The sequence below is a fragment of the Ruegeria sp. MALMAid1280 genome (assembly GCF_049195285.1).
Lineage (GTDB): Bacteria > Pseudomonadota > Alphaproteobacteria > Rhodobacterales > Rhodobacteraceae > Ruegeria.
Map to the genome: position 1 here is coordinate 54005 of NZ_JBMIRT010000037.1, position 110121 is coordinate 164125.

Annotated in this window: 114 protein-coding genes, 1 other RNA gene and 1 riboswitch (2 of these 116 only partly in view); of the genes, 67 read left to right on the plus strand and 48 right to left on the minus strand. The window is 61.3% G+C overall.

Annotation, left to right across the window (positions count from 1 at the left end):
• On the minus strand, window positions 1-226 hold the beginning of the coding sequence (mutY, locus tag ACOQFT_RS04135) for an A/G-specific adenine glycosylase (RefSeq protein ID WP_421596770.1). The gene continues 830 nt to the left of window position 1, outside the view; only the first 226 of its 1056 coding nucleotides appear in the window; it begins with the start codon at window positions 224-226; the stop codon falls past the left edge of the window.
• Window positions 227-307: 81 nt separating this feature from the next.
• Here mutY and ACOQFT_RS04140 point away from each other — a divergent pair, with 81 nt between their 5' ends.
• Both ACOQFT_RS04140 and ACOQFT_RS04145 read left to right on the plus strand, forming a co-directional pair.
• The gene (locus ACOQFT_RS04140; protein WP_421596771.1) at window positions 308-814 is read left to right on the plus strand and encodes a DUF721 domain-containing protein; all 507 of its coding nucleotides are present in this window, start codon (window positions 308-310) and stop codon (window positions 812-814) included.
• A 14-nt stretch (window positions 815-828) separates the two neighbouring features.
• Window positions 829-1491: a DsbA family protein gene (locus ACOQFT_RS04145; RefSeq protein WP_421596772.1), complete on the plus strand. Its 663-nt coding sequence runs from the start codon at window positions 829-831 to the stop codon at window positions 1489-1491.
• A gap of 39 nt (window positions 1492-1530) precedes the next feature.
• Here ACOQFT_RS04145 and lpxK read toward each other — a convergent pair whose 3' ends face one another.
• Genes lpxK through ACOQFT_RS04165 form a run of 4 tightly spaced genes read right to left on the minus strand, consistent with a single transcriptional unit; the run spans window position 1531 to window position 5881 of the window.
• Window positions 1531-2529 (minus strand): tetraacyldisaccharide 4'-kinase, encoded by a 999-nt coding sequence (lpxK, locus tag ACOQFT_RS04150; RefSeq protein WP_421596773.1) that lies wholly within the window; start codon window positions 2527-2529, stop codon window positions 1531-1533.
• Window positions 2516-3751, minus strand: a complete 1236-nt coding sequence (locus ACOQFT_RS04155) for a 3-deoxy-D-manno-octulosonic acid transferase (RefSeq protein WP_421596774.1) — start codon at window positions 3749-3751, stop codon at window positions 2516-2518. Before ACOQFT_RS04155 ends, lpxK begins: the two co-directional genes overlap by 14 nt.
• Entirely contained in the window at window positions 3748-4548 is an 801-nt protein-coding gene (locus ACOQFT_RS04160) for an inositol monophosphatase family protein (RefSeq protein WP_421596775.1), read from the minus strand. Before ACOQFT_RS04160 ends, ACOQFT_RS04155 begins: the two co-directional genes overlap by 4 nt.
• Window positions 4535-5881 carry a TldD/PmbA family protein gene (locus ACOQFT_RS04165; protein WP_421596776.1) on the minus strand — a complete coding sequence of 449 codons (1347 nt, stop codon included), beginning with the start codon at window positions 5879-5881 and terminating at the stop codon, window positions 4535-4537. Before ACOQFT_RS04165 ends, ACOQFT_RS04160 begins: the two co-directional genes overlap by 14 nt.
• Window positions 5882-6094: 213 nt before the next feature.
• Between ACOQFT_RS04165 and ACOQFT_RS04170 the strand changes: the two genes are divergently transcribed.
• Window positions 6095-6775: an FkbM family methyltransferase gene (locus ACOQFT_RS04170; RefSeq protein WP_421596777.1), complete on the plus strand. Its 681-nt coding sequence runs from the start codon at window positions 6095-6097 to the stop codon at window positions 6773-6775.
• A gap of 44 nt (window positions 6776-6819) precedes the next feature.
• Here the strand turns inward: ACOQFT_RS04170 and ACOQFT_RS04175 are convergent, their stop codons facing one another.
• Window positions 6820-8343 (minus strand): DUF2125 domain-containing protein, encoded by a 1524-nt coding sequence (locus ACOQFT_RS04175; RefSeq protein ID WP_421596778.1) that lies wholly within the window; start codon window positions 8341-8343, stop codon window positions 6820-6822.
• 139 nt (window positions 8344-8482) lie between these two features.
• On the opposite strand from ACOQFT_RS04175, the gene ACOQFT_RS04180 reads away from it, so the two are divergent.
• Genes ACOQFT_RS04180 through ACOQFT_RS04190 form a run of 3 tightly spaced genes read left to right on the plus strand, consistent with a single transcriptional unit; the run spans window position 8483 to window position 10565 of the window.
• The gene (locus ACOQFT_RS04180; RefSeq protein WP_421596896.1) at window positions 8483-9226 is read left to right on the plus strand and encodes an SDR family oxidoreductase; all 744 of its coding nucleotides are present in this window, start codon (window positions 8483-8485) and stop codon (window positions 9224-9226) included.
• Window positions 9223-9831, plus strand: coding sequence for an enoyl-CoA hydratase/isomerase family protein (locus ACOQFT_RS04185; RefSeq protein WP_421596779.1), 609 nt, complete (start codon window positions 9223-9225; stop codon window positions 9829-9831). Before ACOQFT_RS04180 ends, ACOQFT_RS04185 begins: the two co-directional genes overlap by 4 nt.
• Window positions 9828-10565, plus strand: coding sequence for a VOC family protein (locus ACOQFT_RS04190; protein WP_421596780.1), 738 nt, complete (start codon window positions 9828-9830; stop codon window positions 10563-10565). Before ACOQFT_RS04185 ends, ACOQFT_RS04190 begins: the two co-directional genes overlap by 4 nt.
• On the opposite strand, the gene ACOQFT_RS04195 is transcribed toward ACOQFT_RS04190, so the two are convergent.
• Window positions 10566-10862, minus strand: a complete 297-nt coding sequence (locus ACOQFT_RS04195) for an HNH endonuclease (protein WP_421596781.1) — start codon at window positions 10860-10862, stop codon at window positions 10566-10568. It lies immediately after the preceding gene.
• Between the two features lie 48 nt (window positions 10863-10910).
• Between ACOQFT_RS04195 and ACOQFT_RS04200 the strand changes: the two genes are divergently transcribed.
• Window positions 10911-12095, plus strand: coding sequence for a TIGR03862 family flavoprotein (locus ACOQFT_RS04200; RefSeq protein WP_421596782.1), 1185 nt, complete (start codon window positions 10911-10913; stop codon window positions 12093-12095).
• On the opposite strand, the gene holA is transcribed toward ACOQFT_RS04200, so the two are convergent.
• The 4 genes from holA to ACOQFT_RS04220 all read right to left on the minus strand — a co-directional run bounded on the left by holA (window position 12087) and on the right by ACOQFT_RS04220 (window position 16697).
• A complete protein-coding gene (gene holA / locus ACOQFT_RS04205) occupies window positions 12087-13115 on the minus strand; it encodes a DNA polymerase III subunit delta (protein ID WP_421596783.1) in 1029 nt (342 codons plus the stop codon). The two genes, ACOQFT_RS04200 and holA, sit on opposite strands and share 9 nt — an antisense overlap.
• Window positions 13112-13615 carry an LPS assembly lipoprotein LptE gene (gene lptE / locus ACOQFT_RS04210; protein ID WP_421596784.1) on the minus strand — a complete coding sequence of 168 codons (504 nt, stop codon included), beginning with the start codon at window positions 13613-13615 and terminating at the stop codon, window positions 13112-13114. Before lptE ends, holA begins: the two co-directional genes overlap by 4 nt.
• Window positions 13602-16139 carry a leucine--tRNA ligase gene (leuS, locus tag ACOQFT_RS04215; protein ID WP_421596785.1) on the minus strand — a complete coding sequence of 846 codons (2538 nt, stop codon included), beginning with the start codon at window positions 16137-16139 and terminating at the stop codon, window positions 13602-13604. The genes lptE and leuS overlap by 14 nt, the downstream gene beginning before the upstream one ends.
• Window positions 16140-16211: 72 nt before the next feature.
• Window positions 16212-16697: a DUF3576 domain-containing protein gene (locus tag ACOQFT_RS04220; RefSeq protein WP_421596786.1), complete on the minus strand. Its 486-nt coding sequence runs from the start codon at window positions 16695-16697 to the stop codon at window positions 16212-16214.
• Between the two features lie 285 nt (window positions 16698-16982).
• Here ACOQFT_RS04220 and ACOQFT_RS04225 point away from each other — a divergent pair, with 285 nt between their 5' ends.
• The gene (locus tag ACOQFT_RS04225) at window positions 16983-18032 is read left to right on the plus strand and encodes a porin (RefSeq protein WP_421596787.1); all 1050 of its coding nucleotides are present in this window, start codon (window positions 16983-16985) and stop codon (window positions 18030-18032) included.
• Between the two features lie 103 nt (window positions 18033-18135).
• A complete protein-coding gene (locus tag ACOQFT_RS04230; protein ID WP_421596788.1) occupies window positions 18136-18795 on the plus strand; it encodes a YggS family pyridoxal phosphate-dependent enzyme in 660 nt (219 codons plus the stop codon).
• Here the strand turns inward: ACOQFT_RS04230 and ACOQFT_RS04235 are convergent.
• Both ACOQFT_RS04235 and ribA read right to left on the minus strand, forming a co-directional pair.
• Window positions 18779-19279 carry a L,D-transpeptidase family protein gene (locus tag ACOQFT_RS04235; RefSeq protein WP_421596789.1) on the minus strand — a complete coding sequence of 167 codons (501 nt, stop codon included), beginning with the start codon at window positions 19277-19279 and terminating at the stop codon, window positions 18779-18781. The two genes, ACOQFT_RS04230 and ACOQFT_RS04235, sit on opposite strands and share 17 nt — an antisense overlap.
• Window positions 19276-20370 (minus strand): GTP cyclohydrolase II, encoded by a 1095-nt coding sequence (gene ribA / locus ACOQFT_RS04240; RefSeq protein WP_421596790.1) that lies wholly within the window; start codon window positions 20368-20370, stop codon window positions 19276-19278. The genes ACOQFT_RS04235 and ribA overlap by 4 nt, the downstream gene beginning before the upstream one ends.
• A gap of 161 nt (window positions 20371-20531) precedes the next feature.
• Here ribA and ACOQFT_RS04245 point away from each other — a divergent pair, with 161 nt between their 5' ends.
• The 6 genes from ACOQFT_RS04245 (at window position 20532) to ACOQFT_RS04270 (ending at window position 24609) form a co-directional block, all read left to right on the plus strand.
• Complete coding sequence (locus ACOQFT_RS04245) at window positions 20532-21218, plus strand: response regulator transcription factor (protein WP_170447042.1); 687 nt, start codon at window positions 20532-20534, stop codon at window positions 21216-21218.
• Between the two features lie 204 nt (window positions 21219-21422).
• Window positions 21423-21818 carry a hypothetical protein gene (locus ACOQFT_RS04250; RefSeq protein ID WP_421596791.1) on the plus strand — a complete coding sequence of 132 codons (396 nt, stop codon included), beginning with the start codon at window positions 21423-21425 and terminating at the stop codon, window positions 21816-21818.
• A gap of 157 nt (window positions 21819-21975) precedes the next feature.
• Window positions 21976-22764 carry an exodeoxyribonuclease III gene (locus tag ACOQFT_RS04255; RefSeq protein ID WP_170447038.1) on the plus strand — a complete coding sequence of 263 codons (789 nt, stop codon included), beginning with the start codon at window positions 21976-21978 and terminating at the stop codon, window positions 22762-22764.
• A gap of 76 nt (window positions 22765-22840) precedes the next feature.
• The gene (gene trxA, locus ACOQFT_RS04260) at window positions 22841-23758 is read left to right on the plus strand and encodes a thioredoxin (protein WP_421596792.1); all 918 of its coding nucleotides are present in this window, start codon (window positions 22841-22843) and stop codon (window positions 23756-23758) included.
• 27 nt (window positions 23759-23785) lie between these two features.
• Window positions 23786-24427 carry an LON peptidase substrate-binding domain-containing protein gene (locus tag ACOQFT_RS04265; RefSeq protein ID WP_421596793.1) on the plus strand — a complete coding sequence of 214 codons (642 nt, stop codon included), beginning with the start codon at window positions 23786-23788 and terminating at the stop codon, window positions 24425-24427.
• Window positions 24424-24609 (plus strand): Trm112 family protein, encoded by a 186-nt coding sequence (locus tag ACOQFT_RS04270; protein ID WP_170547011.1) that lies wholly within the window; start codon window positions 24424-24426, stop codon window positions 24607-24609. Before ACOQFT_RS04265 ends, ACOQFT_RS04270 begins: the two co-directional genes overlap by 4 nt.
• Here ACOQFT_RS04270 and ACOQFT_RS04275 read toward each other — a convergent pair.
• Window positions 24606-25868 (minus strand): FAD-dependent monooxygenase, encoded by a 1263-nt coding sequence (locus tag ACOQFT_RS04275; protein ID WP_421596794.1) that lies wholly within the window; start codon window positions 25866-25868, stop codon window positions 24606-24608. The genes ACOQFT_RS04270 and ACOQFT_RS04275 overlap by 4 nt on opposite strands.
• 52 nt (window positions 25869-25920) lie before the next feature.
• Between ACOQFT_RS04275 and ACOQFT_RS04280 the strand changes: the two genes are divergently transcribed.
• The 4 genes from ACOQFT_RS04280 to ACOQFT_RS04295 all read left to right on the plus strand — a co-directional run bounded on the left by ACOQFT_RS04280 (window position 25921) and on the right by ACOQFT_RS04295 (window position 32079).
• A complete protein-coding gene (locus tag ACOQFT_RS04280) occupies window positions 25921-27249 on the plus strand; it encodes an amidase (protein ID WP_421596795.1) in 1329 nt (442 codons plus the stop codon).
• Window positions 27250-27358: 109 nt separating this feature from the next.
• A complete protein-coding gene (locus ACOQFT_RS04285) occupies window positions 27359-28540 on the plus strand; it encodes an aminotransferase class I/II-fold pyridoxal phosphate-dependent enzyme (RefSeq protein ID WP_421596796.1) in 1182 nt (393 codons plus the stop codon).
• Between the two features lie 14 nt (window positions 28541-28554).
• Window positions 28555-31443, plus strand: a complete 2889-nt coding sequence (locus tag ACOQFT_RS04290) for a DNA translocase FtsK 4TM domain-containing protein (RefSeq protein WP_421596797.1) — start codon at window positions 28555-28557, stop codon at window positions 31441-31443.
• A gap of 39 nt (window positions 31444-31482) precedes the next feature.
• Window positions 31483-32079, plus strand: coding sequence for a LolA family protein (locus ACOQFT_RS04295; RefSeq protein ID WP_421596798.1), 597 nt, complete (start codon window positions 31483-31485; stop codon window positions 32077-32079).
• Between the two features lie 12 nt (window positions 32080-32091).
• Here the strand turns inward: ACOQFT_RS04295 and ACOQFT_RS04300 are convergent, their stop codons facing one another.
• The gene (locus ACOQFT_RS04300; protein ID WP_421596799.1) at window positions 32092-32673 is read right to left on the minus strand and encodes a transglycosylase SLT domain-containing protein; all 582 of its coding nucleotides are present in this window, start codon (window positions 32671-32673) and stop codon (window positions 32092-32094) included.
• Between the two features lie 264 nt (window positions 32674-32937).
• On the opposite strand from ACOQFT_RS04300, the gene hspQ reads away from it, so the two are divergent.
• On the plus strand, window positions 32938-33264 hold the full coding sequence (gene hspQ / locus ACOQFT_RS04305) for a heat shock protein HspQ (RefSeq protein ID WP_421596800.1): 327 nt from the start codon (window positions 32938-32940) through the stop codon (window positions 33262-33264).
• 25 nt (window positions 33265-33289) lie between these two features.
• On the opposite strand, the gene ACOQFT_RS04310 is transcribed toward hspQ, so the two are convergent.
• The 3 genes from ACOQFT_RS04310 to ACOQFT_RS04320 all read right to left on the minus strand — a co-directional run bounded on the left by ACOQFT_RS04310 (window position 33290) and on the right by ACOQFT_RS04320 (window position 35891).
• The gene (locus ACOQFT_RS04310; RefSeq protein ID WP_421596801.1) at window positions 33290-34867 is read right to left on the minus strand and encodes a gamma-glutamyltransferase family protein; all 1578 of its coding nucleotides are present in this window, start codon (window positions 34865-34867) and stop codon (window positions 33290-33292) included.
• Window positions 34868-35079: 212 nt separating this feature from the next.
• The gene (locus ACOQFT_RS04315) at window positions 35080-35520 is read right to left on the minus strand and encodes an ATP-binding protein (protein ID WP_421596802.1); all 441 of its coding nucleotides are present in this window, start codon (window positions 35518-35520) and stop codon (window positions 35080-35082) included.
• A 32-nt stretch (window positions 35521-35552) separates the two neighbouring features.
• The gene (locus ACOQFT_RS04320) at window positions 35553-35891 is read right to left on the minus strand and encodes an STAS domain-containing protein (protein ID WP_421596803.1); all 339 of its coding nucleotides are present in this window, start codon (window positions 35889-35891) and stop codon (window positions 35553-35555) included.
• 102 nt (window positions 35892-35993) lie between these two features.
• Between ACOQFT_RS04320 and ACOQFT_RS04325 the strand changes: the two genes are divergently transcribed.
• Window positions 35994-37166, plus strand: a complete 1173-nt coding sequence (locus tag ACOQFT_RS04325) for a thiolase family protein (RefSeq protein WP_421596804.1) — start codon at window positions 35994-35996, stop codon at window positions 37164-37166.
• A 91-nt stretch (window positions 37167-37257) separates the two neighbouring features.
• A complete protein-coding gene (locus tag ACOQFT_RS04330; RefSeq protein ID WP_421596805.1) occupies window positions 37258-37710 on the plus strand; it encodes a GAF domain-containing protein in 453 nt (150 codons plus the stop codon).
• Here the strand turns inward: ACOQFT_RS04330 and ACOQFT_RS04335 are convergent.
• Together ACOQFT_RS04335 and ACOQFT_RS04340 are read right to left on the minus strand one after the other, a co-directional pair.
• Window positions 37707-38015: a hypothetical protein gene (locus ACOQFT_RS04335; protein ID WP_421596806.1), complete on the minus strand. Its 309-nt coding sequence runs from the start codon at window positions 38013-38015 to the stop codon at window positions 37707-37709. The genes ACOQFT_RS04330 and ACOQFT_RS04335 overlap by 4 nt on opposite strands.
• 103 nt (window positions 38016-38118) lie before the next feature.
• Window positions 38119-38454, minus strand: a complete 336-nt coding sequence (locus ACOQFT_RS04340; RefSeq protein ID WP_421596807.1) for a DUF1294 domain-containing protein — start codon at window positions 38452-38454, stop codon at window positions 38119-38121.
• 57 nt (window positions 38455-38511) lie between these two features.
• Between ACOQFT_RS04340 and ACOQFT_RS04345 the strand changes: the two genes are divergently transcribed.
• From ACOQFT_RS04345 to rarD, 9 genes are all read left to right on the plus strand, one after another.
• Window positions 38512-39081: a helix-turn-helix domain-containing protein gene (locus tag ACOQFT_RS04345; RefSeq protein WP_421596808.1), complete on the plus strand. Its 570-nt coding sequence runs from the start codon at window positions 38512-38514 to the stop codon at window positions 39079-39081.
• Window positions 39082-39158: 77 nt separating this feature from the next.
• On the plus strand, window positions 39159-39539 hold the full coding sequence (locus ACOQFT_RS04350; RefSeq protein WP_421596809.1) for a GFA family protein: 381 nt from the start codon (window positions 39159-39161) through the stop codon (window positions 39537-39539).
• Window positions 39540-39555: 16 nt separating this feature from the next.
• Window positions 39556-42003 (plus strand): GcvT family protein, encoded by a 2448-nt coding sequence (locus ACOQFT_RS04355; protein ID WP_421596810.1) that lies wholly within the window; start codon window positions 39556-39558, stop codon window positions 42001-42003.
• A 17-nt stretch (window positions 42004-42020) separates the two neighbouring features.
• A complete protein-coding gene (locus ACOQFT_RS04360; protein ID WP_421596811.1) occupies window positions 42021-42497 on the plus strand; it encodes a cupin domain-containing protein in 477 nt (158 codons plus the stop codon).
• 12 nt (window positions 42498-42509) lie between these two features.
• Window positions 42510-43562 (plus strand): zinc-binding dehydrogenase, encoded by a 1053-nt coding sequence (locus tag ACOQFT_RS04365; RefSeq protein WP_421596812.1) that lies wholly within the window; start codon window positions 42510-42512, stop codon window positions 43560-43562.
• A gap of 13 nt (window positions 43563-43575) precedes the next feature.
• Window positions 43576-44469 carry a homocysteine S-methyltransferase family protein gene (locus ACOQFT_RS04370; protein WP_421596813.1) on the plus strand — a complete coding sequence of 298 codons (894 nt, stop codon included), beginning with the start codon at window positions 43576-43578 and terminating at the stop codon, window positions 44467-44469.
• Window positions 44470-44479: 10 nt separating this feature from the next.
• Window positions 44480-45445: a GlxA family transcriptional regulator gene (locus ACOQFT_RS04375; RefSeq protein ID WP_421596814.1), complete on the plus strand. Its 966-nt coding sequence runs from the start codon at window positions 44480-44482 to the stop codon at window positions 45443-45445.
• Window positions 45446-45534: 89 nt separating this feature from the next.
• Entirely contained in the window at window positions 45535-47988 is a 2454-nt protein-coding gene (locus ACOQFT_RS04380; protein WP_421596815.1) for a GcvT family protein, read from the plus strand.
• A gap of 160 nt (window positions 47989-48148) precedes the next feature.
• Window positions 48149-49054, plus strand: a complete 906-nt coding sequence (gene rarD / locus ACOQFT_RS04385; RefSeq protein ID WP_421596816.1) for an EamA family transporter RarD — start codon at window positions 48149-48151, stop codon at window positions 49052-49054.
• Here the strand turns inward: rarD and ACOQFT_RS04390 are convergent.
• Both ACOQFT_RS04390 and ACOQFT_RS04395 read right to left on the minus strand, forming a co-directional pair.
• Window positions 49045-49749: an SGNH/GDSL hydrolase family protein gene (locus tag ACOQFT_RS04390; RefSeq protein WP_421596897.1), complete on the minus strand. Its 705-nt coding sequence runs from the start codon at window positions 49747-49749 to the stop codon at window positions 49045-49047. The two genes, rarD and ACOQFT_RS04390, sit on opposite strands and share 10 nt — an antisense overlap.
• 2 nt (window positions 49750-49751) lie before the next feature.
• On the minus strand, window positions 49752-50162 hold the full coding sequence (locus ACOQFT_RS04395; protein WP_421596817.1) for a nuclear transport factor 2 family protein: 411 nt from the start codon (window positions 50160-50162) through the stop codon (window positions 49752-49754).
• A gap of 98 nt (window positions 50163-50260) precedes the next feature.
• Between ACOQFT_RS04395 and ACOQFT_RS04400 the strand changes: the two genes are divergently transcribed.
• Complete coding sequence (locus tag ACOQFT_RS04400) at window positions 50261-50908, plus strand: RluA family pseudouridine synthase (protein ID WP_421596818.1); 648 nt, start codon at window positions 50261-50263, stop codon at window positions 50906-50908.
• 3 nt (window positions 50909-50911) lie between these two features.
• On the opposite strand, the gene ACOQFT_RS04405 is transcribed toward ACOQFT_RS04400, so the two are convergent.
• Entirely contained in the window at window positions 50912-51097 is a 186-nt protein-coding gene (locus ACOQFT_RS04405; protein ID WP_421596819.1) for a hypothetical protein, read from the minus strand.
• Between the two features lie 103 nt (window positions 51098-51200).
• On the opposite strand from ACOQFT_RS04405, the gene ACOQFT_RS04410 reads away from it, so the two are divergent.
• The 4 genes from ACOQFT_RS04410 (at window position 51201) to ACOQFT_RS04425 (ending at window position 54179) form a co-directional block, all read left to right on the plus strand.
• Window positions 51201-51893: a helix-turn-helix transcriptional regulator gene (locus ACOQFT_RS04410; protein ID WP_421596820.1), complete on the plus strand. Its 693-nt coding sequence runs from the start codon at window positions 51201-51203 to the stop codon at window positions 51891-51893.
• A 118-nt stretch (window positions 51894-52011) separates the two neighbouring features.
• The gene (locus ACOQFT_RS04415; protein WP_421596821.1) at window positions 52012-52683 is read left to right on the plus strand and encodes an OmpA family protein; all 672 of its coding nucleotides are present in this window, start codon (window positions 52012-52014) and stop codon (window positions 52681-52683) included.
• Between the two features lie 114 nt (window positions 52684-52797).
• The gene (locus tag ACOQFT_RS04420; RefSeq protein ID WP_421596822.1) at window positions 52798-53340 is read left to right on the plus strand and encodes an NADPH-dependent FMN reductase; all 543 of its coding nucleotides are present in this window, start codon (window positions 52798-52800) and stop codon (window positions 53338-53340) included.
• Between the two features lie 38 nt (window positions 53341-53378).
• Window positions 53379-54179, plus strand: a complete 801-nt coding sequence (locus ACOQFT_RS04425; RefSeq protein ID WP_421596823.1) for an acyl dehydratase — start codon at window positions 53379-53381, stop codon at window positions 54177-54179.
• Here ACOQFT_RS04425 and ACOQFT_RS04430 read toward each other — a convergent pair.
• Complete coding sequence (locus ACOQFT_RS04430) at window positions 54171-55211, minus strand: NAD(P)/FAD-dependent oxidoreductase (protein WP_421596824.1); 1041 nt, start codon at window positions 55209-55211, stop codon at window positions 54171-54173. The genes ACOQFT_RS04425 and ACOQFT_RS04430 overlap by 9 nt on opposite strands.
• A 49-nt stretch (window positions 55212-55260) precedes the next feature.
• Between ACOQFT_RS04430 and mnmD the strand changes: the two genes are divergently transcribed.
• Entirely contained in the window at window positions 55261-55926 is a 666-nt protein-coding gene (mnmD, locus tag ACOQFT_RS04435) for a tRNA (5-methylaminomethyl-2-thiouridine)(34)-methyltransferase MnmD (protein WP_421596825.1), read from the plus strand.
• Window positions 55923-56792 carry a DMT family transporter gene (locus ACOQFT_RS04440; RefSeq protein WP_421596826.1) on the plus strand — a complete coding sequence of 290 codons (870 nt, stop codon included), beginning with the start codon at window positions 55923-55925 and terminating at the stop codon, window positions 56790-56792. Before mnmD ends, ACOQFT_RS04440 begins: the two co-directional genes overlap by 4 nt.
• Here ACOQFT_RS04440 and ACOQFT_RS04445 read toward each other — a convergent pair.
• Complete coding sequence (locus ACOQFT_RS04445) at window positions 56766-58730, minus strand: lytic transglycosylase domain-containing protein (protein WP_421596828.1); 1965 nt, start codon at window positions 58728-58730, stop codon at window positions 56766-56768. The two genes, ACOQFT_RS04440 and ACOQFT_RS04445, sit on opposite strands and share 27 nt — an antisense overlap.
• A 133-nt stretch (window positions 58731-58863) precedes the next feature.
• Between ACOQFT_RS04445 and dapA the strand changes: the two genes are divergently transcribed.
• Complete coding sequence (dapA, locus tag ACOQFT_RS04450) at window positions 58864-59736, plus strand: 4-hydroxy-tetrahydrodipicolinate synthase (RefSeq protein ID WP_421596829.1); 873 nt, start codon at window positions 58864-58866, stop codon at window positions 59734-59736.
• Between the two features lie 74 nt (window positions 59737-59810).
• Here dapA and ACOQFT_RS04455 read toward each other — a convergent pair whose 3' ends face one another.
• The 7 genes from ACOQFT_RS04455 to ACOQFT_RS04485 all read right to left on the minus strand — a co-directional run bounded on the left by ACOQFT_RS04455 (window position 59811) and on the right by ACOQFT_RS04485 (window position 69787).
• Window positions 59811-60698, minus strand: coding sequence for a dimethyl sulfoxide reductase anchor subunit family protein (locus tag ACOQFT_RS04455; RefSeq protein WP_421596830.1), 888 nt, complete (start codon window positions 60696-60698; stop codon window positions 59811-59813).
• On the minus strand, window positions 60698-61447 hold the full coding sequence (locus ACOQFT_RS04460) for a 4Fe-4S dicluster domain-containing protein (protein WP_421596832.1): 750 nt from the start codon (window positions 61445-61447) through the stop codon (window positions 60698-60700). Before ACOQFT_RS04460 ends, ACOQFT_RS04455 begins: the two co-directional genes overlap by 1 nt.
• Entirely contained in the window at window positions 61444-64263 is a 2820-nt protein-coding gene (locus tag ACOQFT_RS04465) for a molybdopterin oxidoreductase family protein (protein WP_421596833.1), read from the minus strand. Before ACOQFT_RS04465 ends, ACOQFT_RS04460 begins: the two co-directional genes overlap by 4 nt.
• A gap of 27 nt (window positions 64264-64290) precedes the next feature.
• On the minus strand, window positions 64291-65322 hold the full coding sequence (locus tag ACOQFT_RS04470) for a YeiH family protein (protein WP_421596835.1): 1032 nt from the start codon (window positions 65320-65322) through the stop codon (window positions 64291-64293).
• A 71-nt stretch (window positions 65323-65393) separates the two neighbouring features.
• Window positions 65394-66416, minus strand: coding sequence for a phosphate acetyltransferase (gene pta / locus ACOQFT_RS04475; protein WP_421596836.1), 1023 nt, complete (start codon window positions 66414-66416; stop codon window positions 65394-65396).
• Window positions 66417-66421: 5 nt separating this feature from the next.
• Window positions 66422-68200, minus strand: a complete 1779-nt coding sequence (gene xsc, locus ACOQFT_RS04480; RefSeq protein ID WP_421596837.1) for a sulfoacetaldehyde acetyltransferase — start codon at window positions 68198-68200, stop codon at window positions 66422-66424.
• 126 nt (window positions 68201-68326) lie between these two features.
• Window positions 68327-69787: a PLP-dependent aminotransferase family protein gene (locus tag ACOQFT_RS04485; RefSeq protein ID WP_421596838.1), complete on the minus strand. Its 1461-nt coding sequence runs from the start codon at window positions 69785-69787 to the stop codon at window positions 68327-68329.
• 135 nt (window positions 69788-69922) lie between these two features.
• Between ACOQFT_RS04485 and ACOQFT_RS04490 the strand changes: the two genes are divergently transcribed.
• The gene (locus ACOQFT_RS04490) at window positions 69923-70231 is read left to right on the plus strand and encodes an ArsR/SmtB family transcription factor (protein ID WP_058283064.1); all 309 of its coding nucleotides are present in this window, start codon (window positions 69923-69925) and stop codon (window positions 70229-70231) included.
• Window positions 70224-71255, plus strand: coding sequence for a permease (locus ACOQFT_RS04495; protein WP_421596840.1), 1032 nt, complete (start codon window positions 70224-70226; stop codon window positions 71253-71255). Before ACOQFT_RS04490 ends, ACOQFT_RS04495 begins: the two co-directional genes overlap by 8 nt.
• Before the next feature lie 38 nt (window positions 71256-71293).
• On the opposite strand, the gene ACOQFT_RS04500 is transcribed toward ACOQFT_RS04495, so the two are convergent.
• Window positions 71294-71686, minus strand: coding sequence for a hypothetical protein (locus ACOQFT_RS04500; protein ID WP_421596842.1), 393 nt, complete (start codon window positions 71684-71686; stop codon window positions 71294-71296).
• A gap of 50 nt (window positions 71687-71736) precedes the next feature.
• The gene (locus ACOQFT_RS04505) at window positions 71737-72498 is read right to left on the minus strand and encodes a DUF1013 domain-containing protein (protein WP_170446947.1); all 762 of its coding nucleotides are present in this window, start codon (window positions 72496-72498) and stop codon (window positions 71737-71739) included.
• Window positions 72499-72628: 130 nt separating this feature from the next.
• On the opposite strand from ACOQFT_RS04505, the gene ACOQFT_RS04510 reads away from it, so the two are divergent.
• Window positions 72629-73270 carry a ribonuclease T2 family protein gene (locus ACOQFT_RS04510; protein ID WP_421596844.1) on the plus strand — a complete coding sequence of 214 codons (642 nt, stop codon included), beginning with the start codon at window positions 72629-72631 and terminating at the stop codon, window positions 73268-73270.
• On the opposite strand, the gene ACOQFT_RS04515 is transcribed toward ACOQFT_RS04510, so the two are convergent.
• The 5 genes from ACOQFT_RS04515 to ACOQFT_RS04535 all read right to left on the minus strand — a co-directional run bounded on the left by ACOQFT_RS04515 (window position 73267) and on the right by ACOQFT_RS04535 (window position 77564).
• Window positions 73267-73758, minus strand: a complete 492-nt coding sequence (locus tag ACOQFT_RS04515; protein ID WP_421596845.1) for a hypothetical protein — start codon at window positions 73756-73758, stop codon at window positions 73267-73269. The two genes, ACOQFT_RS04510 and ACOQFT_RS04515, sit on opposite strands and share 4 nt — an antisense overlap.
• Window positions 73755-74183: a hypothetical protein gene (locus ACOQFT_RS04520; protein ID WP_421596846.1), complete on the minus strand. Its 429-nt coding sequence runs from the start codon at window positions 74181-74183 to the stop codon at window positions 73755-73757. The genes ACOQFT_RS04515 and ACOQFT_RS04520 overlap by 4 nt, the downstream gene beginning before the upstream one ends.
• 395 nt (window positions 74184-74578) lie before the next feature.
• Window positions 74579-75172: a recombination mediator RecR gene (gene recR, locus ACOQFT_RS04525; RefSeq protein WP_421596848.1), complete on the minus strand. Its 594-nt coding sequence runs from the start codon at window positions 75170-75172 to the stop codon at window positions 74579-74581.
• 64 nt (window positions 75173-75236) lie between these two features.
• Window positions 75237-75581, minus strand: a complete 345-nt coding sequence (locus ACOQFT_RS04530) for a YbaB/EbfC family nucleoid-associated protein (protein ID WP_170328851.1) — start codon at window positions 75579-75581, stop codon at window positions 75237-75239.
• A 228-nt stretch (window positions 75582-75809) separates the two neighbouring features.
• The gene (locus tag ACOQFT_RS04535) at window positions 75810-77564 is read right to left on the minus strand and encodes a DNA polymerase III subunit gamma/tau (protein WP_421596849.1); all 1755 of its coding nucleotides are present in this window, start codon (window positions 77562-77564) and stop codon (window positions 75810-75812) included.
• A 131-nt stretch (window positions 77565-77695) separates the two neighbouring features.
• Between ACOQFT_RS04535 and ACOQFT_RS04540 the strand changes: the two genes are divergently transcribed.
• The gene (locus tag ACOQFT_RS04540; RefSeq protein ID WP_421596850.1) at window positions 77696-78199 is read left to right on the plus strand and encodes a protein-tyrosine phosphatase family protein; all 504 of its coding nucleotides are present in this window, start codon (window positions 77696-77698) and stop codon (window positions 78197-78199) included.
• Between the two features lies 1 nt (window position 78200).
• On the opposite strand, the gene ACOQFT_RS04545 is transcribed toward ACOQFT_RS04540, so the two are convergent.
• Window positions 78201-78608, minus strand: coding sequence for a hypothetical protein (locus ACOQFT_RS04545; protein ID WP_421596851.1), 408 nt, complete (start codon window positions 78606-78608; stop codon window positions 78201-78203).
• A gap of 82 nt (window positions 78609-78690) precedes the next feature.
• Window positions 78691-78911: riboswitch (cobalamin riboswitch) on the minus strand.
• Between the two features lie 143 nt (window positions 78912-79054).
• Between ACOQFT_RS04545 and ACOQFT_RS04550 the strand changes: the two genes are divergently transcribed.
• The gene (locus ACOQFT_RS04550) at window positions 79055-79912 is read left to right on the plus strand and encodes a hypothetical protein (RefSeq protein WP_421596852.1); all 858 of its coding nucleotides are present in this window, start codon (window positions 79055-79057) and stop codon (window positions 79910-79912) included.
• Between the two features lie 29 nt (window positions 79913-79941).
• On the opposite strand, the gene ffs is transcribed toward ACOQFT_RS04550, so the two are convergent.
• Both ffs and ACOQFT_RS04560 read right to left on the minus strand, forming a co-directional pair.
• An RNA gene (gene ffs / locus ACOQFT_RS04555) (signal recognition particle sRNA small type) lies at window positions 79942-80040 on the minus strand.
• Between the two features lie 39 nt (window positions 80041-80079).
• A complete protein-coding gene (locus ACOQFT_RS04560; protein WP_421596853.1) occupies window positions 80080-81960 on the minus strand; it encodes a bifunctional 2',3'-cyclic-nucleotide 2'-phosphodiesterase/3'-nucleotidase in 1881 nt (626 codons plus the stop codon).
• 175 nt (window positions 81961-82135) lie between these two features.
• Here ACOQFT_RS04560 and nudC point away from each other — a divergent pair, with 175 nt between their 5' ends.
• The 3 genes from nudC to ACOQFT_RS04575 are packed head-to-tail and all read left to right on the plus strand — an operon-like array spanning window position 82136 to window position 84103.
• Window positions 82136-83116 carry an NAD(+) diphosphatase gene (gene nudC / locus ACOQFT_RS04565; RefSeq protein ID WP_421596854.1) on the plus strand — a complete coding sequence of 327 codons (981 nt, stop codon included), beginning with the start codon at window positions 82136-82138 and terminating at the stop codon, window positions 83114-83116.
• A gap of 39 nt (window positions 83117-83155) precedes the next feature.
• Entirely contained in the window at window positions 83156-83623 is a 468-nt protein-coding gene (locus ACOQFT_RS04570; RefSeq protein WP_421596855.1) for an SRPBCC family protein, read from the plus strand.
• Window positions 83624-83635: 12 nt separating this feature from the next.
• Window positions 83636-84103, plus strand: coding sequence for a GNAT family N-acetyltransferase (locus ACOQFT_RS04575; protein WP_421596856.1), 468 nt, complete (start codon window positions 83636-83638; stop codon window positions 84101-84103).
• A 10-nt stretch (window positions 84104-84113) separates the two neighbouring features.
• Here ACOQFT_RS04575 and ACOQFT_RS04580 read toward each other — a convergent pair whose 3' ends face one another.
• Window positions 84114-84947: a prephenate dehydratase gene (locus ACOQFT_RS04580; protein ID WP_421596857.1), complete on the minus strand. Its 834-nt coding sequence runs from the start codon at window positions 84945-84947 to the stop codon at window positions 84114-84116.
• A 119-nt stretch (window positions 84948-85066) separates the two neighbouring features.
• Here ACOQFT_RS04580 and ACOQFT_RS04585 point away from each other — a divergent pair, with 119 nt between their 5' ends.
• The 5 genes from ACOQFT_RS04585 (at window position 85067) to ACOQFT_RS04605 (ending at window position 91431) form a co-directional block, all read left to right on the plus strand.
• Complete coding sequence (locus ACOQFT_RS04585; RefSeq protein WP_421596898.1) at window positions 85067-85576, plus strand: c-type cytochrome; 510 nt, start codon at window positions 85067-85069, stop codon at window positions 85574-85576.
• A gap of 174 nt (window positions 85577-85750) precedes the next feature.
• Window positions 85751-87655, plus strand: coding sequence for an extracellular solute-binding protein (locus tag ACOQFT_RS04590; RefSeq protein WP_421596858.1), 1905 nt, complete (start codon window positions 85751-85753; stop codon window positions 87653-87655).
• Between the two features lie 9 nt (window positions 87656-87664).
• Window positions 87665-88750: a microcin C ABC transporter permease YejB gene (locus ACOQFT_RS04595; protein WP_421596859.1), complete on the plus strand. Its 1086-nt coding sequence runs from the start codon at window positions 87665-87667 to the stop codon at window positions 88748-88750.
• Window positions 88751-89857 carry an ABC transporter permease gene (locus tag ACOQFT_RS04600; protein WP_421596860.1) on the plus strand — a complete coding sequence of 369 codons (1107 nt, stop codon included), beginning with the start codon at window positions 88751-88753 and terminating at the stop codon, window positions 89855-89857.
• The gene (locus ACOQFT_RS04605) at window positions 89854-91431 is read left to right on the plus strand and encodes an ABC transporter ATP-binding protein (protein ID WP_421596861.1); all 1578 of its coding nucleotides are present in this window, start codon (window positions 89854-89856) and stop codon (window positions 91429-91431) included. The genes ACOQFT_RS04600 and ACOQFT_RS04605 overlap by 4 nt, the downstream gene beginning before the upstream one ends.
• A gap of 20 nt (window positions 91432-91451) precedes the next feature.
• Here ACOQFT_RS04605 and ACOQFT_RS04610 read toward each other — a convergent pair whose 3' ends face one another.
• Together ACOQFT_RS04610 and hemN are read right to left on the minus strand one after the other, a co-directional pair.
• Complete coding sequence (locus ACOQFT_RS04610) at window positions 91452-93380, minus strand: elongation factor G (protein ID WP_421596862.1); 1929 nt, start codon at window positions 93378-93380, stop codon at window positions 91452-91454.
• A 175-nt stretch (window positions 93381-93555) separates the two neighbouring features.
• Entirely contained in the window at window positions 93556-94911 is a 1356-nt protein-coding gene (gene hemN, locus ACOQFT_RS04615; RefSeq protein ID WP_421596863.1) for an oxygen-independent coproporphyrinogen III oxidase, read from the minus strand.
• Between the two features lie 61 nt (window positions 94912-94972).
• Here hemN and fnrL point away from each other — a divergent pair, with 61 nt between their 5' ends.
• Together fnrL and ACOQFT_RS04625 are read left to right on the plus strand one after the other, a co-directional pair.
• Window positions 94973-95716 (plus strand): transcriptional regulator FnrL, encoded by a 744-nt coding sequence (fnrL, locus tag ACOQFT_RS04620; protein WP_421596864.1) that lies wholly within the window; start codon window positions 94973-94975, stop codon window positions 95714-95716.
• 74 nt (window positions 95717-95790) lie between these two features.
• Window positions 95791-96042, plus strand: a complete 252-nt coding sequence (locus ACOQFT_RS04625) for a GlsB/YeaQ/YmgE family stress response membrane protein (protein WP_421596866.1) — start codon at window positions 95791-95793, stop codon at window positions 96040-96042.
• A 43-nt stretch (window positions 96043-96085) separates the two neighbouring features.
• On the opposite strand, the gene ACOQFT_RS04630 is transcribed toward ACOQFT_RS04625, so the two are convergent.
• Window positions 96086-96925 carry a universal stress protein gene (locus tag ACOQFT_RS04630; protein ID WP_421596867.1) on the minus strand — a complete coding sequence of 280 codons (840 nt, stop codon included), beginning with the start codon at window positions 96923-96925 and terminating at the stop codon, window positions 96086-96088.
• Window positions 96926-97119: 194 nt separating this feature from the next.
• Between ACOQFT_RS04630 and ccoN the strand changes: the two genes are divergently transcribed.
• From ccoN to nusG, 11 genes are all read left to right on the plus strand, one after another.
• A complete protein-coding gene (gene ccoN, locus ACOQFT_RS04635; RefSeq protein ID WP_421596868.1) occupies window positions 97120-98727 on the plus strand; it encodes a cytochrome-c oxidase, cbb3-type subunit I in 1608 nt (535 codons plus the stop codon).
• A 15-nt stretch (window positions 98728-98742) separates the two neighbouring features.
• A complete protein-coding gene (ccoO, locus tag ACOQFT_RS04640) occupies window positions 98743-99471 on the plus strand; it encodes a cytochrome-c oxidase, cbb3-type subunit II (protein ID WP_421596870.1) in 729 nt (242 codons plus the stop codon).
• Between the two features lie 10 nt (window positions 99472-99481).
• Window positions 99482-99667 (plus strand): cbb3-type cytochrome c oxidase subunit 3, encoded by a 186-nt coding sequence (locus ACOQFT_RS04645; RefSeq protein WP_421596871.1) that lies wholly within the window; start codon window positions 99482-99484, stop codon window positions 99665-99667.
• The gene (gene ccoP, locus ACOQFT_RS04650; RefSeq protein WP_421596873.1) at window positions 99664-100527 is read left to right on the plus strand and encodes a cytochrome-c oxidase, cbb3-type subunit III; all 864 of its coding nucleotides are present in this window, start codon (window positions 99664-99666) and stop codon (window positions 100525-100527) included. The genes ACOQFT_RS04645 and ccoP overlap by 4 nt, the downstream gene beginning before the upstream one ends.
• A gap of 368 nt (window positions 100528-100895) precedes the next feature.
• Window positions 100896-101771, plus strand: coding sequence for a LysR family transcriptional regulator (locus ACOQFT_RS04655; RefSeq protein ID WP_421596874.1), 876 nt, complete (start codon window positions 100896-100898; stop codon window positions 101769-101771).
• Window positions 101772-101872: 101 nt separating this feature from the next.
• Window positions 101873-103300, plus strand: coding sequence for a cytochrome c oxidase accessory protein CcoG (gene ccoG / locus ACOQFT_RS04660; RefSeq protein WP_421596876.1), 1428 nt, complete (start codon window positions 101873-101875; stop codon window positions 103298-103300).
• A 1-nt stretch (window position 103301) separates the two neighbouring features.
• A complete protein-coding gene (locus ACOQFT_RS04665; protein ID WP_170673338.1) occupies window positions 103302-103760 on the plus strand; it encodes a FixH family protein in 459 nt (152 codons plus the stop codon).
• Window positions 103761-103764: 4 nt separating this feature from the next.
• Entirely contained in the window at window positions 103765-105942 is a 2178-nt protein-coding gene (locus ACOQFT_RS04670; RefSeq protein WP_421596877.1) for a heavy metal translocating P-type ATPase, read from the plus strand.
• Window positions 105943-105946: 4 nt separating this feature from the next.
• Window positions 105947-106105 carry a cbb3-type cytochrome oxidase assembly protein CcoS gene (gene ccoS, locus ACOQFT_RS04675; RefSeq protein ID WP_170328799.1) on the plus strand — a complete coding sequence of 53 codons (159 nt, stop codon included), beginning with the start codon at window positions 105947-105949 and terminating at the stop codon, window positions 106103-106105.
• Between the two features lie 68 nt (window positions 106106-106173).
• Entirely contained in the window at window positions 106174-106371 is a 198-nt protein-coding gene (gene secE, locus ACOQFT_RS04680) for a preprotein translocase subunit SecE (RefSeq protein ID WP_170446889.1), read from the plus strand.
• Between the two features lie 199 nt (window positions 106372-106570).
• Entirely contained in the window at window positions 106571-107104 is a 534-nt protein-coding gene (gene nusG, locus ACOQFT_RS04685) for a transcription termination/antitermination protein NusG (RefSeq protein ID WP_170385962.1), read from the plus strand.
• Between the two features lie 97 nt (window positions 107105-107201).
• On the opposite strand, the gene ACOQFT_RS04690 is transcribed toward nusG, so the two are convergent.
• Window positions 107202-108443, minus strand: coding sequence for a peptidoglycan-binding domain-containing protein (locus ACOQFT_RS04690; RefSeq protein WP_421596879.1), 1242 nt, complete (start codon window positions 108441-108443; stop codon window positions 107202-107204).
• Between the two features lie 380 nt (window positions 108444-108823).
• Here ACOQFT_RS04690 and rplK point away from each other — a divergent pair, with 380 nt between their 5' ends.
• The gene (gene rplK, locus ACOQFT_RS04695) at window positions 108824-109273 is read left to right on the plus strand and encodes a 50S ribosomal protein L11 (RefSeq protein WP_010440985.1); all 450 of its coding nucleotides are present in this window, start codon (window positions 108824-108826) and stop codon (window positions 109271-109273) included.
• A gap of 1 nt (window position 109274) precedes the next feature.
• Entirely contained in the window at window positions 109275-109973 is a 699-nt protein-coding gene (gene rplA / locus ACOQFT_RS04700) for a 50S ribosomal protein L1 (RefSeq protein ID WP_421596880.1), read from the plus strand.
• Window positions 109974-110052: 79 nt separating this feature from the next.
• On the opposite strand, the gene ACOQFT_RS04705 is transcribed toward rplA, so the two are convergent.
• Window positions 110053-110121, minus strand: partial view of a Hint domain-containing protein gene (locus ACOQFT_RS04705; RefSeq protein ID WP_421596882.1) — the 3' portion only. It continues 957 nt past the right edge of the window; the window shows 69 of its 1026 coding nt (coding positions 958-1026); the start codon falls outside the window, past its right edge — the gene reads right to left on this strand; it ends in the stop codon at window positions 110053-110055.

Sequence of the window (110121 nt, forward strand, 5' to 3'; positions counted from 1 at the left end):
GCTCCTGAACCGTCGGCCAGCGCGATGTGAACCGCATGAAATAGTCGCGCACCGCAGCCACGGTGGTCTGCTGCAGCATCACCTCGGACAGCCAGACGCGATAGGGATCGGGCATCACCCCTGCGGCCCGATTAGCAGGCCCGACGCGCCAGGGCATTTCACGGGCGTGGCGGTCGTACCAGTCCAGCAGAGCACCGCTCAGGCCTTGTTGAATAGAATCACGCAAGTTTTATCTATCTCCCTGTCGGGTTTCGCTGGCGCCCGGTGTCACGCCCTTTACAATAGCGGCGCAGGAGTTGGAAACCAGATGCAGCGCAGACGTTCTTCGACCCGCGGGTTCAAACGCACCGCGACATTACTGAACGGACAGATTCGGCGCGCCGGGGAAAGCCGGGGCTTTGCCGTGTCGCGGCTGTTGACCCACTGGGCCGATATTGTGGGCCAGGACCTCGCCTCGATCGCGCGACCGGTAAAGGTGGGCTATGGCAGGGAAGGGATCGGCGCGACGCTGACTGTTCTGACCACAGGACCGCAGGCCCCGATGCTTGAGATGCAGAAAGAACAGCTGCGCGGCAAGGTGAACGCGGTTTATGGCTATAACGCCATCAGCCGGGTGCGCATCACCCAGACCGCTCCGACCGGATTTGCCGAGGGGCAGGCCAGTTTCGATCACAAACCGAAACTGGCGAAACCCAAGATTGACCCAGAGATCGAGGCCGAGGCAGGCCGGACCGCACGTGAGGTTCACGATGGTGATCTGCGCGCGGCCCTTGAACGTCTGGGCCGCAATGTTTTATCCAAGCAAAAACGCTGAGAAAGGGCTGAGAAATGAGCCGTATCGCAACTGGAATCTGCGCGGCGGTGGCCATCGCCGCAGGCGGCTATTGGCTGTCGATGTCAAATTCCTCTCCGTCTTATCCGCTGGTCGGCAGCGCCGAGGCGCAAGAGGCTGATCTGGACACCTCGACCATTGTCGAGATGGTGCAGGGCGCCGAGGACGCGCCGGTCGAGATTATCGAATATGCCTCCTACACCTGCCCGCACTGCGCCACGTTCCATCAGGGCGCCTACAAGCAGATGAAGAAGGATTTCATAGACACCGGCAAGGTCAAGTTCATCTACCGCGAGGTGTATTTCGACCGCTACGGCCTGTGGGCCTCGATGGTGGCGCGCTGTGGCGGCCCCGAGAAGTTCTTTGGTATTTCCGACCTGATCTTTGAAGGTCAGTCCGAATGGGTCAAAGCCGGCGGTCCGGCCGAGATCGTGGACGAGCTGCGCAAGATCGGCCGTCTGGCCGGTATCGACAATGACCAGCTTGAGGCCTGTCTGCAAGACGGCACCCGCGCCCAGACGCTGGTGGCCTGGTATCAGGAAAACGCCGAGCGGGACGGCATTCAGGCAACGCCTTCGTTCATCGTGAACGGCAAGAAGGTCGACAACATGTCCTATGCCGATTTCAAGACGCTGATCGAAGAAGAACTGGGCAGCTAACTGCCTTATGCGACCGGCTCAATCCGGGCCGGTCGCCAATCACGGCGACGGGGCGATCTGCTGCAGCATCTGCCGGACCTTGCCGGCCTCTTCCACTTTCAGACGAACAGGCAGTGTCAGGACCTTGCTGCGGAATGCGGCGGGCAGGCGCACGGCATCTTTTTCCGTTGTCACCATCTGCGCACCCAATAGCCGGGCTTCGTTTTCCAGCCGCGTCATCAGCGCCGGTGTCAGCGGCTGATGATCGTCCAGCGCCTCGGCCCGCAGCAGTTTCGCGCCTTGCTGACGGAGGGTGCGAAAGAACTTTTCCGGATACCCGATGCCCGCAAAGGCCAGAACGCGCGTGTCGGCCCAATCCATACCGGTCTGCAAGGGTGCGACCTCACCCGTGACATGGGGCACCGTCAGGGCCGAACCCCAACGATCTGCGAATTGCGCCTGTGACGCCGCATCCCCCAGTGACAGCACCAGATCGGCGCGTTGCAATCCAACATCGACGGGTTCGCGCAAGGGGCCAGCGGGCAGGCACAGACCATTGCCAAAACCGCGTGCCGCATCCACCACGATGACCGAGAAATCCTTGGCGACCGAGGGGTTCTGAAACCCGTCATCCAGTACGATCACCGTGGCCCCGGCCTCGGCGGCGGCACGTGCCCCGGCAGCGCGGTCCTTGGCCACCCAGACCTCGGCAAAGGCGGCCAGCAACAGCGGCTCGTCCCCGACCTGCGCGGCGCTGTGTTTGGCAGGATCAACGCGCACCGGGCCTTCCAGTGACCCGCCATGGCCGCGCGTCACCACATGGGTTGTGTGCCAGGCGTCGCGCAGCTGTTCGATCATCCAGATCACGGTCGGGGTCTTGCCGGTTCCACCCGCGTTCAGGTTGCCGATGCAGATCACCGGAACGCCCGGTTTGACACCGGTGTCCGAGGCCACCCGGCGCGCGGTTGCGGCCGCATAGATGCGTCCCAGCGGCGCCAGCAATCTGGCGCGCAGGTCCAGCCGGTCAGGGGCGGTGTTCCAGAAGTCAGGTGCGCGCATCGTCTGTCCCCCGCTGATCCAGACAGTCCTGCACCATGTCAATCAGCTGATCCGTCTGTGGTGCGCCCTCGGATACGATCTGCCATCCCGCCAGCGCCATGTCCGCAGCGCGATCCGGCGACAGCATCTCGACCACGGCGTCGCCCAGTTCAGTTGCGGTTTTGACCTTGCGCGCGGCGTCGGCGCGATCCAGCTGATCGTATATCTGCTGATGGCGATGCACAAACGGCCCGTGGATGATGGACGAACCGAGCGCTGCGGCCACAAGCGGATCGTGCCCGCCCGCACCGCGTTCCAGCGAGCTGCCCATGAACGTGACAGGTGAAATCCGGTGCCACAGGCCCAGGTCCTCGGGTTCGGCCGACAGGATGACCTGCGTGGTGTCTTCGACCTGCCCGTCGGTGTCCCAGTTGGCACAACGCAGGTCCATCGATTCCAGGCGCCGGTGCAAGGGCTCGGCCTCAGCCGTGTCTGCGACATGCAGCACCAATGTCAGCCGGGGCAGGATTCGCAGGGCCTGACGATGGGCGCTGAGGACCGAGATGAACTCTTTGTCCAGCACGTAGGCGGCCAGCCAGACCAATCGACCCGCCAGCGAATGAGTGGTTTCGATCAACTCGTCTTCGGGCCAGGGCTTCGGGTTCGGGCTGACATGCAGGGGCGGGGATTCACGGACCTTGTCCGAGGTAACGCCAAGGCGGCGGATCGTGCGGGCCGTCTCGGATGTCTTGGTCAGGATCGATTGGAAACAGTCCAGCGTATAGCGGGTGATATCGGGCAGCCACCGCGCTCCGCGTGCAATCTTGATGTCGATCTGCGCCTCGATCAGGATCAGGGGAATGCCGCGTTCTTCGGCACGGGTGATGACGTTGGGCATCAGCCCGCCCCCGACCCAGAGGCCGATATCGGGGCGCCAGTGATCCAGAAACGCCCGCGCGGCGCCGGTCTGTTCCAGAGGCAGGTTCACCAGCGGATAGTCCCCCTGATTCCAGCGCCGCAGATCGGCCTCGGGCGGTGCGGTCAGCAGCACATTCAGGGACGGGCAGGCCTGTTGCAGTCTGCGGCAGAAATCAATCACCGCGCGTTGACGGTGCTGGGCGCTGATATGCACCCAGATCAGCTCGCCCTCGGGGCGGGGCATGTTGGGCTGACCAGCCGTGTTGGGCACGCCCCAGGACAGCACCCGATACGCCGCCAGGCTGAGAGAGCGCGGCTTGCTCATGGGTGTATCCCGCCGCTGTCCGGGTCAAGCTGGGCACGCAGGGCATCGTGCAGTGCCGGACCCGCCGCGATCACGCCGTTCAGACGTGGATGGGCGTTGTTGAACCGCAGGGGTTGACCCAGCCGGTCCGAACAGGTGCCGCCCGCCTCGCGAATAATTAGGTCTCCGGCTGCAATATCCCATTCCCAGCTGGGGCGCAGCGTCAGCATCCCGTCAAACCGCCCCTGGCCAACAACGGCCATGCGATAGGCCAGTGAGGGGCGATAGACCCGCTTGAAGTCGGGCACCTGACCTTGCAACCAATGGCGCGGGTCCAAATTGGGCTTGGCCGCCAGAATCTCGGCCGTTCTAATGTCCGAGACGCCGGACACCCGGATTGCCGCTCCGTTCAGGGTCGCGCCTTCGCCTTTGGCCGCGGCATAAAGCAGATCGCGCTGCGGCAGGTAAATCACCGCAGCGATAACTTTTCCTGCTTCGGCGACGGCAAGCGAATGCGCCCAGGTGCGGGACCCTTCGGCAAAGCTGCGGGTGCCGTCGATCGGGTCGATGATGAACACGCGGTCGCGGGTTAGCCGGGCGGTGGAATCCTCGGTCTCTTCGCTCAGCCAGCCATAGCCGGGCCGGGCCGAGGGCAGGCGCTGTTCCAGCATGGCATTGACCGCCAGATCGGCCTCGGTCACCGGGCCCGCGCCGTCGGGCTTGTCCCAGCGCTGCGCCGTGGTGCCCGAGTATCGGGTGGCGATCTTTCCGGCCTCTAACGCGGCGTCGATCAAAAGGGGCAGGTCAGTTGCCGGCAAGTGTCATTCCTTCGATCAGCACCGAAGGCACCACCCGCGACAGGTAGGACCGCGCATCGTTTGCCGGGATGATCCGTTTCAGCATATCGCGCAGATTGCCCGCGATGGTGCATTCATTGACCGGGTGGGTGATCTCTCCGTTTTCCACCCAGAACCCCGAGGCGCCGCGCGAATAGTCGCCCGTGTTGGGGTTGATGGTTGAGCCGATCATCGAGGTCACCAGTAACCCGGTACCCATGTCGCGCAGCAGGTCCTCGCGGCTTTGGGTGCCCTGCGTCAGGCTCAGGTTCCAGTTGCTGGGCGAGGGTGGCCCGGAAACGCCGCGCGCCGCGTTGCCGGTAGATGTCATGTCCAGCTTGCGGGCGCTGGCCAGGTCCAGGGTCCAGCCGGTCAGAATGCCGTTTTCAACAATAGCGCGCCGCCGCGTCGCCAGCCCTTCGGCATCGAAAGGACGCGAGCCTGCGATACGCGGGCGGTGCGGGTCTTCGATCAGCGACAGATGCTCGGGCAGCACCTGTTCGTCCAGACAATCCTTCAGCCACGAGGCACCCCGGGCAATGGCGGCCCCGTTGCTGGCCCCCAGCAGGTGCCCGATCAGCGAGGATGAAATGCGTTCGTCAAACAGCACCGGAAAGGTGCCGGTCGCAGGCTTTTGCGCGCCTATCAGGGACACGGCGCGTTCGCCTGCGGTACGGCCGATCTCGGCAGGGTTGCGCAGGTCGCTTTGGAAGGTGCGGCTGTCGCCGTCATAGTCGCGCTCCATCCCGGTGCCTTCGCCCGAGATCGCCACGCAAGAGGTCGAGCGGCTGCTGCGGGCATAGCCGCCGGAAAACCCGTTGGTCGCCGCCAGATGCACGCGATGGGTGCCAAACCCCGCCGCCGCGTCCGAGACCTGTGACACCCCCTGAACCGCCAGTGCCGCAGCCTCGGCCTCCAGCGCGTCGCGCAACAGGTCCTCGGCCGCCGGTTCCGGGGTCGGGTCGAACAGCTCCAATGCGGGCAGGTCCCAGCCGCTGGCCAGCTGTTCCGCATCAGCCAGACCGGTGAACGGGTCCTCGGGCGCTTCACGCGCCATGGCCACGGCGCGTTCGGCCATCGCGGTCAGCGTCTCTGGCCGGCTGTCCGAGCTGGAGACGATGGCCTGCCGCTGCCCCAGAAACACCCGCAGGCCCAAATCGGTCCCTTCCGAACGTTCGGCATGTTCCAGCGCGCCGCCCCGTACCTCGACCGAGACCGAAGAGCCGTCGATCACGATGGCATCCGCAGCATCCGCCCCGGCTGTGCGGGCTGCGTCCAGCAGGGATTGGCTGATCTCTTTGGGTGTTCGGGTCATGCGGCCTCCGGTCCTTATGCATTGGACCTAGCCTTGGACCGTCCGACCCGCAAGACCTGCGACTGTTTTGTCTTTGTCGCACACACGCTGCAGAGGTAAAATAATTCCCGATTTCCAATCAATCCTGCTGCGGTGGCGACAGCCTTGATCTAAAAGGTCCTGCAAGGCGATAACGTTAAAGCTGATTAACGGGGCACACGGGCAGGATACTTCATGAATGACTTTCACGAACTGCGGGGCGTCAAGCTTCCGGATGATCCGAGTATCATCACGCCACAGGTCAAACGGGCCATTCTGGCGGGGCGCTATGAAAAGGACGAAGTCGAAGGCCTTCCCAAGTTTATAGAACCGGACGATCGCGTGGTCGAACTCGGTGCCGGGATTGGTTTTATCTCATCTTTTCTTGCCACACAGCTGGGTGTTCGATCCGTGATGTGTGTGGAGGCGAACCCAAGCCTGTGCGAGTTCATAACGCGGGCCCATGCAGCAAACGGGATTTCAAACGTCGGCGTGCTGAATGCGGTTGCCCTGAGCAATTCCCAGAGCCCGGGTACCTCTACCTTCTACGTTCGGGAACCCTTCTGGTCTTCGTCCCTGGACCCCAAGCCGGATTATGTCAAAGAGGTCAGTGTGCCCGAGCGGTACCTGTCGGAAATACTGGACGAGTTTGATGCCAACGTTCTGATCGTCGATATCGAAGGTGGCGAGAAAAACCTGTTCGACGGGGCCAATCTGGCGCGGGTTCAGAAAGTTTACCTTGAAGTTCACACGCGTAAAATCGGCCTTCGCGGGATAAAAGCCTGTTTTGATCATTTGTCGGCGCTGGGATTTGCCTATGATCAACGTGTCAGCAGGGGCGGGTCCGTTCTGTTCCGCCGTATTGGCCGCCGATAGGCCTGTTTGTCGGGAAGGCAGTCAAACCGCCTTCCCGATCGTTTTTATTTGATGCGCTGACCATTGGCCAGGATCTGGCCGTCTTCGGTGAACTCGATTTTCGAGTTCAGCGTGTCGGGCTCATCCCCCGGAACCGCCATCAGGCCCATCATCATCCGGGCACCCATCGCGTCGCTTTCCTCAACCAGGCCCATGCCGATCAGTTTGTCGATCAGCGCATTGGCCCCTACCAGTTGCAGGTTCGCCACGCCCGATGGTGCAGGCATACCGTCAAACTCTTCGGTATTCGAATTGTCGAAGGTAAAGTCCGCGTCTCCCGTCAGTTTCGCTCCGACCAGCGATACCAGCAATTCGTTGATCTTCAGCGAGTTCAGCTCACCCGGCGCTTCACCGGATTCCTCCATCGCCTCGATCGAGGCCGGATCAAAGAAGTTGGTCAGGATCTTGGCCGTGCCGGTGGTGTCCAGCGTGATGGTCGCAGGGTCACGCGGCAGCGCTCCGGCGGGGTCGAAAATGCTCCACAACACGTCCGACATGGTGAAATCCGTCAGGTTCAAGGCGAACCCAAAGGGCTGCTCTTCCTCGGATTGCTTCAGCGGGAACTCGAAGCTCACACCGGTCTTGGCCATCGCGATTTCAATCGGGAACGGCAGGTCGGCCGTGGTCACCGCCAGTTTCGCGTTGTTCTGTTCGATGTCATAGGCCAGGCGCTGTTCGTCCAGGCTGGCGCCGAACCGCCCGCCCTGGGATTCGCTGCCCATCGAGAACGCCTGACCTTCGCTGGTCCCGTCAATGGCGGTGTTGCCCGAGCCATAGGTGAACAGGCCCGAGAACGAGGTGTCGCCCTGGAAAAAGCTCGCCGGGTCCGAGCCATCGAAATCCGACGGGATCACGCTGAGGCCTTCAAAGGCCAGATCTTTCATTGCGCCGTCGATCTTGCCGTCATCCGATCCTTCCGGATCGTTGAACACCAGGTCATAGGTCAGGCCATCGGCGGTGAATTTCTGATCGACCTTGCGGTTTTCGCCGATTTTCATCTGCGAACTGCCTGCAACGTCGGACAGTTTGACATCCAGAGCCAGAACATCATTTGGCATGGTGTCGCCATCGACTGTCAGATTCGCCAGCTTTGCGCCCAGTGTGGGCGCCGAATAGTCATAGGTCATGTCGTCGGGGTCTCCGGAAACGACCATCTCTAGCCCGTCATGGTAATATACGATATCGACAGAGAATGAGCTGTCCTCTTCATCACCCGAAACAGTCATAGGGAGGTTTTCCGGCAGGCCGATATTGACAGTACCATCGCCGTTTTCGGTCAGCGTCATCTGCGGGATAGCCATCTGGAAGCTGTCTTCGCTATCCGGTACTTCAACAACCATTGTCATATCAGTGATCGTTGTCACATTGCCCGACACGGATTGTTCGGCCGAAACCGCGTACCCCATCTGGGTCAGATAGGCCTGCCAGTCATCCCAGACCTGCTGTGCGGTGACATCGGCAAGCGCCCCTTGGGTGGCAACGGCATAAGCCAGGACTGCGCCGCAGCTGCGGCGAACGAAAACGGACATTTGAGAACCCTTCTTGATCAATTTTGCGGGCATCGTCGTGCCTGTGGCGCCGGGCGTCAAGGGGCAAGGGCTGGACCCGTTCCCTGTTGGCGCGGTACAGATTCACACAATCTCAAAACTACGGAGCTACAGAGGTCACATGCAGGGGAAAACCGTACTGATAACAGGGGCCAGCCGCGGCATCGGGGCCGAGGCAGGGCGCGTATTTGCCGCAGCCGGTGGGAATGTCGCTTTGGCCGCACGCAATCGTGATCAGATCGGGGCGCTGGCCGATGCGCTGGGCGAAAACGCCATCGCGCTGCACTGTGATGTCAGCGATTTCGCGCAGGTCGAACAGGCGGTGGCGGATTGCGTCGACCGGTTCGGCGGGCTGGACGTTCTGATCGGAAATGCGGGTGTCATTGACCCGATCTTCCATCTGTCCAATGCCGATGTTGCGGCGTGGAGCGCGGCCATCGACATCAACCTCAAAGGCGTTTTCTACGGAATGCGCGCGGCCCTGCCCGTCATGCGCGCCGCGGGCGGGGGCACGGTGATCACCGTTTCTTCGGGGGCGGCGTCCAATCCGATCGAGGCGTGGAGCCACTATTGCGCCTCCAAGGCCGGGGCCAAGATGCTGACCGAATGTCTGCATCTTGAGGAATCCATTCACGGCATCCGCGCCATGGGCCTGTCGCCCGGAACCGTGGCCACCGACATGCAGCGCGTCATCAAGGCCAGCGGCATCAACGCGGTCAGCCAGCTGGACTGGAGCGATCACATCCCCGCCGATTGGCCGGCGCGGGCGCTGCTGTGGATGTGCTCGGCGGATGCGGACGAATTCCTGGGCACCGAAATCTCGCTGCGGCGTGAAGATATCCGGCAAAGGGTTGGACTGACGTGATCGAGCTGACCAAGGATGACGGGTTGTGGACCGTGACGCTCAACAACCCGCAAAAGGCCAACGCCTTGACCAACGCGATGCTGACCGAACTGGCCGAGATCGCCGAGGCCGCCACCGAGGCGCGCGCCCTGATCCTGACGGGTACAGGCAAGGTGTTCAGCGCCGGGGCAGATCTGGACGAGGCGCGCGCCGGGTTGGCGACCTCGGATGTGTGGGAGAGGCTTTCGGGTGCTATCGCCGCTCTGCCATGCCTGACAGTGGCCGCCCTCAACGGAACGCTTGCGGGCGGGGCCAACGGGATGGTGTTAGCCTGTGACATTCGCATCGCGGTGCCGCAGGCCAAGTTCTTCTACCCGGTCATGAAGCTGGGCTTTCTGCCGCAACCGTCAGACCCGGTGCGTATGGCTGCCCTGATCGGACCGGCGCGGACCAGAATGATTTTGATGGGTGGGCAGAAGATCACCGCGCATGAGGCTTATGCCTTTGGTCTCGTCGACCGCGTGGTTGACCCCGACAGGCTGATGCCAACGGCGCATGAACTGGTGGCGGACAGCCTGGCAGCCGATCCCCGGATTGCCGCCGGTATTGCAAGGATGTGCCCATGAGATTGTCTGCTGTGCTGTTACGTGTCGCCGACCCGGACCGGCTTACCGCGTTTTACACGGATGTTCTGGGCATGACCGGGCGGGCGCAGGGGTCGAATCGCCGTGTTGGCTATGGTGGTCAGGACGCCGATCTGCTGCTGATGCCGGGTGGCGGGGGCTATACCCATGACAGCGGGCAGAGGTATTGGAAGATCGGGATCACCGTGCCGAATGTCGATCTTGCCGCCGCGTATCTGCGTCATAAAGGGGTTGAGGTCTCGGACCCGAATCAGTTCCTCGACATTGGCTATATGTGCCATCTGAAAGACCCCGAGGGTTTTGTGATCGAGCTGCTGCAACATGACTTTCAGGGCAACCGCCCCGAAAATGCGGCCGACCCGGCCGAGCCGTTCGCCAAGGCCTGTATCGGTCAGACCACCTTGCGTACCGGCGATATAGCTGCCGAGGATGGGTTCTGCCGCGCGCAGGGAATGCGCCTGCTGTCAGTGCAGGATGTGGATCAGTACGGGTTCGACCTGCATTTCTATGCCTTCACAGACGAGGTGCCACCGAACCCGGACCTCTGGTCGGTCGAAAACCGTGAATGGCTGTGGAAACGCCCCTATACCACGTTGGAATTCCAACATCTTGCGGGCGCTCAATTTGCCCCGGCGCCGGATTATAGGGGGTTGGAGGTTCAGGGGCTGACGGTTTCCTTCCGCGATGCCTTTGGCGACCCGGTGCGGCCCGGCTGATCACCGCCTGCGCCGCTTGCCCGGCACTTTCGACCGAAACCCGGGCGGGCGTTTGCGGATCCAGTTCAGGAATTTCTCCAGCCGCGGGTGGGCGCGCAGGGCATCGACCGTGTTGAACGTGCGCGCCAACTCGGCTTCGGACAGGGTGGCATGGATCTCTTTGTGGCAGATGATGTGCAGCAAAACCGTGGGTCCGCCCTTGCCCCCTTTGAGTTTTGGGATCAGATGGTGCAGGCTGCCGCCCCCATCCGGGATGGGGCGGTCACAGAGCGGGCAGATCGGTTCGTCGGTCGACATGGCAGGGACAAATTTGCGCCGGATGGCGCAGAAGGCAAGGGGGCGGTAATGGCGCAGGCAGTGGTAATCGGGGCCGGACCCGCAGGCCTGAAGGCGGCGGAGGAACTGGCTGCTGCGGGTCATGACGTGCTGGTCGCCGAGGCCAAACCTTCGGTCGCACGCAAGTTTCTGATGGCTGGAAAATCGGGCCTGAACCTGACCAAGGATGAACCGTTCGAGACACTGCTGCAGGCCTATGGTGAGGCCTCGGACTGGCTGCGCCCGATGGTTGCCGGGTTCGATGCCGCCGCAGTGCAGGACTGGGCGCGCGAACTGGGACAGCAGGTGTTTACCGGCTCGACTGGGCGGGTGTTTCCCACGGCGATGAAAGCCTCGCCTTTGTTGCGCGCGTGGCTAAGGCGGCTGGATAGCGCAGGTGTTCAGATCAAAACCCGCTGGCGTTGGTTGGGGTGGGACGGCGATGCGCTGTTGTTCGGGACTGTGGATGGCCAGAAAAGCATCACGCCGGATGTCACCGTGCTTGCGCTGGGCGGGGCCAGCTGGGCGCGGCTGGGATCGGACGGTCAGTGGGCGCAATCCTTGCAGAAGAAAGGTGTGGAGCTTGCGCCGTTCGCCCCTGCGAACTCGGCCCTGTCCGTCGATTGGAGCCCTCATATGCAGCCGCATTTTGGGGCCGCGCTGAAGTCGGTGCGCTGGTTGGCCGGAGAACTGGACAGTCGCGGTGAGGCCACGATATCGGCGACCGGGCTTGAAGGTGGCGGGCTGTACTCTCTGACCCCGGCTCTGCGCGATGGAGCCGATTTCTGTGTTGATCTGGTACCTGATCTGGACGCGGCTTCTCTGCGGCAGCGGTTGGCCGCAAAGAGTTCAAAGACCACGCTGTCGCAATGGATGAAAAAGTCATTGAAACTACCGCCGCAAAAGATCGCGCTGTTTCACGAGATGATAAAGCGTCGTGCGCTTCCCAAGTCGCACGAGGTAACAATAATCAAACGCCTCCCTATCGTTGGGGCACGGCTTCGCCCGATGGACGAAGCGATTTCAACGGCAGGCGGTGTCAGACAATCCGCAGTGGATGACGGGCTGATGCTGACCGCGCTGCCCGGTGTGTTCTGCGCCGGTGAGATGCTGGATTGGGAAGCCCCGACCGGGGGTTATCTGCTGACCGCCTGCATGGCGACGGGGAAATGGGCCGGGCGATCCTCGGCAGAGTGGGTGAACCGTTCAGCGTGACCGGGCCAGCATCGCCAGACGGATCATCGCACGTTCCACCAGCGCCATCGCAGGGGCGGTCTGACCTGCCGACCGCAGCGTCAGGTCGGTATCGGTGAGGACGGTCAGAGCCGTCTGCAGTTTTGGTGCGCCCCAGCCCTGCGCCTGCCGCAATATCCGGTCGCGGCGTTTGCCATAAACCGGCGGGCGCAGCTTACCGATGCCCTGCGCGGCCCCGCCTGGGTCGGACGCGCAGGCGTACAAAGTCCTGAAATGCCGGGTCGCGCCGATGCACAGGCTGACCGCGTTGGTGCCCTGCGATTGCAGACGCCGGATCAGCGGCCCGATCTCGCCCGCGCGGCCATCAGCGACCACGTTCAGCACATCGTCCAGCGCCGCCTCGGTCGAGCGGGGGGCGCAAGCCTCGATATCTTCAATGGTCAGATCCGAACTGTCACCGCGTTTGTAGAGAGACAGTTTTTCAATGGTCTGCGCGAAATCGCCCGGGCTGATCCCGGTGGCCAGCTCTGCAAGCGCCGACATCGAATCGCGTGGGATGTTCCGCAAACCGGCCTCGGTCAGAATCCGTTCGATCTCACCGCGCGAGGGGGGATCGTCGTAGATGCCAACCGCGTAGGCCGCCGGATGCGCCTCGAACGCCTTGCGGATTTTCGAGCTGGGCTTCAATTGCCCGGCGGTGACAATGATCTGAGCGTCGCCCGGAGCCCAATCCTCGAACGCGGCGAGGATCGCCGGGGCGGCGACATCGGTGGTGTCTTCGACGAACACGGCGCGCGGACCGGGGAAGAAGCCAACTGCCTTGACCGCGTCCAGCAAAAGGGCCGGGTCACCGCGCAAATCCGCTCCCGGCATCCGGGTCAGGCGCATTTCCTCTTCGGCGTTGGGACCCAGAAGTGCGGCCAGAACCTGCTGCCGCTTCAGCGCCACGCGCATCGCATCCGCGCCATAGATCAGCAACCCGGCCTTGTCGGCATCTGGCCGGGCGAAATACCCCTCAGCCTCGCGCGGGCTGAGCTTCATGTGCCAAGGCCCGGTGCGGCGTAAAGCTCGGCTATGATCTGATCCGAAAGAATCACCATCAGCCGTTCTCTGGCATCGCGTTCGTCGGCCAGTGTGGATACGGTCGAACCGGCGGCCGAATAGCCGACGAAATTGCTGACCGTGCCTGAGGCAATGACCTGACCGGACGCATTCGACCGAAGGGTGTAATTCGCGCTGCCTTCGATGGTGTATCGGTTGGTCTCGTTCGTTGTTGTGATCGCAGCAGACTGGAATGCGGTCGAAACCCTCACATCCAGGTTGTATTCGCCGCCCGACGTTGCGCTGCGTCCCAGACGCTGTTCCAGATTCTGAACCAGCATATAGCTGTCGACCGAATTCGGAGCCGACACGGCGACCCTGCCATTCAAGGCCGTGCCCGAACCGCCGGGCGCGTAGACCGGTTCAAATCCGCAGGCGGCCCCCAGAAAACAGGCAGCCAGCGGCATCATCAACAGAGTTCTGCGATTAAACAACGACATTCACGATCCGGCCCGGGACAACGATTACTTTCTTCGGCGCATTGCCATCTAGCGCCTTTTGCACAGCTTCGGTGCTGAGCGCGATTTTTTCAACCTCGTCCTTGGCCAAATCCTTGGCCACGCTGATTTCCGCGCGACGCTTGCCGTTGATCTGGATCGGCAGGGTAACGGTGTCGTCGATAAGCATTGCCTCGTCGGCGACGGGCCACGGGGCGGTGGCGACCAGACCTTTGCCGCCCTGATGTGCCCAGATATCCTCGGCCAGGTGCGGTGTCATGGGGGACATCAGCTGTGCCAAGGTCTTGATTGCCTGTTTCTGCGCCGCAGCACCCGCTTTGGACTTGGCCAGCGTGTTGGTGAAGGCGTAGAGCTTGGCGATGGCGGCGTTGAAGCCAAAGCTCTCAACGCCGAGTGTCACGTCGTGGATGGTTTTGTGCATCTCGCGCAGCAGCTCTTGATCCCCTTCGCCTTTCGCGTCGGGCTCCATGGCGCCAATCTTGTCGCAGAGGTTCCAGACGCGGTTCAGGTGCTTATACGCGGCCTCGGCTCCGGCTGCGGTCCATTCCACATCCCTTTCCGGCGGCGAATCGGACAGAACAAACCAGCGCGCGGTATCTGCACCAAAGGCCGAGATGATGCTGACCGGGTCGACCACATTCTTCTTGGATTTCGACATCTTGGCCGAGGGGATGATTTCGACCTCGGTGCCGTCGGCCAGTTTGCCGTCGGTCACATCCTCGGGCAGGTGATAAACCGGGCGGCCATTGGCGTCGCGGGTCTGGTAGATCTCATGTGTCACCATGCCCTGGGTGAACAGCGCATCGAACGGCTCGATCGCCTTTTTCGGCAGGTGGCCGGTGATCTGCATCGCGCGCGCAAAGAAGCGGGAATAGAGCAGGTGGAGAATCGCGTGTTCGATCCCGCCGATATACTGGTCGACATTCATCCAGTATTCGGCCTCGGCCAGATCGGTCGGTGTTTCGGCGCGCGGGGCGGTGAAGCGGGCGAAATACCACGACGAATCGACGAATGTGTCCATCGTGTCGGTCTCGCGCCTGGCGGGTGCACCGCAGGACGGGCAGGCGCAGTCGCGCCAGGTCGGGTGGCGGTCCAGCGGGTTGCCCGGCTTGTCAAAGGTGACATCATCGGGCAGGCGAACCGGCAAGTTCTCTTTCTTTTCAGGCACCACACCGCAGCTGTCGCAATGCACAACAGGAATCGGGCAGCCCCAGTAGCGTTGGCGGCTGAGCCCCCAATCGCGCAGGCGGTATTTGGTGACGCCTTCGCCCCAACCGGCTTTCTCTGCGAAATCGACGGTGGCGTTGATCGCCTCGTCGCCTGTCGCCTCGGTCAGGCCCGCGAAATGGTTCACCCAGCGGACTTTTTCAGTTTTCGGCGGGACAAAGGCGATCTTGTCGACCGGCGTATCATCGTCCAGAGCAAAGAAGGTATCTACCACCGGCAGGCTATATTTGCGGCAGAAATCCAGGTCGCGCTGATCATGGGCCGGGCAGGCAAAGATCGCACCGGTGCCGTAGTCCATCAGGATGAAATTGGCGATCCAGACCGGCAGTTCCCAGCTCGGGTCCAGCGGATGTTTGACGCGGATGCCGGTGTCATAGCCCAGCTTTTCGGCGGTTTCGATGGCCTCTTCGGTGGTGCCGCCCTTGCGGCATTCGGCAACAAACTCAGCAACTTCGGGGTTCTTGGCCTCCAAGGCTTTCGCAATCGGGTGATCCGGCGAGATGCCGACAAAAGACGCGCCCATCAGCGTATCGGGCCGCGTCGTATAGACAGTGATCGGATCGCCACCATCGGTGCGTTCAAAGCCGAATTGCAGGCCGCGCGACTTGCCGATCCAGTTTTCCTGCATCAGGCGCACCTTGGCGGGCCAGTTTTCCAGCGTGTCCAGTGCGTCCAGCAGTTCCTCGGAATAGTCCGAAATCTTGAAGAACCACTGGGTCAGCTCGCGGCGTTCCACCAACGCACCCGAGCGCCAGCCGCGACCATTTTCCACCTGTTCGTTGGCCAGAACGGTCATATCCACCGGGTCCCAGTTCACCACGGCGTTCTTGCGGTAAACCAGCCCGGCCTCAAGCATATCCAGGAACAATGCCTGCTGCTGCCCGTAATATTCAGGGTCACAGGTGGCGAATTCGCGCGACCAGTCGATCGACAGGCCCAGCGGCTTCATCTGCCCGCGCATGTCGGCGATATTGCCATAGGTCCAGTCCTTGGGATGGCCGCCAATCGCCATCGCGGCGTTTTCCGCAGGCATCCCGAACGCATCCCAGCCCATTGGGTGCAGTACGTTGTGCCCGGTCGCCAGCTTATGCCGCGCGATTACGTCGCCCATCGTATAGTTGCGCACATGCCCCATATGGATTCGGCCCGAGGGGTAGGGGAACATCTCGAGCACGTAGTATTTCGGCTTGTCCGCCGTGCGGTCGGCGGTGAAGATTCCGGCCTTGTCCCAGGCCTCTTGCCATTTTGCTTCGATTTCGTTGGCCGAATAGCGAGACATCGTGCGGTCCTTCGTGAATGAAAACGCCGGGCATGAACCCGGCGTGGTAATATTGTGATTTTCTGCGGGTGGCTAGAGCTTGTTGTCCGCAATGCGCAACTGACGGGCGCGGGACAGGATGGCATCTTCGATCGCCCGCGCCGTGGCCGCGCTGACCGGTGCGCCGCCGCTGGTCTGCAGCGACACCGACAAAGAGCGCGCCGCCAAGGCCGGGTCGCTGATATGTACGGTCGCGCGGTATTGGCGCCCGCCACCCGGGGGCGTGCCGTAACCCGTTACGATCACACCGGTAAACGGATCGACCTCCTGCACAGGCAGGAAATTCAGCACATCCAGCGAGGCAGCCCACAGATAGCGATTCACATTTGTGACCTGCTCGGCGTTTCTGTTGTCGAACAAATCCCAGATTGTCGAACGTTCCGGATCGTTGAGCTCTTGTTCATCAGAGTTACCGCCCGTGGCGACAACATTCGGATTAGGCGCCGCCCCCCGATTCTCTCCGCAAGCCGACACGGCGGCAGTCACTATGATCAAACCGAAAATCGTCTGCAGGCGCATTGTCGACTGGTCCTGTTCACTTTGGTCTACGTTGTCAGATGTTACTCCTAGACAAGGACCCGTTCAGCAACAACCCTATTATTGTCGCATAAGGGCGGGGGTCAGGGTTGGTCGGGCCCTCAAAACAGACTGTGGCATCCTTGCACCAATTTTGTGCCAATGCGGTCCATTCATTTATGCCAAGCTTGCGCGTTGGGGGCAAAAAGAGCGAAACGGTTCCCGTGCTGAGACATGTGCTGAGGCATGTGTCGAGTAGATAAACTTTTTGAAACCGAGGGAAACAAGATGAAAAAAGTTCTCTTCGCATCGACCGCTCTGATCGCAACAGCAGGTGTTGCAGCGGCCGAAATTAGCTTCAGCGGTTATGGCCGCTTTGGTATTGGCTACCTGGAAGACCGTGCGCAATCCACCACGGTAACCGGCGCTGGCGCAGACGGCCTGATGGGCACTGCTGACGACGTTTCGGCAGTTTCGTCCGCTGACACCGACGACGCAATCCTGGTCTCGCGCTTCCGTCTGAACATCGACGGCACCGCAGAAACCGACGGTGGCGTTCAGTTCTCGGCTCGTGTTCGTATGCAGGCTGACGAAAACGCCGCCAACGGCGAAGCAAACAACGCCAAACTGAACGGCGCACGCTTCTCGGTCATCTACGGTGGTCTGCGTGTTGACGCCGGCAACGTTGCCGGTTCGTTCGACAACCTGGCAAACTACTACGGTAACGAAGTTGGTCTGGAACTGTTCGCAGGTCAGTACTCGGGCGTTGACTACAGCTTCCTGAGCTACCAGTCGGGCGACAGCGCAGGTTCGAACGCTGTGTTCTTCCAGTACGCAGTTGGCGACTTCGCCTTCGGCGCGTCGTATGACCAAGCTCAGGTTACCACTGTTGCAGCGGGTGGCCTCACATCGACCACCACCGACGCAGACCGTTGGGACGTAAGCGCGACTTACACCTTCAACAACATCACCGCAGCTGTTGCCTATGGTCAAACCGACGGTGGCGCTGGCTCCGATCCGAGCCTGACTGTTCTGACCCTGGGTGCAGAATTTGGTGACTTCTCGGGCACTCTGTTTGTTGCAGACGACGCCACCGAAGTCGCTGCCACCGACGGTACCGCATGGGGTCTGTCGGCCGCCTACAACCTGGGCGCCGCAACCACCCTGCTGTTCACCTACGGTGACGGTAACGCCGACGCTGACACGCAAGAAATCGCTGTTGGTGCCATCTACGACCTGGGCGGCGGTGCATCGCTGCGCGGTGGTATTGGCCGCAACGACTGCGACGTTTGCGAAGATCGCATCCAAGCTGACTTCGGTGCACAGTTCAACTTCTAAGTTGATCTGAAACCGCAAGGTTTTAGGGCAGGTCTTCGGACCTGCCCTTTTCTTTTGTACCGACATGGTGTTTTCCTGCGCTCAAAGCAGATTGAGGAACCCAATGTCACTGCAAGATATCACTGACCGTATTGCCAAAGCCGAAACCGCCGCGGGGCGGGCTGCGGGATCCGTCAAACTGATCGCGGTCTCCAAAGTGCAGCCGGATGAGCGTGTGCAGGCCATTCTGGATCAGGGGCATCGGTGTTTCGGTGAAAACCGGGTGCAAGAGGCCGCTGGCAAATGGCCGGACTTTACTGCGCAATTCCCGGATGTCGATCTGCATCTGATCGGGCCGCTGCAAACCAACAAGGCCCGGCAAGCGATGGAACTGTTCAGCACCATCCACTCGGTCGACCGGCCCAAGCTGGCCAGGACACTGGCCCGGCTGGCGCAGGAGGTCGGCTCCTGCCCGGACCTGTTCATTCAGGTCAATACCGGGGAAGAGGAGCAAAAGGCGGGTATCCTGCCCGCCGATGCCGACGCCTTCATCGCCGAATGCCGGGAATTGGACCTGCCGGTTCGGGGGGTGATGTGCATCCCTCCGGTTGACGAGGAACCCGCGCTGCATTTTGCCCTGCTGGCCAAGATTGCCGGGCGCAATGGTCTTGAGGGCTTGTCGATGGGCATGAGCAGTGATTTCGAAAAGGCCATCGCGCTGGGGGCAACCCATATACGCGTCGGCTCTGCCATTTTTGGCGAACGGGTCAGACCTCGGGAATAATCAGCCGCGTACCCAGCGACACCTTACTGGCAATCCAGTGCAGGTGGTCGCGGCGGAAGGCGACGCAGCCTTCGGTCGGATAACCGGGGCGACGCCATTGGTGAATAAAGATTGCCGAACCGTGACCGGGCACGGCATTGGGCCAGTTCCAGTCGGTGACCAGCACCATATCATAAAGCGGGTCGGCGCGGCGCAGCTTTTCATGGCTGAAGGCATGGGGTGCGGTGACCAGATTGTTGTACTGGTCGTCCCGGACGTCATCCGACCACAGATCGCGTGGACCGATGGGAATCGCCCATTCGCACGGTTTCGCAATCCGGTCCGGTCGATAAAACATGCCGACGATATGGTGCATTCCGGTCGGCGTGGCGCCATCGCCTTCGCGCTTGGTGTTGCTCAGCCCGCCTTTGCCGATGGAGCAGGGAAAGATCCGACCGGCAAATCGCACGCCAAGCGGGGTCAGCACCAGATCGGCAGGCGTCACAGCAAGTGCCCCGACTTGGCCGCCTTGGTCGCCAGATACCCTCGGTTGTGGGCGGTTTCACCGACCTTCAGGGGCACACGTTCGGTGACGGCAATACCGGTCTTTTCCATCATCGCTATTTTCGCCGGATTGTTGGTCAGCAGCCGAACCGAGCTGAACCCCAGCGATTTCAGAATGTCCGATCCCAGCCGGAAATCACGCTCATCATCCTCAAAGCCCAGCCGGTGATTGGCCTCGACCGTGTCAAAACCTTGATCCTGCAGGAAATAGGCGCGCATCTTGTTGGCCAGACCGATGCCGCGCCCCTCTTGGTTGAGGTACAGCAGCACCCCGGCCCCTTCCGAGCCCATCTGCGCCAGTGCGCCCCGCAGCTGAGGGCCGCAATCGCATTTAAGACTGCCCATCAGGTCACCGGTGAAGCAGGCCGAATGCAGCCGCGCCAGAACCGGCTTGTCGCGATCAGGACGGCCGATTTCAACGGCGTAATGCTCTTCGCCGCCATCCTCGGGGCGGAACACGTGCAGCCGTCCGGCCTCGGAAACCTCCATCGGCAGCCGGGCTGCAACGACGGCATGTAATTCGCTACGGTCGGCCAGATGCGGCGCGGCGCGGGTGTGATCAATGCAGGTCAGGCCGTGTTGGGCCGCGAAATCGCGCCCGTCCTTGATAGGCATGACCACAGCTGCGGGCAGCAACCGTGCCGATTTGGTCAGGGCGATGGCGATACGGTGCAGATTGGCGTGGCCCTGACGCTCGGTCATCAGGGGGCCTTTCATCGGCGCATTCAGATCGTCAGACGGGTCGGCCACGGCCTGAACCCAGGCAATATCCGCGTCGGCCGGAATGATTACCCGGGCCAGATCGCCGTCATAGGCCCGCGCCTTCAGCGTCTCGGCCCGGCGTACGGTGACGGCGACGACCGGCTCGCCGCCAAGGCCGCGCAGATCCGCAAGCCGCTGGGCACTCAGCGTTTCGGTGGCAATCGCCAACACGCTGAAACCGCTGCCATCGGTCAGGGCAACCGGAACCCCCATGCGCAGGTCCGCGCGGGCCCGCGCCAGCAATTCTGAAATATCCGGGATCAGACTCATCTATGTTACCCTGTAACGTTCTGGCCTTCCTGTAGCCTGATAGAACGGAAATGTGAAACATTTCCTCCGCCTCGGACACGAGGGCGTGAGACTATTGCAGTAAACCTTGTTGATTGCATCTTCCGCGCGCAAGTGGTGGAAAAGGCTTAGGAGGACCGGACATGGCTCAGCTCAAGAAAATCCTGCTGGTGGATGACGACGAAGACCTGCGCGAGGCGCTCAGCGAGCAACTTGTGATGACCGAGGATTTCGACGTGTTCGAAGCTCATGACGGGGCGTCCGCAATGGAGCGCGCGCGCGAGGCGATCTACGATCTGGTCATTCTGGACGTCGGCTTGCCGGATACCGACGGGCGCGAGCTGTGCCGCCTGATGCGCAAGCAGGGTGTCAAAAGCCCGATTCTGATGCTGACAGGTCATGACAGCGACGCGGATACCATTCTGGGTCTGGATGCAGGGGCTAATGACTATGTCTCAAAGCCGTTCAAATTCCCGGTTCTGCTGGCCCGCATTCGTGCCCAGCTGCGTCAGCACGAACAGTCCGAGGACGCAGTGTTCGTTCTGGGGCCGTACACGTTCAAGCCTGCGATGAAGATGCTGATCACCGAAGAGGATCGCAAAATCCGGCTGACCGAGAAAGAAACCAATATTCTCAAGTTCCTGTACCGCTCGACCGATGGCGTCGTCGCCCGCGACGTGTTGCTGCACGAGGTCTGGGGCTATAACGCTGGTGTCACCACCCACACGCTGGAAACCCACATCTACCGCCTGCGCCAGAAAATCGAACCCGATCCGTCCAATGCACGCCTTTTGGTCACAGAATCGGGTGGATATCGATTGGTCTCTTAACTCGTTGTGGATTGACGTGGATCAAAGTGATACTCTGGATGTGTAATTAGAGTTCTCCCAACCCGCGCATGTCCGGGTCATGACATGCACCTCCCTGTTGGACTGCCGGGCCTGATGGCCCGGCTTTTTTTGTGGGGTGGTGCGTTAGTAAGACGTCTGCTTTGAACTCTTTTCGCAACTTTCTAGGTTCGTTATGTTCGCCGAATGAAGCGCCTTTTCATAACCACTTTTCTCATCATTTTCTCGGTGATCACCGTTGGAATTGCCGTGGCACAGATCAACAGAGCGACATGCTTCCGACACGGGGTGTTGCCAAGATCCTTTGCGGATGCGGAAGTCGAGATTGGAGGGCGAATCTTTCGAGAAAGCAAGAGCGAGTGGGCGGCACTGGGAGTTTCCGAACCTGAACTGCTCAGAGCTATCAATATACTTGAGATAAACGGGCCGGCAATGAACTTTGAACACGCTTCAACTAGATATGTATCGCTTGAACTAACGGTGTGCCCTGCGATTGAAATGCCAATTGCACTAGGTTTTCATTGTGAAAAAACAGCCAATCTTGGATGGATCGCGCGTCGCTGCCAACGGGATAGGGGGTAACTTCGCTGAATACTAATTTTTTTCCCGCAATGAATCGAAAGCCAGCAACCTTCGCTAAACTGTCATTTTTGGTCAAATGCATTTTGGTGCACTTTCTAATAGTACCCCATCTCACACCGCGCTAACCTCCGCCCAACCCGCGACAGAGGAATCCCCCATGCCTTTCACCCTTGCCACCTGGAACATCAACTCGGTCCGCCTGCGCGAGCCCATCGTGCTGAAATTGCTGCAGGAAGAGGCTCCGGATGTTCTGTGTTTGCAGGAGTGCAAGTCTCCGGTCGAAAAGATCCCGACCGAAGGGTTCGCCGAGCTGGGCTATACCCACATGGTTGCGCGCGGTCAGAAGGGCTATAACGGCGTCGCCATCCTGTCGCGCCTTCCGATGGAAGAGGTGGGCGACAAGGATTTCGCAGGTCTCGGCCATGCCCGCCACATCGCCGGGCGGTTGGAAAACGGCGTCACCATCCACAACTTTTACGTCCCTGCAGGCGGTGACGTTCCGGATCGCGAGGTGAATGAGAAGTTCGGCCAAAAGCTGGATTACCTCACCGATATGCGCGATTGGTTCCATGCGGAAAAGCCCGAGAAATCCATTCTGGTCGGCGATCTGAACATTGCCCCGCGCGAGGATGATGTGTGGTCGCACAAACAACTGCTCAAGGTCGTGTCGCACACGCCGATCGAGGTAGAACAGTTGGCCGAAACGCAGGATGCGGGCGGTTGGGTGGATATCACCCGACAGGATATCCCCGAAGGGCAGCTCTATAGCTGGTGGTCCTACCGGGCGCGCGATTGGGATGCGGCCGACAAGGGGCGGCGGCTGGATCATGTCTGGGCCACGCCTGATATTTCGAACGCGGGCCATTCCAGCCGCATTCTGCGCGATGCGCGCGGGTGGGAGAAACCCAGCGACCACGCACCCGTTTTTGCCAGTTTCGATCTGTAAAGCGGCAACTCTGCCCTTGGTTTCCGCAGCCAGCGGTTGCATATAGGGCGCAAGTTCGAACCGGAGAATGAATGCCATGGACCTTCTGAACGCCGCAGCCAGCCCCGAGACCACCGATCTGATCAAGGACGGAACCGAGGCCACGTTCATGGCCGATGTGATCGAAACCTCGCAGGACATCCCGGTCATCGTCGATTTCTGGGCGCCCTGGTGTGGCCCCTGCAAGACGCTTGGTCCGCTGCTGGAAGAGGCCGTGACCGCCGCCAAGGGCGCGGTGAAGATGGTCAAGATCAACGTGGACGAGGCACAGACGATTGCTGCGCAACTGCGCATCCAGTCGATCCCGACCGTCTACGCGTTCTTCAAGGGCCAGCCTGTGGACGGGTTTCAGGGTGCTGTACCGGGGTCCGAGATCAAGGCATTTGTCGACCGTGTGATCGAGGCTGCGGGCGGTGAAAGTCCCGGTGGACATTTGGACGACGCCGTTCAAGCCGCCGAAGAGATGCTGTCTGAGGGCGCGGCCAGTGACGCCGCCCAGACATTCGCTGCCATTCTGGGTGAAGACCCCAACCATGCCGATGCCTATGGCGGGTTGGTGCGTGCCCATATCGCGGCAGGTGATCTGGAACAGGCCGAGGCGATCCTGAACGGTGCACCGGCCGAGATTTCCTCTTCGCCCGAATTGGAAGCCGCCCATGCGCAGCTGGAGCTGGCCAAACAGGCCGCTGATGCGGGTCCTGTGGCTGAACTGACCGCTGCGGTCGAGGCCGATCCCGACAACCATCAGGCGCGGTTTGATCTGGCGCGGGCGCTGCACGCCAATGGCGATGTGGAAGATGCCGTCGCACAGCTGCTGGACCTGTTCCGCCGCGACCGCGAATGGAATGACGGTGCCGCCAAGACGCAGCTGTTCACCATCTTCGATGCGCTCAAGCCCAACGATCCGATTGTTCTGAACGGCCGCCGCAAGCTCAGCTCGATGATATTTGCCTAATCCCGGATCAGAGCTACACTCGGGTACATGATGCATCCCGCTGATCTGCCGGAAACGGTATCCGTTTTTCCTTTGCCCGGGGCGCTGCTGCTGCCCCGTTCACGCCTGCCGCTGCATATATTCGAGCCGCGCTATCTGCAGATGCTGGACGATGCCCTGAAAACGCAGGAACGTTTGATTGGCATGGTGCAGCCGAACCCCTGTCAGAGCGATGAGGACAAACTGCACCAGATTGGCTGCGCCGGGCGGGTGACGCAGTTTTCCGAAACCGAAGATGGCCGCTATCTGATCACACTTACCGGTATCTCGCGGTTCCGCATCACATCCGAGCTGGACGCCTTCACCCCCTATCGGCGCTGCGCCGTGTCATGGGGCGGGTTTGACCGCGATCTGGGCAAGGCCGAGCTGGACGGCGGGTTCGACCGGTCCCGGTTTCTGGATCTGCTGGAGCGTTTCTTCGCCTCGCGTCAGCTGTCGACGGATTGGGACACGCTGAAAGACGCCGACGATGAGCTGCTGGTCAACTCACTGTCTATGCTGCTGGATTTCGACCCCGAAGAAAAACAGGCCCTGTTAGAGGCGCCGTGCCTGCGTACCCGGCGCGAGACTTTGGTGACATTGATAGAATTCGCCATGCGCGGCGGAACGAACGAGGAAAAACTGCAATGACCGACCCCGAACACCCTTTTGACCGCCACATGCTTGAGGCGCTGATCTGCCCGCAGACCCATACCACACTGCACTACGACGCCGAAAAGCAGGAATTGGTTTCCAAGGCGGCCAATCTGGCCTTTCCGATCCGCAACGGTATCCCGGTGATGCTGGTCGACGAGGCGCGCCAGCTGGATTAAATCGGGCGGCCCTGCAGCAATTTCGGCAGGTCTCCGGTCAATCCGGCGGCCTCGCGTACAAACCCACGGCGCAGACCGGGCAGAGAGCCGACGATCCCCATCCCAATGTCGCGGCCGATCCGCAGCAGAGGATTGTCGTTGGAAAACAGCTTGTTGAACACATCCGTCGCCATCGCAAGCGCGGCAGTGTCAAAGCGGCGCCATTCCTGATAGCGCTCCAGTACCAGAACCGAGCCGATGTCTTCACCGCGCCGTCCCGCCAGCGTCAGCACCTCGGCCAGCGCGCCCACATCCCGCAGGCCCGCGTTCAGCCCTTGCCCGGCGATGGGGTGCATGCCGTGGGCGGCGTCTCCGACCAAGGCCATGCGGTCGCCGATAAAGGAATTGGCGATGGTCAGGTTCAGCGGATAGGTGAATCGGTCTCCGGCCAAGCGGATGTCGCCCAGAAAATCGCCAAAGCGCGGGCGCAGAACCTGCAGATACTCGGCCTCGGGCAGGGCGTTGATGCGTTGTGCGGCCTCGGTGCGTTCGCTCCAGACGATCGAGCTGCGGTTGCGGGTCAGCGGCAGGATCGCCAGCGGGCCGGGGGGCATGAAGAACTGGTGCGCGACGCCGTGATGGGGCAGGTCGTGTTCGATGGCGCAGACCAGCGCGGTCTGGCCGTAATCCCAACCGGTGCGTTTGATGCCTGCGCGCGCGGCGGTGCCGCTGCGGCGCCCGTCGCAGCCGACCAGCAGGCCGCCGGCGACGGTGCTGCCATCGTCCAGCGTCAGGGTCACGCCGGTCGCGTCAGCCTCTTGCGCGATGACCGTCCGGCCACTGATCTGGGTGATGCCCTTTTCCTTGGCCATCGCGTCCAGAAAGGCGCGGCGCAGGTGGCGGTCCTCGACCATGTACCCCATCGGGCCTTCTTCGATCTCGGCATGATCGAAATGCATGAAGAACGGCGACGGTCCCGCACCCGCGTGCCCGTCGGTGACCTTGATCTCCAGCATCGGCTGGGCGTGTTCGGCGACCCGCTGCCATACCCCGATCGCGTCCAGCAGGCGTTGCGACGCCAGCGCCAACGCATAGGCGCGCCCGTCAAAGGCTGCGTTCTTGCGCACGGTTTCGGCCAGCGCGTCAATCACGGTGACGGAATGCCCCGTCTGCGCCAGCGCCAGTGCCAGGGCCGGGCCATTCAGGCCACCGCCAACGATCAGGATATCGGTCTTCTGTTCCATGCCCCGCAATATGCGCGGACATTCGGGATTGTCCATGTGCGGTCCTGTCGCTACCGTCCGATAAGGCGATTTTCCAAAGGGGGTAGGGATGCAGGACTGGTTGACCATGACGGCGTGTGATCTGGGCCGGGGCATCGGCATGGGGCGCATCGACCCGGTGGAACTGACCCAGACCTATCTGGCCGCCATCGATGCCCACCCCCACCGCGACCGGATCTACGCCCGCGTGACCCACGACCGCGCCCGGGCCGAGGCTAGGGCGGCGCAGGAACGTGCAAAGCTGGGCCTGCGCCGGTCGCTGCTGGATGGTGTGCCGATCAGCTGGAAAGACCTGTTCGATACCGCCGGAACCGCGACCGAGGCCGGATCGGCCCTGTTGCAAGGCCGCATGCCCGAGGCCGACGCAGTTGTGCTGCGCAATGCCACCGCGTTGGGGGCCGTCTGCCTGGGCAAAACCCACATGAGCGAGCTGGCCTTTTCCGGCCTGGGCCTGAACCCGATCACCGGAACGCCACCCTGTGTCAACGATGAGGAGGCGGTGCCGGGCGGATCGTCCTCGGGGGCTGGTGCGTCGGTGGCCTGGGGCCTGGCGGCGGGTGGGATCGGCTCGGACACGGGTGGGTCGGTGCGCATCCCGGCGGCCTGGAACAATCTGGTTGGGTTGAAGACCACCGCCGGGCGGGTCAGCCTGGAAGGGGTGGTGCCCTTGTGCCTGCGCTTTGACACTGCGGGTCCGCTGGCGCGTTCGGTCGAGGACGCGGCGCATCTGCTGGCGATGATGGAAGGGAACGCACCGGCCGATCTGCGCGGGGCCAGTCTGAAAGGCCGCCGCTTTGCCGACCTGCAAAACGTGGCAAAAGACGATCTGCGGGATGCGCCGCGCAAGGCATTCGACGATGCGCTGGACCGTCTGCGGGATGCGGGAGCTGAAATTGTGCCCCTTGAAGTACCCGAGCTGAACGAGGCTATGGGCCTGTCCGGCATTCTCTACACAACCGAGGCGTACGGGCTGTGGCGTGACGTGATCGAAGCCAACCCGGACGCGATGTATCCAGAGATTCTGGAGCGGTTCCGCGCGGGCAAGAACGCCTCTGGCCCCGACTATATCGCGGCCTGGTCCAAGCTGAAGGCCAGCCGCGCCGCGTGGGACGCGGCCACCTCCGGGTTTGACGCGGTTCTGGCCCCGACCGCCCCCATTCTGCCGCCGAACCTGGATCGTCTGATGGCCGACCACGACTATTATGTCACCGAGAACCTGCTGGCCCTGCGCAATACGCGGATCGGCAACCTGATGGGGCTGGCCGCGCTGACTTTGCCCACGTCAACGCCGGGCTGTGGGGTGATGATGATGGGCTATCCGGGGTCGGAAGAGGCTCTGTTAAGGCTGGGATCAGCCGCCGAGGCCGCTTTGGCCTGAATGCCACAATCCCCTGATTCGGCGCCTCTTTGTCTGGACGAAGCGGGGCGCGGCCTGTAATCTGCCAAAAAAACGGGGCGAAAATGATCCCGGTATTGAGGCAACAATTATGAATTTCCCCGAGCGGTTTTCGAACCTACCGGAATACGCATTCCCGCGTCTGCGCACCCTGTTGGACCATCACCAGCCGGGCGGGGACGTGATTCACATGACCATCGGTGCGCCGATGCATGATTTTCCGGCTTGGGTGACCGATGTGATCACCGAAAACGCCGCCGGGTTTCAGGGGTACCCGCCGAATGAAGGTTCGCCCGAGCTGCGGGGCGCGATCACCGACTGGATCAGCCGCCGCTATGGCGTCACGATGGACCCGGAAACCAACGTGATGGCCCTGAACGGCACCCGCGAGGGGTTGTATAACGCCGCCATGGCGCTGTGCCCCGAGGAAAAACACGGTCAGAAACCGGTCATCCTGTGCCCAAACCCGTTCTATCAGGTCTACATGGTCGCTTCGATCTCGGTCCGGGCCGAGCCGGTTTTCGTACCTGCCACAGCCGCAACCGGCCATCTGCCGGACTATGCAGGCTTGCCCGAGGATGTTCTGAACCGCACCGTCGCGGCCTATATCTGTTCGCCCGCCAACCCGCAGGGTGCGGTGGCTTCGCACGACTATTGGGCCGAACTGATCCAACTGGCCGAGAAATACGATTTCCGCATCTTCGCCGACGAATGCTATTCCGAGATTTACCGCGATGAGGCCCCCACGGGGGCGCTGACCGTGGCGCAGGAACTGGGTGCTGATCCTGAGCGGGTGACGCTGTTCAATTCCCTGTCGAAACGGTCAAACCTGGCCGGCCTGCGGTCGGGCCTGATTGCCGGTGGCCCCGAGACAATCAAACGGGTCAAACAGTTGCGCAGCTATGCAGGCGCACCGCTGCCGCTGCCTTTGCAGGCCGCGGCTGCCCGGATTTGGGCGGATGAAGAACACGTTGCCGAGAACCGCGCGCTCTATCAGGAAAAATACGCGATTGCCGATGAGGTCTTCGCCGGCATTCGGGGCTATATGCCGCCCGAGGCCGGGTTTTTCCTGTGGCTGCCGGTCGAAAACGGTGAAGAAACTGCATTGAAGGTCTGGAAGCAAACCGGTGTCCGGGTGTTGCCGGGCGCATATCTTTCTCAAGGTGATCCGGGGCAAAACCCGGGCGAACAATTTATCCGGGTCGCTCTGGTGGCCCCAAAAACAGAGTTGCGGCCGGGGCTGATCAAGCTCCGCGACTGCATCTATTCGTGAGGTACGAGGGCAAAATGGCATCATATAACGCGCGCAACCGCGATCCATTGCTGGACAGCACGACGCAAGCCGCCATCGAGCGGCGCAGCAAGGAGTTGATCGGGATCGCCCTGATCCTGCTGGGGCTGGCTGCTGCAGCAATGATCTGGTCCTACACACCCGATGATCCGAACTGGATGGTGTCGACCGATGCGCCGGTGCAGAACTGGATGGGGCGGATTGGTGCCTCGATCGCAGCGCCATTGTTCATGATTGTCGGTTGGGGCAGTTGGAGCATCGCACTGGTGCTGATCGGCTGGGGCGTGCGTTTTGCCGGGCATTTCGGCGAAGAACGCGCGGTCGCCCGTCTGATCTTTGCGCCGATCTGGATTGCAATTGTCTCGGTCTATGCTGCGACGCTGGTGCCGGGCGAGGCCTGGCGCGCGACCCACAGCTTTGGTCTGGGTGGCCTGTTCGGCGACACCGTTATGGGTGCGCTTTTGACGCTGTTGCCGATCTCATCGCATTTCATGGTCAAGCTGATGTCGCTGGCGATGGCCGCCGGGATGCTGACGCTGGGTGTTTTTGTTCTGGGTTTCACCAAGGCCGACGTACGCAAGGGGTTCCGCGCCTTCCTGTTGGGTCTGGTGATGTCCTACGACATGCTGATGAACCTGCTGGGCCGTGGCGCCGCCGCCACCGCGCAGGCCGCGCGCGACCGTCGCACGCAGTGGGAGGAACGCAAGGCCGCCCGTGCCGACGCCGTTTTCGATGATGAAATCGCCTTTGAAGACCCGGTCTTCGAAGAGCCGGAGCTTGACGAGCCCGAGCCGGTAAAACCCGGCCTGCTGGCGCGGATGCCCAGCCTGATCCGTCGCCCTGAACCGATGCCCGAACCCGAACTGGTCGATCCCGAACCCGTTGCAGGCTTTGACGAAATGCCGGGCGAGGATCGCATCCGGTCCAAAATCTCTGCCGCTGTGCGCAACCGCAAGGTCGCCGCGGGTGAGATGGCGCCCGAGCATGATCCGAACCTGCCGCTGACCAAGGGGCGGGGCCGCGGTCCGGACCCGCTGATCCTGAACGCCAGAGGTGGGGAAGACCTGCCGCCCGAACCGCCGATGACCTCTTCCGGTCTGCCGCCCGAGCCGATGCTGACGGCAGAGCCCGCGCCGGACTGGCAGCAAGACCCGCTGCATGAGGATTTCGCGCCCGAGTCGGATTTCGAAGATGAGGCCGTGTTCGAGGACGCTCCCGAACCCGAGCCGCAGCCGCGTCCGGCGATGAAAATCCCGGTGGCCGAGCCGCGCAAACCGGTGGTCGCCCAACCCGTGCGCCGCACCCCGCCGCCCTCGCGCCGGGCCCAGGCTGAGGCGCAGCCGGCCCTGTCCTTCGAGGAACGGCATTCCGATTTCGAACTGCCTCCGCTGGGTCTGCTATCGAACCCGGCCAGCATCCAGCGCCATCACCTCAGCGATGAGGCGCTGGAGGAAAACGCGCGGATGCTGGAAAACGTGCTGGATGACTATGGCGTCAAGGGTGAGATCGTCAGCGTCCGTCCCGGCCCCGTGGTTACCATGTATGAACTGGAACCGGCTCCGGGTCTGAAAGCCAGCCGGGTGATCGGTCTGGCGGACGATATTGCGCGCTCGATGTCGGCCCTGTCGGCGCGGGTTTCGACCCTGCCGGGCCGATCGGTGATCGGGATTGAACTGCCGAATGAAAACCGCGAAATGGTGGTGCTGCGTGAAATCCTGGCCAGCCGCGATTTCGGCGATGGCAATCACGCGCTGCCTTTGGCGCTGGGCAAGGATATTGGCGGTGAGTCTGTTGTGGCGAACCTCGCGAAAATGCCCCACCTGCTGATCGCGGGGACCACGGGTTCCGGTAAATCGGTGGCGATCAACACGATGATCTTGTCGCTGCTTTACAAGCTGACGCCCGATGAATGCCGCCTGATCATGATCGACCCCAAGATGCTGGAACTGTCGGTTTATGACGGCATCCCGCACCTGTTGTCGCCCGTTGTGACCGACCCGAAAAAGGCGGTCGTCGCTCTGAAATGGGTCGTGGGTGAGATGGAGGACCGCTATCGCAAGATGTCCAAAATGGGCGTCCGCAACATCGCCGGTTATAACGGCCGCGTAAAGGACGCGCAGGCCAAGGGCGAGATGTTCAGCCGTACGGTCCAGACAGGGTTCGATGATGAAACCGGCGAACCGGTGTTCGAGACCGAGGAATTCGCACCCGAAGCGATGCCCTATATCGTTGTCATCGTCGATGAGATGGCCGACCTGATGATGGTCGCGGGTAAAGAAATCGAGGCCTGCATCCAGCGTCTGGCACAGATGGCGCGGGCCTCGGGTATTCACCTGATCATGGCGACGCAGCGCCCCTCGGTCGACGTGATCACCGGTACGATCAAGGCGAACTTCCCGACCCGGATTTCGTTCCAAGTCACCTCGAAAGTCGACAGCCGGACCATCTTGGGTGAGATGGGGGCCGAGCAACTGCTGGGGCAGGGCGATATGCTCTATATGGCCGGTGGCGCCAAGATTACCCGTTGCCACGGGCCGTTTGTCTCGGACGAAGAGGTCGAGGAAATCGTCAACCACCTGAAACAGTTCGGTCCACCGGATTACATGAGCGGCGTGGTCGATGGCCCGGCCGAGGAAAAGGCCGACAATATCGATGCTGTTCTGGGCCTAAACACCGGTGGCAACACCAACGGTGAGGACGCTCTGTACGATCAGGCGGTGGCGATTGTGATCAAGGATCGCAAATGCTCGACCTCCTACATCCAGCGGAAACTCGCCATCGGCTACAACAAGGCCGCGCGGCTGGTAGAGCAGATGGAGGATGAAGGCGTTGTTTCGGCGGCAAATCACGTCGGTAAGCGGGAAATCCTCGTCCCCGAGCAGTAGGATATTTAATAACAAGGGCAGAAGGCTTATCTGGGACGCATGAAACAGATTGCTTTTGCCCTTGCCCTGACCCTGGCCGCACCTGCCGCCTGGGCGGCCGATAAACTGCCGCTGTCGCAGATTTCCCACTATCTGAACGGACTGAAAGCCGTTCAGACGACATTTACTCAGGTCAACGACGATGGCTCGCTGAGCACCGGCAAGCTGTGGATGCAGCGGCCCGGGAAGATGCGGTTCGAGTATGATCCGCCCAGCAGCGCAGTTGTGCTGGCCAATGCGGGCACGGTGCAGATCTTTGATCCCAAGTCAAACCAACCGGCCGAGCAATACCCGTTGAAACGGACACCGCTGTCACTGGTGTTGGCGCGCAATGTGAATCTGGGGCAGGCGAATATGGTCGTGGCTCATGATTTCGACGGCACCGCGACGGTCGTCACCGCACAGGACCCGAAAAATCCCGAGTCCGGCCGGATTGAGTTGATGTTCACCGATAACCCGGTCGAACTGCGCAAATGGGTGATTTACGACAACGCGGGCACCCAGACAACTGTGTTGCTGGGTCAGCTGGACACGGGCAAGAACCTGAACCGGGACCTGTTTAGGAAATCAAACAGAAGCGGGTCAGGCAATCGCTGACCCGCTGACCTGTCAGTAGCGGCAACCGGACAGTTGCGCCTGATACAGCTTGGCGCGCGCGTCCACGTCATTGGCGACGTTCAGCAGCCAGCTTTTGCCATAGTGACTGCCGCGGGCGTAACCGGTGTGCCCTTCGTGATAGGCGAGGTACTGGTTGCGCGTGTCGCTGGGGTGAATACCGTTCCGTTCGTAACTTTTGTTCATGTACCAGCCGATGAAATCCGACGCATCGCGGATACGATCCCGCTTGGCGCGGCGTTTGCCGGTTTCCTTCTGGTATTCTTCCCAAGTGCCGTCCAGCGCCTGGCTAAAGCCATAGGCGCTGCTTTGACGGCCCATCGGGATCACACCCAGAACGTATTGATGCGGTGTGCGGGCATCATGCTTGTAACGGCTTTCCTGATAGATCGTCGCCATCTGCACATGGACCGGGACACCCCATTTCCGCTCGGTGCTTTTGAAGGCCTTCATGTATTCGGGCCGTTCGCGCGCAATGCTGCACGCGTCATTCAGTTTGCTGGGCGGCTGCTTGGAACCACCCCCACAGGATGCCAGAAGCAGCACCCCGAAGAGTACGAAAAGAATTCTGCTCATGTGCCTCGTGCCTTTTTCTTTCATTCTAGCGCAGATTGAGCGTTTAGGAAATCACATTCGTTGCGGAACAATAGTTCGAATTAGAGGTAAAGCGCCTTCGGACAGGGGAATTGAGATCATGAAACACTCCGGCCAAAGCGATGGCACGAGCCAAGAATCCCGGCACTGTCGGCCATAGGTTCACAGACTGTTTCCCTAAATTTCGGATCAATGATTGGCTTTTCGGCCCGGAAACAGGTAGTAAGACCATTGGGGGCAGAAACAATGCTGAAGACACATGCAAAGTATCGCCTGGGTCAGGTGGTCCGTCATAAAAAACATCCCTTCCGAGGGGTGATTTTTGACGTGGATGCAGAGTTTTCGAATACCGAAGAGTGGTATCAGGCCATCCCCGAAGACAGCCGCCCGATCAAGGATCAGCCGTTTTACCACCTGTTGGCGGAAAACGACCAATCCTTCTATGTTGCTTATGTTTCAGAACAAAATCTGGTTGCGGATCAGTCGGGCGAGCCGGTCGAACACCCGGATATCCCTGACATGTTCGGTCCGTTTGAAAACGGGTCCTACCCGCTGCATTTCAACCTGAACTGAGGTCCTCTGGCCGCGCGTTCACCGATTAAAACCCGAGGGCGCAACCGTCCTTTCGCGGGTCACTTGCGCCTTTCAAGACGCCATTTTCACAGATTCGGATGGCCTGTGCTCCGCCCAAAGGTGTTTCTGGGATTTCAACGGTGTGGCCAATTTCACACAATTGTTGAACTGTCTTGGGCGAAATTCCGCGTTCCAGCTTCAATATGCCGTTGTCTGCAAAAGCACGTGGAGCGTCAATGCTGGCCTGCATGTCCAGCCCGTGGTCGGTCAGGTTTGACACGAAACGGGCATGGCCGGTGGGCTGATAGGCGCCGCCCATCACGCCGAACGGCATCAGAACCCGGCCATTCTGTTTCAGGATGCCGGGGATGATGGTGTGCATGGGACGTTTGCCACCGCTCAACTCATTGGGGTGGCCTGCCTGCAGGGTAAAGCCAGCCCCCCGGTTCTGTAGCAGAATACCGTATTTCTCTGACGCGATCCCCGAGCCGAAGCTGTGAAAGATGGAATAGATCAGCGAGACCGCCATCCTGTCCCGGTCCACCACGGTGATATAGACGGTGTCCTTGTGAATGGCTTCGGTCAGCGGGGCCGCAGCAGGCATCGCGCGCTTAGGGTCGATCAGCGCCGCCAGCCTGTCGGCCACGTCTTGATCCAGAAACCGATCTGCATGTGTAGTATGATCGGGATCAGCGATGAACCGGTTGCGGGCATCATAGGCCAGCTTTGAGGCCTCGGCCTCGATATGCAGACATTCGGCACCGAACGGATCCATGCTGGCAAGGTCGAAATTCCTGAGGATGTTCAGCAGCAAAATGGCCGTGGCGCCCTGACCGTTGGGCGGATGCTCGACCAGTTCCAGCCCGTTATATGGGCCGCTGACGGGTTGCGTTTTGGTGCAGGCGGTGGCCAGAAAATCTTCGGCCGTGTGGGAACCGCCCCGGCGGGCCAGCGTTGCGATCATGTCCTCGGCAATTTCGCCGGAGTAAAACGCGTCCCGCCCGTTTTGGGCAATCCGACGCAGAACCTCGGCCTGACCGGGGGATCGAAAGATCTGTCCGATTTCAGGCGCTTTATCGTTGATCAGATAGTGAGCCCGCGCCGTACCTTGCAGAGTGGCTGCCCCGGTCGCCCAATCCAACGCAACCCGCGGCGCGACCGGCACACCGGCCTCGGCATAGCGGATGGCGGGCTGCAGGATGGTGTTCAGCCCCAGCCTGCCCTCGGTTTCCGCCAGATGGCAGAACGCATCGACCGCGCCAGGGATAGTTACCGCGTCCGCCGTATTCAGCGGCACGGCCGTCAGCCCTTGTGCCCGCAGTTTCTCGGCATTGGCGGCGGCAGGCGCGCGGCCTGAACCGTTCAGGGCGTGGATTTCGTCCTCTCCGGCCCGGTTGTATAGGACAAAGCAATCGCCGCCCAACCCAGTCATCTGAGGTTCGCAAATGCCCAGCAGGACCGCACCGGCAATGGCCGCATCCATCGCATTGCCGCCCTGCGCAAGAATGTCCACGGCCACTTTCGCGGCCAATGGGTGCGACGTCGCGCACATCCCTACGGTCGCCAGAACTTCGGACCGGCCCGGAGTGTGAAAATCCCGCATGATGCTTTTCCCCGATTTGAACGCGCCGAAGGTATCGCGCGGTCAGAACTTGTCCAGTCACATGAAGGAGAAGGTCCTCGGCGCCGTTCACTGGGTGGGGGCTGTGACACTTGGCGCCGAGGGAAGCTATCTGAGCTACAGGTATCTTTTTGTCGGTCGTTTGCGGCGCCACAATGGTTCGATCTGGGCCTTATTGTGACGTTTTCTGGCCGTCAGGCAGGATCGGGAAAGTCAAACCGCAGAGACAGCCGGTTGCAACCATCCGAGTGTTCATAGCGGATATCGCTGGTCAATTCGTGGATCAGGAACCAGCCGAACCCGCCTTCGGGCAGGTCGTCAATGGTTGATCCCAACGGCGCCGGAGCCCCGTCTGGCACCCGAAACCCGGGCAGGGGGTTACCGGTGTCCGAGATCACGATATCCAGCCAGTTCCGGTGCAGGCGGCATCGCACCTTGACCCTTGCGGGCGTCACATCGGCATAGGCGTGTTCCACCACATTGTTGATCGCTTCGGCCAGAGCAATCTTCACGTCACCCGCCTTGTGCTGCGGCAGCCCCTGAGTCGCCAGACATCTGCTGAGCTGCGCAATACCGGCGCTGGCCTCAGACTCGGTCGCTGCAAAGCTCAGATCCAAACATTTGCCGTTACACATGGGTATTGGGCCTATTCAGATGGTCAGGAGGGTCAACCGGCCGTGGCCGACAAGGCATCATCCAGTGTCGGGTACAATTTGAACACCGTGTCCATGCGGGTCAGCCGAAACACCTTTTCGACAAAGGGATGCAGCCCGGCCAGATCCAGCCTGCGGTCGTTGCCAAGCTGCTTCATCGAGGCAACGATGGCGCCCAGCCCGCTTGAATCGATGAATTCAACGCTGCTCAGGTCCAGCACCACACGTCTGGCGCCACCTTCGGCCTCGTTGCGCATGTCTTCCTTGAACTGGATAGCCATGGCCGCATCAATCCGGTCTGAATGTACTTTGATAATCTGGGTTGCGTCGGTCGTTGTGCTGGTCAGGGCCATGCGCGACGGTCCTCTAATATGAAAATCGCTGGTAGAAATACGCTAGACGGCAAATCTTACCATTCTGTATCTATCCAATGGAAAAAGAGGAGGATCATGCCGATGAAACAGGTCGTTATCGCTGGGGCCGCGCGCACACCCATGGGAGGGTTTCAGGGAATGTTCGACGGTGTGGCTGCCGCCGAACTGGGCGGAACCGCCATTCGAGCGGCCCTGAAGGGCGCAGGCGCTGAAACGGTGGATGAGGTGCTGATGGGCTGCGTGCTGCCCGCCGGTCAGGGCCAGGCGCCTGCACGACAGGCCGGATTCGCGGCGGGTCTGGGTGAAGAGGTGCCCGCAACGACCCTGAACAAGATGTGCGGATCGGGGATGAAAGCGGCGATGATGGCGTATGATCAGATCGCTCTGGGCCATGCGGATACGATGATTGCGGGCGGGATGGAGAGCATGACCAACGCCCCCTACCTGCTGCCGAAAATGCGCGGTGGCGCGCGGATCGGGCACGGCCAGGTGGTCGATCATATGTTTTTGGACGGGCTCGAGGACGCCTATGACAAGGGCCGCCTGATGGGCACCTTTGCCGAGGACTGCGCCGAGTCGTTCCAATTCACCCGCGAGGCACAGGACGAATACGCGCTGCAATCGCTGTCGAACGCCCTGTCGGCGCAGGAAAACGGCGCATTCGAGGGCGAGATCACACCGGTCACCACCCGCACCCGCAAGGGTGAGGTCACCTTTGGCCAGGACGAGCAACCGCAATCCGCCCGACCCGACAAAATCCCGACGTTGAAACCCGCGTTCCGCAAGGACGGTACGGTGACGGCGGCCAACTCCTCGTCGATCTCTGACGGGGCCGCTGCTCTGGTCCTGGCCTCGGCCGACGCTGCCGAGGCGCAGGGCCTGACGATACGTGCCCGGATCGTCGGTCACGCCAGCCACGCGCAGGCGCCCGGCCTGTTCACGACCGCCCCGGTCCCGGCGGCGCAAAAGCTGCTCTCGGCCATTGGCTGGTCCAAAGACGACGTGGACCTGTGGGAAGTGAACGAGGCCTTTGCCGTCGTCCCCATGGCCTTCATGCATGAGATGGGCCTGCCGCGGGACAAGGTGAACGTGAATGGCGGCGCCTGCGCTTTGGGCCACCCGATCGGCGCGTCGGGCGCGCGCATCATGGTCACCTTGTTGAATGCGTTGGAAAAGCGAAACCTCAAACGCGGCGTTGCGGCCATCTGCATCGGTGGGGGCGAAGGCACGGCCATCGCTATCGAACGGGTTTGACGCTTCATCTTTTTCCAAATACTCCGGGGGTGAATTGAGCCATCGGCTCAAGAGGGGGCAGCGCCCCCACCCAGCACGGAAAAAACTGACCATGACCGTTGACTACGACACGCTTGCCAAGACCATTGCCGCCCTGACCGAAGGCGAAACGGATCAGGTCGCCCTGATGGCCACGATTGCCTGCGAGGTGCACCACGCAGACGACCGCTTCGACTGGACCGGGTTTTACCGGGTGACCGCGCCTGGCCTGCTGAAGATCGGCCCCTATCAGGGTGGGCATGGCTGTCTGGTCATCCCGTTCGAGCGCGGTGTCTGTGGCGCTGCGGCGCGCACCGGCGAGGTGCAACTGGTGCCCGACGTGGATGCGTTTCCGGGTCACATCGCCTGTGCCTCATCCACCCGGTCTGAACTGGTGCTGCCGGTGCGGGACGCTTCGGGTGAAGTCATTGCCGTGTTCGACATCGACAGCGATCAGCCGGATGCGTTTGACAAAGAAGACGCCGACAATCTGACTCGCATTCTGGCGCAGGTCTTTGCCTGTTAGGCCTTTGATTTTGAGGCTGTGATGCTCCGCTCGCGCAGCCAAATGATGACACCGCAAATGGCGACGAACGACAAGGTGCCGTCAACGAGGTTGATAGCATTCCGCAGCGAAATGCCCCCTGAAAGCGCGCCAAACAGATCAATTGTGCAGAACACGGCAAATAACAGGGCAACCCAACGCTTTTCTCTGCGGAGACCGGCCCGAAAGGCCAGCAAGATCAAGATAACCAGCCCGATTTGCAGGGATACCGTAATGGTTTCGGGCGAATTGTATCCAACGGCGATTCCAATCGCGCCGACGATCATCGCTCCGTTCAGTCAAAGCATGTACTTGATCGACCGCAGTACAAGATCCATCGGCTCCCCCGTAAATTCACCCAGTAGGTTGGCTTGAACAGCACTTCTCTGATCAATTTGCCTGAGCAAACTGCACAAGAAAAAAGCCGCAGACAACCTGAAACCCGACAATAAGAAAGAGCCGCATCGAAAAGCTGCGCTTGCGGGTTTTGTGGTTGAATATCCACCGCCCCATGACTGCGCCGGGGCTGCCGCCCAGGGCTGCCAGCCATAATAATTTACGCTCGGGGATGCGTCCTTTACGACGTCGTGCGCGCAGTTTGTCCCAGCCAAAAGCCACCAGGCTCAGGATATTAATTGCCCACAGGTAAAGCACAGCGATCCACATGCCGGAGGGATATCCACGCCGGGCTGCAATATCAAATGAAAAAAGGTTTGGAATTTTCATAGATTCGAGTCATTGTGAAAAACAGGGAGAGAATTTCACGACAATCAGGAGCGATCGGTGAACACGCAGGCCCCTCAAAGTGCGACGCTTGGTGCGGATATCCGCGCTCTGCGCAAGGCGCGCGGTCTGACGCTGACCGAAATTGCCGAACGCCTGAACCGCTCGGTCGGGTGGCTCAGCCAGGTTGAACGGGACATGTCGGACCCGTCGATTTCGGACCTGCGTCAGATTGCCGAATGTCTGGGCGTACCGATGTCGATGCTGTTCGCGCATTCCTCGGTGCCGGTGGCCGAGCAGGGTTACGTCGTGCGCGCCGGATCGCGCCGCCCGATGGGTTCGGGCGAGGAAGGGCTGATCGAAGAGCTGCTCTCGCCCGATCTGACCGATGACTTCGAAATGGTGCATTCCACGTTCGAGCCGCATTCAAAGATGCAGACGCCCGCGAACCGCCCCACGCAAGAGGTCGGCTATATGGTGTCGGGTCGTTTGGATCTGGTGATCGGGGCGCGCGCGTTTTCGGTCGGTCCGGGGGACAGCTTCCGGATCAAAAACGAACCCTACCAATGGTCCAACCCCTATGATGAGCCTGCGGTGGCCGTCTGGGTCATCGCGCCGCCGGTGTACTGACATGACGGAGTCCGCATTCAACATTTGCGGGGTTGGCAAAGCGCTCACCCATGCGCCAGCAGCAAGGAGGTAATCAAATGCATACCGGTTCCTGCCTCTGCGGCGCTGTTTCGTTTGCCATCGACGGTGACCTGTCGCCGCCATCGGCCTGCCATTGCGGCCAGTGCCGCAAGCAGTCGGGCCATGTCTGGGCCTCGACCACGACCCATCAGGACAATCTCAGCTTTACCGCCAGCGACTCGCTGCGCTGGTTCCGGGCCTCGGACACCGCGCGGCGTGGCTTTTGCAGTGCCTGCGGGTCGTTCTTGTTCTGGCAGCACAATGACGAGGACACGATTTCCATTTCCATGGGCGCCCTGAGCGAACCCACCGGACTGCACCTCGCCCGGCACATCTTTGTGGCCGACAAGGGCGATTACTACGACATCACAGACGATCTGCCCCAGCGGGCACAGTAAATGAGGATCAAAACACATGAGCGATTTTCCAACCAAGGCCCGTGTGGTCATCATCGGCGGCGGCGTCGTTGGCTGTTCGTCCCTGTATCATCTGGCCAAGAAGGGCTGGACCGACTGCGTGCTGCTGGAAAAGAACGAACTGACCGCAGGTTCGACTTGGCATGCGGCGGGCAACGTGCCGACCTTCTCGACCTCGTGGGCGATCATGAACATGCAGCGCTATTCGACCGAGCTGTATTCGCGCCTGGCCGAAGAAGTTGATTACCCGATGAACTACCACGTGTCGGGGTCGATCCGTCTGGCGCACAGCAAAGAGCGGATGCAGGAATTCGAGCGCGCCATGTCGATGGGCCTGTATCAGGGCATCCCGATGGAGATGTGGACCCCGGAACAGACAAAAGAGCGTTACCCTTTTCTGGAAACGCACGATCTGGAAGGCGTTCTGTACGACCCGACCGATGGTGACATCGATCCGGCGCAGTTGACGCAGGCGCTGGCAAAGGGTGCCCGCGATCTGGGCCAGAAGATCATTCGCTTCTGCCCGGCGACCAATGTGACCCAGCATGAAGACGGCACCTGGACCGTGCACACCGACCAGGGTGACATCGCCTGTGACTATGTGGTGAACGCCGCCGGTTACTATGCGCAGCGCGTGGGGGAGTGGTTCAAGCCCTATGGCGGCCGCACCGTGCCCGCGATGGTCATGAGCCATCAGTACCTGCTGACCGACGAAGTGCCCGAGATCGAAGCATGGTCAAAAGAAAGCGGCGGCAAGCTGCCGCTGCTGCGCGACGTGGATATCTCGTACTACCTGCGTCAGGAGAAGAACGGCTTCAACCTCGGCCCCTATGAACCCAACTGCAAGGGCCACTGGATGACCGAGGACGATCCGATGCCCGAGGATTTCAGTTTCCAGCTGTGGAACGACGATCTGGACCGCATCGAAGACATCGTCACCGACGCGATGGAGCGGGTGCCGCTAATGGCTTCCTCGGGCGTTGGCCGCGTGATCAACGGCCCGATCCCCTACGCGCCCGATGGTCTGCCGCTGATCGGCCCGATGCCGGGCGTGACAAACGCGTTCGAGGCGCACAGCTTTACCTTTGGCATCGCGCAGGGCGGTGGGGCCGGCAAGGTGCTGGCCGAATGGATCGTCGATGGTCACACCGAATGGGATATGTGGGCCGTCGATCCGCGCCGGTATACCGACTACACTGATCAGGACTACTGCAACCAGAAAGGCATGGAAGTTTACGGCAACGAATACGCCATGCACTTCCCGCACCACGAATGGCCTGCGGCGCGCGACAAGAAGCTGTCGCCGGTTCATGCCAGGGTCAAGGAACTGGGCGGCGTGATGGGGGCCTATAACGGTTGGGAGCGCGCCAACTGGTTTGCCAAGCCGGGCGACGACACCTCTGAGGGTGCCACCCACACCTGGGGCCGGTTCGGGCCGTGGGAACAGCGCATCAAGGAAGAGTGCGAAGCCGTCCGTGACAATTGCGGCGTGCTCGACCTGCCGGGTTTCTCGCGCTTCATGGTCAAGGGTGAAGGCGCGGCCGAGGCGCTGCGCGGCCTGATCACCGGTGGTCTGCCCAAGGTTGGCCGCATTAACCTCGTCTACGTCTCGGACGACCGGGGCCGCATCCTGACCGAGATGTCCTGTGTCCGTCTGGGCGAGGATGAGTTCATGATGATCACCGCCGCCACCGCACAGTGGCATGACCGCGACATCCTGACGAGGGTCATGCCCGCCAGCGTCTCGGTCGAGGACGTCACCACCACCCGCGACACGCTGATCGTGACCGGCCCGAAATCGCGTGAGATTCTGTCGGGTCTGACCGATGCGGACCTGACCGCCGGGTGGCTGACCCATCAGGCGGCTACCGTTTCTGGTAAATCGGCCTTGCTGATCCGTGTCTCCTTCGCCGGTGAGCTGGGCTGGGAAGTGCACGCCCTGAACGAGGACATGCCTGCGATCTACGGCGCGATCCTCGATGCCGGTGCAACGCCGTTCGGCATGTATGCCCTGAACGCGCTGCGGATCGAAAAGGGCTACCGCACATGGAAAGGCGATCTGTCGACCGATTACTCGATGCTGGAAGGCGGGTTGGAGCGGTTCGTCAAGCTGGACAAGCCGCAGGACTTCCCGGGCAAGGCCGCGATCCAGAACGAAAAGCAGCAGGGTGTTAAAAAGTCCTTTGTCACGCTGACCGTCGAGGCCGGTGATTGCGACGCGCCTTACATGTCCTGCATTTCGCACAACGGCGAGATAGTGGGTGAGACCACTTCTGGCGCCTGGGGCTATCGCGTCGGCAAATCCATCGCGCTGGGCATGGTCAAGGCCGAAGCCGCCAACCCGGGCACCGAGCTTGAGGTGGAAATCTACGGCCAGAAATACCGCGCTGTGGTACAAGAGAACCAACCGCTCTGGGATCCGGCGAACGAGCGGTTGCGCGCGTAAACCCGGACGGAGGTGCCATGGGCAAGCGATACGCCAAACTGGGGCCCGGTGAGGGCCCCAACTATGACTGGGAAAACGACCATACCTTCGTCAAGGTGTCCGGTCAGGACTCAGGTGGTGCCTATACGCTCATGGAAGACAACTTGAAGGCCAGCTTCGCGCTTGGCCTTCATCGCCACGACAGCCACGCCGAAACTTTCTACTTTCTAGACGGTGAGGTGGATTTCTATGTCGACGGCGACTGGTACCGGTGCACGACGGGTACAACGATGCATGTCCCTGCGGGAGTGCCACATGCGTGCCGCGTGGCCGGGGGTGAACCGGCGCGGATGCTGATGATCTTTCAGCCTGCGGGGTTTGACGGTTTTCTGGCCGAGCTTGCGACAATGAGCGAGGCCGATTTTTCGGATGAAGCAAAGATGGCCGCGCTCAATGCCCGCTATGACATCATCCCGATGGGTCCGGTTCCGCCACATCCGGACGATCAGACCTGAAGGCGGCACCAGATGACACTCCCTCAAATCATGTCCGGTGTGTACCTGACCCAACACGGCGGGCCAGAGGCGCTGCAATGGCGCGAGGATATCCCGGTTCCCCAGCCCGGACCGCGGCAGGTGCTGGTTCGGGTTCTGGCCGCTGGGGTGAACAACACCGATATCAACACGCGCGTCGGCTGGTATTCCTCGGATGTGACGGGCGCGACCGACGCCGTCGATCAGGATGTCGAGGCCGGAGGCTGGGGCGGCGCGCTGCACTTCCCGCGCATTCAGGGCGGTGATCTGTGCGGCGTCGTCGAACTGGCCGGGCCCCAGACGGGTTTCCAATCCGGCCAGCGCGTGACCTGTCCGATCAACCTGCCGCGACCACGTCCGGGCCATCCGACCGGGTTCATCGCTCTGGGCTCGGAAACGGACGGCGCTTTTGCGCAATATTGTGTGGTTGAGGCGGATGACCTGAATGACGTCACCGCCTCGCCGCTGTCGGATGTGGAAATCGCCGCCATCCCCTGCGCTTTTGGCACCGCCGAGAACCTTCTGACCCGTGCAGGTGTGACCTCGGGGCAAAGGGTGTTGATCACCGGAGCGTCCGGCGGTGTCGGTCTGGCCGCCGTTCAACTGGCGGCGCTGCGGGGGGCGAATGTTTGGGGCGTGACCAGCCCGGCAAAGGCAGAGGTGGTCAAAGGGCAAGGCGCGGTCGCGACCTTTGCCCGCGGCGCGGCGCTGCCTGCCGATATGTTCGATGTGGTGATCGACATTGTGGGTGGCCCGGCATGGCCCGGCCTGATCCTGGGATTGAAACCGGGCGGTCACTATGCCGTATCGGGCGCAATTGCGGGGCCAATCGTTCAGGCCGACCTGCGCGACATCTATCTGCGTGACATCACCATCCACGGCTGCACGCATCAGGCCTTTGAGTTGTTCGGGAGGTTGGTCGAGATGATCAATGCCGGCCGGATCAGGCCCTTGATCTCAAAGACTTATCCGCTAAAGGACATTGCGCAGGCGCAGGTGGATTTCCAATCCAAGGCATTCCCGGGCAAACTTGTTCTGATTCCGTGAAAGGGCTGAGGAAATGGCAAATATCACTCTTCTGGATGGTTCAATCGGGCAGGAACTGGTCAAGCGCAGCGGTGACCGGCCAACGCCCCTGTGGTCGACCCGGGTGATGATTGACCATCCCGAACTGGTTGGCGATGTTCATGCCGAATACTTCCGCCGCGGCGCGTCGGTTGCGACCACGAATACCTATGCCGTGCATCGGTCCCGGCTGGTGCGGGAAGGGATCGAGGCGCGACTTGCCGATCTGATCAGCGCAGCGGTTACGCAGGCCCAACGGGGGCGCGGCTCAAACGGAGGGCGCATTGCCGGGGCGTTGGGGCCGCTTTTGGCCTCGTACCGGCCCGATCTGAAACCCGACGTGGATGAAGCGGCCGAGAAGTTTGCTGAGTTGGCGCAGATGATGGCGGATCGTGTGGACTTTTTCCTGATCGAAACCGTGTCCTCGGTTCAGGAGGCCGAAGGCGCCCTGCGGGGTACAGCGGAAGGCGGCAAGCCGGTCTGGCTGGCGCTGACGGTGATGGATGACGATGGCACGCGCCTGCGCTCGGGCGAGCCGCTGTCCGATATTGCGCCGATGGTGAACCGTTTTGCACCCGAGGCCGTGCTGATCAACTGCTCGCGCCCCGAGGCCATTCCCATCGCTTTGGACATCATAGCCGAATTCGGCCGACCCTACGGGGCCTATGCGAACGGGTTCACCGGCATCACCCAGAAGTTTCTGGAAGACGCGCCCACCGTGGATGCGCTGGAACAGCGTCAGGATCTGGGACCCGAGGCCTATGCCGAACACGCGATGGCATGGGTTGCGCAAGGCGCGACCATTGTCGGCGGCTGTTGCGAGGTTGGTCCGGATCACATCGAAACCCTGGCCAACCGGTTGCGCGCGACCGGTCACCAGATCATCTGAGGTACACAGGATGCGGAACCCGGCGGACAATTCGGCCCAGCTGCATTTCGATATCCTGGTTGCGCCCGGATATGTGCTGTTGGAACTGGCTTCGCTGGTCGAGGTGCTGCGGTTGGCCAATCGTGTGTGTCCGTCGCCTCCGTTCACCTTTACTTACCGGTCGCTGAAAGGCGGCCCGATTGCCAGCAGAAGCGATGCGGTGGTGCAAACCGAATCTGTGCCAACCCAGCCCAAGGCGGATTACCTGTTTGTAATCGGCAATTCCGACCCCGATCACCCGGATCTGTCCCTGGGGCGCGTGGTGTCGGATTACACATTCCGCGGGGCCAAGGTGTTCCTGCTGGCCGAAGCCGCCAGCCGCTATATCGATGAACAAGGCACCGACGATATGGCAACACATTGGGAAAACGCTTCGTTCCTCCGAGAGCGCAGGGCGCGGTTCGAGGCCAAGCTGTCAATTGCAACGGAACAGGGCGCGGTGGTGACCTGCGCGGGGATGGAGGCGACGACGGATGTGGCGCTGGCAGTGATCGGGCGCCATATCTCGGGACCGGCCAAGATGACCGTCGCCGACATCATGCTGCATGAAAACATCCGCGACTTTTCCTCGATGCAGCCGTTTTCCGGTGCCAAGCTGACAGCAACGGGCGATGCCAAGCTGGACCAATGCATCAAGCTGATGCAGGCCAATATCGAAGACCCTTTGCCGATCCACCAGATTGTCGAATTGCTGCACCTGTCGAACCGCTCGCTGGAGCGGAAATTCAAAAACTGCTTTGGAACCACGCCGAATGGGTTTTACCGCGAAATGCGGCTGGCGAAGGCCAACAACCTGTTGCTCAACACCACCATGAGCGTCCGGGAAATCGGATTGGCCTGCGGGTTCCCGAACGGTTTTTCCTCTGTTTACAAGAGCTTTTTCGGCGTCACCCCCTTTGTTGTCCGACGGGAAAAGCGGGCGGCGGCACATCGGTGAAAATCGCCGATACTGTGACGTTTTTGGTGCATTTATTGTCGATCTTCCGTGTCATTTTGCCCCAAACCTGACACAGCGGAGAATTCAGGATGGTTGATCTTCCCAGCAAGGCCCGAGTGGTCATCATCGGCGGCGGCGTCATCGGATGCTCGGTCGCGTATCACCTGACCAAGAAGGGCTGGAGCGACGTTGTACTACTGGAGCGCAAGCAACTGACCAGCGGCACCACATGGCACGCGGCCGGTCTGATCGGGCAGCTGCGCGCGTCTTCCAACATGACCAAACTGGCGCGCTATTCCGCAGAGCTTTATCTGGGCCTAGAGGAAGAAACCGGTGTCGCCACCGGCCTGCGTCAGGTCGGCTCTGTTTCGGTCGCGCTGACCGGTGAGCGGTTGGAAGAACTGTACCGAAATGCGGCAATGGCCCGCGCGTTTGGCGTGCCGGTCGAAGAGCTTTCACCGACTGAAGTCAAAGAGCGATATGCGCATATCAACCTCGACGGCTTGGCAGGCGGCGTTTGGTTGCCAACGGATGGTCAGGCGGATCCAGCTAATATCGCCTTGGCGCTGGCCAAAGGCGCGCGTCAACGCGGCGGGGTGATCAAGGAACGGGTGAAGGTGACCGGGATTTCCCGGCACGGACGGCGTGTGACAGGTGTCGACTGGACCAGTGATGACGGGCAAACCCAAGGGCATATCGCCTGCGATATGGTTGTAAACTGCGCGGGAATGTGGGGGCACGAGGTTGGCAAGATGGCCGGCGTGAATGTACCGCTGCACGCCTGCGAACATTTCTACATCGTTTCTGAACCCATTGAAGGCTTGAGCCAGATGCCGGTTCTGCGGGTGCCGGATGAATGCGCCTACTACAAGGAAGATGCAGGCAAAATGATGCTGGGCGCATTTGAGCCCAATGCCAAACCGTGGGCCATGAACGGGATTCCAGACAGTTTTGAGTTCGACCAACTGCCCGAGGATTTTGACCACTTCGAACCGATCCTCGAAGCGGCCTGCAACCGGATGCCGATGCTGGCCGAGGCGGGTATTCACACCTTCTTCAACGGCCCGGAATCCTTTACCCCCGACGACGCCTATCACCTGGGGCTGGCGCCCGAGACGGACAATGCCTGGGTCGCGGCTGGGTTCAACTCGATCGGTATCCAGTCCGCCGGTGGCGCGGGCATGGCCCTGGCCGAGTGGATGGATAGCGGTGAGAAACCCTTTGATCTTGGTGACGTGGATATCGGTCGGATGCAGCCGTTCCAGGGCAACAAGAAATACCTGTTCGAGCGCTCGAAAGAGACGCTGGGCCTGCTCTATGCCGATCACTTCCCCTATCGGCAAAAGGCGACTGCGCGCGGGGTGCGACGCACGCCGTTCCACCATCACCTGCTGGAGCAGGGCGCGGTCATGGGCGAAATCGCCGGTTGGGAGCGCGCCAACTGGTTCGCCAATGAAGGGCAGGAGCGTGAATACCAGTATAGCTGGAAGCGCCAGAACTGGTTCGAGAATTCGGCGGCTGAACACCGCGCGATCCGTGAAAACGTCGGCATGTATGACATGTCGTCCTTCGGCAAGATCCGCGTGGAAGGGCCGGATGCCGAGAAGTTCATGAACTACATTGGCGGCGGCGACTATTCAGTGCCCAATGGCAAGATCGTCTATACCCAGTTCCTGAACCGCACTGGCGGGATCGAGGCAGATGTAACCGTCACCCGCCTGACCGAAACCGCCTACCTGGTGGTGACACCGGCGGCGACGCGCCCGGCCGACCAGACCTGGATGATGCGCCACGCGGGCAACTTCAACGTGGTCATCACCGACGTGACCGCGGGCGAAGGGGTTCTGGCCGTCATGGGCCCGAATGCGCGCGCGTTGCTCGAGAAGGTCTCGCCCAACGATTTCTCGAACGCGGCCAATCCGTTCGGCACCGCGCAGGAGATCGAGCTGGGCATGGGCCTTGCCCGTGCCCACCGTGTGACTTACGTGGGCGAGCTTGGGTGGGAGATTTATGTTTCCTCCGACATGGCTGGCCACGCGTTCGAAACGCTGCACGAGGCGGGACAGGGCATGGGGTTGAAGCTGTGCGGTATGCACATGATGGACAGCTGCCGGATCGAGAAGGGCTTCCGCCATTTTGGTCACGATATCACCTGCGAAGACCACGTGGTGGATGCCGGATTGGGATTTGCAGTCAAAGTGGACAAGGGCAGCGATTTTATCGGCCGCGAGGCGGTGATTGCACGTAAGGAAAGCGGCCCCAAAAACCGTCTGGTCCAATTCAAGCTGACCGATGCAGAACCGCTTCTGTTCCACAATGAGCCAATCATTCGGGATGGTGAGTGTGTGGGCTATCTGAGCTCGGGCAACTATGGCCACACGCTGGGCGCTGCCATTGGTCTGGGTTACGTGCCGTGCGAGGGCGAAAAGGCGGCGGATGTGCTGGCCTCGACCTATGAGATCGACGTCTGCGGTGTAAAGGTCAGGGCCGAGGTATCCTTGAAGCCGATGTACGACCCGAAATCCGAGCGGGTGAAAGTATAATCAAATTGTCGGGGCGCTGCGGCGCCCCGGCTCTTTTCTTGGGATTGCCAGTGGTAACCGCGACGTATCAGAATTCCTGATCGCTTGCTTCACAGTTTTCGCGGTTCCCAATCCGGTCTGATATGCCGTAGACAAGCCTGATATCAGTCGGAGATTCACCGTGGCAGATACCCCTGTACCCCTGAGCAGAGAAGATACGCCCAAAGGGTTGGCGTTGGCCGTGACGGCTTATGTCCTGTGGGGCTTTCTGCCGCTTTACATGAAGGCGATGTCTCATGTTGGACCAATTGAACTTGTTTCGCACCGCGTCATCTGGTCGGTTCCGGTGGCGGGGCTGCTGCTGGTGGCCTTGGGACGTACGCGAGATCTGAAGGCGGCCTTGGCAAACCCGAAGATGCTGGGGATGGCCTGCATAACGGCCGCTCTGATTTCGGTGAACTGGGCGATATACGTCTGGGCCATTGCCAATGACCGGGCGCTGGACGCGGCGCTGGGGTATTACATCAACCCGCTGTTCAGTATTGCTCTGGGCGCGGTTCTGCTGCGCGAGCCATTGACGAAGACGCAACTGGCGGCAGTGGCCATTGCGGCGCTGGGCGTTTTGGTTCTGGTTGTCGAGGCAGGCAGCCTGCCGTGGCCTGCGCTGGGGCTGATGGTCAGTTGGGGGTTCTACGCGTTTTTCAAGCGGTCGCTGCCGATTGGGCCAAATCAGGGGTTTCTGCTTGAGGTTCTGATCCTGCTGATCCCGGCGCTGATGTATGTCACATGGCTGGGGGTGCAGGGCGCCGGGCATTTCGGCGTTGGAGCCTCGGACACCATGCTGCTGGCTTGTGCAGGCGTTGTGACGGCAGTGCCGCTGCTGGTCTATGCCAACGGAGCGAAACTGGTGCGGTTGTCGACGATGGGCATTCTGCAATACATCGCGCCCACCATGATTTTCATCACCGCCATTGCCGTGTTTGGTGAGCAAATCGACCGGGGCCGCATGATTGCCTTTCCTCTGATCTGGACGGCGCTGGTGGTTTATTCGATCCCGATGATCCGGCAGATGCGGACTCAGACCTGACGCAAGAGGCGGGCGGCCTCTTCGGCCCAAAGGGCATAGGTTTTCGGGCTGGGGTGGTAGCCGTCCGGTGCAGCGAGGGCCGGGTCGTTGGGCAAATCCAGTTGCAGATGTCTTGCTTGTGGGAAACTGGCCGCGACCTGTTGCAAACCGCGATCCAGCCGTGCGGCCTGTCGCCCCAAAACCCAGGCCAAAGGCTGCGGCAGGGCCGGGAACAGGTGCATCTGCGGCACAGCCGTAACCACCAGCCGCCGCACCCCCAGAGGGCCGGTCAAAAGCTCCAGCAATCGGGTCTGGCGGTCGATGAACTGCCGGTGTGTCACACCGCGCGTCACGTCATTCACGCCAAGAGCGGTGACGGCCATGTCGAACTGGCCACTCAGGCCGCGCAGTCGGTCAATCGTGTCCTGTGTTGTATGCCCGGTGGTGGCCTTAAGCTGCCATTCGACCATATAGTGCTTGGCCAACTGGGCCACGAGGTAGCCTGACAGCGCCTGCGCTTGTGTCCCAGCACCGACCCCTGCGGCGGAACTGTCGCCTGCAATCAGAAGACGCCGCTGCGGTCCGCGCCCCGCGCGCCCTTTGCGCGGACCGGTGGGCTCTGGCAGCAATTGGGCATTGCGGCGTACCGACAGGCCCTGGGCCGCCAGAACCGGCAGCAATGGCACGCGCAGCAGCTGATCGGCGGCAACAGGCATGATCAACTGAGCGCGTTCTTGTATTCAAGGAATCGCGGGTCTGTCATGACGCGCGCCATCATCGCCTCGCGCAGGGCACCGATGGTTTTGTAAGGACGCATGACCACCTCGAATTCCTGAATCAGCCCGTCATCGTTCAGCGTGATCAGGTCCACCCCCACCGCGTCCAAATCCCCGACCTTGCACTGGAACTCCAGCGCCCAGTCCTTGCCTTCACCCATTACGCGGCGATAGCGGAAATCCGAGAACACCTGTCCTACGTGGCCCAGCACCGCCGCCACGGGTTCGCGTCCGGTCCAGGTGCTGTAATAGGTGGGTGGGGAAAAGCGCACATCCTCGGCCAGCAATTCGTGGATCAGGCTTTCGTCGCCCTTGGCGACCACCTCTTGCATGCGTTCGATCGTGGGGTGCATGGGTTCTCCTCTCGGCTTTGGGGGCAGAGTTGCTGAACTGTTCCGTTCAGGCAAGCGCGACGTTGCGGGAGGTCGCGCGCTGCGATAGGCAGGCGCGCATGAGCGAGACCTATGATCCCCCCAAGACCCCTCTGGACGTGCTTTATGAGGACGCGCAGCTGATTGTGGTGAACAAACCTTCGGGGCTGTTGTCGGTGCCGGGGCGGGGCGAGCATCTGGCCGATTGCCTGCTGAGCCGGGTGCAGGCGGCGTTTCCGCAGGCTTTGCTGGTGCATCGGCTGGACCGGGATACCTCGGGGGTGATGGTCTTTGCCCAGACGCCCCATGCGCAGCGCCATCTGAGTATGCAGTTCGAGAACCGCCAGACCCGCAAGACCTATGTGGCGCGGGTTTGGGGGCAGGTTGAGGAAAAGAACGGAACCGTTGATCTGCCACTGATCGTGGACTGGCCCAACAGGCCGCGCCAGATGGTGTGCCACGAGACCGGCAAGCCTGCCGTTACCGACTGGCGTGTCATGAAGTACGAAGGTCGCACGACCCGTCTGCGTCTGTTCCCGAAGACGGGCCGGTCGCATCAGTTGCGGGTGCATATGCTGGCGCTGGGCCACCCGATTCTGGGTGACCCGTTCTATGCCGAAGGCGCGGCGCGGGATTTCCCGCGTCTGATGCTGCACTCCGAGGAACTGCGTCTGAAGAACCCAGACGGTGGGGCGTCGATGAAGTTCCGCGCCAAGGCGGATTTCTGAACCTTACGCCGTACTGGTCCACAGCATCTTGAGGTTGCCCAGCGAAAACCGTCTGCGGCGTTTGCGCGGGGCGCAGGGTTGACGGGCGGCCATGATCTCGCGTTCGATCTCAAAGCCGCGCAGGGTGTGGTCCTGCGCCCAGGGGCCCAGTTTCAGGGTCATCATCACGTGATTGTCGAGGCTTGGCATCGGTGATCTCCTTTTCGTCTGAGCTCAAGTCTCGCCCATCACTCCTGACACCACCCTGTCAGGGGGGTGTGCTAGAGTGTCAGCAGATGAACCGGAGAAACTCATGCGCCGTTCCACCCGCCTGTTCGAAATCATCCAGATTCTGCGCGCCGCCGAGGCGCCGGTGACGGCTGAAATGCTGGCCGAAAAGCTCGAAGTGTCTGCGCGCACGGTCTATCGCGATATCGCGGCCCTGCAGGCGCAGCGTACGCCCATCGAAGGCGAGGCCGGTGTGGGGTACCTGATGCGGCGCGGCTATGACCTGCCGCCGCTGAATTTCGATGCCGAGGAGGTCGAGGCACTATGGGTCGGTCTGTCGATGCTCGCGCGCACCGGGGACAGCACGCTGCAACAGGCCGCCGACCGGGTATGTCGCAAGATCGAAGCGCTGCGCGAGCCCGCCGACTGGCTGCAGGTAGCCCCTTGGGGGGCCCCGATGGACGATCCTGACAAGGGCTGTGTGCCGGTGGTGAACTTTCGCGAGGCGATCCGGAATGAGCGTAAGATCCGCATCACCTATGTGAATGCCGAAGGCGTCCGGACCGACCGGATCGTTCGCCCCGTGGCGCTGATTTATCACATCGAATGCACCCTGCTGGCCGCCTGGTGCGAGCTGCGCAACGGGTTCCGCCATTTCCGCACCGATCGTATCTGGGCCTGTGAGTTGACCGAGGATCACTTTTGCGGGCAGGGCGAACCTCTGCGCACGATCTGGCAGGAGCAGAACCACTGGGATAGTTCCGCACGAGCGTCCTAGGCGGCGGGTATTCGCCGATTTCACCGGATTGTTGCTTGAGAACACCTGCGGGCAGCGCGATATACTGCGCCAAACAAAACGCGCCCGGTAAACGGGCGCCGGAGCAGAAGGTGATATCATGACGATTTCCAAATTTGTTTTGTCCGCCGGGCTGGGCTCGGCCATGTTTCTTGGGGCCTGTGCGGATCCCGGCACGCTGAACCTGCCGTCCGACCCCAATCAGAACGCCAAACAGGGCGCGCTTTTGGGTGGTCTGGTCGGAGCCGGTGTTGGCGCGATTGCCAATGACTCGAACCCGGGTCTGGGCGCATTGGCCGGAGCCGCAGTGGGTGCCGCCGGTGGCGGTCTGATCGGCAACCAGCTGGACCGTCAGGCGGCCGAACTGCGCCAGCAACTGGCCAATCAGGGCATCACTGTCACCAATGCGGGCGACCGGCTGATCGTCACCGTGCCGAACGATATCTCGTTTGACACCGACAGCGCGACTGTGCGCCCGGCGCTGCGCGCAGATCTGGTGCGGGTGGGGCAGAACCTGACGCGGTATCCCAACTCGAGCGTTCAGGTCATCGGTCATACCGACAGCGATGGCGAGGCGTCCTATAATCAGGCCCTGTCCGAACGCCGCGCCCGGTCCGTGGCCGATATCCTGCAGGCCAATGGCGTCAGCGGCGCCCGGATCAGCACAATCGGCCTGGGTGAGAACCGCCCCGCCGCCTCGAACCTGACGCCCGAAGGCAAGGCCCGCAACCGCCGGGTCGATATCGAGATCATCCCCAACGGAAGCGTCTAGTGCGATAGGGCACCCACGGGTGCCCTATTTCGCACATTGACTGCGCGTCAACTGGGCTTTGGTGCGCGCGGGCTTTGGGCTAGCTATCGGGAAACACCATGACGGAGTTTCCCGATGTCCGAACCGATCCTGCTGAGCCTCTCCGGCTCATTGCGCCAAAATGCCACTAACCGCAAACTACTGCGCGAGGCGGCGCGGCTGTTCAACCCCGGCACCCATATCGAGGCCGATCTGAACCTGCCGCTCTATGACGGTGATCTGGAAAATGGCGAGGGCATTCCTCAGGCGGTGCAGACGCTGGCTGATCAGATCGCGCAGGCCCATGCGGTGATCATCTCCACCCCGGAATACAACAAGGGCCCGTCGGGCGTTCTGAAAAACGCGCTGGACTGGGTCAGCCGGACCGAGGGCCGCCCCTGGGCCGACAAACCGGTCGCCGTGATGTCGGCTGCCGCTGGCCGAGCGGGCGGGGAACGGGCGCAAATGGTATTGCGCAGCTATATGGTGCCGTTCCAGCCGCGCATCCTGCAGGGGCCGGAAATCCATCTGGCCAACAGCTCGAACGAATTCGACGAGCAGGGGAAACTGTCCAGCGACCGTTATGAAAGCAGCTTGCGGGTGCTGATGGAGAAACTACGAGCCGAGGCAGGGTTCTAACGCTTGTTGACCCACTCCGGGCCGCTTAATCTGCGGCCATGGCAGAAGAAATTCAGACCGACGTGATCGACCCGGCTCGCGCCGCCGCTTTGCAGGTGGCGTTGGGGCAGGACGGGACGATAACGGCGGGGGCGGCGTTGCCGCCGTTCTTTCACCAGCTTTATTTCTGGTCGCCGCAGTCACCGGACCGGCTGGGTCGTGATGGGCATCCGACGGTCGGAGACGGCCTGATCCCGGATATGGGTTTGCCCCGCCGCATGTGGGCCGGTGGTCGCCTGCGCTTCCACACGCCACTGATCGCGGGGTCCGTGGCCGAGCGGCGCTCGGTCTGTGAAAACGCGGTTTCGAAGACCGGGCGGACCGGGCCGTTGGGTTTTGTCACTCTGCGCCACGAAATCCGGCAAGACGATACCCTCCGCCTGACCGAATGGCAGGATCTGGTCTATCGTAGGGACCCTTCGCCCGATGAGGTCAAACTGGCCCCACCCCCGGCGCGCACGGACGAGGCAGACAGTCGTGACGTTGCCTTCGATACAACATTGCTCTTCCGTTACTCGGCGCTGACCTTCAATGGGCACCGCATCCATTACGATCTGGACTACGCCCGCGACGTCGAAGGCTATGCCGGGCTGGTCGTGCACGGCCCGCTGCTGGCGCAGCATCTGATGCTGTTTGCGGAACAGATTATGGGTCCGCTGACGCAATTCTCATTCCGGGCGACCGCGCCGCTGATGCATTTTGAAACCGCGACCCTGTGCCGGAACGGGCAAACCCTGTGGGTGCGCGGGCCGGATGGGCGGCAGTGCATGGTGGCTGAGGCCGCGCCGCTGTCAGAGTGACGCTTCGGGCCGGAAGCCGTCAGGAATTGCGTCCCGCCCATCCAGCACCAGATCGGCCATAACCTCGGCCACTTTCGGGGCCATGCCGAAACCGATCTTGAAGCCACCATTGGCGATGAACTGCCCCTTGTGCAAAGGATGCGCGCCCAGCATCGGGGCGCGGCTTTTGCTGCGGGGGCGGACCCCGGCCCACCGTTCGATCACCTCGGCCCCATGCAGCACCGGCACCGCCCGGGTGGCGCGCTCCAGCACGTCGTCCAGCGCATCATCCGTGCTGGATGGGTCGTCATAGTCCCGTTCCGAGGTCGAGCCGATCGCCAACGTGCCATCTGCATGGGGCACGATATGGATCGCATCGGCAAACAGTTGCGGAACCTCACCCGCATCAAAGCGCAGCAGTGCAGCCTGCCCCTTGACGCCATTGCCGACAGTTTTGCCGAAGGCCTGGCTCAACTCCTGCAATCCGGCCAGGCCGGTGGCGTGAACGACCTGACCCTGGTCCGGTGCTTCGGCCACCACGTCCACTCCCATCACCGCCAATGCCGAAACCAGCGCTGCACAGGCGCGACGGGGGTGCATCCGGGCGCTCAGCGTGTCGTGGATCACGAAACCGGTCGGGCTGGGCGGGCACCATGACCCGAGCGATTTGGCCTCGACCACCCGCCATTCGGCGCGGCTCTGCCATAGTTCGGCAGCGGTGACCGCGCGGGCATGGGCAAGCTCCAGCGTGCGGGCGTCAGCGATGGGCTGTAACCGGCCCAGCCGCGCGTAACCGGGGGAAACGCCCCCTGTGGCTTCGACCTGTTTCCAGAACGACTCGGCCATGATCAGGCTGTCGAACTGAAAGGCCTTCTTGGCGTTCCAGTTCTCGGGCACATGCGGGGCCAGCGCCCCGACCAGCCCGTTGCTGGAGCCTGAGCCGGGGCCGAACGGGTCGATGACCTGCACCTTGGCGCCGCGCCGGGCGCAGGTCCAGGCGATGGACAGGCCAAAGATGCCCGCACCGCGCACCGTTACATCGACCATTGCCATTCCCCTTTTCCTTGTTCAGTGTCGCGCCGCTTAGCTACAGGATTCCCCGATGGCAGACCAGCGCGCTGAACTGACGTGGACCGAAGATCAGATCCCGGTCTCGGACCGTTTCGACGATCCGTATTTCTCGCTGCAAAACGGGCTGGAAGAAACGCGTCACGTGTTTCTGGCGGGCAATGACCTGCCCGCGCGGTTCGCGCCGGGGTTCCGCATCGCCGAACTGGGGTTCGGCACCGGTCTGAACATGCTGACAGTCTGGTCCGAGTGGGAAAAGTCGGGTCAGACCACGCCACTGACCTTCACCAGTTTCGAGGCCTTCCCGATGGTGCCCGAGGACATGGCCCGCGCACTGGCGGCCTTTCCCGAGCTTGCGCCTTGGGTCGACCGTTTTCTGGCCCGGTGGCAGGGCGGGCGTTGTGATCTGGGCGCCCTGCACCTTGAGGTGATCGAGGGCGATGCGCGTCAGACATTGCCCGCATGGCAAGGCGCGGCCGATGCCTGGTTTCTGGACGGGTTCTCTCCGGCCAAGAACCCCGAACTTTGGGGCGCGGACCTGATGCAGCAGGTGGCCGCCCATACGGCGTCTGGTGGCACGGTCGCGACCTATACCGCCGCCGGATTTGTGCGGCGCGGGCTGGAGGAGGCGGGCTTTGCCGTCACCCGCAACCCCGGATATGGCCGCAAGCGCCATATGACCCGGGCGATCCGGGAATGACCCAACAGAACAACACCCGCGCGGGTATCGCGCTGATGATCGCGGCGACGGTTGTGTTTGCCTTGCAGGACGGCATCTCGCGCCATCTGGCGGGGACCTACAACACCTACATGGTCGTGATGATCCGCTATTGGTTCTTCGCCGCCTTTGTCATCGCGCTGGCGGCGCGGTCCCCCGGCGGGCTGGTGGCTGCGACCCAAACCAGCCAACTTGGGCTACAGGTGTTCCGCGGCGTCCTTCTGGCGGCCGAGATTTGCGTCGCCGTTTATGCCTTTACCGTTCTGGGTCTGATCGACAGCATGGCGGTGTTCATCTGCTATCCCCTGCTGGTCGCAGCACTCAGCGGGCCGGTTCTGGGCGAGCAGGTCGGTTGGCGCCGTTGGGTGGCGATAGGGGTGGGCTGCATCGGCGTGCTGATCATCCTGCAACCGGGTGTGGGAGTGTTCAACCCATGGGCCATTATCCCGCTGATTTCCGCGTTTTTGTTCGCGCTCTATGGTCTGCTGACCCGCTATGCCGCCCGCAAGGATAACGCGGCCACCAGTTTCTTCTGGACCGGGGTGGCCGGGGCCGTGGCAATGACACTGGTGGGCATGTGGTTCTGGGAGCCGATGGCGCGTGCGGATTGGGCGTGGATGGCGTTGCTGTGCGTCAGTGGCGTTCTCGGCCACTGGCTTCTGATCAAATGCTATGAAATGGCCGAGGCCAGCGCCGTGCAGCCCTTTGCCTATTTCCATCTGGTCTGGACCGCCATCATCGGCATTTCCGTCTTTGGCGAAGCGTTGCGGCCCGCGGTTATCCTCGGGGCCGCATTGGTTGTGGCGGCGGGCCTGTTCACCCTATGGCGCGAACGACGCCAGAGTTGAGCCGACCAGCTCCTGCGAGAACGGAACCGGCAGCGCAGGCTGGCCCAGGCGGGCGCGATAGACCGGCAGGCTTTCCGCCACCCGCATCACGTAATTGCGGGTCTCGCTGAAGGGGATGGTCTCGATCCAGTCGACCATGTCGATCTCACCGGCGCGAGGGTCGCCGTATCGGTCCATCCATGAAATCGGGCGCCGCGGCCCGGCGTTATAGCCCGCCGCCATCATCACCACGTTGCCGTTGAAATCCGCCGCCAGTCCGGACAGGTAATTTGCCCCAAGCTTGGCGTTGTACTGCCAGTCCGACGTCAGCTTCAGCGTCTTGTGGCCACTGAGGATACCCAGCTCCTTGGCGACAAGCTTGGCCGTGGCGGGCATCACCTGCATCAACCCGCGCGCGCCTGCTCCGCTGATCACCACCGGGTCGAACTCGCTTTCGCGGCGGGCGATGGCCAGCGTCATCTCTTTCGCCATGGGCAGGCCCATATCGGCGACCGGGTGCACCGGGTAATAGGCGGCGGGCAGCACGACCCCGGTCTTGGCCGCGCGCTTGGCAATCATCACTGCCAGATGCGGTTCCTTCAGTTCGATCACCAGATCGCCCAGCTGCGTGGCCTGCACCGGGTCAAGCTCTTCGACAAGATGGGTCAGGAAACGCTCGGACAGGTTGCCTTCCCCGGCACGCAGCAACAGCAGCCCGGCCTCCAAAACGCTGGAATTGGCGAAATCGGCCTGTTTCCAATGCGGTGCCCGACGCGGATTGGCCAGCTCGCCGTCAAAGGGGCGCCCGATCCGTTCAGCCGCCAATAGCCCGTAAAACGAAGTCTGATAGTCCGCGCCTTCCGCATAGGCGTCATAGGCCTTGTCGGCATCTCCTTGCGCCGCATAAGCCCGGCCCAGCCAATAGCCGCCGCGCCCTTTCGAGATCGGTGATTCCACCGCGCCCGAGAAATTCTGGAAATGCCGTACCGCCGTGGCGGGGTCATTCAGCTTGCGCAGCGCAAGGAACCCGGCCAGCCATTCCAGATCCGCATAAGCATAGCCCATCTCGGGCGTCATGTGGTGGCTGGCAGCGATCTCATACGCGCGGCTGACATCGCCATTGCGCATCTCAAGCCGGGCCAGACGACGGCGGCCCTCGGCCCATTTGTCCGGTTCACCCAGCGCATCCGGCCCGGTCGAGCGCGCCAACATCAGATCAATCGCGCTGTCGTCCAGTTCCTTCCGGTCGCGCCAGACAAACCGGTCAAAGGCCAACCCCGGAGACTCGGCCAGCGGTTTTGGAACTGCGGCAACCTTTCCATCCACGCCGGGCTGACGCTTTTGCAGGGCAATTCGCGCCTCGGCCAGCTTTCGCTGATCGGTGCTTACCAGCGGCAGCATCTGCGCGGCGCTGACAAGATGCGCATCCCACAGCATCCGGTCCAGCCGGGCGGCGTGATGGGGTTTCAGCAGCTTGCCAAAATTCTCGAGATAGTCCTTTTGCAGCCCGGCCCCCATCGGCATGGTGCGCCACGCGGTCACGATATCGGCTTCGGCATCCCCCGGACGCCCCTTTGCCCTCAGCGCGACGGCATAGTTCAGCGCCCCTTCCGCGGTTTGCGGCGGGTTGCCGGCGTAGAATTTCAACACCCGGTCGGGATCGGCACCGGTGAAGGCGGGCTCGCTTTTATGCCGCAGCCAGCCCAAGCCGGGCCAGTCCGGACGGCGGTCCAGAAACACCAGCACATCGCCCGAGCTGCCAAAGCCCTGCCGCAGCCAGTGCCAGACAATGATATCGCGGCTGACAGACCCCCGCCCGCCCGACACGCGCAGGGCCGCATTCCAATCACCCTTACGCATTTCGTTCATCCCGGCGCGCAGGTCGCCGACGGCGTCGGCCTGCGCCTGCCCAATTGACCCCAGAATCACCGCTATCAAAAGCGCCAGAACGCGTGTCATGCCTTGCATTTCCCAACCAACCAAGGATACAGCCACTCAGGATAAACCTTGCGCCGCCGGGATCAACTCACATCGCGACGATTGTGATGGCCTGCGGCGCAAAAATTGCTAACCGCACACCAAGGAGCGTGCCATGTTCAAAGGCTCGATGCCAGCCCTCGTCACCCCGTTCACAAACGGCGAGTTGGACCTGAAAACGCTCAAACACTTGGTGGAATGGCAGATTCAGGAAGGCTCGACCGGGTTGGTCCCCGTGGGCACCACCGGTGAAAGCCCGACGCTCAGCCATGAAGAGCACGAAACCGTGGTGGAAGAGGTCGTCAAGGCCGCTGCCGGTCGTGTGCCGGTGATCGCGGGTGCGGGTTCGAACAACACGGTCGAAGCGATCCGCTTTGTGCGATTCGCCGAGCGGATCGGTGCGGATGCAGCGCTGGTTGTGACACCCTATTACAACAAGCCCACGCAAAAAGGCCTGATCGCGCATTTCCGCGCGCTGCATGACTGCGCCGATATTCCGATCGTCATCTACAACATCCCCGGCCGGTCGGCCATCGACATGACCCCTGCAACGATGGAAGAGCTGGCCAAGCTGCCGCGCATCGTCGGGGTCAAGGACGCCACCGGCGATCTGGCGCGTGTCAGCCAGCAGCGCGCGTCCTGCGGGCCGGACTTCTGCCAGCTGTCAGGCGAGGATGCGACTGCGCTGGGCTTCAACGCGCATGGCGGTGTCGGCTGTATCTCGGTCACGGCCAATGTTGCGCCGAAGCTGTGTGCCGAATTCCAGCAGGCGACGCTGGCGGGCGACTATGCCAGGGCGCTGGCCTATCAGGACCGTTTGATGCCTCTGCACGAGGCCATCTTTATCGAGCCGGGCCTGGTGGGCGCAAAATACGCGCTCAGCAAGCTGGGCCTGTGCAGCGAAGAGGTGCGTTCTCCGCTGACATCGCTGGACGACAGCACCAAAGCCGCCATCGACGCGGCGATGGCGCATGCCGGTCTGATTTAACTTTATAGACAATCAAAATGAATGGGCGGCCTCTGATCACAGATGGCCGCCCATTTTCGTTTAAACGCTAAGCTTCAACGTTTGCCGTAATACAACCCCACCACATGTTCGGCCTGCGCAAAGAACAACCAGCGTGAAATCACGACGCCGGTCAGGTGAGACAGCACGGCCAGCAGCGCAAAGATATGCTTGACCGCAACGCCCGAAACCGGGATCAGGATCAGCAGCAAAGGCAGCACAAAGGCCAGACCAAAGGAAATCACCCGTAGCTTCTGCACATGTTTTCGACCTACTACGTGAACAAATTCGCGCAGCAGATAATTGGTTCCCGTATGCGGCGGCTCAAAGGCGCGAACGGCACCTCGGTCACCCAAACCAGTAGCGGTGCCCAAGGTGGTGCCGGATCCGGCAAACGCATCGTCGCCCTTGGCCCAATAGGCCAACTGCACAGCCCCTGCTATGGCCAACAGCCAAGGGGCCAGGGCCTCGGCGCCAGCCAACAGCGCGCCTCCTGCCAGACTGAAAGACAGGAACATTGCCGGCGTCAGGTTCATGTTCCAACGTGGAATGGTCTTGAGCTGGGCGTAAATCATCGAGGTGGTAAACACGGTGGCCAGGCTGAGCAACGCACCGATCCAGCCTATGATCGTCCAGTGGCTGCCCGCAAACACGGCACCAAGCGCATAAAGTCCCATGATAAGCAGCGCAGCAACAGCACAAACGCCCTCCCGGCTCAGCCAGCTGGACCTCCATTGGCTGAACGCTTTCCACGCACGTTCTGGGTGACCCAGATGGAAGGTCGAGGCCAGCAGCCCGCCCACAGCCAGTGCATAGGCGATCAGGTAAAACACGAAAGCGACGAAACCGGTCACTTCGGGTTGGCCTAGACCAAGGAAAAACAGCAACCCGAAGCCCAACCCGGAACAGGTTGTGAAGATGATGACAGAAGGGGCTGGGTGCATCAGAGCTTCTCCAGAGTTTTGTCGAGCCAGCCAAGGAACCCTTTGGGCTCTTCGGCAACAGGGGCAAGCAGCGGGGCCAGAATGTCGATCTGGTCCTCAATCTGGTCCTTGGGCCGTGGCGGCAGGTATTTATTGACGGGTTTGGTGCCCAACTCGGGCATCAGGTCTATGCCCTCGCGTTCAGCGACCAGTTTGCTGACATCGCTGTTCGGGTCCCCCAGATCGCCGAAATGACGTGCTCCGGCCGGGCAGGTGCGCACACAAGAGGGGACGCGGTCCACCTCGGGCAGGTTATCGTTATAGATGCGGTCAACGCAGAGGGTGCATTTCTTCATCACGCCTTCCGCCACATCCAGTTCCCGCGCGCCATAGGGGCAGGACCACGCGCACAGGCCGCAGCCGATGCAGTCGCTTTCATTGACCAGCACGATACCATCCTCGACCCGCTTGTAGCTTGCCCCGGTGGGGCAGACGGTGACGCAGGGGGCATCTTCACAATGCAGGCAGGACTTGGGAAAGTGGATCAGTTGGGCGTGACCCTCGGCCGGTGTGACCTCGTAGGAATGCACACGGTTCAGGAAAGTGCCCGAGGGGTTGGCGCCAAAGGCGTCCTGATCGGACAGGGGCGCACCGTAGTTTTCGGTGTTCCAGCCTTTGCAGGAGATCACGCAGGCATGGCAGCCGACACAGGTATCGAGGTCGATGACCAGACCCATCTTGCGCTCGGTGGATTGGGGGAGTTGAGTCATTTGCCTACCTTCCACGCAAGATCTTTCGGGCCAGTGCCGACGGGTGACTTGATCGGGTCAAACTCGGGCTGGCTTTCTGCATCACTCGGGGCGTCGGTTTTTTCGATTTTCACTTTCAGGTCGAACCATGCGGCCTGCCCGGTGATTGGGTCGGAATTGGCCCAGCGTTGCCCGTCGCCCTTGGGGGGCAGCAATTCGTGGATCAGGTGGTTCAGCAGGAAGCCCTTGGTCGCCTCGGGCGCGTCCTCTTGCAGCGCCCAGGCGCCTTTGCGCTTGCCGATGGCGTTCCAGGTCCAGACGGTGTTGTCGTTCAGGGCGGCCATCTCCATGACGGGTACGGTGATTTCCCCGTGCGGAGAACTGACTTTGGCCCAGTCTCCGTCCTGCAGCCCGTGTTCACGCATCAGTTTGGTCGGCACATAAAGTGGGTTACGGCCGTGCAACTGGCGCAGCCATGCGTTCTGGGTGCCCCAGCTGTGATACATCGCCATCGGGCGCTGGGTCAGGGCGTTGACCGTAAAGCCTTCGTTGCCCTGCTGGTCGGTTTCATACCAGATCGGCAGCGGGTCCATGGTGTCCTTGATGCGCTGGCGCAGGTGTTCGGGCGGCTGGCGGTCTCCGTGCCCTTCGGCGGCCAGCTGGAACTTGCGCATCGGCTCAGAATAGAGCTGAAACAGGTAGGGTTGCGGGCTGTCATAGATGCCCATGCCCACGGCCCAGTCCTGATACGCCGCGTTCCACGGCTTGTAGTAATCCGCGCCTTCGGGAATATGCGCAACGTAGAAGCCGCCGTTTTCGATATAGCGGTTCAACTGGTCGGGGTTGACCTCTCCGCGCCCTTCCTTGTCGCCATTTTCGCCCCGGAACCCGGCCAGAGGACCGATACCCGGTTTTCGCTGGTGGTTGACGATATAGTCGGCGTAATCCTTCCACTTGGGCGTGCCGTCCTCGTTGGTGAAGCCGGGCAGGCTCATACGATTGGCCAGTTCGATCAGCACCGATTGGAAGCCGCGCACATCGCGGTCGGGTTCGACCACCGGCCAGCGGATGGCGTCGGCGGCCGCGTCGGCCTCGCAGATCGGGCGGTCCAATAGCGAGATGCAGTCGTGCCGTTCCAGATAGGTGGTGTCGGGCAGGATCAGATCGGCATAGGCCACCATTTCCGAGGAATAGGCGTCGGAATAGATGATCTTTGGAATGACGTATTTGCCGTCCTCATTTCGGGCGGTCAGCATCTCCATCACACCTTTGGTGTTCATGGACGAGTTCCAGGACATATTCGCCATGTACATGAACAGCGTGTCGATCTTGTAGGGATCACCGGCGGCGGCGTTCGAGATCACCATATGCATCAGCCCGTGGGCGGACATCGGGTTTTCCCAAGTGAACGCCTTGTCGATGCGCTGGGCGGTGCCGTCGTCGTTCAGCAACAGGTCCTCGGGGCCGCGGGGGAAGCCCAGATGCGGGCCTTCCAGCGGGCGGCCAGGGCGGCGGTCGCCGTGGGGGGTGGGGTGGGCCTCGACCGGTTTGGGGTAGGGTGGCTTGAAGCGGAAGCCGCCGGGGACCTCGACTGTGCCCAGCAGGATTTGAAGCACATGCAGGGCGCGGCAGGTCTGGAACCCGTTGGCATGGGCCGAAATCCCGCGCATGGCGTGGAAGCTGACCGGGCGGCCTGTCATTTTGCTGTGCGTCTCACCCCGGAAGTCGGTCCATTCGTGGTCCAGCTCGATGGCTTCGTCAAAGGCCACGCGGGCGATTTCAGCGGCGATGGCCCGGATGCGCTTGGCGGGGATGCCGCAGCGCTCGGCCACGTTTTCAGGGGCGTGTTCGTCGGACAGGTATTTCTCGGCCATCAGGTGTAAGACCGGGCGATGGGTCACGCCGTCTTTGTCGTAAGTGGCCGACAGGTCCGGGCGGACGCCGGGCTTGTCAAAGGCGGCAGGTTCTCCGGTCACGCGGTCTATCACCAGCGGCTTGCCGTCGGCGTCGCGCAGGAACAGGCCGTTTTCGGCCCCTTCAGTGGCATTCACCAGAACCGGTGCGTTGGTGTAGCGGGCAAGGTAGTCGAGGTCGATCTTGCCCGCTTTCATCAGCACGTGGATAAGCGACAGGATGAACAAACCATCGGTACCCGGCGTGATCCCGACCCAATCGTCAGCCAAGGCGTTATAGCCCGAGCGGATCGGGTTCACCCCGATCACCCGTGCGCCGCGCGCCTTGATCTTGCCTAGCCCCATCTTGATCGGGTTGCTGTCATGATCCTCAGCCACGCCGAACAGCATGAACAGTTTTGTGTGCTCCCAATCGGGCTGGCCAAACTCCCAAAACGCGCCGCCCATCGTGTAGATGCCGCCGGCGGCCATGTTGACCGAGCAGAACCCGCCATGCGCCGCGTAGTTGGGCGTGCCGAAATTCTGTGCCCAGAAAGAGGTGAAGCTCTGGCTTTGATCGCGGCCAGTGAAAAAAGCCAGTTTCTGCGGCGCGGTCTCGTGCAGTTCGTTCAGCCAGCCGACGGCTGTGCTGATCGCCTCATCCCACTCGATCTCACGAAATTCACCCGAGCCACGCGGCCCGACCCGGCGCAAGGGCTTGCGCAGGCGGGATGGTGCGTTGACTTGCATGATCCCCGCCGAGCCTTTGGCGCACAGAACCCCCTTGTTCACCGGGTGATCGCGGTTGCCCTCGATATAGGCGACCTTGCCGTCTTTCATATGCACGTTGATGCCACAGCGACAGGCGCACATGTAACAGGTGGTGCGCCGGACCTCGTCCGAGACTTTTGGGCTGGTGTCGATCTTCGGTTGCTGGATGGTCATCTGGCGTCCTTCTGTCGCGGCGGCGGATCAGGTCAGGAATGTTATTCCGGCAAGGATAACTCCTGCAATGAAAAGAGTTTCTACGACGATCAGGGCGATTGCGGCGCCGCCGACCGACAGGATCTGTTTCAGGTTGGTCTTCATGCCGACCGCGGCGATGGCGATCAGCAGCAACCAGCGTGAAATCTGGCTGAGCAGGTCCGAGATGACGGGCGGGATCAGCCCGAACGAGCTGGCCCCGGCCAGAACCAGAAAGCCCACCACAAAGCCGGGCAGGATCGGGGGGCGTTTGCCTGCCTCGTCCATGTCGGTGACGCCACGGATGATCAATGAGGCGACCAGAACCACCGGGGCCAGCATCGCCACGCGGAACAGTTTCACCAGTGTCGCGGTGTCGCCGGTCTGTTCCGAAATCGAGAACCCAGCGCCCACCACCTGCGCCACGTCGTGGATCGTGCCACCAAGAAACACGCCGCCTGCGACGTCGCTCATGCCCAGCATACGCACCAGAATGGGATAGGCGATCATCGTGATGGTCGACAGCACAGTAACGCCCAGAACGGTGAAGATCAGCCGTTCCTCGGAGCGTTCGTCCTTGGGTAGGATGGCGCTGATCGCCATCGCTGCCGAGGCGCCGCAGATCGCGACCGAGCCCGCGGTCAGAAAGGCAAAGCGCCATTTGTGGCCAAAGAATCGCGCGATCAGCAGACCAAAGGCGATCGTGGCCAGCACGCCACAGACGACCAATGCGATCAGGTCCCAACCCAGCCCCAACATCAGCGTCATCGACACGCGCACGCCCAGCAGCGCCACACCCAGACGCAACAGCGATTTCGCGGCAAAACCGATGCCGGGGACGGTTTTGCCCTCTTCCCCCAGAAAGCTGAGCGCGATGCCCAGCAACAGCGCCATCAGCATCGCGGGCGTGGCGTAGTGTTCTGACAGGAACTTGGCGGTCACGGCAACAGTCATGGCCACCAGCACGCCGGGAAACAGGGTGCGGATTGCCTGCGATGCGTTCGCGTCTAAAAGAGACGTAAGTTCGATCTTTGCCAGCATCTACCCGACAGGCCTTCTGGAAAAAGTTGCGGTAACGGCGGGCAGGCCGCCGGGGTTGTTCGGTGGCAGGGTCAACGCGTCTCCGGCTTGGATTTAACGTGCTGAGCCTGCACGGCCGTCACGGCGATCATGTGCAGAATGTCTTCGGCGGAACAGCCGCGCGACAGGTCGTTTGCCGGTTTGGCCAGCCCTTGCAACACCGGGCCGATCGCCTCGACCCCGCCGATGCGCTGGGCGATCTTGTAGCCCAGGTTTCCGGCGTTCAGGCTGGGAAAGACAAAGACATTCGCCTCGCCCTTCAGGGGCGAGCCCGTGGCCTTCTGTGCCGCAATCTCGGGTACAAAGGCTGCATCGAACTGCAACTCTCCGTCGATCAGCAGCGCCGGATCCTTTTCGCGCGCGATATGCGTAGCTTCGACGACCTTGGAAACCTTGGCATGTTCGGCGCTGCCCGAGGTGGAAAAGGACAACATCGCAACGCGCGCGGTGTCGCCGGTCAGGGTCTCGTAAGACGCGGCCGAGGCGCGGGCGATCTCGGCCATTTCCTGTGCGTCCGGGTCAACGACCAGACCGCAATCGGCAAAGATGCGGGCGCCTTTGACCTCGTGATGATCCTTGCAGAACAGCATCAGGAAAAAGCTCGAGACCATCGCCGCATCCGGCGCGGTGCCGATGATCTGCAATGCGGCGCGCACGGTGTCGGATGTGGTTTCGATCGCGCCGCCAACAGTGCCGTCGGCAATGCCCTGCCGCACCAGCATGGCGGCATAGGTCAGCCGGTCCGTGATCTGCTGCCGCGCCTCTTCCAGCGTCATCCCCTTGTGCTTGCGCCGTTCGTACAGCGCCTGCGTCAGGTCGGGCGTTAGTTCTGATTTGGCAGGATCGTGGATTTCGATCCGTTCAGGATCGTAGCCCTCGTGGGCCTCCAACAAGGCCGAAACTTTGGCCTTGTTGCCAATCAGGATGATCCGCGCGACGTTCTCTTTCACAGCCATGACCGCGCCTTCGACAACGCGGGGATCATCGCCCTCTGCCAGGGCGATGATCTTGTCAGAGGCGCTTGCCGTCCCGAGAATGGCGCGCAGAGGCTTCACGCCGATTAGGCCCCGGCCTGAGGGGTCATGTCGCCCGCGCTGATACCGGCAACCTCGACAGGCTTCTTCATCGCGTCACGGCGGAAGGGCTCACCCAGTTCCTGGTTGATCATCGCTTCGATCAGGGTGGTGATGCCGTTCTTTTGATCCTCGATGGCCTGGTTCAGGGCTGCGGTCAGCTCGTCCTGAGTGCGGGCAACGACGCCTTTCAGACCACAGGCCTGCGCGATACCGGCGTAAGAGACCTTGGTGTCCAGCTCGGTGCCGACGAAGTTGTCGTCGAACCACAGGGTCGAGTTCCGCTTTTCCGCACCCCATTGGTAGTTGCGGAAGACGATCTGGGTCACGGCGGGCCATTCGTCGCGGCCGATTGCGGTCAATTCGGTGACCGCGATCCCAAAGGCACCATCACCCGAGAAGCCGACGACAGGCGTGTCCGGGCAGCCGATCTTGGCACCGATCACCGAAGGCAGACCATAGCCACAGGGGCCGAACAGGCCGGGGGCCAGGTATTTGCGGCCTTCTTCAAAGGACGGGTAGGCGTTGCCGATGGCGCAGTTGTTGCCGATGTCGGACGAGATGATCGCGTCTTTCGGCAGCGCGGCCTGAATCGCGCGCCACGCCATGCGCGGGCTCATCCAGTTCGGCTTGGCGGCACGGGCGCGTTCGTTCCAGGTGGTGCCCGGATCGTCCTGCTCGTGATCCATCGAGGTCAGTTCCTGCGCCCAACGCGACTTGGTTTCCGCGAGTTTCGCCTTGCGGGCGTCGCGGCCTTCGTCGCCTGCGGTGTCGGAAAGCTGTGCCAGGATATTGGTCGCAACGGTGGCCGCGTCGCCAACGATACCGACCGAGACTTTCTTGGTCAGGCCGATGCGATCCGGGTTGATGTCGACCTGAATGACCTTCGCCTCGGTCGGCCAGTATTCCAGACCGTAACCGGGCAGGGTCGAGAACGGGTTCAGACGGGTGCCGAGGCACAGAACAACGTCGGCGTCCTTGATCAGCTCCATCGCGGCTTTCGAGCCGTTGTAGCCCAGCGGGCCGGCAAACAGCGGGTGCGAGCCGGGGAAGGCGTCGTTGTGCTGGTAGCCGACGCACACCGGAGCGCCCAAACGTTCGGCCAGCGCTTTCGACGCTTCGATCCCGCCAGCTGAAAGGACCGTACCGGCGCCGTTCAGGATAACCGGATTCTTGGCACCCGACAGTAACTCGGCGGCTTCGGAAACGGCAGCGGCGCCGCCAGAGGGCAGCTCGAATTCGACAACGGCAGGCAACTCGATATCAACGACCTGAGTGAAAAAATCGCGCGGCACATTGATTTGCGCAGGGGCCGAGGCACGCTTGGCCTTGGTGATCACGCGGCTCAGCACTTCGGCCATCCGCGACGGGTCGCGCACTTCTTCCTGGTAACAGACGCAGTCCGCGAACATGCGCATCTGCTCCATTTCCTGGAAGCCGCCCTGGCCCATGGTCTTGTTCGCGGCCTGCGGCGTGACCAGCAGCAGTGGGGTGTGGTTCCAATAGGCGGTTTTCACGGCGGTGACGAAGTTGGTGATGCCGGGGCCGTTCTGCGCGATCATCATCGACATCTTGCCGGTGGCGCGGGTGTAGCCATCGGCCATCATCCCGCCCGAGCCTTCATGCGCGCAATCCCAGAACGTGATGCCGGCTTTACCGAAAATATCCGAGATCGGCATCATGGCCGAACCGATGATGCCAAAGGCATGTTCGATCCCATGCATTTGCAGAACCTTAACAAAGGCCTCTTCCGTGGTCATTTTCATCCGATTGTTCTCCGCGCATAGCTAGGTTGAGCCGGGCCAACAGCCCGACGTTTGAATACGGTTTAGGCGCAAGCGACCCGGCGGCGTTAGGGCCAGAATTTGCAGCGGAATAGGTCCAGAATTGTCTCAGCTGGCGCGAATAGCGTCGGCGATCAGCGTCACACCCGGCGCGATGCGGTCCTGCGGGATCGAGGAATAGCCCAGGCGATAGAAATTTTGCGGTCGATCCGGTCCGGAAAAGAACGGCGCGCCGGGCTCGATATGAACGCTTTGGTCCTGCAAGGTACGGGCCAGCCGGGTTGTGTCGATATGTTCGGGGGCCGACATCCACAGCGAGGATCCGCCCAGAATGCCGCGCCCGGCCACGGTCAGACCGTGCTCTTCGATGGCGCAGTCCAATGCTTCGCGCCGTTGCGCCAGAACCTTGGACATGCGCCTGATCTGCGCGTCGTAATGGCCCAGCGACAGGAAATAGGCTGCCGTGCGCTGGATATGGCCGGGGGGGTGGCGCAATACCAGAGACCGCAGTGCACGCGCCTCGCGGATGAACGGCTCGGACCCGACCATGTAGCCAAGCCGCAATCCCGGAAACAGCGATTTCGAGAAGCTGCCTACATAGATCACCCGCCCATCCCGATCCATCGACTTCAACGCAGGGGACGGCGCGCCCAGAAAGGCCATTTCGAATTCATAGTCGTCCTCGACCACCATCGCATCCAGTTCATGCGCCCTCTCCAGCAGCTTGTGCCGGCGGTCCACCGGCATGGTCGAGGTCGTCGGGCTTTGGTGGCTGGGCGTGGTGAAGATGACGTCGGTATCCTCGGGTAGTGCATCCGGCGGAAGCCCGTCGCGATCAACCGGCAGCGGGGTGACGTCGCAATCCCAACATTCCAAAAGACTGCGCAGGGCGTAATAACAAGGGTCTTCGATCACTGCCGTCCGGTTGTGGGTCAGCAAGATGCGCGAGGCCAGCCACAGCGCGTTCTGCGCGCCCATGGTGATCAGAATCTCTTCGGGGCGGGCGGCGATACCGCGGCGGGGCAGGGTGTGACGGGCGATGAACTCGACTAGCAGCGAGTCGTCCTGATCGACGTAATCAGCGGTCAGGGAATCGAAATCCTTGTGGCCAAGCGCCCGCACGGCACACAGGCGCCAGTTGGCGTGATCGAAAAGGGTGCGGTCGGCCTGTCCATAGATGAACGGATAGCGATAGTCGCGCCAGTCGGCTGGTTTCGACAGCACATCGCGCCCCGAGAATCGCCGGGCCAGCGCCGCGTCCCAATCCACGGTTTCAGTGCCCCGCTGAACAGGGGTGTATTTCGGCGGCACCGGCGCGTTTTGCGAGACATAATACCCCGACCGGCCTTTGGCCGTCAGGTAATCGTTGGCCAGCAGCTCGGTATAGGCCAGCGTCACCGTGATCCGGCTGACGCCCAGATGCGCAGCCAGTTTGCGGGACGAGGGCAGCTTTTCCCCGACATGAAACCTGCCGGACAGGATGCCTTCGGCGATCATCTGCTGGATTTGCGCCTGCAGCGTACCTTGCCCGTTCAACTCAAGAAAGAAAGTGTCAACCGATATTGCCATAGGGTCTTATAGGTTGGACTTATGGGGTGGGCAATCTGGACTTAAGCAATTCTCGAGAATTCGTGATGCGGGTGGTTGACCCTGTGGCTTGATTAAACTAAATAACCAGAAATCTAGTTTAATGGAGTAAGCGAGATGTGGGAAACCGCTGCAGCAGGATTTTCAGCCATGGGGTCCGAGGCCCGGCTGAAGGTTCTGAGAACGCTGGTCCGGGCCGGACAGGCCGGTCTGACAGTTGGCGAGATACAGGAACGGACGGGGATCGCCCCGTCGACCCTGGCGCATCACCTACGGTTTCTGGCCGCCGGTGGCGTGGTTGAACAAGAGAAAGTCGGGCGCAGCACGATCAACCGGGCCTGCTATGACGAGTTGAGAAATCTGGCGCAGTTCATTCTTGCCGAATGCTGCGCGGACGAAGTGGGAAAGGCCGCAAACGATGGCTGAGCTGACACAAAACCCCAAGGTTTCGGCCAAGACCGCGCTGGACCTGATCAAGACCCCCTGGGCGTTGATCGTGGCGATCCTGGTGGCCGTCGCCGTTCTGGACCCCGGCAACTGGACCGAGGTCGTGACCTTTGCCGGAAAGGCGCTGGCGCATACCGGCCAGTACATCCTGTTTGCTGTATTGCTGCTGTCCTACCTCAAGGCAACCGGGGCCGAGGTGATGGTCGCGCGTGCCTTTGAAGGGCGCGAAACGCGGATGATCCTGCTGGCGGCTCTGTTCGGCGGGTTGGCCCCGTTCTGCTCCTGCGAGGTCATTCCGTTCATTGCTGGCCTGCTGGCATTGGGTGCGCCACTGTCGGCGGTGATGGCGTTCTGGCTCAGCTCGCCATTGATCGACCCGCCGACCTTGTTGATCACGGCGGGCGCATTGGGGTGGCCGTTTGCCATCGGCAAAGCCGTTGCCGCCGTTGCGCTGGGTCTGTTCGGAGGGTTTGTCGTGCGGGGCCTGATGCGTTCGGGGGCATTCGCGCAGCCACTGCGCGAATACAAACCGGCCGGGTGTTGCGGATGCGGACCGAAACAGGATGACAAACCGGTCTGGCGGTTCTGGCAAGAGCCTGAACGCCGTCAGCGGTTCCGATCCGAGTTTGTTCACAACGGGCTGTTCCTTCTGAAATGGCTGGCGCTGGCCTATGTGCTCGAGGCGCTGCTGGTCAGCTATGTCCCTGCGGACCTGATTGCCCGTGTGGTCGGCGGTGAAGGTGTCGTACCCATCGTGATTGCAGCACTGGTCGGGATGCCGGCTTATCTGAACTCGTACGTTGCGCCGCCGCTTTTGGCCGGGTTGACGGAGCAGGGGATGAGCGCAGGTGCCGCGATGTCGTTCATGATCGCAGGCGCGGTCAGTTCAATCCCGGCGATGGCGGCGGTCTGGTCGCTGGTCAAACCCCGGGTCTTTGCAACCTATCTGGGGTTGGGGATCACAGGCGCCATCATTGCGGGCATCCTGTTTCAAATGATCTGAAGGAAAAACCGCCCGGTGTGACCACCGGGCGGTTTTGCTTATTGGTTAGCCTCGCAAAGGCTCGGCATTTTGAATCGGTATCGTGGTTCACCACTTTCCACATAGGTCCGTTTTTCGACGCAGGCGCTGGTGCCAACGGTTTTTGACACCCGGCCTTCGGTCGATGTGATCGACGTGGCAGACCCATCCGGCAGCTGGACCGAGGCGACGACGCCGTTGCTGAGATCGCCATTGATCGGGGTCGCAGACAGAACCGCGACCGTGATGAACGAATCATGCTCGTGCGCGCCATTGTCATTCAACACCAAAAGCGCCGTTGCGATCGAGATCGTACCGACAACCGCCACGACCAGCAGGCCCCAGGTCTTCAGGAAGGCATAGATCGATACGGCACGGTGCGGGCCGAAGAATTTGGACAGGATGGTCAGCATGGTATTTCCGCAAAAAGCCCCGGCCTGATTGAACCGGGGCTGTCTGTGCATCAGGGGCGCAGATCGTCTTCGTCTTCGTCTTCGGCCCCGCCCTTGGGCAGGTTGAAGAAGCTGTCGGCGTCGATGATCGGCTCTTCCTCGGCCTCTTCTGCCGGGTCGTCGGACAGCGAGAACGTCTCGAGGCCTTCGATGGCGGTCGGGATCTTGGGTGCAGCGTCCATTTCAAGCGACTGTTCAGTCGAGACCAGTTTGCGGCGCTCGTCATCGCTCATGACGCCACCTTCGGCAGCCTTCTTGGCGGCGGCTTTCTGCACGATGGCGTCCAGTTCGGACTGTTTGCACAGGCCCAGCGCAACCGGGTCGATTGGCTGCATATTAGAGATGTTCCAATGGGTCCGCTCGCGGATCGACTGGATGGTGGGTTTGGTGGTGCCCACCAGCTTGGCGATCTGACCGTCGGAAAGTTCCGGGTGGAACTTGACCAGCCACAGGATCGAGTTCGGACGGTCCTGGCGTTTCGACAGCGGCGTGTAACGCGGGCCACGGCGCTTTTCCTCGCCAGCGGCGGCGGCGTTGAACTTGAGCTTCAGCTTGTGCAGCGGGTTGTTCTGCGCCGCGTCGATCTCTTCCTGAGTCAGCTGGTTGTTGGCGATGGGGTCGAACCCTTTCACACCAGCGGCCACGTCGCCGTCGGCGATGCCCTGCACCTCAAGCTCGTGCATGCCCACGAAATCCGCGATCTGCTTGAAGCTGATCGTGGTGTTGTCCACCAGCCATACGGCTGTTGCCTTGGCCATAAGCGGTTTTGCCATCAGCCCGTCTCCTATAAATACATCTGTCCCGTCGCCGGAATTCGGCGGCCCCGGGATTTTGGGGCAGGTTTCCGTTGTCGGGGAACTTGGGGCCTATATAGTCGCGGCACGGCAAGAAGGGAAGAGGCGAATGCGCTGCGGTATTTTGGGGCTGTTTTTTTGGGTGTCCAGCACACTGGCGGCGCTGGCGGATGGCGAAAAGGCGGGCGAGTTCGACTATTACGTTCTGTCGCTCAGCTGGTCGCCCAACTGGTGCGCCCGTGAAGGTGACGCGCGCGGGTCGGACCAATGCGATGCGCGGCACGATCACGGGTGGATCCTGCACGGGCTCTGGCCGCAATACCATCAGGGCTGGCCCGCCTATTGCCGCACACCCGAGGCACCGCCGTCGCGCGGCATGACCCGCGACATGGCCGATATTCAGGGCTCATCCGGATTGGCATGGCATCAATGGAAAAAACACGGAACCTGTTCCGGCCTCAGCGCACCCGACTATTTCGCGCTGTCGCGGCAGGCCTATGATGGCGTTCAGCGGCCACCGGTGTTCCGCAAGCTGGACGCGTCAGTCAAACTTCCCGCGTCGGTGGTGGAGGATGCGTTTCTAAAAGCCAATCCCGCGCTGGAGCGAGATATGATCACCATCACCTGCAAACAGGGCTACATCGAAGAGGTCCGCCTGTGCCTGTCGCGCGACCTTGAACCGGTGCCCTGTGGCCGGGACGTGATCCGCGACTGCGCGGCCAAGGATGCGCTGTTCGATCCGATTCGTTAGAGTTCCCGGTTCTGGCACTCGCGGGCGTATTCCAGCGCCTTGGCGGTGCCTTTGAGATCAATTGCCGTCACCACTTCGCCCGTCGGGTTGTAAACGGTCATCGTCTTGTTCTGTGCGATCGCTTGGACGAAACTCCGGTCGGTGAAGAACACGGTCGCCCCCGGCACATCGCGCTGGTTGAACCCGATGGCGGTGGCATCAAAGCTCTTTCCGTCCAGTTCGAACCGGATCGGATAGCTTTCGCCTTGTTTTATGTCGCCCCAAGCCTTGTTGTAGACGGCGAAATACCCGCGATTGTCCAAGGCGTCATAGCCCAGCCGCACCACCGAGAGGTCCTGATACACCGTCTGGATCAGGCACCCGTTGCCCAGCGCCGGGTCCATCATGATGTTCCAGCCCTCGACAAAGCCCTTGTCGATGAGTTCCTGAGACAGGGCTGCGGTTGCGGTGAGTGTTGCGAAGGTGAGGGCGAGAAGGTGATTTTTCATAGAAAACTCTCTGTTTTTTCACAGGGTAAGTAAGGTCCCACAATGTCATCAAGGAAGTCCGCCAGCCGATCATTCTTCGATTTCAGCATTTTTGAAAGAGCCGAAAGCACAGACACATCCCATGTCTGCATAGGAAAATACTCCAATACCTCTTCTGGTTCGCATTTATCCGCCCACCCGATGATCAATGCTGGGGCCGCGTCGCCACCGTGCGGACTTGCGTAACCTACTGATAGAATTGCGTCGAGGTAGTCGTCGTTCCCGTCAATCGCAGCAAGGCATGTGTTTGCAATGTTGCTGCAATTTGCAGAATACCAGCTTTCCAACGCGGCCAGAATTTCCATATCGCCGCTGGTCAATCGGGAGTGTTCGGGAATCCAGCTGTGTAGATGATCGTTTAGTTTGAGGGACAGTCCGTTGTACATTTCTCCGGTCCTGCCTGCGCCGCCAGTCATAGATGACCTTGCGCATTTCATCGTGAACGAAAAAAGTCGAGGACGTCGGTGTTCCGCGTGGAACCCCTGCCGGAGATTTCCCACAGCCACGGGAAAGCAGCAAAAGTTACCGGATACAAGTCTTCTTGGTGATGCAACTTTTCCCAGAACAATTCCTTGGCAAGGTTATCGTCCCAAGCTTTGTCTAATTTAGCAAGAATGCCAGCTACATCTTGAACGCCGTAAGGGCCATACAGGCGGGACCAGATAGGGTCAGAAAACGGTATGAGCAAATTCGCCTCTAATGAATGTTGCTTTGAGGTAGGTTAAGGGATTAAATACTTTATTTCCAGTATTTTACCGCCGGGGAGTGAGAGTTCCTGTGGCTACAATTCCTTCCGCGCCTGCAACGCCGCCGTAATCGTCCCGTCATCCAGATAATCCAGCTCTCCGCCAATCGGCACGCCTTGCGCCAGTGAGGTCAGGCGGACCTGTCCCTCCAGTTGATCGGCGATGTAGTGGGCGGTGGTCTGGCCGTCCACCGTGGCGTTCAGAGCGAGGATGACTTCGGTGATCCCCTCGGCCATCACTCGGTCTTTCAGACGGGGAATGCGCAACTCGTCCGGGCCGACACCGTCCAGTGCGGACAGTGTGCCGCCCAGAACGTGATAGCGTCCTTTGAAGACCCCGGCGCGCTCCATCGCCCAGAGGTCGGCGACGTCCTCGACCACGCACAGCTCTCCGGTCGCGCGGGCTTCGGAATCGCAGATGTCGCAGATATCCGTGGTGCCGACATTGCCGCAGTTCAGGCATTCGCGGGCGGTGACGGCCACCTGCTGCATGGCGTCCGATAGCGGCGTCAGCAGCAGGGCGCGTTTGCGGATCAGGTGCAGTACCGCGCGGCGGGCCGAGCGCGGGCCGAGGCCCGGCAGCTTGGCCATCAGGTCGATCAGGTTGTCGATATCGCTGTTCGAACTCACCGGGGATGCTCCTGCAAAAGGGCCGGGCAGGGGCGCCCGGCCGGTATTCCGTCAGGAGTGTCTATCAGAACGGCAGCTTGATGTCTGCGGGCAGGCCCATGCTTTCGGTCAGTTTTGCCATCTCGGCCTGCGAGCGTTCGGCCGCCTTGGTCTGCGCGTCCTTGATAGCGGCGAGGATCAGGTCCTCGACCACTTCCTTGTCGTCGCCGTTGAAGATCGACGGGTCGATATCCAGACCTTTGAGTTCACCTTTGGCGGTGGCGGTTGCCTTGACGAGGCCAGCACCGGATTCGCCCACAACCATAAGGTTGTTCAGCTCTTCCTGCATTTCGGTCATCTTGGTCTGCAAATCCTGCGCGGATTTCATCATCTTGGCCATGTCGCCCAGACCGCCGAGTCCTTTGAGCATTGTTTTTCTCCTGTGTATCGGTTTGCCGCCTAAATACGGATGCCAACCGCGCGGCACAAGGGCCGAGGATGCTCCCGCCTGTCGTCAAGGTCTTTGACAAGACCTTTCCTCCCGTTGGGCCCGGCAGCGCGGGCAAAGCCCGCGCTGCCGGGCCCAAGGCCGCTCAGGGATATCGGCGTCAGCCGATGGTCCGTGGCGGGCGCGGGAGAAATTCCGGGAAGGTTTGCGTTAGTCCTCCTCGAACGGGTCCCATTCGTCTTCGACCTCAGGCAGGGCTTCGGTTTCGACCTTTGCGGCGCGTTCTTCCGGTGTTTCGATCCGCTTGATGCGCGCTTTCGGGAATTGCATGAGCACGGCCTGAACCAGAGGGTGCTGCTCGGCCTGCGCTTTCAGGGCCAGGTCTGCCGCGTCGCGAATCTCGGCGATGGTCGCGGCATCTCCGTCGGCGACGATTGACACCGCCCAGCGGTTTCCGGTCCATCGTTGCAGCGCTGTGCCGAGTCTTTGGGCCAGATCCGTTGGCGCGTTGTCCGTTGGTGTAAACTCGATCCGACCGGGCGAATAGGACACAAGGCGCACGCCGTTTTCAACTTCGACCAGCAGTTTCACGTCGCGGTTTGTTCGGATCAGTTCGACGACATGGTCAAAGCTGGGATACCGCGCAAGGGCCGCCTGAATGTCCTGTGCCAGCGCGGCGGTTGGCGCTCCGGCCGGGCCGCCGGTTGCGGTCGAGGTGTATGTGGGGGGTGCAGGCTGAGCAGGGGCGTGGGACGGTACGGCCATACCACCGCCGGGGCCTCCGTTCGGCGGGGGCGGCGGCGCGTCCTGCAGCCGTTTGATCAGTTCTTCCGGGCTGGGCAGGTCGGCCACATGGGTCAGGCGGATCACCGCCATCTCGGCGGCCATCATCGCATTGGGAGCTGCCGAAACCTCTTCCAGCGCTTTCAGCAACATCTGCCACATCCGGGTCAGCACCCGCATCGGCAGGGCTTCGGCCATTTGCACACCACGGGCACGTTCATCCGGTGATACGGTCGGGTCTTCGGCCGCATTCGGGGTGATTTTCACGACCGAGACCCAATGGGTGATCTCGGCAAGATCGCGCAGCACGGCCAGCGGGTCGGCACCCTCGGCATATTGCGCGCTCAGTTCGGTCAGGGCGCCCGCCGCGTCCCCGCGCAGGATCATGTCCATCAGGTCCAGCACTCGTCCGCGATCGGCCAGACCCAGCATCGCACGCACCTGATCGGCACTGGTCTCGCCAGCCCCGTGCGAGATTGCCTGATCCAGCAGAGACGTCGCATCCCGTGCCGACCCTTCCGCCGCACGGGTGATCAAAGCCAGCGCGTCATCGGCGATCTGGGCGTCCTCGGCCGCCGCAATCTTGCTGAGCAGGCCGATCATGTCCTCGGGCTCGATCCGGCGCAGGTCGAACCGCTGGCAGCGTGACAGAACCGTCACCGGCACTTTGCGAATTTCGGTCGTGGCGAAGATGAACTTTACATGCTCGGGAGGTTCCTCAAGCGTTTTGAGCAGCGCGTTGAACGCACTGGTCGACAGCATATGAACCTCGTCGATGATGTAAATCTTATAGCGGGCAGAGGCCGCGCGATAGCGGACGCTGTCGATGATCTCGCGAATATCGTTGACACCGGTGCGGCTGGCGGCGTCCATCTCCATCACGTCGACGTGGCGGCCCTCCATGATGGCCACGCAATGCTCGCACTGACCGCAGGGTTCGGTGGTCGGCTTGCCTTCGCCATCGGGGCCGATGCAGTTCATGCCCTTGGCGATGATCCGCGCCGTAGTGGTTTTGCCGGTGCCGCGGATACCGGTCATGATGAAAGCCTGCGCGATTCTGTCGGCCTCGAACGCGTTTTTCAACGTCCGCACCATGGCGTCCTGACCGACGAGGTCGGCAAAGGTTTCGGGGCGGTATTTCCGGGCAAGAACCTGATAGGCGGGGCTTGGCGTGTCGTTCATGTCTGCTCTGTCGGATTCGGGTTCCGATGCAGCGTAGAGACCCCCGCCGCCCGCGTCCACATCCCGCTTGGCGAATTTCCGTTTGCGTCGCAGTTTATGTACCGTAGACGCATAGGTAGGAGGGCCATCTGGTGAGACTGTTTGCAATTCATCCCGTGCGGGTGGGGAACGGTACGGTTGCCCTGTCGCCACTGCCGGGGCGCGCCGGAAACTATCTGCAGGATATTTGCGTAATTCGCGATTGGCAGCCTGATCTGGTGATTTCCATGACCACCGAGTGCGAGATGTTGCACGAGGGTGCCGCCGCTTTCGGTGATGATCTTCGCGCCGCTGCAATCGGCTGGGCGCATCTGCCGGTTGCGGATTTTGGCGCGCCACCGCCGGAGGTTCAGGCGGCATGGCCCGAAGTCAGCGCGGCAGCGGCACAGGCTTTGGCCCGTGCTGGCCGCGTGCTGGTACATTGCCGGGGCGGCTGTGGCCGGTCCGGGATGGTCGCCTTGCGCCTTATGATCGAACATGGCGAACGCCCCGAGGCAGCGCTGAAACGCCTGCGCGCCGTGCGGCCCTGTGCCGTCGAGACCGACGGCCAGCTGGACTGGGCCGCACAGGCAGCCCGCGCCCGACCGGACAGTTAGATCAGAGCGCCGCGCGTCGTTCCGGCTGCGCAATCGGGTTTTGCGCAATGACCGAGGCTTCGAGCATCGCGCAGGGCGGTGTCGGCAGCAGCTTGGCCGGGCGCGTGGTGAATTCAAGGCCGAACATCATATCCGCATAGTCGTCCAGCGTTTCGATCGGGGTGTCGGCATCGGCGCCGCAAAACACGCGAACCTGATCTGCCTGCGCGCGAAACCGTGCGAAACAGCCCTGAGCGCAATGGGCCAGTTCGCTACTGCCTTCGAATTCGAAATCCGGGGTGGTCGCAGGTGCGGCGGTCTCCATCGCCTGCACGACCGCGCGCGCCATCTGTGCCAGAGCGGGACAGGTTTTGCCGGTTTTCTGGCACACGGTTGCGGTGAATTGATGTGTCTTCGTCTTCCAGATCATGATGCGCCCTCCGCGCGCAGGACGGGGGCGTAGTTCAGGTGTGACAGCGTGCTGACGACCTGCCCGGACACCCCGCCCGAGTTTCGGTTTTGATTCGATGGCAGGTCTCCTGACTTGCGGGTCATCGCTTTGCCGACCTTCCCAGCCTTTCGGCCAGTGGTGTTTCGGCATTGCTCACCGCTTACAGTTGCGGGGGCAGTCGCGGCCTTGGTTCGTTCCGGCATCACCGGGCAGAACCGCACCGTGTTCCCTTTTCATCCCGCCCCGGTACCGGGGACGAGAACCATCAAGCCATCGCTAACGGGTGCGGGCGACCCGAGTCAAGCGGGCAATTTGCGCGGCCTGGTGGACGTGTGGTCATGTTTGGCCACTGTTGACTTGTGGCGGGAAACACGGCGGACTGAAGGAAGTGAACCAATCGGTTCAAAAATCCCGGAGGCCGCACCATGCTGGACGCAACACAGACCGTATCGACCGCGGATTTCCGGTTTCCGTCCGGGGCAGGCACCTTGTCGGCACGCCTGTATCTGCCGGCGTCGGCGCCTCGGGTGGCGGTGGTCATTCACGGCGCAACGGGCGTACCGAGGGATTACTATCAGCACTTTGCCCGCTGGCTGGCTGAGGCGCAGGGGATGGCCTGTCTGACTTATGATTACAGTGATTTCGGCCATTCGCTGAATGGGTCGTTGAAGGCATCGCGGGTCAAGATGGCCGATTGGGCTCTGATCGATATGCCAGCTGCCCGGGCTGAAATGCGACGCAGGTTCCCTGATGCGCAGCAGTGGAGCATCGGGCATTCCGTCGGCGGGATGCTGGGGCCAATACAACCCGATATCGATCAGATCGACCGCATGATCTGCGTCTGTTCCGGCCCGGTGACGGTATCGGATCACCCCTGGCCCTACCGGGCGCTGGCATTGCTGTTCTGGTACGGCCATGCGCCGCTGGCGGTGAAAGCTCTGGGCTATCTTCCGGGCAAGGCGCTGGGATTCGGGGCCGATCTGCCCGCAAGCGTCTATTGGCAGTGGCGGCGGTGGTGCACCGCGCCGCGCAACTACCTGCCCGAGATCGGGATCACTCTGCCCGAGGCGTGTTGGGCGCAGTCGGAGACGCCTGTGGATCTGTTCACCTTCGAGGATGACGATGTGGTGCCGCCGAACGCGGTGTGGCGGTTGGCCGATCTGTACGGGCCGCATGCCCGCCGCCACCTGCTGTCACCCGGCGAGTTCGGCCTGTCCGAAGTGGGTCATATCGGAGCTTTCGCCCGCCGCAACGCTGCCGTTTGGCCGCGACTGATCGCTTGAATTCGCTATTTGGTTTTCGGCGGGAGCTAAAGTGAGAGGTTGGACATCGACCCAAGCGGGGCTCGTTGTGGCTGCTTCCTTCCGGACCTGACCAGGTTGGCGAGGCGCTCGCCCGCGCCAACCTCTCATCGGTCGATATAGGCAACAGGCGTGGAAAAGACAACCCGTCAGAGCGTCAAACGGATCAGCAAAAAGCCTTCATCGTCTTCTCCGAGCAGCTGTGGGTTGTATTTCTCAAGCTCGCCAATGTGATCGCGGGCCTTTGGGCCGGTCCGGAGCAAGGTTGTCGCCCCGGATAGTGGCGCAAATTGAAAGGCGCGGGGCGCGTGTTCCAGCGGGTCGCGCGGCAGGGCGCCCGAGAAATAGTCCTGCAGGATGCGCTGGACAGGTTGAGCCGGCAGCGGAATCAGCTCGGCCCCGTCGACAAAGGGGAAATGCCCCCCTCCGTTGGCGCGGTAATTGTTCAGCGCCACGACAAACCGTTGGTCCGGGGTCACGGGGCGCGCCTCGAACCGGATGTCGTGAATCCGGCGATGCGCGGGGGCGGTCAGGCGACCGGCGGCGTCAAAGCGCGATGGCTGCGACAGGTCAATCTGACAGCTCAGCCCCTGCAGAACATCGAAATTATGCCCGGCACGGCTGGGGTCGACCAGATTGGTTTCACGGCCCGGTTTGACCTGATTGAACACACCCGCCGACATTTCCAGCCAGTCGTCGATCTGCGCGCCATCCACGACAACCGCCTGCAATTCGTTGGGGAACACATACAGATCGTTGATATGACGCAGGAAAACCTGCCCCGGTGGCACATTCGTATAAAACCGCGGCCCGGCGCGCCCTCCGAATTTCGAAGGTGCCACTGCGGACAGAAGCGGCAGTTCTGCAAAAGGTGTCCCTTGCAGATACGGGCGCAGGGCCGCCGCCTGCGCCGCCGCCGCCAAAGCAAGCCCCCTGTCCGCAGCGCAAAAGCTAAAATAGCTGTGCAGATGCTGGTCGGTCCGGCCCACCGGCTGCGCCGTGTGACGTCGTGTTTCCGAATGACCCCTGGCGAATAAGCGCAGCAAATCGGGGTCTTCTTCAACGGGCTGGGCCGCCCTGCCAGGCATCGCCGGGTAGACCGGGCGCAATTCGGTGCTGTGGTCCTGAATCACCCACGCACCGTCCTTGACTCTGTGCAGGTTCAGATCAATCACCCCCAGATTTGATCCGGCCGGACCCGGCATGATCACCGGTTTTCCGTGAACCCGCCCTTGAACTGCATCGACATGATCCAACCCCTCATGCGCGGGGCCGGGCAGCGTCAGGTGGGAATGCCCGGCGATCACGGCGTCGATGCCGTCGATGGCGGCCATCGGGATGACAGCGTTTTCCATATCGGGTTCCGCAATGGGCGATCCCAGCCCGGTATGCGCCAGCGCAAGGATCAGATCGCAACCCTCTGCCTTCAGCTCCCGCACCTTGGAGCCGGCGCAGGTCAGGATATCGTCCAGAGTGACCCGATCCTTTAGCCGATGGGCCTCCCACTTTGCGGTCTGTGGGGGAAGTACCGAAAACACGCCGATCTTCAGCGCGCACTGCTGGCCCTGGCACCGGGCCGTGCGCGTCAGGATAGCATGGCTTTGCCACACAGGATCGGCGTCCTTGCGCTGCACATTGCTGCACACCACCGGGCAGGGGGCATCAGCCAGAACACGATCCAGAACCTCCAGCCCAAAGCCGAAATCATGGTTGCCCAACCCAATAGCGTCATAGGCCAGATCACCAAAGGCCCGCATCAGGATATGCGGCGCGTTGGCCGGTTCCGCGGCCCAGTCCCCGATCGGAGTGCCCTGCAGCGAATCCCCATTGTCGAACAGAAGGACCAGCGCGCCAGCCGCCATCGCCTCGTCCCGCGCGGCCCTGATCAGGCTGGCGGTCCGTGTGAGCCCGATTGTGGGGTCCGGGGCGTCCGAGTAATAATCGAAGCCGCTCAGGTTCATATGCAGATCGGATGTCGCCAAAATCCGTATCTTCAATGCGAGGCGCGGCCGAGGAATGGAGCGTGACAAATTTCTACTTTTGGCAGTTATGTGTTAAGCATTTTCTCCAAAAAGTATAATAGGCGCAACATATAACGCGTGACTGCGATCATTTGACGACCCCCGGATTCCGGGTGTTGGGAATTGCCATTGCAACGCTGCTGCAGCCGTGGCAGCCCTGTGCAAACGATCCAAAGGAACACTCATGAAACACGCGGAACTTGTGACGTTTGGCGGCTCGGGACTGGAGCGTGCGGCGGATATCCGGGGGGATGCGGAACGGCTGGCGCAGATGCGCACCCATCCGCAGGCGTCCTGTATGCTGCTTTGGCGTGGCAAGCCGCTGGTTCAGGGCGAGGCGCTGGATCGACTGGGTCTGATCCCGATGACCCATGATCTGGTGGCAATCGGGCCGGGCGGCAGCGTTGAGGAACCTGTGTTTCTGGGCCTCTCGGACGGATCGCCGGTTTTTGCGCTCGATATCTCGAACTGGTCCCCGGAAGGCCTGGACATGTCGCAGTTGGGGGCGTTTGTCGATCGAACCGAACAGCAGCATCCGGACCTGCCCCAAGGATATGTCTTTGCCGAACTGCGCCGGATCATGACCTGCCTGTCCGCCCGCGATGCGGAATTGGCCGCGGCGGCCAAGGCAGTGATCGGATGGCATGAAAACCATCGGTTTTGCGCCCGCTGCGGCGCCACCAGCGAAATAACACAGGCCGGGTGGCAGCGCAGCTGCCCGTCCTGCGGCGGGCAGCATTTCCCGCGCACCGACCCGGTGGTCATCATGTTGATTACGCACGGGGATTCGGTTCTGATGGGGCGGTCTCCGGGCTGGCCCGAGGGGATGTATTCGCTACTGGCCGGTTTCGTTGAACCCGGCGAAACGCTTGAGGCTGCGGTCCGGCGTGAAGTGATGGAAGAGGCAGGCGTGCCGGTCGGTGCGGTCCGCTATCTGTCCAGCCAGCCCTGGCCGTTTCCGGCCTCATTGATGTTCGGCTGCGCGGGTGAGGCTCTGTCGCGTGAGATCACCATCGATCCGGTGGAAATCGAGGATGCAATGTGGGTCAGCAAGCCCGAAATGATGCAGGCTTTTGCCGGAGAGCATCCGAAGCTGTTGCCGGCCCGCAAGGGGGCCATTGCACATTTCCTGCTGCAAAACTGGCTTGCGGATACGCTGGACTGACAGATACTAAGCGACAAGCAAAGAGAACCACGACCCGTCATGCAGTTTACAGCGCGCGAAGATATCGAAGCCCCCATCAACGCGGTGTTCGAAATGGTCGCTGATTTTGAGCGCTTCGAGCGTATGGCGATGCGCCGCGGGATCGAAGTGCGGCGCCTGTCGGGCCATATGGGGGTGGTGCCGGGCACGCAATGGGAAACCGAGTTCAAGCTGCGCGGCAAGCCCCGCCAAGTTGCAATCGAGATGGCCGAGTGCGACGCGCCGTCCCTGTTGCGGTTCGACGCTATCAGCAAAGGCATGAACGGGGTGACGATCATTGAATTCCTGGCCCTGTCGCAACGCCGCACCCGTCTGAGCGTCGACATGTCGCTTGCAGCCCGATCTTTGCCCGCGCGGCTGTTGCTGCAATCGCTGAGGCTGGGTCAGGCGCGGTTCCGGCGACAGTTTCAGTTGCGCCTGAACGAATTTGCCCGTGAAATCGAAGAGCGCTACCTGCATGGCGCCTGAGGGGGGCGAGCAATGGGTGATCTGATTATCCGGCAAGCAGGGCTGGGCGATGCCGAAGGAATTGCCGAGGTTCTGCAAGAGATAGCGGCCGCCGGTAAGCGCAGCCGGCCCAGTGATTTGAGTTTTGCGACCGCGAACTACCTGACCCACCCGGATCAGCTGCGGTGTGCCGTGGCGGTTCGGGGCGGCTGCGTTCTGGGGTTCCAATCCATAAGGATTGCGGTCGAAGGCAACCCCTACGGTGCGCCGGTGGGCTGGGGCGTTATTGGCACGCATATCCGCCCCTCGGCCGCACGTCAGGGCGTGGGGCGGGCTTTGTTTCGTGTAACATTGGAGGTTGCGAAAGCGCGGGAACTGGCTGCGATTGACGCGACTATTTCGCGCAACAACGCCGAGGGTTTGGCTTATTACTCAGCCATGGGCTTTGTAGATTACAGGTCGCATCACGGCGCCGTGTGCAAATCCTTTACCGTCGATTGAGTCTGCCGACCTACCCGCGCGGCTGCGCGGCCGGATAGACGCCCAGCACTTCGACATTGGTGGTGAAATGTTCCAGCTCTTCCATCGCCAGCTGCACGTTGCGGTCGTCCGGGTGGCCGACGATATCGGCATAGAACTGAGTCGCGGTGAATGACCCGTCGACCATGTAGCTTTCCAGCTTGGTCATGTTGATACCGTTGGTGGCAAAGCCCCCCATCGCCTTGTACAGCGCCGCCGGGATGTTTCGCACCTGAAAGACGAAACTGGTGATCATGCCGTGCGGGCCGCGCCGGGACTGGTCTGCCTCTGGGGACATGATCAGGAAACGGGTGGTGTTGTTGTCGTGGTCCTCGATGTGGCGGGCCAGAACGTTCAAACCGTAGATTTCTCCGGCCAATTCGCTGGCCAGTGCCGCCGAATGCGGATCGCCCTGTTCCGAGACCTCACGCGCGGCGCGGGCGTTGTCGGGGCTGACGCGACCGCGGATGTTGTGTTCCTTCAGAAACCCGGCGCATTGCGGCAGCAGGACCAGATGCGAATGCGCCTCGGTGACATCGGTCAAAGTCGCGCCGGGCACCGCCAGCAGATTGATATGTACGCGCACGAAGGCCTCATCAATGATATGCAGCCCGCTGTGCGGCAAAAGGCGGTGAATATCGGCCACCCGGCCATAGGTGGTGTTCTCGACCGGCAGCATCGCCAGATCGGCGTCGCCGGACCGAACCGATTCGATCACATCTTCGAACGTGCGGCAGGGCAGGGCCTCCATATCGGGGCGCGCATTGCGGCAGGCCTCGTGGCTATAGGCACCGGGTTCCCCCTGAAATGCGATACGATTGGTCATTTGATCGATTCCGTGCAACAAGTTCCAGAATTGGGCGTTTAGTCGCGGTGTCTATACCTTGCCTCTTGCGAGGGGAACCCTTAGACACCCCGCAGACAGCTGAAATGGACACGCGATCAATGTTCGACACGATGACAGTTACCAAGGCCGCCGCAGGCCTGTTTGGCACCTTCCTGGTGTTGCTTCTGGCAAAATGGGGCGCCGAGGCGCTGTACCATGCCGATGGGCATGGCGAGACGGCCTCTTATATCATCGAAACCGAAAGCGCGGGTGAAAGCGCCGACGGTGAAGAGGTGGTATTCGAAGACATGCTGGCCGCCGCCGATCCGGACAAGGGCGCGAAGGTCTTCCGCAAATGCTCGGCTTGCCACAAGCTTGAAGATGGCGCCAACGGAACCGGCCCATACCTGTACGGCGTTGTCGATCGCCCGGTCGCCTCGGCGAATGGCTTTGGCGGCTATTCGCCTTCGATGCAGGCCCATGGCGGCAACTGGACACCGGAAGCGTTGGACGCATTCCTGACGAACCCGAAAAGCTATATCTCGGGCACTTCCATGAGCTTTGCCGGCCTGAAAAAACCGCAGGACCGCGCCGATCTGATTGCTTACCTGCAGACCATCGGCAACTGATCCTGTGATCAACTGCACTGAATTTCAAAGCCGCTGCCCCGCGCAGCGGCTTTATTTTTGCCTTACGACATCTTCACAAAGCGTTCACGCATTCTAAACTTGAACCTGACAGTGCTGGTCATTTAGCTGGCACGCATAAGATTAATGGCAGAGGCCAAGCAGGGGATGAGCAAGATGAGATCCAACAGAGTATCCGGTCAGGCGCGCGCATTGGATGTCAGGGGTTGGGCTTATACGTCGATGCTGGGGCTGTTTCTGGTCCTTTTGGCGGCAACGCAGCTGATTGCCGAAGAAAAGATCATCAAAAGCTACGGGTTCTCTGAGTTCAAAGACCTGAAGTACCCCGAAGGCTTTGCCCATTTCGATTATGTGAACCCGGACGCGCCGCGCGGAGGAGAGTTGTCCTATGCCGCACAGGGGACGTTTGACAGTTTCAACCCCTATACACGGCAGGGCCGGGCGGGCGCCCGGTCTGCAGATCACTACGAAAGCCTGCTGGTCCCGTCTTATGACGAACCTGCATCCTATTACGGCCTGCTGGCCGAAAGCTTGGAATATCCTGAAAGCTATGATTGGGTGATTTTCAACATCCGACCGGAGGCACGGTTTTCCGACGGCACGCCGGTGACGGCCGAGGATGTCGTCTTTTCCCACAATCTGCTGCTGGACCAGGGGTTGAAATCCTATGCCGACGCAATTCGCTTGCGAATCCCCAAGGCCGAGGCGCTGGATACCCATCGCGTAAAGTTCTATTTCTCGCCGGATTTCCCGCGCCGGGGCCGGATATCGCAAGTTGGGGCCACGTCGATCTTCTCGAAGAAATGGTTCGAGGCAGACCCCGAAAACCGGCGGCTGGACAAGTCGCGGCTTGATCCGGGCATCGGCTCGGGACCCTATGTTCTGGACAGCTATGACATCAACCGACGCATCGTCTACAAGCGCAACCCCGACTATTGGGGAGATGACGTCAACGTAAACGTGGGCCGCAACAACTTTGACACCATCCGCATCGAGTATTTCGCCGATTCCATCGCCGCGATGGAGGGCTTCAAGGCGGGCACATTCACGCTGCGGCAGGAAAACAACTCGAAAAGCTGGGCAACGGCCTATGATTTTCCCGCGATTGCAAACGGCGATGTGGTTCGGGCCGAGCTGGAAAATGGCAACGTCCCGTCGGCGTCGGGCTTTATCATGAACCTTGACCGCCCCAAGTTCCAGGACCCCCGCGTGCGCGAGGCGGTCCAGTTGGCCTATAACTTTGAATGGACCAATGAAAGCCTGCAATACGGGTTGTTCCAACAGCGCAGTTCGTTCTGGGAAGGAACGCATCTTGAGGCAACCGGCCTGCCCGAAGGGCGCGAGCTTGAGGTCCTGAAAGAACTGGGCGACGCGCTGGACCCGGCAATCCTGACCCAGGAACCGGTCTCGGCGCATGAATCCAAGCCCGCACGCCAGAATGACCGCCGCAACTTGCGCAAGGCGATGAAGCTGCTGGACGAAGCTGGCTGGCTGGTTGGGGACGACGGCATTCGTCGCAACGACAAGGGCGAAGTGCTGTCTATCGAATTTTTGTCAGACCAGCCGACGCTGGACAGGCTCATTCAGCCTTTTGTCGCCAACCTTCGGGCAATGGGAATCGATGCGAGCTATAACCGGGTGGACAACGCCCAGTTCACCCTGCGCCGCAGGGACCGCGATTTCGACATGATCGTTGGCGGATATCCGAAATCATTGCAGCCTTCGACCGGGTTGTATCAGCAGTTCGGAACTGAGGCTGCGTCTTATTCGGTCTTCAACCCGTCGGGCGTGCATGGCCCGGACATCGAGCCGCTGATCGACAACATCGCGTCAGCCGAGGAGAGTGAAGAGCTTTTTGCCAATGTCCGTGCCCTGGATCGTGTCCTGCGGGCCAAGCGGATCATGGTGCCGACATGGTATCTGGGCAAACACTGGGTCGCGTATTGGGATATTTATGAACACCCCGAAAACCTGCCGCCTTATGAGTTGGGTGTCGAGGATTTGTGGTGGATCAACGCCGAGAAAGAAGCCGAGTTGAAGTCCTCGGGTGCGTTGAGGTAAGCCGCCCTCATGGGAGCATATATTCTAAGACGCCTGTTGCTGGTCATTCCAACCCTGCTTGGGATCATGATCGTCAACTTCACGCTGGTTCAGTTTGTCCCCGGCGGTCCGATTGAACAGATCATCGCCCAGATGGAGGGCGGTGGTGACGTGTTCGAAGGCATCGCCGGCGGTGGCAGCGACATCGAGCAGCAATCCGGCGGCGTGAACGATCGCTATGTCGGTGCACGTGGTCTGCCACCCGAATTCATCGAAGAGCTTGAGAAAGAGTTCGGGTTCGACAAACCGCCGCTTGAGCGGTTCCTCGACATGATGGGAAATTACCTGACGCTGGATTTTGGTGAGAGCTATTTCCGCTCGATCAGCGTGATTGACCTGGTGCTGGAAAAGATGCCGGTGTCGATCTCGCTGGGCCTGTGGTCGACGCTGATTGCCTATCTGGTGTCGATCCCGCTGGGTATTCGCAAGGCGGTCAGGGACGGATCGCGGTTCGACACCTGGACCAGCGGTATGATCATCGTGGCCTATGCCATCCCCGGCTTTCTGTTCGCCATCCTGTTGCTGGTGCTGTTCGCCGGTGGGTCGTACTGGCAGATTTTCCCGCTACGGGGGCTGACCTCGGACAATTGGGACAGCCTCAGCCTGTTTGGCAAGATCGCCGACTATTTCTGGCACATCACTCTGCCGGTCATCGCCCTGACGATTTCCGCCTTTGCGACGCTGACCCTGTTGACCAAGAACTCGTTTCTGGATGAGATCAAAAAACAGTACGTCATGACCGCGCGCGCCAAGGGCCTGAGCGAGGGCAAGGTGTTGTACGGCCATGTTTTCCGCAACGCCATGCTGATCGTGATCGCGGGTTTTCCTGCGGTGTTCATCGGGGTGTTCTTCAGCGGCTCGATCATCATCGAGACCATCTTCTCGCTGGATGGTTTGGGCCGCCTGGGGTTCGAGGCGGCCGTGGCGCGGGATTATCCGGTGATTTTTGGGACGCTGTTCATCTTCGGTCTGATGAGCCTCGTCGTCGGCATCATCAGCGACCTGATGTATGTGCTGGTCGATCCGCGCATCGATTTCGAAAAGCGGGAGGGGTAAATGGCGCTGTCTCCGCTCAACCAGCGCCGCTGGCGCAACTTCCGCCGCAACGGCCGGGCCTTCTGGTCGCTGATCATATTCTCGGTGCTGTTCGGCCTGTCGCTGTTTGCAGAGTTCATCGCCAACGACAAACCGATCCTGGTGAAATACCGGGGTGAGTTCTACACGCCGATCTTCAACTTCTACCCGGAAACCGAGTTCGGCGGTGATTTCCAGACCGAGGCGATTTATCGCGACCCCGAGGTACAATGCCTGATCGACAGCGGCGGGATCGAAGACTGTTTCGACGATCCCGAAGGCATCATTGATGAGATCAAGGCCGGGACCTATCAGGCTGGCGGGTTCGAACGTGGATGGGCCATCTGGCCGCTGATCCCCTATTCCTTCAACACCAGTGTCGATCGTCCGGGGGCCGCACCGCTGCCGCCCAACGGGCAGAACCTGTTGGGAACGGATGACACCAAACGCGATGTGCTGGCGCGGGTGATCTACGGCTTCCGCCTGTCGATCCTGTTCACGCTGATGGTCACCGGTGCGGCCAGTATCGTCGGTATCTTCGCCGGGGCCATTCAGGGCTTTTTCGGCGGCTGGCTGGACCTTGTGTTCCAGCGCATCATCGAGATCTGGTCGGCCACGCCGTCGCTTTATGTGATCATCATCATGTTCGCCATTCTGGGGCGCAGTTTCTGGCTGCTGGTGGCGTTGATGATCCTGTTCAGCTGGACTGGATTGGTCGGGGTCGTGCGGGCCGAGTTCCTGCGGGCGCGGAACCTTGAATATGTCCGCGCGGCGCGGGCGCTGGGCGTGGGCAACATGACCATCATGTTCCGCCACATGCTGCCCAACGCGATGGTGGCGACGCTGACTTTCATGCCGTTCATCGTGACCGGCACTATTGCGGGTTTGGCCTCATTGGACTTCCTCGGCTTCGGCCTGCCATCCTCGGCCCCGTCGCTGGGGGAACTGACCCTGCAGGCCAAACAGAACCTGCAGGCGCCGTGGCTGGCCTTCACCGCGTTTTTCACCTTTGCCATCATGCTGTCGCTGCTGGTCTTCATCTTTGAGGGCGTGCGCGACGCGTTTGATCCCAGAAAGACCTTCTCATGAGCCTGCTGGAAGTGAACAACCTCAAGGTCTCGTTCCGGCAGGACGGGCAGATCAGCGCGGCGGTCAAGGGCGTCTCGTTTACCGTGAACCGCGGGGAAACCGTGGCTCTGGTGGGCGAATCCGGCTCGGGCAAATCCGTCACCGCCCTGTCCACCGTGTCCCTGCTGGGCGACAGTGCCATTGTCGAAGGTTCAGTGAAATACGATGGCGACGAGATGATCGGTGCCTCGCAGGACAAGCTGATGGATGTGCGCGGTAATGACATCAGCTTTATCTTTCAGGAGCCGATGACCTCGCTGAACCCGCTGCACACGATCCAGAAGCAGATGGCCGAGTCATTGGCTCTGCATCAGGGGCTGACCGGTGACGCGGCGCGGGAACGCATCGTCGAATTGCTGACCAAGGTCGGCATCCGTGATCCGCGCGAGCGGCTGGACAGCTATCCGCATCAGCTGTCGGGCGGGCAACGGCAGCGGGTCATGATCGCCATGGCGTTGGCCAACAAGCCCGATATTCTGATCGCGGACGAGCCGACAACGGCACTGGACGTGACCATTCAGGCGCAGATCCTGGAACTGTTGGCCGAGCTGCAGAAATCCGAAAACATGGGAATGCTGTTCATCACTCATGATCTGGGCATCGTGCGACGCATCGCCGACCGGGTCTGTGTGATGAAGGACGGCGAGATCGTCGAAACGGGCGCCACCGCCGAGATTTTCGACAACCCGCAGCATCCCTATACGCGCAAGCTGCTGGGGGCCGAACCCTCGGGCCATCCCGATCCGGTCGCACAGGATGCGGAAGAGGTCGCCCGGACAAATCACCTGAAGGTCTGGTTTCCAATCCAGCGCGGGTTCCTGAAACGGACCGTGGGCTATGTCAAAGCGGTCAACGACGCCACGCTGAACGTCCGCGCGGGCGAGACATTGGGCATTGTCGGCGAAAGCGGCTCGGGCAAGACCACGCTGGCGCTGGCGATCATGCGGCTGATCGCGTCCGAGGGCGGGATCACCTTCCGCGATCAGGACGTGCGCCGCTGGTCCACGCGTCAGTTGCGGCGGCTGCGCAAGGATATGCAGATCGTGTTTCAGGACCCGTTCGGCAGCCTGAGCCCGCGGATGACCTGCCAGCAGATCATCGCCGAGGGGCTGGCGATCCACAAGGTCGACCCTCACCGCGCCCCGCGTGAACTGGTGGCCGAAGTGATGACCGAGGTCGGCCTCGACCCGGCTGCGATGGACCGTTACCCGCACGAGTTCTCAGGTGGGCAGCGCCAGCGCATCGCCATCGCGCGAGCCATGGTGTTGCGGCCCAAGCTGCTGGTGCTGGATGAACCGACCAGCGCGCTGGACATGACGGTGCAGGTGCAGATCGTTGAGTTGCTGCGCAACCTGCAGCGAAAATACGGGTTGGCCTATCTGTTCATCAGCCATGACCTGAAGGTCGTGCGCGCCATGTCCCACAAAGTGATCGTCATGCGGAACGGCGACGTTGTCGAAATGGGCACGGCCGAGGACCTGTTCGAAAACGCCCAGACCGATTACACCCGCGAACTGATCGCGGCGGCGGGCTGAGACCAGCCCGCCACGTTTCTTCAGGCGCTGGCCGTTTCCTGCGATGCCGATTTCGGCACCGGTCCGCGCAGCTCTTGATAGTGATCAAAGCTCAGCTTGACCCAGCCGGTGCCGCGTGTGGCACTGGCGAGGGTGCGGTGCAACTCATCCTCGGCCACGGCGGGCAGTTGGGCGTTGAAAATCTCCCAGCCCGAGGCGTTGGGGTTGCTTTCGAACCCCAGAACCTGACCCTGCAGCGAACTGATGGTCGGGACCAGATCGCCGACGAAATCCGAGGGCAGGTGGATCTCGGCGTTCAGGATTGGTTGCAGGACCACCGGTTTGGCTTGTGGCAAGGCCTCGCGCACCGCGTTCTTGCCTGCGGTGCGGAACGCATAATCCGAGCTGTCCACATTGTGGTGCTTGCCATCGCTCAGCGTGACTTTCACATCGACCACCGGAAAGCCCTCGGGCCCCTGCGCCAGCGCATCCTTGGCCCCGTGTTCGACCGAGGGGATATAGTTCTTGGGCACCGCGCCGCCCTTAACAATTTCTTCGAACTGGAAGCCCGCCCCACGCGGCATTGGCGCGACCGAGATCACCACATCGGCAAACTGCCCGGCACCACCGGATTGCTTGCGATGGCGGTGGCGATGTTCGACAGGTGTGCGGATGGTTTCGCGATAGGCGGTTTCAACCTGTTCGGTCGCGATTTCGATGCCGAAATCCTCGGCCAGCTTGGCGGTGACGCGCCGCATGTGCTGCGGCCCTTGCGAGCCCAGAATGGCGTGGCCGCTCAATTCATCCTGCTCCAGGTGCAGGCCGGGGTCGATTTCGACCAGACGGGTCAGGGCGTTTGACAGGCGCACGTCGTCGCGTTCATGCGCGGGGGACACGATTTGACGAAAGGCGATGGGATGCGAGGACGCCCATTCCGGCAGCGGTGTCGCCTCGGTACTGTCAAAAAGGTTGCCGGGATTCAGGTGGTCGGACTTGACAGCCAGCCCGATTTGCCCGGCAGGCAGGTCCGCGATCTGCGTCTTGGCATCCAGTGTGGTCAGGTTGCCGACGGTCTCACCGCCCAGATTCTCATGCGCTTTGACGCCATCACCCAACCCGCGCAAGACGACGATCTTGCCGATATGTTTCTTCACATCCGCAAACCCGGCAATGGCGCGGGCATTCTCGGCTGCCTCGTCACGGTCGGCGGCGATGTCGAACTCGGGTGCCTCATGCCGCAGCGCCTTCATCAGGCGAGTCAGGCCGTTGCCGTGGCTGGCCGCACCCAAACAGGCCGGGATAAGTTGGTGGTTCTGCAGCACCTGCGCGGCCAGATCGTAAACCTCGTCACTGGGGGGCTGCTTGTCCTCGATTAGTTGTTCCAGCAGGTTGTCGTCGAAATCCGACAGGGTTTCCAGCAACTCGGTGCGGGCCTCCTGCTCGCGGTCCTCGACCGATTTCGGCAGTTCGATCAGGGCCGAGGGCTGCCCCTCCTGGTATTTCCACGCCCGTTCCGAGATCAGGTCGACCGCGCCGATGATCGTGTCTCCCTCGCGGATCGGCACCTGCCGCAGGGCGATGTGGTTGGTGCAATAGGTCTGAAGCGCCGCGATGATGTCGCGGATGCGCCCGCCTGGATTGTCCATGCGGTTGATGAACAAGAAACAGGGAATGCCCGCCTCTTCGACCAGCCGCAGGTAGGGCGCACACAGGACGGCGGCATTCGGGTCGGGCGGGACGACCACCACGGCAGCGTCCGAGATTGCCATGGCCGGGCCGACATAGGCCAGATTGTCGCCGCCGCCATCGACGTCAATCGCGCACCAGGGCTCGCCCAAGTAAGAAAAACCGTGCAAATGCACGGTTCCGGAAACGTCGAATGTGATGGGCCGGTCGTCGAGGCGGCTTATGGCCTCGACCAGAGTGGTTTTGCCCGATTGGCTGGGGCCGAGGACGGTGAAAACGCGCATAGGTGCTGTCCCTCTTTCAAATTGCAGATCGACTGCACGAAAAGGGTAGCCTCACGCGAATGCGTCGGCGCAATTGTCTGTTACTTGGCCTGCCTCAGATGCGGGCGAGACGCCGCCCGCCCTGCAAGTGTGTGAAAAACCGACCCGTCGCGTCAAGCCCTGACCTCTTGGCGGGTCAGATGGCCGAGCTGTGGCCGGCTTTACTTAGATCATAGGCGTCAAAGCTGCGTGCGATCATGCGGGTCAGCGGGCGCGCATCGGGCGGGATGAACAACCCGTCCTTGTTGATGCGCAGCAACCCGTCAAAGGCGCTGTTGGCATCCTGATACATGCGCTGCAGCTCGGCGGCTGTGATATCGTGGTCGCGCAGTATCTCGGCGCTGTCGATTTGGAAATCGCACATCAGTGCCTCGATCAGCCGCGACCGCAGGATGTCCTGCCCTTTGAACAGGTGCCCGCGCGAGGTCGAGAACCGTCCCTCACGGATCGCCTTGGTATGGGCGGAGGTTGCGGGCGCGTTCTGCGCATAGCCCTGCGGGAAGCGCGAGATCGAGCTGGCACCGACACCGATCAGAACCTCGGCCTGATCGTCGGTGTAGCCCTGGAAGTTCCGCTTCAGCCGTCCGGCTTTCAGCGCGTGGGTCAGGCCATCGTCCTGCGTTGCAAAATGGTCGATGCCGATTTCCGCGTAGTTGTCCCACATGAACAGGCGGCGGGCGGTGTCGAACAGGTCCAGCCGCTCTTCGGGGGTGGGCAGGGCGTCTGACGGAATCAGCTGTTGCCGCTTGGCCATCCACGGCACATGCGCATAGCCATACAGCGCCACCCGGTCCGGGCTGAGCGACAGCAGTTTCTGTACGCTCTCCGTCATCCGGGTTTTGGTCTGATGGGGCAGGCCGTACAAGATGTCGGCGTTCAGGCTATTGATTCCGCGCGCACGGATCATGTCCACCGCTTCGCGGGTGGTGTCATAGCTTTGGATGCGCCCGATGGTCTTTTGAATCTCATCGTCGAAATCCTGCACCCCGATCGAGGCGCGGTTCATACCGGCCTCGGCCAGCGCGTCCAGACGGCCTTCGTCGATCTCGTTCGGATCGATCTCAACCGAAAACTCGGCGTTCGGCCCCAGCGGCACCACGTCCAGAATCCGCGCTGCCAGATCGCGCATCAGATCCGGGTTCAGCAGGGTCGGCGTACCGCCGCCCCAATGCAGGCGCGACAGGGTGATCCCTTCGGGCAGACGCTCGGCCAGCAGGTCCAGCTCGGCCTTCAGCACATCGACATAGGCAATGACCGGGTTGTCTGTCTGCGTACCCTGCGTGCGGCAGGCACAGAACCAGCACAGCCTGCGGCAGAACGGGACGTGGATATACAGCGAAACGGAACTGCCGGGCTTGAGGCCGGAAATCCAGTCGCCGTAAAGACTTGACCCCACATCATTGCTGAAATGGGGGGCGGTGGGGTAGCTGGTGTAACGCGGTACTTTCGCGTCAAATAGTCCAAGCTTTGCCAATTGTGGTTTTACTATCATGGCGATACGTTTAAGGGACGCCCCGGACGGATGCTTTGACCGAGATCAAGTGGAAACGCGCATGACATCGATACCCAAATTCGACCACACGAATTGCTCAGATTGCCCGATCCGGCACCGGGCCGTGTGCGCACGCTGCGATGCAGATGAACTGGAAGCGCTTGAAGGGATTAAGTATTACCGCAGTTTCGAAGCCGGCCAGACGATCATCTGGTCCGGGGATCAGATGAATTTTGTGGGCTCTGTCGTGTCGGGAATTGCATCGTTGACCCAGACGATGGAAGATGGCCGGACACAAATGGTCGGCCTCTTGCTGCCCAGTGATTTCGTTGGCCGGCCGGGACGTGATTCTGCGCCTTATGACGTTCAGGCAACCACCGATCTGGTCATGTGCTGCTTTCGCAAAAAGCCCTTCGAAGACCTGATGAGTTCAACACCGCATATCGCGCACCGGTTGCTGCAGATGACGCTGGACGAGTTGGACGCGGCGCGCGAGTGGATGCTGGTGCTGGGGCGCAAGACCGCGCGCGAGAAGATTGCCAGCCTGTTGTCGATCATCGCCCGCCGCGATGCCTCGATCAGCAATAAAAATAATACCGGCCCGATCATATTCGACCTGCCCCTGACCCGCGAGGCGATGGCGGATTACCTCGGCCTGACGCTGGAAACGGTCAGTCGGCAGATTTCGGCGCTGAAAAAGGATCAGGTGATTTTGCTGGAAGGCAAGCGCCACGTCACGATCCCCGACATGGGCCGCCTGATGGAAGAGGCCGGCGACGACTCGGATGGCGGGTTTCTGGTCTGACACGCTTGCGGCGTGACTGAGACTGCGCGCCGTGCTTAACTGGGCCTGAGTGGCGCAATCCTCAGGAGCAAGTCATGGAATTCAGTAGCATTCTGGCGATGCTGTTCATCGGCGCAATCGCCGGGTGGCTGTCGGGCAAGATCATGGAAGGCCGCGGCTTTGGCCTGATCGGCAACATCATCGTCGGTATCGTCGGAGCGTTTCTGGCCGGACTGATCTTTCCGGCACTGGGTTTCGCTGTCGGGGGTGGCGTCTTCTCCTCCATCTTCTTCGCGACGGTTGGCGCAGCGATCCTGCTGTTCCTGATCGGGCTGGTGAAAAAGTAAAAACCGCCCCCCCCGAGGGGCGGCTTATGCGATCATGTTTGGCCTAGTGGGCCAGGAACACCGGCACTGTGGATTGTTCCAGCATGTTCCGGGTCGCACCGCCCAGAATGGCTTCGCGGAACCGTGAATGGCCGTAGGCGCCCATCACGATCATGTCCGCTTCGGTGTCAGCGGCGTGCCGGTTCAGGATGTCCGACACGCGCGTCATGGTTTTGCTCAGTACGTCGATCTCGCATTTCACGCCGTGGCGGGCCAGCATCTGTGACAGCATCCCCCCGGGGTCCGACCGGTCGGGGCCGTGGCGCGGCGGATCGATGACGACGATGCGCACCAGATTGGCTTCGATCAGGAAGGGAATGGCGCGGCGAATGGCGCGCATGGCCTCGACGCTTTCGTTCCAGCCGATCAGGATCGTGCCGGGCCGCGCGAAGGGCGTGGCGTTCTGCGGCGTGATCAGAACCGGCGCGTGACCTTCGAACATTGCTGCTTCGACGATGGGTTCGGCCTCGGCGCCGCGATCCTCCCCGTAGGGTTGCGGCAGAATGACAAGGTCGGAGAACCGTGCACGATGGGCGACGTGGCGGCCGATATCCGATATCTGTGCCACCCCGCTTTCGGCGGACCAGCGGGTGTCGGTCTTGCCCAGATAGGTTTTGGCGTAGGACAGGATTTCCTCGGCTTCGGCATTGGCGCGGGTCAGCGTTTCCTGAAGAATCAGTGCGTTGGCGCCCGCGTAGTAATACCCGGTCTGGCTGCGGTCGACGCCCAGACAGAGCGCCTCGATATGTGCGTGCTGCGCTGATGCCAGCGCGGCCATTTGGGCCAGAGCCGGATCGCTCTGGCTTGTATCCGTCATGACGGTGAGAAGTGATTTGTAAGCCATTTTGACCTCGTGCCTGCAGAGCGCCTTGCTGCGGCCTGATGACCCAGCTGCAAGATTACGATTGTCACAGAAAACCGGCTATTGTCTTGACACAGATCAAAGCAGTTCTGGCCTCTGTCCGACAAAACAGCAGCCAGTCAAATAAGCCCTGTGACACATCAAGAATCGCGCGGGGCATGGCAAAGGGACGCAATATGTCAAATTACATCAAGCTGATCGTGCTTGGTCTGATCGCGATTTTCGCGGCGATCGGAACCAATTATGCACGCGATTTGGCGTATCAGGTGCACGCAATTCTGGTGATGGTGATCGCCGTTGGTTTGTTCATCTGGACGCTTAGAAACACCGATGAGCCAGATATTCTCGTGGATCGCTCCGGCGAATATATGGATGGGGTCATCCGCTACGGCGTGATTGCAACAGCGTTCTGGGGTGTGGTCGGGTTCCTGGCGGGAACCTTTATTGCGTTCCAGCTGGCCTTCCCGGTGCTGAACTTCGAATGGGCACAGGGTTACATGAATTTTGGCCGTTTGCGCCCGCTGCACACCTCGGCGGTGATTTTCGCATTTGGCGGCAACGCGCTGATCGCAACCTCGTTCTATGTCGTTCAACGCACAAGCGCCGCGCGCCTGTGGGGCGGCAATCTGGCGTGGTTCGTGTTCTGGGGCTACCAGCTGTTCATCGTGCTGGCTGCAACCGGTTACGTTCTGGGTGGAACCCAGTCGAAAGAGTACGCTGAACCCGAATGGTATGTCGACCTGTGGTTGACCATTGTCTGGGTGGCCTATCTGGCCGTGTTCCTGGGCACTGTGGTCAAGCGGAAAGAACCGCATATCTACGTGGCCAACTGGTTTTATCTGGCGTTTATCGTCACCGTTGCGATGCTGCACCTGGTCAACAATATGACCATTCCGGTCAGCATCTGGGGGTCGAAATCGGTCATCGTCTGGTCGGGCGTGCAAGACGCCATGATCCAGTGGTGGTACGGCCACAATGCTGTGGGCTTCTTCCTGACTGCAGGCTTCCTGGGCATGATGTACTATTTCATCCCAAAGCAGGCCGAACGTCCGGTGTTCTCGTACAAGCTGTCGATCATCCACTTCTGGGCGCTGATCTTCCTGTATATCTGGGCCGGTCCGCACCACCTGCACTATACCGCGCTGCCAGATTGGGCCTCGACGCTGGGGATGGTGTTCTCGATCGTGCTGTGGATGCCGTCCTGGGGTGGTATGATCAACGGTCTGATGACCCTGTCGGGCGCTTGGGACAAGCTGCGCACCGATCCGGTGATCCGGATGATGGTGATCTCTGTCGGATTCTACGGCATGTCCACCTTCGAAGGTCCGATGATGTCGATCCGTGCTGTGAACTCGCTCAGCCACTACACCGACTGGACCATCGGTCACGTACACTCGGGCGCGCTGGGCTGGAACGGCATGATCACCTTTGGCGCGCTGTACTTCCTGGTGCCCGTCCTGTGGAAGCGTGAGCGTCTGTACTCGCTGCAGATGGTCAGCTGGCACTTCTGGCTCGCCACCATCGGCATTGTGCTTTACGCCGCGTCGATGTGGGTGACCGGTATCATGGAAGGCCTGATGTGGCGCGAAGTGGATGCAAACGGCTTCCTGGTGAACTCGTTCGCAGATACCGTGGCAGCCAAGTTCCCGATGTATGTGGTGCGTGCTCTGGGTGGCGTAATGTTCGTCGCTGGCGCTGTGATCATGTGCTACAACCTGTGGATGACTGTGCGGAAGGCACCGGCCAAAGAGGCCAGCCTGACCGTCGCGGTCCCGGCTGAATAAGGAGGGCCGGTAGCTATGGCAATTCTCGACAAACATAAGATCCTCGAGACCAACGCGACCCTCCTGCTGATCTTCAGCTTTCTGGTCGTGACCATCGGTGGCCTGGTACAGATTACCCCGCTGTTCTATCTTGAGAACACCATCGAGAAGGTGGAGGGCATGCGCCCTTACACCCCTCTCGAAATGGCGGGCCGTGAGATCTACATCCGCGAAGGCTGCTACACCTGCCACAGCCAGATGATCCGCCCGATGCGGGACGAGGTCGAACGCTACGGCCACTACTCGCTGGCGGCCGAGTCGATGTATGACCACCCGTTCCAGTGGGGTTCCAAACGTACCGGGCCTGATCTGGCACGTGTGGGTGGTCGTTACTCGGACCAGTGGCATGTGGACCACCTGCGTGATCCGCAGTCAGTTGTGCCGGAATCGGTGATGCCAAAATACGGCTTCCTCGAGCACCGCAAAATCGACGGCAAGTATATCGGTGATGTCATGGCGGCCAACGCCATTGTGGGCACGCCCTATACCGAAGAGATGCTGGCCAACGCCCAGGCGGACTTTCGTGCACAGGCCGATCCGGACAGCGATTATGACGGGCTGCTGGAACGCTATGGCGACAAGGTCAGCATTCGCAACTTCGACGGTCAGCCCGAACTGACCGAAGCGGATGCGCTGGTTGCCTATCTGCAGATGCTGGGTACGCTGGTCGACTTCTCGACCTTTACCCCGGTCGCGAGCCGCTAAGGAGGGTGTGATGGAAGAATATACACTCCTGAGGCAATTCGCGGATAGCTGGATGCTGCTGCTGTTGTTTGCCTTCTTTGTCGGCATCGTGATCTGGGTTTTCCGCCCCGGCGCCAGCAAGGATTACAAGGATACCGCCAACATCCCGTTCCGGCACCAAGACAAACCGGCCACATCCGAGGAGGCGCGGCAATGAGCAAACCATCTGAAAAACTGCCGGGCGATCCAAACACAACCGGACATACCTGGGACGGCATCGAAGAATTCGACAATCCGATGCCGCGCTGGTGGCTGTGGACCTTTTACGCCACCATCATCTGGGCTGTGATCTACACGATCTTGTATCCGGCTTGGCCGTTGGTCCATTCGGCGACTGCAGGTGTTCTGGGCTGGTCCACGCGTGAAATCGTGCAAGAGGATATGGTGGCGTTCGAAGAGGCCAACGCGCCGTGGAATGCCAAACTGGTCGAAACATCTCTGGAGCAGATCTCGGCAGATGCCGAGCTGCAGCAATACGCCGTGAACTCGGGTGGCGCTGTATTCCGTACCTGGTGTGCGCAGTGCCACGGCTCGGGCGCGCAGGGTGCCACCGGCTTCCCGAACCTGTTGGATGACGCCTGGCTGTGGGGCGGTACGCTCGAGGACATCGAGTTCACCATTGCCCATGGTATCCGGAACGAGGAAAGCGACGATGCGCGCTATTCCGAGATGCCGGCTTTTGGCGAAATTCTCGAAGGCGAAGAGATTACTCAGGTGGTTCAGTTTGTCATGTCGCTGACCAATGCGCAGACCGACGATGCAGCGGCCCAGGCGGGCAAGGTTGTCTTTGAAGACAACTGTGCGGCCTGTCACGGCGAAGACGGTAAAGGCGATGTCACCCAGGGCGCGCCGAACCTGACCGACGCCATCTGGCTCTATGGCGGCAGCCAAGAGGCTCTGACCGAAACGGTGACCTACAGCCGCTTTGGCGTGATGCCTGCTTGGGAAAGCCGCCTGACTGACGCGCAGATCCGCGCTGTCACTGCCTATGTCCACCAGCTTGGTGGTGGTCAGTAAGGTTTAAAGAATACCTTCGGACGGTTCGCCGCCCGAAGGTTGAGGCACCGGCTGTTCCATCTGTTCGCGCGTTTCCTGAACAGCCGGTGCTACAACCCCAAACTAGTGTTCCGACCCGACCCGGTCCAGAGGCCCGTTATCTTGGGCCCGAACCTGTGACGCGCAAGCTTACTTTCCACCAGGGATCATCGCGCAACCGCTGTTTCGGTTTGTTGCGTGTTTCGGTTTGGGTGGCGACCATGAAGGTTCTGGCAAAAACAGACAGCATCTGACCTCTCCTGATTCTGGTTGCAATTGAGTCCAGGATTGATCTGCGAGCGTTAAAATGCGACTCAATTGGTATTTGGACGTGTAAGCAGGGTTTACATATGGATTGGTTGAAGATGCCGCCGCTTGCGTCGCTGAAGGCCTTTCATGCCTTTGCAGAAACGGGGAATGTGGTTCAGGCGGGCGCGTCGCTGAATGTCAGCCACGCTGCCATCAGTCAGCAGTTGCGCGCGTTGGAGAAACATCTGGGTGCCGCGCTGCTGGACCGAAGCGGAAAGTCCATGACCCTGACCCCCGCAGGCGAGAAGCTGGCCCGCGCCCTGCATCTGGGATTCGGGGCTATCGGCGATGCGGTGGCCGACCTGATGCACCTGACCGAGGATCGCCCGGTTCACATCTCGTTGACCGCGTCTTTTGCGGCCTCGTGGCTGATGCCGCGCCTGCCTGCCTTTCAACTCGACCATCCCGATATCCCTCTGGTATTGGACCCCTCGCCGGAATTGGTCAGCCTGCGCCCGGGCGGGGTGGATGTTGCGATCCGGTACGGGGATGGGAACTGGCCGGGCATGGTTTCAGACCTGTTGCTGCAAAGCCCGATTGTGATTGTCGCAGCGCCCTCGCTGCTGCAGGGCAGGGTCTCTATGACCCCGGACGAGCTTAGCCAGCTGCCCTGGCTTGAAGAACTTGGAACCACCGAGGCGACCTCGTGGCTGGCCCGGCAGGGGGTCGAACGCGGCCCCCGCGCCGGTCGTATCGTGTTACCGGGCAATCTGGTGCTCGAAGGGCTGCGGGCCGGGCAGGGGGTGACCGTCACGGCGCGGCATTTCGTCGAACCCGACATAAAAGCTGGCCGCCTTGTCGAACTGTTTTGCGAACCGGGTGAACGGGGCTATCATATTGTAACCGGCGATGCACCGCTGCGGCCTGCCGTCAAGGTTTTTGTGGCATGGCTCCGGCGGCAATCCGGTCGCATGTGACAAAAGGTGTCTGTGCGATGCGCTTTTGACCCATGTCAAAGTGGGACGTGTTGTGATTTGGGACAAGATGCCTAAAAAACAGCCACATCTGGAGCCAGCTCGTGAGCGATTCCGACCCCGCCCCCAGCCTATACGCCGCCAGGGAGCCCATCTTTCCCCGGCGCGTGTCCGGCCCTTTTAGAAACCTGAAATGGATCATCCTGGCGGTCACATTGGGGATTTATTATCTGACGCCATGGATCAGGTGGGACCGCGGCCCCAGCCTGCCGGATCAGGCGGTGCTGCTGGATCTGGCGAATCGTCGCTTTTACTTCTTCTGGATCGAGATCTGGCCACACGAGTTCTATTTCGTTGCCGGCCTGCTGATCATGGCGGGCCTCGGGCTGTTCCTGTTCACCTCGGCGCTGGGGCGCGTGTGGTGCGGCTATGCCTGCCCGCAGACCGTTTGGACCGACCTCTACATTCTGGTTGAACGCTGGATCGAGGGGGATAGAAACGCCCGGTTGCGTTTGCATCGGCAGGAAAAGCTGGACTTCCGCAAGGCCCGGCTGCGTTTTACGAAATGGACCGTTTGGCTGTTGATCGGCGTGGCCACCGGTGGCGCCTGGGTATTCTATTTTGCCGACGCACCGACGCTGCTGCGCGATCTGGTCACCGGCAACGCCCATCCTGTTGCCTATACAACCGTTCTGATCCTGACTGGCACGACCTTTCTGTTCGGTGGCTTCGCCCGCGAGCAGATTTGTATCTATGCCTGCCCGTGGCCGCGCATTCAGGCTGCGATGATGGACGAGGACACTCTGGTCGTTGGCTACCGCGAATGGCGCGGTGAGCCACGCGGTAAGGGCAAACGAACTGCGGATTCCGAGTTGGGCGACTGCATCGACTGCATGGCTTGCGTGAATGTCTGCCCCGTTGGGATCGACATCCGCGACGGCCAGCAGCTGGAATGCATCACCTGCGCACTGTGCATCGACGCCTGCGATGACATGATGGCCAAGATCGGCAAGCCGCGCGGCCTGATCGATTACATGGCGCTCAGCGATGAAACCCACGAGCGCGCGGGCGAGCCGCCCAAGAATGTCTGGAAGCATATCCTTCGGCCGCGGACGATCATGTATACGGCGATGTGGTCGCTGGTCGGCTTTGGCCTGCTGTTCGCGCTGTTCATCCGCTCGGATATCGATCTGACCGTAGCACCGGTGCGCAACCCGACCTTCGTGACCCTGTCCGACGGCACCATCCGCAACACCTATGACGTACGCCTGCGCAACAAACATGGTGAGGACCGGCCGTTCGAACTGTCACTGACCGGCGATCCGGCGCTGCAGCTGCAAATCGAAGGGATCGAGGGCAGCACTGTCAATGTCACCGCGGATACGGCACAATTGACCCGCGTTTACATCATTTCGGCAAAAGGCACCGGACCTGCGGCTGCGGCCTCTACACCTGTGCGCATTTGGGTCGAGGATGTGGAAAGTGGTGAGCGCGCCCACAAGGACACCACGTTCAATGGACGAGGGAACTAAGATGGCCGAACGTCAGTTCACCGGAAAGCACGCCCTGGCCGTGTTTGTCGCCGCCTTTGGCGTGATCATCGCCGTCAACCTCGTGTTGGCTTATAGTGCGGTCAAAACCTTTCCGGGGCTTGAGGTGAAGAACTCGTATGTCGCCAGTCAGGAGTTCAACGAGCGTCTGCAGGAACAGCAGGCGCTGGGTTGGACCATCCGCGCCGAAATGTCCGGCGGGCTGCTGATCCTGCACATCACCGACAAGACCGGCGCCCCGGTCAAAGTGACCGAATTGCAGGCCGTCGTCGGACGCGCCACCCATGTGAAAGAGGATTTCGCGCCCGATTTCACTTTTGACGGTCAGGCCTATGCAGCCCCGGCGGCTTTGGGCAAGGGCAACTGGAACATTCGTCTGGTGGCCAAGGACAGCTCGGGCGCCGAGTTCGCGCAGCGTGTGCCGCTGTATGTGAAGGGGTGACCGGATGACGGCGCAGCTTACATCCGGCACCGCAGCCTGTCCGGGATGCATTGCCAGCCCGGCAGAACCGGCGCGGCCCATTCCGCAGGATGTGCAGATTGCGCTGTCGCTGCCGGGCATCCATTGCTCGGCCTGTATCGCCACGGTCGAGCGTGAGCTGAACGCCCATCCCGGCGTGGAAGATGCGCGGGTGAACCTGACCCTGAAACGCGCGATGGTCAAAGCCGGCTCCGATCTGCGCGCCGCCGACCTGATCCCGGTGCTGGAGCAGGCAGGGTTCGAGGCGCATGAGCTGGATCCCGGTGCCCTGTCGGCCACGCAGGCGGACAAGGCGGGCCGCGATCTGCTGATGCGGTTGGCGGTGGCCGGGTTTGCCTCGATGAACGTGATGCTGCTGTCGGTGTCGGTCTGGTCGGGGGCCTCGGATGCCACCCGCGACATGTTCCACTGGATTTCGGCAGCCATTGCGCTGCCTGCGATTGCCTTTTCCGGGCAGCCCTTCTTTGCCAAAGCCTGGAGCGCCCTGCGCGTGCGGCGCCTGAACATGGACGTGCCGATTGTGTTGGCCATCGTGCTGGCGCTGGTGACGTCGCTGTGGGAAACCGCGCTCAGCGGTGAGCACGCCTATTTCGATGCGGCACTGACGCTGACCTTCTTCCTGCTTGCCGGTCGCTACTTGGATTACCGCACCCGCGCCGCCGCCCGATCCGCGGCCGAGGAACTGACGGCGCTAGAGGTGCCCCGCGCCTTCAAGCTGGTCGATGGGGCTGAAGAAGAGGTGGCGGTGGCCACGCTGGCCGTCGGTGACCTGATCCTTGTCCGGCCCGGTGGCCGTATGCCGGTGGACGGTGAGATTGTATCGGGCCAATCCGAACTGGATCGCTCTTTGCTGACTGGTGAGACCCTGCCGGTTTTCGCCGAAGCAGGCCTGACTGTCAGCGCCGGTGAGGTCAACCTGACCGGCCCCCTGACCATCCGGGCGACGGCGGTGGGCGAGGATACCTCGTTGCATCGTATGGCCGATCTGGTAGCCATCGCTGAATCGGGGCGGTCGCGCTATACCTCGCTGGCAGACAAGGCAGCCAAGCTCTATGCGCCGGGCGTGCACATCCTGTCGGCGCTCAGCTTTCTGGGCTGGTATATCTATTCTGGTGATATCCGCACCGCGCTGAACATCGCTGCCGCTGTTCTGATCATTACCTGCCCCTGTGCGCTGGGTCTGGCTGTGCCTGCGGTGACCACGGCGGCCTCGGGGCGGTTGTTCCGCAAGGGGATGCTGATCAAACACGCCACCGCGCTGGAGCGACTGGCCGAGGTGGATACGGTCGTCTTCGACAAGACCGGTACGCTGACCTCGGGCACGCCCGAGCTGACCAATCTGGGCGATCATTCCCGCGCGGACCTTGAGATCGCGCTGGCACTGGCCGAGGCGTCATCGCATCCGTTGTCGGTGGCCCTGACCAAGGCAGCACGGGACGCAGGGATCAAGCCGGCCAGCCTCAAGGACGTCACCGAGGTTCCGGGCTATGGCACCGAGGGCAACTGGCGCGGCCAGCGGGTGCGCCTTGGTCGCGCGGCGTGGACCGGCGCGGAAGAGGGCGACCAGACGGCGGCCTGGTTGTCGGTTGGCGGGCAATCCCCCGCAACCTTCCTGTTCACGGACAGCCTGCGCCCCGGTGCGGCTGAGGCGGTTCAGGCCCTGCGCGATGCGGGAAAGGATGTCATCCTGATATCCGGCGACACGCAGGGCGCGGTTCAGGCGCTGGCCGAAAAACTGGGGATCGACAACAGGGTTGCGCAGGCCCTGCCGCAGGACAAGGCGGCCCGCGTGCAAGGGCTGAGCGATCAGGGCCGTCACGTGTTGATGGTCGGCGATGGCCTGAACGATACCGCTGCGTTGGCGGCGGCACATGTGTCGATTTCTCCGGCCTCGGCGTTGGATGCGGCGCGGGTGGCGTCGGATATCGTGCTGCTGGGCAATGATCTTTCCCCGATCGCGGATGCCTGCGATACGGCGGTGAAGGCGACCAAACGGATTCGTGAAAACTTTCGCATCGCCACCGTGTATAATATCATCGCGGTACCAATGGCCGTGGTTGGTCTGGCCACGCCGCTGATTGCGGCGCTGGCGATGTCGACCTCGTCCATCACCGTGTCGCTGAACGCCCTGCGTCTGAGGTAAACCAATGGAAGTTCTGGCCTATCTGATACCGATTTCCCTGCTTTTGGGCGGGGTTGGCCTGGTGGCGTTCATCTATACGGTGCGGTCGAACCAGTACGATGATCCCGAAGGGGACGCGCGCCGTATCCTCAGCGATGAATGGGACGACAAGCCCAGGCCCTGACGGCCCTTGAAATTGCCGCAATGCCCGGTTATGTCCGGCCCATCCGCTAGCAGAGAGAACCAAGCCAAATGGCAACTATGAATCCGATCCAGTTCATTCAGCAAGTCCGTGCCGAAGTCGCGAAGGTCGTCTGGCCGACCCGGCGCGAAGTTCTGCTGACCACGGTCATGGTGTTCATCATGGCGGCGCTGACGGCCGTGTTCTTTGCGCTGGTCGATCTGGCCATTCGCGGTGGGCTTCAGGCGATCCTGGGTGTGTTCGGCTAAACCGCCTCGGGCGGGCGGAAACGCCACTGCCCCCTTGCGCCTCGCGCGATGTCAGAGTAGGTGACGCGGTATTATTCGGAATGGGCGTGCGGCGATTCGGGCTGTGCGCCGCTTTTTATTCCGGGTGATGCGATAGAATTTCAATGACGGTGCCTGCGGCGATCCGAACGCACCGAAAGTAAACAAGGACGACAGGTTCATGGCGAAACGGTGGTACTCGGTCAGCGTTCTTTCGAATTTCGAAAAGAAGATCGCAGAGCAGATCCGCACGTCCGTGGCCGAGCAGGGCCTTGAGGACGATATCGACGAAGTTCTGGTGCCCACCGAAGAGGTGATCGAAGTGCGCCGGGGCAAGAAGGTCACAACCGAACGCCGCTTCATGCCCGGCTATGTGCTGGTGCATATGGAGATGTCGGATCAGGGTTATCACCTTGTGAACTCGATCAACCGCGTCACCGGTTTCCTGGGCCCGCAAGGTCGTCCGATGCCGATGCGCGACGCCGAGGTGAACCAGATCCTCAACCGCGTCCAGGAAGGTGAAGAAGCACCCAAGCTGATGATCTCGTTCGAAGTGGGCGAGAAGGTCAAGGTCAACGACGGCCCGTTCGAGGATTTCGACGGCATGGTCGAAGGCGTGGACGACGAGAACCAGAAGCTGAAGGTCTCGGTTTCGATCTTTGGTCGCGAAACCCCGGTCGAGCTGGACTTTACCCAGGTGACCAAGCAGGGCTGAGCAAGCCGCTTCAGGAATTGGAAAAGCCGCGATGCGCAACGCATCGCGGCATTTTTTGTATTTGCGCCGCAATCACAAGCGGCGCACTACAACCAGCTTATTGCGTCTGGACCATGGCAGCGCGCAAAAGTTGCGGGCGGTCGGTCTGAGAGGGCAAGAAGACGGCCTGCGATCCGGCATCCAGCGCCGACAGGCTTGCATCATACCACTGCATGGCAAGGTCGCGACGCTCTTGTACTCCGAACCCTTCGCGCAGGTGGTGGCCAATCAGTTCTCCATAGGCGGGTTCGCCCATTGCAACCAACATCAGCGCCGAGCCAACGGCGGCATCCATGTTGTCCTCGCGATAGCCTATAGCCAGACAAACCTTGCTTGTTGCGGCGAGATCCTCGGGGCTAAGCCCGGAATCCAACGCAAGTTTGCGCATTTGAGTTTCCGCCTCATTTTTGGAACTGAGAGACAGCGAAACAACCTGCGGCGCCAACATGTCACCAAACGAGTCGCACTGAGCGGCGACCTGATCCGGGGTCAGACCCTGGATGCCCTGCATCAAATCTTCTCCGCGCGACATCGCATAGCTACGGGCAAGGCAGAACTGTTCGCTAAGTGCAAAATCAGGATCGGACATGTTTGACAGAGTCGTATAGCCGCCATTTGTTGACGTCTGAAGCATTACTCCGCTGCAGCGATTGGCGAGGGAAGGACCCCCGGTACCACCGGAAAACAGGCTCGGCAGGCTGGCGGAGGTTGTTTCAGTCGCGGTCGCCTCGGGTGCCGGCGCGGGTGCTGGCGCAGGCGCCGGCGCGGTCACAACCGGTGTGGGCGTTGCCTGCACCTGAGGAGCGGCTGCCAGGGCAGAACCGGTATGTACCTGCTGGCGGTAGGCCATCAGCAGTGGCTGACCCGAGAGTTGAGTTGAGGCCTGACCGCCGCTGGTTCCCCAATAGTAGGCCTGCATAAGGAAGTCGCGCTGATAGGGTTGGAAATCATAGCCATTCACAGGATAACCCATGGAGGCCTGATACCGTTCGATCGCTGTGCGCGTGCCGCGTCCGACCTGACCATCGACCCGTCCCGCATTGTAGCCAAAATAGTTGAGCGCGGTCTGTGTCTGCGCGCCCTGCGAGGTCGACGGAATCCCCGGCCGGTAAGCCCGTGAGGACCTCGTGGTCGTTCTGGCTTGCTGCTTTCTTTGCTGATCCTTGCCTATTGCGTACCCGATGACGCCGCCGACGACAGCGCCGCCCAAGATTTCGCCTGCGTCAGCCCGCACGATTTGCGGAGCGGTCCCTGCAAAAGAGAATGCAATGGCAAGTGTTGCGATTAATCGAAAGATCATAATAAACCTCCACTAAAAACACCTATTTTTTATGACTATACCACAGGCGCGGGTTTTGATGTGAGGCAATGACAAAGACGTGCTCAACACATCGGGGCCTGCTGGATTTGGGTGTTTTTTCGAAGGGTTAGGCGCTATTGGCGCAACCGGGAAACGCGCACGGTTCCCCAAGGCTTGGCGATTTGTCACCGGTGCCGATTCGAAAACCCTAAGGGGAACGCTCGTCCCCTTGCCAACCCCTGCATTCCCCTGTAAACGCCGCCTCTATCGTCTTCGGGCGAGATTCTCTCGTGGGAGGTTGCAGGGATCGCGATCCCGGATCGGACCACGCAACATATACCGGGTGGGACGCGTTCCACCTACGTTGAAAGGAAAACCAAATGGCCAAGAAGCTTGCTGGTACAATGAAACTGCAGGTTCCTGCAGGTCAGGCGAACCCGTCGCCGCCAGTTGGTCCGGCGCTGGGTCAGCGCGGCATCAACATCATGGAATTCTGCAAGGCGTTCAACGCCAAGACCGCAGACATGGAGCCCGGCGCTCCGTGCCCGACCGTGATCACCTATTATCAGGACAAGTCCTTCACCATGGACATCAAGACGCCGCCCGCGTCTTACTACCTGAAAAAAGCAGCTGGTCTGAAGCCGGTCGGGAAGCGTAACCGTCCCCGTGGTGCGGAAAACCCCGGTCGTGAGACCGTGGCCACCGTGACCAGCAAGCAGGTTCGCGAAATCGCCGAAGCCAAAATGAAAGATCTGAACGCCAACGACGTCGAAGGCGCAATGCAGATCATCCTGGGCTCGGCCCGCTCTATGGGCATCGAGGTGAAGTAAGATGGCAAAACTCGGTAAACGTACCCGCGCTGCGCGCGAAGCTTTCGCCGGCAAGGAAAACCTGTCGGTGGACGAAGCAGTTGCCCTGGTCAAAGCCAACGCAACTTCGAAATTCGACGAGACCATCGAAATCGCTCTGAACCTGGGCGTTGACACCCGTCACGCAGACCAGATGGTGCGCGGTGTTGTCGGCCTGCCGAACGGCACCGGTAAAGCGATGCGCGTTGCTGTTTTCGCTCGTGGCCCCAAGGCTGACGAAGCGAAAGAAGCTGGCGCAGATATCGTTGGCGCAGAAGACCTGATGGAAACCATTCAGGGCGGCACCATTGAATTCGATCGCTGCATTGCAACCCCGGACATGATGCCGATCGTCGGTCGTCTGGGTAAGGTTCTGGGCCCCCGTAACCTGATGCCGAACCCCAAGGTCGGTACCGTGACCATGGACGTGAAAGCGGCCGTGGAAGCAGCCAAAGGTGGCGAAGTTCAGTTCAAAGCTGAAAAAGGCGGCGTTGTGCACGCTGGCGTTGGCAAAGCGTCGTTTGACGAAGCCAAGCTGGTCGAAAACGTTCGTGCCTTCATCTCGGCTGTTGCGAAAGCCAAGCCGACAGGCGCCAAAGGCACCTACATGAAGAAAATCGCGCTGAGCTCGACCATGGGCCCGGGCGTGACATTGGATGTGGCGGCTGCGTCGGGCGAATAAGCCCAAAGCTACCGCTTAGACAGAATGAACCCGGGTTGTGGATGCAGCCCGGGTTTTTCTGTTTCTGATCTCGGTCAGTTCAGAGGTAGGCGCGGAGTACGCTGGCCTCACGCGCGCCAATCGTCGCCGCCGCGGTGTGCCGGAACGC

Excerpts from the sequence above, each read along its gene's own strand:
- ACOQFT_RS04140 (WP_421596771.1), top strand. The coding sequence starts at position 308 with ATGCAGCGCAGACGTTCTTCGACCCGCGGGTTCAAACGCACCGCGACA.
- ACOQFT_RS04145 (WP_421596772.1), top strand. The coding sequence starts at position 829 with ATGAGCCGTATCGCAACTGGAATCTGCGCGGCGGTGGCCATCGCCGCA.
- lpxK (WP_421596773.1), bottom strand. The coding sequence starts at position 2,529 with ATGCGCGCACCTGACTTCTGGAACACCGCCCCTGACCGGCTGGACCTG.
- ACOQFT_RS04155 (WP_421596774.1), bottom strand. The coding sequence starts at position 3,751 with ATGAGCAAGCCGCGCTCTCTCAGCCTGGCGGCGTATCGGGTGCTGTCC.
- ACOQFT_RS04165 (WP_421596776.1), bottom strand. The coding sequence starts at position 5,881 with ATGACCCGAACACCCAAAGAGATCAGCCAATCCCTGCTGGACGCAGCC.
- ACOQFT_RS04170 (WP_421596777.1), top strand. The coding sequence starts at position 6,095 with ATGAATGACTTTCACGAACTGCGGGGCGTCAAGCTTCCGGATGATCCG.
- ACOQFT_RS04175 (WP_421596778.1), bottom strand. The coding sequence starts at position 8,343 with ATGTCCGTTTTCGTTCGCCGCAGCTGCGGCGCAGTCCTGGCTTATGCC.
- ACOQFT_RS04180 (WP_421596896.1), top strand. The coding sequence starts at position 8,483 with ATGCAGGGGAAAACCGTACTGATAACAGGGGCCAGCCGCGGCATCGGG.
- ACOQFT_RS04190 (WP_421596780.1), top strand. The coding sequence starts at position 9,828 with ATGAGATTGTCTGCTGTGCTGTTACGTGTCGCCGACCCGGACCGGCTT.
- ACOQFT_RS04195 (WP_421596781.1), bottom strand. The coding sequence starts at position 10,862 with ATGTCGACCGACGAACCGATCTGCCCGCTCTGTGACCGCCCCATCCCG.
- ACOQFT_RS04200 (WP_421596782.1), top strand. The coding sequence starts at position 10,911 with ATGGCGCAGGCAGTGGTAATCGGGGCCGGACCCGCAGGCCTGAAGGCG.
- holA (WP_421596783.1), bottom strand. The coding sequence starts at position 13,115 with ATGAAGCTCAGCCCGCGCGAGGCTGAGGGGTATTTCGCCCGGCCAGAT.
- lptE (WP_421596784.1), bottom strand. The coding sequence starts at position 13,615 with ATGTCGTTGTTTAATCGCAGAACTCTGTTGATGATGCCGCTGGCTGCC.
- leuS (WP_421596785.1), bottom strand. The coding sequence starts at position 16,139 with ATGTCTCGCTATTCGGCCAACGAAATCGAAGCAAAATGGCAAGAGGCC.
- ACOQFT_RS04220 (WP_421596786.1), bottom strand. The coding sequence starts at position 16,697 with ATGCGCCTGCAGACGATTTTCGGTTTGATCATAGTGACTGCCGCCGTG.
- ACOQFT_RS04225 (WP_421596787.1), top strand. The coding sequence starts at position 16,983 with ATGAAAAAAGTTCTCTTCGCATCGACCGCTCTGATCGCAACAGCAGGT.
- ACOQFT_RS04230 (WP_421596788.1), top strand. The coding sequence starts at position 18,136 with ATGTCACTGCAAGATATCACTGACCGTATTGCCAAAGCCGAAACCGCC.
- ribA (WP_421596790.1), bottom strand. The coding sequence starts at position 20,370 with ATGAGTCTGATCCCGGATATTTCAGAATTGCTGGCGCGGGCCCGCGCG.
- ACOQFT_RS04245 (WP_170447042.1), top strand. The coding sequence starts at position 20,532 with ATGGCTCAGCTCAAGAAAATCCTGCTGGTGGATGACGACGAAGACCTG.
- ACOQFT_RS04250 (WP_421596791.1), top strand. The coding sequence starts at position 21,423 with ATGAAGCGCCTTTTCATAACCACTTTTCTCATCATTTTCTCGGTGATC.
- ACOQFT_RS04255 (WP_170447038.1), top strand. The coding sequence starts at position 21,976 with ATGCCTTTCACCCTTGCCACCTGGAACATCAACTCGGTCCGCCTGCGC.
- trxA (WP_421596792.1), top strand. The coding sequence starts at position 22,841 with ATGGACCTTCTGAACGCCGCAGCCAGCCCCGAGACCACCGATCTGATC.
- ACOQFT_RS04265 (WP_421596793.1), top strand. The coding sequence starts at position 23,786 with ATGATGCATCCCGCTGATCTGCCGGAAACGGTATCCGTTTTTCCTTTG.
- ACOQFT_RS04270 (WP_170547011.1), top strand. The coding sequence starts at position 24,424 with ATGACCGACCCCGAACACCCTTTTGACCGCCACATGCTTGAGGCGCTG.
- ACOQFT_RS04275 (WP_421596794.1), bottom strand. The coding sequence starts at position 25,868 with ATGGACAATCCCGAATGTCCGCGCATATTGCGGGGCATGGAACAGAAG.
- ACOQFT_RS04280 (WP_421596795.1), top strand. The coding sequence starts at position 25,921 with ATGCAGGACTGGTTGACCATGACGGCGTGTGATCTGGGCCGGGGCATC.
- ACOQFT_RS04285 (WP_421596796.1), top strand. The coding sequence starts at position 27,359 with ATGAATTTCCCCGAGCGGTTTTCGAACCTACCGGAATACGCATTCCCG.
- ACOQFT_RS04290 (WP_421596797.1), top strand. The coding sequence starts at position 28,555 with ATGGCATCATATAACGCGCGCAACCGCGATCCATTGCTGGACAGCACG.
- ACOQFT_RS04295 (WP_421596798.1), top strand. The coding sequence starts at position 31,483 with ATGAAACAGATTGCTTTTGCCCTTGCCCTGACCCTGGCCGCACCTGCC.
- ACOQFT_RS04300 (WP_421596799.1), bottom strand. The coding sequence starts at position 32,673 with ATGAGCAGAATTCTTTTCGTACTCTTCGGGGTGCTGCTTCTGGCATCC.
- hspQ (WP_421596800.1), top strand. The coding sequence starts at position 32,938 with ATGCTGAAGACACATGCAAAGTATCGCCTGGGTCAGGTGGTCCGTCAT.
- ACOQFT_RS04310 (WP_421596801.1), bottom strand. The coding sequence starts at position 34,867 with ATGCGGGATTTTCACACTCCGGGCCGGTCCGAAGTTCTGGCGACCGTA.
- ACOQFT_RS04315 (WP_421596802.1), bottom strand. The coding sequence starts at position 35,520 with ATGTGTAACGGCAAATGTTTGGATCTGAGCTTTGCAGCGACCGAGTCT.
- ACOQFT_RS04320 (WP_421596803.1), bottom strand. The coding sequence starts at position 35,891 with ATGGCCCTGACCAGCACAACGACCGACGCAACCCAGATTATCAAAGTA.
- ACOQFT_RS04325 (WP_421596804.1), top strand. The coding sequence starts at position 35,994 with ATGAAACAGGTCGTTATCGCTGGGGCCGCGCGCACACCCATGGGAGGG.
- ACOQFT_RS04330 (WP_421596805.1), top strand. The coding sequence starts at position 37,258 with ATGACCGTTGACTACGACACGCTTGCCAAGACCATTGCCGCCCTGACC.
- ACOQFT_RS04335 (WP_421596806.1), bottom strand. The coding sequence starts at position 38,015 with ATGATCGTCGGCGCGATTGGAATCGCCGTTGGATACAATTCGCCCGAA.
- ACOQFT_RS04340 (WP_421596807.1), bottom strand. The coding sequence starts at position 38,454 with ATGAAAATTCCAAACCTTTTTTCATTTGATATTGCAGCCCGGCGTGGA.
- ACOQFT_RS04350 (WP_421596809.1), top strand. The coding sequence starts at position 39,159 with ATGCATACCGGTTCCTGCCTCTGCGGCGCTGTTTCGTTTGCCATCGAC.
- ACOQFT_RS04355 (WP_421596810.1), top strand. The coding sequence starts at position 39,556 with ATGAGCGATTTTCCAACCAAGGCCCGTGTGGTCATCATCGGCGGCGGC.
- ACOQFT_RS04360 (WP_421596811.1), top strand. The coding sequence starts at position 42,021 with ATGGGCAAGCGATACGCCAAACTGGGGCCCGGTGAGGGCCCCAACTAT.
- ACOQFT_RS04365 (WP_421596812.1), top strand. The coding sequence starts at position 42,510 with ATGACACTCCCTCAAATCATGTCCGGTGTGTACCTGACCCAACACGGC.
- ACOQFT_RS04370 (WP_421596813.1), top strand. The coding sequence starts at position 43,576 with ATGGCAAATATCACTCTTCTGGATGGTTCAATCGGGCAGGAACTGGTC.
- ACOQFT_RS04375 (WP_421596814.1), top strand. The coding sequence starts at position 44,480 with ATGCGGAACCCGGCGGACAATTCGGCCCAGCTGCATTTCGATATCCTG.
- ACOQFT_RS04380 (WP_421596815.1), top strand. The coding sequence starts at position 45,535 with ATGGTTGATCTTCCCAGCAAGGCCCGAGTGGTCATCATCGGCGGCGGC.
- ACOQFT_RS04390 (WP_421596897.1), bottom strand. The coding sequence starts at position 49,749 with ATGCCTGTTGCCGCCGATCAGCTGCTGCGCGTGCCATTGCTGCCGGTT.
- ACOQFT_RS04395 (WP_421596817.1), bottom strand. The coding sequence starts at position 50,162 with ATGCACCCCACGATCGAACGCATGCAAGAGGTGGTCGCCAAGGGCGAC.
- ACOQFT_RS04400 (WP_421596818.1), top strand. The coding sequence starts at position 50,261 with ATGAGCGAGACCTATGATCCCCCCAAGACCCCTCTGGACGTGCTTTAT.
- ACOQFT_RS04405 (WP_421596819.1), bottom strand. The coding sequence starts at position 51,097 with ATGCCAAGCCTCGACAATCACGTGATGATGACCCTGAAACTGGGCCCC.
- ACOQFT_RS04410 (WP_421596820.1), top strand. The coding sequence starts at position 51,201 with ATGCGCCGTTCCACCCGCCTGTTCGAAATCATCCAGATTCTGCGCGCC.
- ACOQFT_RS04415 (WP_421596821.1), top strand. The coding sequence starts at position 52,012 with ATGACGATTTCCAAATTTGTTTTGTCCGCCGGGCTGGGCTCGGCCATG.
- ACOQFT_RS04420 (WP_421596822.1), top strand. The coding sequence starts at position 52,798 with ATGTCCGAACCGATCCTGCTGAGCCTCTCCGGCTCATTGCGCCAAAAT.
- ACOQFT_RS04425 (WP_421596823.1), top strand. The coding sequence starts at position 53,379 with ATGGCAGAAGAAATTCAGACCGACGTGATCGACCCGGCTCGCGCCGCC.
- ACOQFT_RS04430 (WP_421596824.1), bottom strand. The coding sequence starts at position 55,211 with ATGGCAATGGTCGATGTAACGGTGCGCGGTGCGGGCATCTTTGGCCTG.
- mnmD (WP_421596825.1), top strand. The coding sequence starts at position 55,261 with ATGGCAGACCAGCGCGCTGAACTGACGTGGACCGAAGATCAGATCCCG.
- ACOQFT_RS04440 (WP_421596826.1), top strand. The coding sequence starts at position 55,923 with ATGACCCAACAGAACAACACCCGCGCGGGTATCGCGCTGATGATCGCG.
- ACOQFT_RS04445 (WP_421596828.1), bottom strand. The coding sequence starts at position 58,730 with ATGACACGCGTTCTGGCGCTTTTGATAGCGGTGATTCTGGGGTCAATT.
- dapA (WP_421596829.1), top strand. The coding sequence starts at position 58,864 with ATGTTCAAAGGCTCGATGCCAGCCCTCGTCACCCCGTTCACAAACGGC.
- ACOQFT_RS04455 (WP_421596830.1), bottom strand. The coding sequence starts at position 60,698 with ATGCACCCAGCCCCTTCTGTCATCATCTTCACAACCTGTTCCGGGTTG.
- ACOQFT_RS04460 (WP_421596832.1), bottom strand. The coding sequence starts at position 61,447 with ATGACTCAACTCCCCCAATCCACCGAGCGCAAGATGGGTCTGGTCATC.
- ACOQFT_RS04465 (WP_421596833.1), bottom strand. The coding sequence starts at position 64,263 with ATGACCATCCAGCAACCGAAGATCGACACCAGCCCAAAAGTCTCGGAC.
- ACOQFT_RS04470 (WP_421596835.1), bottom strand. The coding sequence starts at position 65,322 with ATGCTGGCAAAGATCGAACTTACGTCTCTTTTAGACGCGAACGCATCG.
- xsc (WP_421596837.1), bottom strand. The coding sequence starts at position 68,200 with ATGAAAATGACCACGGAAGAGGCCTTTGTTAAGGTTCTGCAAATGCAT.
- ACOQFT_RS04485 (WP_421596838.1), bottom strand. The coding sequence starts at position 69,787 with ATGGCAATATCGGTTGACACTTTCTTTCTTGAGTTGAACGGGCAAGGT.
- ACOQFT_RS04490 (WP_058283064.1), top strand. The coding sequence starts at position 69,923 with ATGTGGGAAACCGCTGCAGCAGGATTTTCAGCCATGGGGTCCGAGGCC.
- ACOQFT_RS04495 (WP_421596840.1), top strand. The coding sequence starts at position 70,224 with ATGGCTGAGCTGACACAAAACCCCAAGGTTTCGGCCAAGACCGCGCTG.
- ACOQFT_RS04500 (WP_421596842.1), bottom strand. The coding sequence starts at position 71,686 with ATGCTGACCATCCTGTCCAAATTCTTCGGCCCGCACCGTGCCGTATCG.
- ACOQFT_RS04505 (WP_170446947.1), bottom strand. The coding sequence starts at position 72,498 with ATGGCAAAACCGCTTATGGCCAAGGCAACAGCCGTATGGCTGGTGGAC.
- ACOQFT_RS04510 (WP_421596844.1), top strand. The coding sequence starts at position 72,629 with ATGCGCTGCGGTATTTTGGGGCTGTTTTTTTGGGTGTCCAGCACACTG.
- ACOQFT_RS04515 (WP_421596845.1), bottom strand. The coding sequence starts at position 73,758 with ATGAAAAATCACCTTCTCGCCCTCACCTTCGCAACACTCACCGCAACC.
- ACOQFT_RS04520 (WP_421596846.1), bottom strand. The coding sequence starts at position 74,183 with ATGTACAACGGACTGTCCCTCAAACTAAACGATCATCTACACAGCTGG.
- ACOQFT_RS04530 (WP_170328851.1), bottom strand. The coding sequence starts at position 75,581 with ATGCTCAAAGGACTCGGCGGTCTGGGCGACATGGCCAAGATGATGAAA.
- ACOQFT_RS04535 (WP_421596849.1), bottom strand. The coding sequence starts at position 77,564 with ATGAACGACACGCCAAGCCCCGCCTATCAGGTTCTTGCCCGGAAATAC.
- ACOQFT_RS04545 (WP_421596851.1), bottom strand. The coding sequence starts at position 78,608 with ATGATCTGGAAGACGAAGACACATCAATTCACCGCAACCGTGTGCCAG.
- ACOQFT_RS04550 (WP_421596852.1), top strand. The coding sequence starts at position 79,055 with ATGCTGGACGCAACACAGACCGTATCGACCGCGGATTTCCGGTTTCCG.
- nudC (WP_421596854.1), top strand. The coding sequence starts at position 82,136 with ATGAAACACGCGGAACTTGTGACGTTTGGCGGCTCGGGACTGGAGCGT.
- ACOQFT_RS04570 (WP_421596855.1), top strand. The coding sequence starts at position 83,156 with ATGCAGTTTACAGCGCGCGAAGATATCGAAGCCCCCATCAACGCGGTG.
- ACOQFT_RS04575 (WP_421596856.1), top strand. The coding sequence starts at position 83,636 with ATGGGTGATCTGATTATCCGGCAAGCAGGGCTGGGCGATGCCGAAGGA.
- ACOQFT_RS04580 (WP_421596857.1), bottom strand. The coding sequence starts at position 84,947 with ATGACCAATCGTATCGCATTTCAGGGGGAACCCGGTGCCTATAGCCAC.
- ACOQFT_RS04585 (WP_421596898.1), top strand. The coding sequence starts at position 85,067 with ATGTTCGACACGATGACAGTTACCAAGGCCGCCGCAGGCCTGTTTGGC.
- ACOQFT_RS04590 (WP_421596858.1), top strand. The coding sequence starts at position 85,751 with ATGAGATCCAACAGAGTATCCGGTCAGGCGCGCGCATTGGATGTCAGG.
- ACOQFT_RS04595 (WP_421596859.1), top strand. The coding sequence starts at position 87,665 with ATGGGAGCATATATTCTAAGACGCCTGTTGCTGGTCATTCCAACCCTG.
- ACOQFT_RS04600 (WP_421596860.1), top strand. The coding sequence starts at position 88,751 with ATGGCGCTGTCTCCGCTCAACCAGCGCCGCTGGCGCAACTTCCGCCGC.
- ACOQFT_RS04605 (WP_421596861.1), top strand. The coding sequence starts at position 89,854 with ATGAGCCTGCTGGAAGTGAACAACCTCAAGGTCTCGTTCCGGCAGGAC.
- ACOQFT_RS04610 (WP_421596862.1), bottom strand. The coding sequence starts at position 93,380 with ATGCGCGTTTTCACCGTCCTCGGCCCCAGCCAATCGGGCAAAACCACT.
- hemN (WP_421596863.1), bottom strand. The coding sequence starts at position 94,911 with ATGATAGTAAAACCACAATTGGCAAAGCTTGGACTATTTGACGCGAAA.
- fnrL (WP_421596864.1), top strand. The coding sequence starts at position 94,973 with ATGACATCGATACCCAAATTCGACCACACGAATTGCTCAGATTGCCCG.
- ACOQFT_RS04625 (WP_421596866.1), top strand. The coding sequence starts at position 95,791 with ATGGAATTCAGTAGCATTCTGGCGATGCTGTTCATCGGCGCAATCGCC.
- ACOQFT_RS04630 (WP_421596867.1), bottom strand. The coding sequence starts at position 96,925 with ATGGCTTACAAATCACTTCTCACCGTCATGACGGATACAAGCCAGAGC.
- ccoN (WP_421596868.1), top strand. The coding sequence starts at position 97,120 with ATGTCAAATTACATCAAGCTGATCGTGCTTGGTCTGATCGCGATTTTC.
- ccoO (WP_421596870.1), top strand. The coding sequence starts at position 98,743 with ATGGCAATTCTCGACAAACATAAGATCCTCGAGACCAACGCGACCCTC.
- ACOQFT_RS04645 (WP_421596871.1), top strand. The coding sequence starts at position 99,482 with ATGGAAGAATATACACTCCTGAGGCAATTCGCGGATAGCTGGATGCTG.
- ccoP (WP_421596873.1), top strand. The coding sequence starts at position 99,664 with ATGAGCAAACCATCTGAAAAACTGCCGGGCGATCCAAACACAACCGGA.
- ACOQFT_RS04655 (WP_421596874.1), top strand. The coding sequence starts at position 100,896 with ATGGATTGGTTGAAGATGCCGCCGCTTGCGTCGCTGAAGGCCTTTCAT.
- ACOQFT_RS04665 (WP_170673338.1), top strand. The coding sequence starts at position 103,302 with ATGGCCGAACGTCAGTTCACCGGAAAGCACGCCCTGGCCGTGTTTGTC.
- ACOQFT_RS04670 (WP_421596877.1), top strand. The coding sequence starts at position 103,765 with ATGACGGCGCAGCTTACATCCGGCACCGCAGCCTGTCCGGGATGCATT.
- ccoS (WP_170328799.1), top strand. The coding sequence starts at position 105,947 with ATGGAAGTTCTGGCCTATCTGATACCGATTTCCCTGCTTTTGGGCGGG.
- secE (WP_170446889.1), top strand. The coding sequence starts at position 106,174 with ATGGCAACTATGAATCCGATCCAGTTCATTCAGCAAGTCCGTGCCGAA.
- nusG (WP_170385962.1), top strand. The coding sequence starts at position 106,571 with ATGGCGAAACGGTGGTACTCGGTCAGCGTTCTTTCGAATTTCGAAAAG.
- ACOQFT_RS04690 (WP_421596879.1), bottom strand. The coding sequence starts at position 108,443 with ATGATCTTTCGATTAATCGCAACACTTGCCATTGCATTCTCTTTTGCA.
- rplK (WP_010440985.1), top strand. The coding sequence starts at position 108,824 with ATGGCCAAGAAGCTTGCTGGTACAATGAAACTGCAGGTTCCTGCAGGT.
- rplA (WP_421596880.1), top strand. The coding sequence starts at position 109,275 with ATGGCAAAACTCGGTAAACGTACCCGCGCTGCGCGCGAAGCTTTCGCC.